The organism is Bifidobacterium psychraerophilum (assembly GCF_000741705.1).
Classification (GTDB): Bacteria; Actinomycetota; Actinomycetes; order Actinomycetales; family Bifidobacteriaceae; genus Bombiscardovia; species Bombiscardovia psychraerophila.
Genome location: NZ_JGZI01000008.1, coordinates 230,687 through 346,029 on the forward strand (window position 1 = coordinate 230,687; position 115,343 = coordinate 346,029).

General features: G+C 58.2%; 89 protein-coding genes and 1 tRNA gene (2 of these 90 running past the window's edge). 65 read left to right on the top strand and 25 right to left on the bottom strand.

All coding sequences use genetic code 11. The annotated features are described in order from the left end of the window. From BPSY_RS03365 to BPSY_RS03395, 7 genes are all read left to right on the top strand, one after another. Nucleotides 1–968: the 3' portion of an FAD-dependent oxidoreductase gene (locus BPSY_RS03365; protein WP_081884202.1), read on the top strand. The gene continues 577 nt to the left of window position 1, outside the view; 968 of the gene's 1,545 nt are visible here — the last part of the coding sequence; the start codon falls outside the window, past its left edge; its stop codon occupies nucleotides 966–968. Between the two features lie 63 nt (nucleotides 969–1,031). Further along, complete coding sequence (gene htpX / locus BPSY_RS03370) at nucleotides 1,032–1,970, top strand: zinc metalloprotease HtpX (protein WP_033497271.1); 939 nt, start codon at nucleotides 1,032–1,034, stop codon at nucleotides 1,968–1,970. A gap of 329 nt (nucleotides 1,971–2,299) precedes the next feature. Next, on the top strand, nucleotides 2,300–5,212 hold the full coding sequence (locus BPSY_RS03375) for a glycoside hydrolase family 3 N-terminal domain-containing protein (RefSeq protein ID WP_033497269.1): 2,913 nt from the start codon (nucleotides 2,300–2,302) through the stop codon (nucleotides 5,210–5,212). Between the two features lie 278 nt (nucleotides 5,213–5,490). Then, nucleotides 5,491–7,932: a glycoside hydrolase family 3 C-terminal domain-containing protein gene (locus tag BPSY_RS03380; RefSeq protein ID WP_033497267.1), complete on the top strand. Its 2,442-nt coding sequence runs from the start codon at nucleotides 5,491–5,493 to the stop codon at nucleotides 7,930–7,932. Between the two features lie 55 nt (nucleotides 7,933–7,987). Continuing rightward, on the top strand, nucleotides 7,988–8,512 hold the full coding sequence (locus tag BPSY_RS03385; RefSeq protein ID WP_100841118.1) for a GtrA family protein: 525 nt from the start codon (nucleotides 7,988–7,990) through the stop codon (nucleotides 8,510–8,512). 138 nt (nucleotides 8,513–8,650) lie between these two features. Next, complete coding sequence (locus BPSY_RS03390; protein ID WP_033497263.1) at nucleotides 8,651–9,370, top strand: LytR/AlgR family response regulator transcription factor; 720 nt, start codon at nucleotides 8,651–8,653, stop codon at nucleotides 9,368–9,370. After that, complete coding sequence (locus BPSY_RS03395) at nucleotides 9,367–10,689, top strand: ATP-binding protein (protein ID WP_033497262.1); 1,323 nt, start codon at nucleotides 9,367–9,369, stop codon at nucleotides 10,687–10,689. Before BPSY_RS03390 ends, BPSY_RS03395 begins: the two co-directional genes overlap by 4 nt. Before the next feature lie 54 nt (nucleotides 10,690–10,743). Here BPSY_RS03395 and BPSY_RS03400 read toward each other — a convergent pair whose 3' ends face one another. Next, complete coding sequence (locus BPSY_RS03400; RefSeq protein WP_051921609.1) at nucleotides 10,744–11,799, bottom strand: glycosyltransferase family 2 protein; 1,056 nt, start codon at nucleotides 11,797–11,799, stop codon at nucleotides 10,744–10,746. A 560-nt stretch (nucleotides 11,800–12,359) separates the two neighbouring features. Here BPSY_RS03400 and BPSY_RS03405 point away from each other — a divergent pair. Both BPSY_RS03405 and BPSY_RS11690 read left to right on the top strand, forming a co-directional pair. Continuing rightward, a tRNA-Gly gene (locus BPSY_RS03405) sits at nucleotides 12,360–12,433 on the top strand. Between the two features lie 223 nt (nucleotides 12,434–12,656). Next, nucleotides 12,657–12,959, top strand: coding sequence for a DUF2316 family protein (locus tag BPSY_RS11690; protein ID WP_033497260.1), 303 nt, complete (start codon nucleotides 12,657–12,659; stop codon nucleotides 12,957–12,959). A gap of 36 nt (nucleotides 12,960–12,995) precedes the next feature. Here the strand turns inward: BPSY_RS11690 and BPSY_RS03415 are convergent, their stop codons facing one another. Further along, on the bottom strand, nucleotides 12,996–14,084 hold the full coding sequence (locus BPSY_RS03415; RefSeq protein ID WP_033497258.1) for a hydroxyneurosporene dehydrogenase: 1,089 nt from the start codon (nucleotides 14,082–14,084) through the stop codon (nucleotides 12,996–12,998). A 49-nt stretch (nucleotides 14,085–14,133) separates the two neighbouring features. Then, complete coding sequence (locus BPSY_RS10970; RefSeq protein WP_051921611.1) at nucleotides 14,134–14,697, bottom strand: TetR/AcrR family transcriptional regulator; 564 nt, start codon at nucleotides 14,695–14,697, stop codon at nucleotides 14,134–14,136. A 294-nt stretch (nucleotides 14,698–14,991) separates the two neighbouring features. Between BPSY_RS10970 and BPSY_RS03425 the strand changes: the two genes are divergently transcribed. From BPSY_RS03425 to BPSY_RS03435, 3 genes are all read left to right on the top strand, one after another. Further along, nucleotides 14,992–15,414, top strand: a complete 423-nt coding sequence (locus BPSY_RS03425) for a winged helix-turn-helix transcriptional regulator (protein ID WP_051921612.1) — start codon at nucleotides 14,992–14,994, stop codon at nucleotides 15,412–15,414. Between the two features lie 93 nt (nucleotides 15,415–15,507). Continuing rightward, the gene (locus BPSY_RS03430; protein WP_193346420.1) at nucleotides 15,508–16,572 is read left to right on the top strand and encodes an LLM class flavin-dependent oxidoreductase; all 1,065 of its coding nucleotides are present in this window, start codon (nucleotides 15,508–15,510) and stop codon (nucleotides 16,570–16,572) included. Then, entirely contained in the window at nucleotides 16,569–17,183 is a 615-nt protein-coding gene (locus BPSY_RS03435; protein ID WP_033497256.1) for an NAD(P)H-dependent oxidoreductase, read from the top strand. Before BPSY_RS03430 ends, BPSY_RS03435 begins: the two co-directional genes overlap by 4 nt. Nucleotides 17,184–17,264: 81 nt before the next feature. Here BPSY_RS03435 and BPSY_RS03440 read toward each other — a convergent pair whose 3' ends face one another. Next, nucleotides 17,265–18,554 carry a polysaccharide deacetylase family protein gene (locus tag BPSY_RS03440; protein WP_051921614.1) on the bottom strand — a complete coding sequence of 430 codons (1,290 nt, stop codon included), beginning with the start codon at nucleotides 18,552–18,554 and terminating at the stop codon, nucleotides 17,265–17,267. Between the two features lie 139 nt (nucleotides 18,555–18,693). Between BPSY_RS03440 and BPSY_RS03445 the strand changes: the two genes are divergently transcribed. The 4 genes from BPSY_RS03445 to BPSY_RS03460 are packed head-to-tail and all read left to right on the top strand — an operon-like array spanning nucleotide 18,694 to nucleotide 21,181. Next, nucleotides 18,694–19,443, top strand: a complete 750-nt coding sequence (locus tag BPSY_RS03445) for a hypothetical protein (protein WP_152596823.1) — start codon at nucleotides 18,694–18,696, stop codon at nucleotides 19,441–19,443. A 1-nt stretch (nucleotide 19,444) separates the two neighbouring features. Then, entirely contained in the window at nucleotides 19,445–19,741 is a 297-nt protein-coding gene (locus BPSY_RS03450; protein ID WP_033497252.1) for a transcriptional regulator, read from the top strand. A 58-nt stretch (nucleotides 19,742–19,799) separates the two neighbouring features. Further along, nucleotides 19,800–20,240 carry a MerR family DNA-binding transcriptional regulator gene (locus BPSY_RS03455; protein WP_051921616.1) on the top strand — a complete coding sequence of 147 codons (441 nt, stop codon included), beginning with the start codon at nucleotides 19,800–19,802 and terminating at the stop codon, nucleotides 20,238–20,240. Further along, nucleotides 20,237–21,181 carry a DMT family transporter gene (locus BPSY_RS03460; RefSeq protein ID WP_081884205.1) on the top strand — a complete coding sequence of 315 codons (945 nt, stop codon included), beginning with the start codon at nucleotides 20,237–20,239 and terminating at the stop codon, nucleotides 21,179–21,181. The genes BPSY_RS03455 and BPSY_RS03460 overlap by 4 nt, the downstream gene beginning before the upstream one ends. 45 nt (nucleotides 21,182–21,226) lie before the next feature. On the opposite strand, the gene BPSY_RS03465 is transcribed toward BPSY_RS03460, so the two are convergent. After that, a complete protein-coding gene (locus tag BPSY_RS03465; RefSeq protein ID WP_033497250.1) occupies nucleotides 21,227–21,580 on the bottom strand; it encodes a MazG-like family protein in 354 nt (117 codons plus the stop codon). Nucleotides 21,581–21,643: 63 nt separating this feature from the next. On the opposite strand from BPSY_RS03465, the gene BPSY_RS03470 reads away from it, so the two are divergent. The 15 genes from BPSY_RS03470 (at nucleotide 21,644) to ilvC (ending at nucleotide 47,351) form a co-directional block, all read left to right on the top strand. Beyond that, a complete protein-coding gene (locus BPSY_RS03470; RefSeq protein WP_033497248.1) occupies nucleotides 21,644–22,231 on the top strand; it encodes an LOG family protein in 588 nt (195 codons plus the stop codon). Nucleotides 22,232–22,401: 170 nt separating this feature from the next. Continuing rightward, entirely contained in the window at nucleotides 22,402–23,103 is a 702-nt protein-coding gene (locus tag BPSY_RS03475) for a response regulator transcription factor (protein ID WP_033497246.1), read from the top strand. A 114-nt stretch (nucleotides 23,104–23,217) separates the two neighbouring features. Next, complete coding sequence (fbaA, locus tag BPSY_RS03480; RefSeq protein ID WP_033497320.1) at nucleotides 23,218–24,276, top strand: class II fructose-bisphosphate aldolase; 1,059 nt, start codon at nucleotides 23,218–23,220, stop codon at nucleotides 24,274–24,276. Nucleotides 24,277–24,422: 146 nt separating this feature from the next. Beyond that, a complete protein-coding gene (locus BPSY_RS03485; protein ID WP_033497244.1) occupies nucleotides 24,423–25,724 on the top strand; it encodes an adenylosuccinate synthase in 1,302 nt (433 codons plus the stop codon). Nucleotides 25,725–25,994: 270 nt separating this feature from the next. Further along, nucleotides 25,995–27,401, top strand: a complete 1,407-nt coding sequence (locus BPSY_RS03490; protein WP_033497242.1) for an ABC transporter permease subunit — start codon at nucleotides 25,995–25,997, stop codon at nucleotides 27,399–27,401. 93 nt (nucleotides 27,402–27,494) lie between these two features. Beyond that, a complete protein-coding gene (locus BPSY_RS03495; RefSeq protein ID WP_033497240.1) occupies nucleotides 27,495–28,478 on the top strand; it encodes a branched-chain amino acid ABC transporter permease in 984 nt (327 codons plus the stop codon). Further along, nucleotides 28,471–29,430, top strand: coding sequence for an ABC transporter ATP-binding protein (locus BPSY_RS03500; RefSeq protein ID WP_033497238.1), 960 nt, complete (start codon nucleotides 28,471–28,473; stop codon nucleotides 29,428–29,430). Before BPSY_RS03495 ends, BPSY_RS03500 begins: the two co-directional genes overlap by 8 nt. A 12-nt stretch (nucleotides 29,431–29,442) precedes the next feature. Then, nucleotides 29,443–30,243: an ABC transporter ATP-binding protein gene (locus BPSY_RS03505; protein ID WP_033497235.1), complete on the top strand. Its 801-nt coding sequence runs from the start codon at nucleotides 29,443–29,445 to the stop codon at nucleotides 30,241–30,243. 331 nt (nucleotides 30,244–30,574) lie between these two features. Further along, nucleotides 30,575–31,837, top strand: a complete 1,263-nt coding sequence (locus BPSY_RS03510; RefSeq protein WP_033497233.1) for an ABC transporter substrate-binding protein — start codon at nucleotides 30,575–30,577, stop codon at nucleotides 31,835–31,837. A gap of 485 nt (nucleotides 31,838–32,322) precedes the next feature. Beyond that, on the top strand, nucleotides 32,323–39,429 hold the full coding sequence (locus BPSY_RS03515; protein ID WP_152596822.1) for a DUF5979 domain-containing protein: 7,107 nt from the start codon (nucleotides 32,323–32,325) through the stop codon (nucleotides 39,427–39,429). A gap of 313 nt (nucleotides 39,430–39,742) precedes the next feature. After that, nucleotides 39,743–40,936: a LacI family DNA-binding transcriptional regulator gene (locus tag BPSY_RS03520; RefSeq protein WP_081884206.1), complete on the top strand. Its 1,194-nt coding sequence runs from the start codon at nucleotides 39,743–39,745 to the stop codon at nucleotides 40,934–40,936. A gap of 131 nt (nucleotides 40,937–41,067) precedes the next feature. After that, complete coding sequence (gene gtfA / locus BPSY_RS03525; RefSeq protein ID WP_033497229.1) at nucleotides 41,068–42,561, top strand: sucrose phosphorylase; 1,494 nt, start codon at nucleotides 41,068–41,070, stop codon at nucleotides 42,559–42,561. A 58-nt stretch (nucleotides 42,562–42,619) separates the two neighbouring features. Then, on the top strand, nucleotides 42,620–44,107 hold the full coding sequence (locus tag BPSY_RS03530) for an MFS transporter (RefSeq protein WP_238556791.1): 1,488 nt from the start codon (nucleotides 42,620–42,622) through the stop codon (nucleotides 44,105–44,107). Between the two features lie 553 nt (nucleotides 44,108–44,660). Continuing rightward, nucleotides 44,661–45,965, top strand: a complete 1,305-nt coding sequence (locus BPSY_RS03535; protein WP_033497314.1) for an MFS transporter — start codon at nucleotides 44,661–44,663, stop codon at nucleotides 45,963–45,965. Nucleotides 45,966–46,298: 333 nt separating this feature from the next. Continuing rightward, on the top strand, nucleotides 46,299–47,351 hold the full coding sequence (gene ilvC, locus BPSY_RS03540) for a ketol-acid reductoisomerase (RefSeq protein WP_033497227.1): 1,053 nt from the start codon (nucleotides 46,299–46,301) through the stop codon (nucleotides 47,349–47,351). A 239-nt stretch (nucleotides 47,352–47,590) separates the two neighbouring features. On the opposite strand, the gene BPSY_RS03545 is transcribed toward ilvC, so the two are convergent. Continuing rightward, a complete protein-coding gene (locus BPSY_RS03545; RefSeq protein WP_162178434.1) occupies nucleotides 47,591–49,606 on the bottom strand; it encodes a glycoside hydrolase family 32 protein in 2,016 nt (671 codons plus the stop codon). 223 nt (nucleotides 49,607–49,829) lie between these two features. Next, nucleotides 49,830–51,353 carry an amino acid permease gene (locus BPSY_RS03555; RefSeq protein ID WP_081884210.1) on the bottom strand — a complete coding sequence of 508 codons (1,524 nt, stop codon included), beginning with the start codon at nucleotides 51,351–51,353 and terminating at the stop codon, nucleotides 49,830–49,832. 202 nt (nucleotides 51,354–51,555) lie between these two features. On the opposite strand from BPSY_RS03555, the gene BPSY_RS03560 reads away from it, so the two are divergent. Together BPSY_RS03560 and BPSY_RS03565 are read left to right on the top strand one after the other, a co-directional pair. Then, nucleotides 51,556–52,257, top strand: coding sequence for an ABC transporter ATP-binding protein (locus tag BPSY_RS03560; RefSeq protein ID WP_033497225.1), 702 nt, complete (start codon nucleotides 51,556–51,558; stop codon nucleotides 52,255–52,257). A gap of 35 nt (nucleotides 52,258–52,292) precedes the next feature. Next, nucleotides 52,293–54,914, top strand: a complete 2,622-nt coding sequence (locus BPSY_RS03565; protein ID WP_051921622.1) for an ABC transporter permease — start codon at nucleotides 52,293–52,295, stop codon at nucleotides 54,912–54,914. Between the two features lie 39 nt (nucleotides 54,915–54,953). On the opposite strand, the gene BPSY_RS03570 is transcribed toward BPSY_RS03565, so the two are convergent. Next, nucleotides 54,954–56,012 carry an FAD:protein FMN transferase gene (locus BPSY_RS03570; RefSeq protein WP_051921624.1) on the bottom strand — a complete coding sequence of 353 codons (1,059 nt, stop codon included), beginning with the start codon at nucleotides 56,010–56,012 and terminating at the stop codon, nucleotides 54,954–54,956. Between the two features lie 189 nt (nucleotides 56,013–56,201). Between BPSY_RS03570 and BPSY_RS03575 the strand changes: the two genes are divergently transcribed. From BPSY_RS03575 to BPSY_RS03605, 7 genes are all read left to right on the top strand, one after another. Further along, nucleotides 56,202–57,962 carry an FTR1 family iron permease gene (locus tag BPSY_RS03575; protein ID WP_033497221.1) on the top strand — a complete coding sequence of 587 codons (1,761 nt, stop codon included), beginning with the start codon at nucleotides 56,202–56,204 and terminating at the stop codon, nucleotides 57,960–57,962. 55 nt (nucleotides 57,963–58,017) lie between these two features. Beyond that, nucleotides 58,018–58,638, top strand: coding sequence for an iron transporter (locus BPSY_RS03580; RefSeq protein ID WP_033497220.1), 621 nt, complete (start codon nucleotides 58,018–58,020; stop codon nucleotides 58,636–58,638). A gap of 202 nt (nucleotides 58,639–58,840) precedes the next feature. After that, nucleotides 58,841–60,121 (top strand): DUF2318 domain-containing protein, encoded by a 1,281-nt coding sequence (locus BPSY_RS03585; RefSeq protein ID WP_033497218.1) that lies wholly within the window; start codon nucleotides 58,841–58,843, stop codon nucleotides 60,119–60,121. 14 nt (nucleotides 60,122–60,135) lie between these two features. After that, the gene (locus tag BPSY_RS03590; RefSeq protein ID WP_033497216.1) at nucleotides 60,136–61,473 is read left to right on the top strand and encodes an ABC transporter permease; all 1,338 of its coding nucleotides are present in this window, start codon (nucleotides 60,136–60,138) and stop codon (nucleotides 61,471–61,473) included. Between the two features lie 52 nt (nucleotides 61,474–61,525). After that, nucleotides 61,526–62,779, top strand: coding sequence for an ABC transporter permease (locus BPSY_RS03595; RefSeq protein ID WP_033497306.1), 1,254 nt, complete (start codon nucleotides 61,526–61,528; stop codon nucleotides 62,777–62,779). A gap of 147 nt (nucleotides 62,780–62,926) precedes the next feature. After that, nucleotides 62,927–63,742 carry an ABC transporter ATP-binding protein gene (locus tag BPSY_RS03600; protein WP_033497214.1) on the top strand — a complete coding sequence of 272 codons (816 nt, stop codon included), beginning with the start codon at nucleotides 62,927–62,929 and terminating at the stop codon, nucleotides 63,740–63,742. A 91-nt stretch (nucleotides 63,743–63,833) separates the two neighbouring features. Beyond that, entirely contained in the window at nucleotides 63,834–64,358 is a 525-nt protein-coding gene (locus tag BPSY_RS03605) for an FMN-binding protein (protein WP_033497212.1), read from the top strand. A gap of 139 nt (nucleotides 64,359–64,497) precedes the next feature. Here the strand turns inward: BPSY_RS03605 and BPSY_RS03610 are convergent, their stop codons facing one another. Beyond that, on the bottom strand, nucleotides 64,498–65,787 hold the full coding sequence (locus BPSY_RS03610) for a class I SAM-dependent methyltransferase (RefSeq protein ID WP_033497210.1): 1,290 nt from the start codon (nucleotides 65,785–65,787) through the stop codon (nucleotides 64,498–64,500). A gap of 344 nt (nucleotides 65,788–66,131) precedes the next feature. Between BPSY_RS03610 and BPSY_RS03615 the strand changes: the two genes are divergently transcribed. Further along, complete coding sequence (locus tag BPSY_RS03615) at nucleotides 66,132–66,518, top strand: DUF4186 domain-containing protein (RefSeq protein WP_033497305.1); 387 nt, start codon at nucleotides 66,132–66,134, stop codon at nucleotides 66,516–66,518. Nucleotides 66,519–66,671: 153 nt separating this feature from the next. Here BPSY_RS03615 and BPSY_RS03620 read toward each other — a convergent pair whose 3' ends face one another. Further along, entirely contained in the window at nucleotides 66,672–67,250 is a 579-nt protein-coding gene (locus BPSY_RS03620; RefSeq protein WP_033497208.1) for an NADPH-dependent F420 reductase, read from the bottom strand. 170 nt (nucleotides 67,251–67,420) lie between these two features. Here BPSY_RS03620 and BPSY_RS03625 point away from each other — a divergent pair, with 170 nt between their 5' ends. Continuing rightward, on the top strand, nucleotides 67,421–67,948 hold the full coding sequence (locus BPSY_RS03625; RefSeq protein ID WP_051921626.1) for a winged helix-turn-helix transcriptional regulator: 528 nt from the start codon (nucleotides 67,421–67,423) through the stop codon (nucleotides 67,946–67,948). A gap of 126 nt (nucleotides 67,949–68,074) precedes the next feature. On the opposite strand, the gene BPSY_RS03630 is transcribed toward BPSY_RS03625, so the two are convergent. The 3 genes from BPSY_RS03630 to BPSY_RS03640 form a co-directional block, all read right to left on the bottom strand. Then, entirely contained in the window at nucleotides 68,075–68,929 is an 855-nt protein-coding gene (locus BPSY_RS03630) for an aldo/keto reductase (protein ID WP_100841121.1), read from the bottom strand. A 216-nt stretch (nucleotides 68,930–69,145) separates the two neighbouring features. Next, nucleotides 69,146–70,588: an amino acid permease gene (locus tag BPSY_RS03635; protein WP_033497299.1), complete on the bottom strand. Its 1,443-nt coding sequence runs from the start codon at nucleotides 70,586–70,588 to the stop codon at nucleotides 69,146–69,148. Between the two features lie 284 nt (nucleotides 70,589–70,872). Continuing rightward, nucleotides 70,873–73,665: a heavy metal translocating P-type ATPase gene (locus BPSY_RS03640; RefSeq protein WP_100841075.1), complete on the bottom strand. Its 2,793-nt coding sequence runs from the start codon at nucleotides 73,663–73,665 to the stop codon at nucleotides 70,873–70,875. Between the two features lie 332 nt (nucleotides 73,666–73,997). On the opposite strand from BPSY_RS03640, the gene BPSY_RS11910 reads away from it, so the two are divergent. Further along, nucleotides 73,998–74,267 carry a metal-sensitive transcriptional regulator gene (locus BPSY_RS11910; protein ID WP_033497297.1) on the top strand — a complete coding sequence of 90 codons (270 nt, stop codon included), beginning with the start codon at nucleotides 73,998–74,000 and terminating at the stop codon, nucleotides 74,265–74,267. On the opposite strand, the gene BPSY_RS03650 is transcribed toward BPSY_RS11910, so the two are convergent. Next, nucleotides 74,264–75,475: a lactonase family protein gene (locus BPSY_RS03650; RefSeq protein WP_051921628.1), complete on the bottom strand. Its 1,212-nt coding sequence runs from the start codon at nucleotides 75,473–75,475 to the stop codon at nucleotides 74,264–74,266. The genes BPSY_RS11910 and BPSY_RS03650 overlap by 4 nt on opposite strands. 538 nt (nucleotides 75,476–76,013) lie before the next feature. Here BPSY_RS03650 and BPSY_RS03655 point away from each other — a divergent pair. Next, the gene (locus tag BPSY_RS03655) at nucleotides 76,014–77,660 is read left to right on the top strand and encodes an MFS transporter (protein ID WP_202961770.1); all 1,647 of its coding nucleotides are present in this window, start codon (nucleotides 76,014–76,016) and stop codon (nucleotides 77,658–77,660) included. 61 nt (nucleotides 77,661–77,721) lie between these two features. Here the strand turns inward: BPSY_RS03655 and BPSY_RS03660 are convergent, their stop codons facing one another. The 5 genes from BPSY_RS03660 to BPSY_RS03680 all read right to left on the bottom strand — a co-directional run bounded on the left by BPSY_RS03660 (nucleotide 77,722) and on the right by BPSY_RS03680 (nucleotide 82,255). Then, the gene (locus BPSY_RS03660) at nucleotides 77,722–78,864 is read right to left on the bottom strand and encodes an acetamidase/formamidase family protein (RefSeq protein WP_051921630.1); all 1,143 of its coding nucleotides are present in this window, start codon (nucleotides 78,862–78,864) and stop codon (nucleotides 77,722–77,724) included. An 82-nt stretch (nucleotides 78,865–78,946) separates the two neighbouring features. Continuing rightward, nucleotides 78,947–79,669, bottom strand: coding sequence for a FadR/GntR family transcriptional regulator (locus tag BPSY_RS03665; RefSeq protein WP_081884215.1), 723 nt, complete (start codon nucleotides 79,667–79,669; stop codon nucleotides 78,947–78,949). 52 nt (nucleotides 79,670–79,721) lie between these two features. Beyond that, nucleotides 79,722–80,528, bottom strand: a complete 807-nt coding sequence (locus tag BPSY_RS03670; RefSeq protein ID WP_051921632.1) for an amino acid ABC transporter ATP-binding protein — start codon at nucleotides 80,526–80,528, stop codon at nucleotides 79,722–79,724. Further along, a complete protein-coding gene (locus BPSY_RS03675; protein WP_081884216.1) occupies nucleotides 80,500–81,321 on the bottom strand; it encodes an amino acid ABC transporter permease in 822 nt (273 codons plus the stop codon). Before BPSY_RS03675 ends, BPSY_RS03670 begins: the two co-directional genes overlap by 29 nt. Before the next feature lie 34 nt (nucleotides 81,322–81,355). Continuing rightward, on the bottom strand, nucleotides 81,356–82,255 hold the full coding sequence (locus tag BPSY_RS03680; protein WP_051921634.1) for an ABC transporter substrate-binding protein: 900 nt from the start codon (nucleotides 82,253–82,255) through the stop codon (nucleotides 81,356–81,358). 167 nt (nucleotides 82,256–82,422) lie between these two features. Here BPSY_RS03680 and BPSY_RS03685 point away from each other — a divergent pair, with 167 nt between their 5' ends. From BPSY_RS03685 to BPSY_RS03735, 10 genes are all read left to right on the top strand, one after another. Further along, a complete protein-coding gene (locus BPSY_RS03685; protein ID WP_033497202.1) occupies nucleotides 82,423–83,112 on the top strand; it encodes a YoaK family protein in 690 nt (229 codons plus the stop codon). A gap of 69 nt (nucleotides 83,113–83,181) precedes the next feature. Beyond that, nucleotides 83,182–83,853 carry a response regulator transcription factor gene (locus BPSY_RS03690; protein ID WP_033497200.1) on the top strand — a complete coding sequence of 224 codons (672 nt, stop codon included), beginning with the start codon at nucleotides 83,182–83,184 and terminating at the stop codon, nucleotides 83,851–83,853. Next, nucleotides 83,850–84,959, top strand: coding sequence for a HAMP domain-containing sensor histidine kinase (locus tag BPSY_RS11915; RefSeq protein ID WP_238556792.1), 1,110 nt, complete (start codon nucleotides 83,850–83,852; stop codon nucleotides 84,957–84,959). The genes BPSY_RS03690 and BPSY_RS11915 overlap by 4 nt, the downstream gene beginning before the upstream one ends. Before the next feature lie 124 nt (nucleotides 84,960–85,083). Further along, entirely contained in the window at nucleotides 85,084–85,623 is a 540-nt protein-coding gene (locus BPSY_RS03700; protein ID WP_051921637.1) for a hypothetical protein, read from the top strand. 107 nt (nucleotides 85,624–85,730) lie between these two features. Continuing rightward, entirely contained in the window at nucleotides 85,731–86,414 is a 684-nt protein-coding gene (locus BPSY_RS10975; protein ID WP_051921639.1) for a hypothetical protein, read from the top strand. A 77-nt stretch (nucleotides 86,415–86,491) separates the two neighbouring features. Then, nucleotides 86,492–89,104: a YhgE/Pip domain-containing protein gene (locus BPSY_RS03715; RefSeq protein ID WP_033497961.1), complete on the top strand. Its 2,613-nt coding sequence runs from the start codon at nucleotides 86,492–86,494 to the stop codon at nucleotides 89,102–89,104. Nucleotides 89,105–89,155: 51 nt separating this feature from the next. Next, entirely contained in the window at nucleotides 89,156–89,788 is a 633-nt protein-coding gene (locus BPSY_RS03720) for a TetR/AcrR family transcriptional regulator (RefSeq protein ID WP_033497960.1), read from the top strand. 258 nt (nucleotides 89,789–90,046) lie between these two features. Beyond that, nucleotides 90,047–91,147 carry a mevalonate kinase gene (gene mvk, locus BPSY_RS03725; protein WP_081884218.1) on the top strand — a complete coding sequence of 367 codons (1,101 nt, stop codon included), beginning with the start codon at nucleotides 90,047–90,049 and terminating at the stop codon, nucleotides 91,145–91,147. Then, nucleotides 91,144–92,178: a diphosphomevalonate decarboxylase gene (gene mvaD, locus BPSY_RS03730; RefSeq protein ID WP_051921641.1), complete on the top strand. Its 1,035-nt coding sequence runs from the start codon at nucleotides 91,144–91,146 to the stop codon at nucleotides 92,176–92,178. The genes mvk and mvaD overlap by 4 nt, the downstream gene beginning before the upstream one ends. Before the next feature lie 133 nt (nucleotides 92,179–92,311). Further along, nucleotides 92,312–94,528 (top strand): phosphomevalonate kinase, encoded by a 2,217-nt coding sequence (locus tag BPSY_RS03735; RefSeq protein ID WP_033497958.1) that lies wholly within the window; start codon nucleotides 92,312–92,314, stop codon nucleotides 94,526–94,528. Nucleotides 94,529–94,639: 111 nt separating this feature from the next. Here BPSY_RS03735 and BPSY_RS03740 read toward each other — a convergent pair whose 3' ends face one another. After that, nucleotides 94,640–95,617 carry a sugar-binding transcriptional regulator gene (locus tag BPSY_RS03740; protein ID WP_033497957.1) on the bottom strand — a complete coding sequence of 326 codons (978 nt, stop codon included), beginning with the start codon at nucleotides 95,615–95,617 and terminating at the stop codon, nucleotides 94,640–94,642. A gap of 349 nt (nucleotides 95,618–95,966) precedes the next feature. On the opposite strand from BPSY_RS03740, the gene BPSY_RS03745 reads away from it, so the two are divergent. From BPSY_RS03745 to BPSY_RS03775, 7 genes are all read left to right on the top strand, one after another. Beyond that, entirely contained in the window at nucleotides 95,967–97,229 is a 1,263-nt protein-coding gene (locus BPSY_RS03745) for a PTS galactitol transporter subunit IIC (protein WP_033497956.1), read from the top strand. 29 nt (nucleotides 97,230–97,258) lie between these two features. Beyond that, nucleotides 97,259–98,782, top strand: coding sequence for an FGGY-family carbohydrate kinase (locus BPSY_RS03750; protein ID WP_033497955.1), 1,524 nt, complete (start codon nucleotides 97,259–97,261; stop codon nucleotides 98,780–98,782). A gap of 2 nt (nucleotides 98,783–98,784) precedes the next feature. Further along, nucleotides 98,785–99,663, top strand: a complete 879-nt coding sequence (locus tag BPSY_RS03755) for an L-ribulose-5-phosphate 3-epimerase (RefSeq protein WP_033497954.1) — start codon at nucleotides 98,785–98,787, stop codon at nucleotides 99,661–99,663. Between the two features lie 213 nt (nucleotides 99,664–99,876). Continuing rightward, the gene (locus BPSY_RS03760) at nucleotides 99,877–100,569 is read left to right on the top strand and encodes an L-ribulose-5-phosphate 4-epimerase (protein ID WP_033497953.1); all 693 of its coding nucleotides are present in this window, start codon (nucleotides 99,877–99,879) and stop codon (nucleotides 100,567–100,569) included. Between the two features lie 288 nt (nucleotides 100,570–100,857). Beyond that, the gene (locus BPSY_RS03765; RefSeq protein ID WP_033497952.1) at nucleotides 100,858–102,075 is read left to right on the top strand and encodes a DUF5067 domain-containing protein; all 1,218 of its coding nucleotides are present in this window, start codon (nucleotides 100,858–100,860) and stop codon (nucleotides 102,073–102,075) included. Between the two features lie 145 nt (nucleotides 102,076–102,220). Further along, nucleotides 102,221–102,871, top strand: a complete 651-nt coding sequence (locus BPSY_RS03770; RefSeq protein ID WP_033497951.1) for a DUF1345 domain-containing protein — start codon at nucleotides 102,221–102,223, stop codon at nucleotides 102,869–102,871. A gap of 285 nt (nucleotides 102,872–103,156) precedes the next feature. Further along, nucleotides 103,157–104,023, top strand: coding sequence for a DsbA family protein (locus tag BPSY_RS03775; protein WP_033497950.1), 867 nt, complete (start codon nucleotides 103,157–103,159; stop codon nucleotides 104,021–104,023). Nucleotides 104,024–104,066: 43 nt separating this feature from the next. Here the strand turns inward: BPSY_RS03775 and BPSY_RS03780 are convergent, their stop codons facing one another. Beyond that, entirely contained in the window at nucleotides 104,067–104,591 is a 525-nt protein-coding gene (locus BPSY_RS03780) for a ClbS/DfsB family four-helix bundle protein (RefSeq protein ID WP_033497948.1), read from the bottom strand. Nucleotides 104,592–104,709: 118 nt separating this feature from the next. Between BPSY_RS03780 and BPSY_RS03785 the strand changes: the two genes are divergently transcribed. The 3 genes from BPSY_RS03785 (at nucleotide 104,710) to BPSY_RS11735 (ending at nucleotide 109,583) form a co-directional block, all read left to right on the top strand. Then, nucleotides 104,710–105,207, top strand: a complete 498-nt coding sequence (locus BPSY_RS03785; protein WP_152596834.1) for a hypothetical protein — start codon at nucleotides 104,710–104,712, stop codon at nucleotides 105,205–105,207. A gap of 579 nt (nucleotides 105,208–105,786) precedes the next feature. Next, nucleotides 105,787–106,611, top strand: coding sequence for an ornithine carbamoyltransferase (locus BPSY_RS03790; protein ID WP_033497946.1), 825 nt, complete (start codon nucleotides 105,787–105,789; stop codon nucleotides 106,609–106,611). A 578-nt stretch (nucleotides 106,612–107,189) separates the two neighbouring features. Beyond that, a complete protein-coding gene (locus BPSY_RS11735; RefSeq protein WP_193346422.1) occupies nucleotides 107,190–109,583 on the top strand; it encodes a hypothetical protein in 2,394 nt (797 codons plus the stop codon). A gap of 399 nt (nucleotides 109,584–109,982) precedes the next feature. Here BPSY_RS11735 and BPSY_RS03800 read toward each other — a convergent pair whose 3' ends face one another. The 3 genes from BPSY_RS03800 to BPSY_RS03810 form a co-directional block, all read right to left on the bottom strand. After that, nucleotides 109,983–110,870 (bottom strand): PIN-like domain-containing protein, encoded by an 888-nt coding sequence (locus BPSY_RS03800; RefSeq protein WP_033497942.1) that lies wholly within the window; start codon nucleotides 110,868–110,870, stop codon nucleotides 109,983–109,985. Nucleotide 110,871: 1 nt separating this feature from the next. After that, nucleotides 110,872–112,506 carry a DUF262 domain-containing protein gene (locus tag BPSY_RS03805; RefSeq protein ID WP_033497940.1) on the bottom strand — a complete coding sequence of 545 codons (1,635 nt, stop codon included), beginning with the start codon at nucleotides 112,504–112,506 and terminating at the stop codon, nucleotides 110,872–110,874. 528 nt (nucleotides 112,507–113,034) lie between these two features. After that, nucleotides 113,035–113,892: a hypothetical protein gene (locus BPSY_RS03810; protein ID WP_033497938.1), complete on the bottom strand. Its 858-nt coding sequence runs from the start codon at nucleotides 113,890–113,892 to the stop codon at nucleotides 113,035–113,037. Between the two features lie 169 nt (nucleotides 113,893–114,061). Here BPSY_RS03810 and BPSY_RS03815 point away from each other — a divergent pair, with 169 nt between their 5' ends. Beyond that, nucleotides 114,062–114,916 carry a hypothetical protein gene (locus tag BPSY_RS03815; RefSeq protein ID WP_152596833.1) on the top strand — a complete coding sequence of 285 codons (855 nt, stop codon included), beginning with the start codon at nucleotides 114,062–114,064 and terminating at the stop codon, nucleotides 114,914–114,916. On the opposite strand, the gene BPSY_RS11600 is transcribed toward BPSY_RS03815, so the two are convergent. Further along, nucleotides 114,908–115,343: the 3' end of a hypothetical protein gene (locus tag BPSY_RS11600; RefSeq protein WP_162178435.1), read on the bottom strand. Its footprint extends 917 nt past the window's final position; the window shows 436 of its 1,353 coding nt (coding positions 918–1,353); its start codon lies off the right edge, out of view; it ends in the stop codon at nucleotides 114,908–114,910. The two genes, BPSY_RS03815 and BPSY_RS11600, sit on opposite strands and share 9 nt — an antisense overlap.

Genomic DNA, 115,343 nt, shown 5'->3' on the forward strand with positions numbered 1-115,343 from the left:
ATGTCGCGATGGATGTGGCCAGGATTCTGATGCGCAACGCTGACGATCTGCTGGGCACCGATATCCCGGCGAATGTGTACGAAGGACTCCAGCGCAACAGGACGCGTGACCTTCATCTCTTCATTCGCAGAGGTCCGGCACAGGCTAAATTCTCGGTGCAGGAGCTGCGTGAGATGGAGAAGCTCCCCGGCGTTCAGCTCATCATCGATGAGGATGACTTCGAGCTGGACGATGAGACGCTGCAGAAGGCGAGTGAGAACAAACTGACACGCCAGATGCTCGAGGAGCTGTACACCATCCGTGAGATGGCGGAGGACATGGAAGATGACGGGGACGCCGATTTCGAGGGGAATCCGGCGCAGCGCCGCTATCACATCCATTTCTTCTCATCGCCGACCGAAATCCTCGGTGAGGATGGCAAGGTCATCGCCATCCGTGTTGAACGTACCGAAGTCGATGCGGAGGGACACCTTTCAGGAACGGGTGAGAGCATTGACTACCCTGTTCAGGCCGTCTACCACGCCATCGGGTACCGTCCGGCCCAGGTTCCAGGCATTCCCTACGATCAGAGCCGTTTCACCCTCGCCAATGCGGGGGGAAGGGTGTTCACCGCCCCGCAAAGCGAAGGTGGCGAAGTCATACCTAGCCTGTACGCCACAGGCTGGGCGAAGCGCGGTCCGGTGGGGCTGATCGGCTCCACCAAATCCGATGCCCTGGAGACCGTGAGCAATATGATCGAGGACCTGGCGGAGACACCGCAGCACGGACGTTTGGCCGAAGTGCGATCGGAATCCGCGATCGACGAACTGTTGGAGAGCAGGGGCGTGCATCCCATCGATTTCGAAGGCTGGATGAAAATCGATGCCTTCGAACGTTCCGAGGGTGCGAAGGCAGGCCGTGAGCATATCAAGGTGACCGATTCCGACGAGATGCGCCGTATCGCCCACTCCGAGTCTCCTATTGCCTGATGGCAAGAGAGTGTCCAGCGTGTATTCAGAAAAAAACCAGCGAATTTCGTTATTCTATGAGTCATGGCAGGCACAATGAAGGTTCACGGGCACTTTAACGGTCTTAAAACGACCCTGCTCTTTGGCTTGATGTGGGCGATCATCATGGCGATCTGGTGGTTCACAGGGGGCACCCAAGGTACCTTGGGGATTTTCATCTGCATTGGCCTGGCTACGACCTTCATGTCCTATTGGTTCTCCGACAAGCTGGCCATCGCCTCGATGAGGGCCAAACACGTCAGTGAGCAGGAGGCGCCTGAACTCTATCGCATCGTTCGTGAGCTCTCGATGAAGGCCGGCAAGCCGATGCCGAAGATATACATCGCCCCGACGAGCTCTCCGAATGCCTTCGCCACCGGGCGCAACGAGCGGCATGCGGCGGTGTGCTGCACCCAGGGGATCCTTCAGATACTCAACGAGCGTGAGATACGCGGGGTGCTGGGGCACGAGCTGATGCATGTCTACAATCACGACATCCTGACCTCCGCAGTGGCATCGGCCATGGCCACGGTGATCACCTACCTTGGTTACTCGCTGATGTACATGGGTGGGGGACGGGACCGCAACGGCAGGGATTCCGGCGGTATCGGCATGATCGGGGTGCTGCTGAGCATGGTTCTGGCACCGATCGGAGCCTCGCTGATCCAAATGGCCATTTCGCGTACCAGGGAATACGATGCCGATGAGGATGGAAGTCGTCTGACAGGTGACCCGGAAGCTTTGGCATCCGCACTCAACAGGATAGAGTCGGGCGTCCAGCAGGAGCCGCTCGCGCAAACCGCGGGAACGCAGAGCGTGTCATCGATGATGATCGCCAACCCCTTCAGCGCCAAAGGCATGAGTCGCCTCTTCTCGACCCATCCGCCGACAAGCGATCGCATCGCCCGCCTGATGAAGATGAGTGAGGAAATGGGCGGGGAGACCCTGGAGCCCGGATATCAGCAGCGCTCGGAGATCAGGTAGTCGTCTTCACATCCGTCGGGTCGTTCCGACGGCGTCCTCTTGCGACGCGCGACGAAGCGTGCCGCGGCAGTGTCATGGAGCGTTGCCGCAGGTTATGCCAAGGAAATGACAGGTTGGGAAGAGCGCCAGCGGGGGCGGCGTCTTCCCTGTTGAATGGAGTTATCGACACGGGGAAGTGCCGAACGTGATCCGGAGACGGTGAACGATGGATATATCCGACGAACGGCCCAGGACGATGCAGTTCTCAACGTAGGTGTCGTTGCCGGTTGGGGGAACCACATCTGTTGTCGCGCCGTTGTTCGTGACGATAACAAGGAGGAGACAGAACCATGCTGCAGATCAACATGGCCGACGTCGTCGCCGTACTGAATTCGCTGTTGCCGTATCTTATTGTGGCGGGCGTGCTTCTTGTGCTGGCGATTATCATCACTTTCGCCGTCAACAAGAGAACGGTGAAAGGCGTTGGGGCAAGAAAACTCATTCATTCGCAATCATGGATTGTGGCCGTGGTGGGTATCGTCATCGCGATATCCATGATGCTGACCGGTCCTATGGCGACGCTGCTGAACAATGCCACAATCACCAAATACACACTCGCCGACAGCACGGTGTCCCAGGCGAACGAGCTGGCGAAGGACGTGCAGTCCGAGGCGATCACCCTGCTGCAGAACAAGGACAACAGCCTTCCACTGAGCGACACGAAGATCAACGTATTCGGATGGGGCTCGACCAATCCGGTGTATGGCGGAACGGGTTCGGGATCCATGTCCGACCAGTATCCGACGGTGTCATTACTGGACGGTCTTAAGGAAAGCGGTCTGCAGACCAATGCGAGTCTGACCAAGTTGTATACCGATTATCGCGAGGACCGTCCCGAGGTCGGCATGTTCGCACAGGATTGGACCCTCCCCGAGGTGCCTGCCGCCCAGTACAGCGACAGCCTCATCCAGGAGGCGAAGGACTATTCCGACCGGGCCGTCGTGGTCATCACACGAGTTGGCGGCGAGGGGGCCGATCTGCCGACCAATATGAAGGCGGAGGGAATCACCTATACCAATAACTCAAAGGACTACGAGGACTTCCAGGACGGTGAGCACTTCCTGCAGCTCAGCAAGACCGAAAAGGACATGATCGACCTCGTCAGCAAGAACTTCGACGATGTCACCCTGGTATACAACGGTGCGAACACCTTCCAATTCGATTTCCTCAGCTCATATCCGCAAATCAAGTCGGTGCTCTGGTGCCCGCCAGCCGGACAGACCGGTTTCAGCGCGCTCGGTGGCGTGCTTACGGGTGACGTCAACCCATCGGGCAAGACTTCAGACACCTTCATCAAGGATCTGAAGAAGTCCAACACCTATAACAACTCGGGTTCATTCGCGTACGACAATGTCGATGAGTTCGCGCAGAGCGTCACCGGCTTCACCGGCGAGACCAGCGATGTGACACCCACCTTCGTCAACTACAGCGAAGGCATCTACGTGGGGTACAAGTTCTACGAGACGGCCGCAGCCGAAGGCCTGATCAATTACGATGAACAGGTGCTCTACCCATTCGGTTACGGCCTGAGCTACACCTCATTCACGCAGAGCATGGGGAATATCAGTCACCAGGACGGCAAGGTGTCATTCGATGTGACGGTGACCAACACCGGTGACGTCGCAGGCAAGGACGTCGTCGAAACATATTACGATCCGCCGTACACCAATGGCGGCATCGAGAAGGCATCCACCAATCTCATCGCATTCGAGAAGACCAAGGAGCTGCAACCGGGCTCATCGGAAACCGTCACCATCGAATTCGATGAGGACGACATGGCCTCATACGATTCGCACAATGCCAAGGCCTACGTGCTGGAGAAGGGCGACTACGGCATCTCGATCCAGTCGGATTCGCATACCGTCATCGATGAGAAGACGATCTCTCTGGACAACACGGTGACCTACGATTCCGAGGATGAGACCCATGATGGCGACCAGCAGGTGGCCACCAACCAGTTCGATAATGCGGCAGGGGACGTCGAATACCTCTCACGCGCGAACAAATTCGCCAATTATGATGCGGCCACGGCTGCGCCGACGAATTTCTCGATGAGTGATGAGGTGAAGGCCGAATTCTTCAACAACGGCAATTACGATCCCGCAGACCATAATAACGATGCCGATGAGATGCCGACCACAGGGGCGGATAACGATCTGCGTCTGGCCGATCTTCGTGGAAAGGATTACACGGATGAGGAGTGGGACAAACTCCTCGACCAACTGACCTTCAGCGAGATGGACAATCTCACGGCGATGGCGGGGTACGGTACACAGGCCATTTCATCGATCGGCAAGATCCAGCTGACCGATGCGGACGGCCCGGCGTCACTGAACAATAACTTCACGGGGGTCGGATCAATCGGATTCCCGGCTTCGACGGCATTCGCATGCACGTGGAACAAGGATCTGGCCACGAAGTTCGGCGAGATGATCGGCACCATGGCGCACGACATGCATGTGGCCGGATGGTATGCGCCGGCCATGAACATCCACCGCAATGCGTTCTCCGGCCGCACCTTCGAGTATTTCTCCGAGGATTCGCTGCTGTCCGGCGCAATGGCCTCGAATCAGGTCGCTGGAGCCAAGGAGAAGGGCGTTTACTCCTTCATGAAGCACTTCGCGCTCAACGACCAGGAAAGCAATCGTCTGAATATGCTGTGCACCTGGGCGAACGAGCAGTCGATTCGTGAAACCTACCTCAAACCCTTCGAGATGAGCGTGAAAGAAGGGGGAGCGCAGGCCGCGATGAGCGCGTTCAACTACATCGGACCGGTCTACGCAGGGGCGAACCCGGCTTTGCTGAACACCATCCTCCGTGATGAGTGGGGTTTCAGGGGCTTCGTACTGACCGATTACTTCGGGGGCTACGGATACCAGAACGCCGATCAGGAGATCCGCAATGGCAATGACGCGATGCTGGCGACGACAAGCATCACCAACCACGTGACGGATAAGTCCGCCACCTCGGTGAAGGCGCTTCGTCAGGCGACCAAGAACATCCTGTACACGACTGTGAACGGTTGGCAATACGAGGATGGTGAACCGGAGGTCTCGACACCTATCTGGCGCACCGCCCTCTATGTGACCTGGGGTGTTGTCGCGTTGCTGGTGATCGGCCTGGAGATTCTGGCCATCAAGCGTTACCTTGACCGCAGAAAAGCCGTCAAGCTCGCCGTGGTCGCCAAGACTCCGGAGGAGTAGAAGCAAGGCGGCTGAGCCCACCTGCACGCGATGTTCGTCCGGATGCGCTCGCTGCTCTATTCGGGCGGTGCCGGGATGCGATTGCCCGGTGCCGCCCTTCCACACCAGGAAGCGCAGCGGAACAACACCAAGTATGCGAGCAATCCGACAGCTTACGCGAAAGTGGCGCATGGGTTTCCGTCTCCTGATTGAATCGAAGCAGCGACAGCGATGTGCGATGGAGCATAGGCGAAGACATGCATTGCCCGGTCAGTGAATGAAGAGTGCGAGGAAGAACAATGGAACTTGAGAATCTATCGGTTTTGGAAGAGGCGTCACTGCTCTCCGGGGCCTCGGAATGGGATTCGCGGGGCATCGCGAAAGCGGGGATACCCAGTTTCGTGATGAGCGACGGCCCTCATGGCGTGCGCCGGCAGCTGGGTTCCGGCGATCACCTTGGCATCGGTGAGTCCAAGCCGGCCACGTGTTTCCCGACGGCAAGCGCCCTGGCGAATTCATGGGACCCCGATCTTGCGGAAGAGATGGGGAAGGCCCTGGGTGAAGAGGCCAGAAAGCTTGATGTGAATGTGTTGCTGGGGCCGGGCCTCAACATCAAACGCAATCCCCTGTGCGGACGCAACTTCGAGTACTACTCGGAAGACCCGATCCTTGCGGGCCGGATGGCGGCCGGTCTGATCAGAGGGATTCAGGAGAATGGTGTTTCGGCCTGTCCCAAGCATTTCGCGGTCAACAGCCAGGAATTGCGCAGGCAGGCGTCGAATTCCGTGATCGATGAGCGGACGATGCGTGAAGTGTACCTGACCGCCTTCGAGATCGCCGTGCGTGAGGCGAAACCCTGGAGCATCATGACCTCCTACAATCAGATCAACGGGGTCTACGCGCATGAGAACCATCACCTGTTGCAGGATATCCTCCGTGACGAATGGGGTTTCGACGGCATGGTGGTATCCGATTGGGGAGGATCCAATTCGGCCGTGGATGCGGTGAAGGCCGGTGGCTCCTTGGAGATGCCCTCCCCGGGGTACACCTCCGTGAAGGAGATTGTCGATGCCGTGGCGGCAGGGCGGCTCTCCAAAAGCGATATCGACCGCAGGGCCGCCGAGGTCGCGCGGATCGCCTCCCGAACCCGGACGACGGGTGTGCAGCGTGACGCACTGCTGGATGCGGCGAGCATCGATGCCCACCACCAGTTGGCCCGTCGAGTCGCGGAATCGTGTCAGGTGTTGCTGAAGAATGACGTCGTCGCGGGCCGGACCGTTCTTCCGCTGGCACCGCAAAGCAGGGTCGCCGTGATCGGTGACATGGCGAAGACCCCACGCTTCCAGGGAACCGGCTCTTCCAAGGTCAATTCGACAAGGGAGGAGAGTCTGCTGGATGAATTCATGCATTCGGCGGATGTCACGGTCGCGGGATACCGCCAGGGATATGAACGTCAGGGCGATGCCAATCCGGCGCTGATCGAGGATGCCGTCGCCTTGGCATCCGGGGACGGCACCGAGGTCGTGGTTGCGGTGCTCGGGCTCGATGAACGAAGCGAATCGGAGGGCCTTGATCGCGAGCATATGAAGCTGCCTGCCGTCCAGAATGATCTGATGAAAGCCCTGAAGGCCGTTGGCAAACCGATCGTCGTCGTGCTGATCGCCGGGTCGCCGGTTGAACTGCCTTGGATCGATGATGTGGATGCCTTGCTGTACGTCGGGCTTGCAGGGCAGGCGGGCGCCTCGGCTTCGCTGCGCGTCCTGACCGGAGCGGTGAACCCCTCGGGCCACCTTGCTGAAAGCTGGCCGGTCTCGTATGACGACTGTCCGAATTCGCAGTGCTTCCCGGTCGCGGAGCGTGATGCGGTCTATCGTGAGGGACCTTTCGTCGGTTACCGCTATTACGAGACGGCGGATGTACCCGTGCGATTCCCCTTCGGATACGGATTGACGTATTCGAGATTCAGCTATTCGGATCTGCATGTGGATGAGCAGGGCATCGCGTTCAGCGTCAGCAACACGTCGGATGTCGCAGGTGAAAGCGTCGTGCAGCTGTATGTGCGAGGGCCGGCGAATGGCGTGCTTCGTCCTGACCGCGAGCTCAAGGCCTTCGTCAAGGTCGCCTTGCGGGGGCATGAGAGCAGCAGGGTCCGCATCGACTTTGATCGCTATACATTCAGGCATTTCGATCAGACAAGCCAGTCATGGAAGGTCGAAACGGGTCGCTGGACCGTGATGGTCGCAGAGCACTGCGAAAGCGTCATGTTGCAGGCCGAGCATGAGGTGGTCGGTGATATGGAGCCGGTACCCGCCGACCCCGAACTCGGCGCCTATCTGAAAGGACGGGTGAAGGAAGCGGGGGATGCGGAACTCGCCGTGTTGTTCGGTCGGCCCGTACCGGCACCGAAGAAAGCTGCGGTGTTCGGCGCGAACGATCCGATTCTCGCCTGGCAGGATTCACCGGGGTTCCTCGCCCGGACGATGGTCAGGATACTGCTGCGGCACGAGCGCAAAACGCGTGAGAAAACCGGTTCCCCGGATCTCAATGCTCTGTTCGTGCTCAATATGCCGCCGCGTGTGATGTGCAAGATGACCCGGGGGCAGATCAATGCCGACATGGTGGATGCGGTGGTTGCCATCGCGAACGGTCATGCCTGCCGGGGCATGGGATCATTCATCGCGGCTTATATCCGAAACAGGAAAGCCAATAGGAACATTGCGAAGGAGCTTCAACATGGCTGATGACAAGAGGAGCGATACGTCTCGCAATGCGCGTGATGACGGCGGTCGGGAATCGATGGGCGTGGTGCGCAAGTGGATCTCGGACCATCCGAATGTGTGGGAGTTCATCCTGTTCAACGTGCTTTCGAATATCTCGACCATCACGAGATTCGTCGTCGCATGGATCGGGACCGCTGTTTTCGTCTCGGCCCTGGGGCTTACCGAACCCTTCAGCTTCCTGCTGTTCAATTACACATCTGAAGGCTCGAACGGTATCGGTGGTTTCCTGACATTTCTTGCGGCCGAAGTGCTGGCACAGATAGTGAATTTTGTGGTACAGATGAAGTGGGTGTTCAAATCCGATTCCGCCTTCGCCGATGCAGCCTGGAAATATGCGATTCTCGCAGTGCTCATCGTCGTGGTCAATCTGGTGCTCCCGGGATATGTGACCGCTCTGTGCGTCTCCTGGGGTATGAATTCAGGGATCGCCGCCACGGTGGCATCGGTGGTGAACACGTTGCTTGCGGTGGTGGTCAGCTATCCCCTGCTCAAGTTCTGGATCATGCCGAAACATGATGCACGATCCGGAGATGAGGGCTGAGGGTCTCAGCTGTGCCAGCGTTGTTCGGTGCGGGCGGTCCTTGTGCGCAGGGCCGTCCGCACCAGGCTCGTTGACAGGTGCTGGTCGCCGCGGTGAGGGGGAAGGAAGCGCAATCCGTATATGGAAGTAGGCCACGGCATGGAGAATATTCGTATTGGCGTCGTCGAGGATGATCCGCTGGCGAGACGATCGGTTCTCGATTATGTCGAGCGTTTCGCCAAGGAGAGCGGTGAGCGTTTTACCATCTCGGTCTTCGAGGATGGTGCCCAGATCGTGGAGCGTTATACGCCGGTGTATGACATCCTCCTGCTTGATATCGAAATGGCCAATATGGACGGCATGGAGGCCGCGCGGCGTATCAGGGAACGCGATGAAAGCGTCGTCATCGTGTTCATCACGGCGGCGCCACAGTACGCGATAAGCGGGTACGAGGTCCAGGCGCTTTCCTACCTGCTCAAACCCGTACCGTGGTTTGCGTTCAAGCAGGAGCTGAAACGCTCCATCGATATGGTCCGGCGGCGGGCGGGCGAGTCCATGCTGGTCGAAACACGGTCGCAGCAGTTGCGGTTGGAGCTGTCCCACGTCGTCTACATCGAGTCGATTCGTCATACCATCATCATTCACACCTTGAGTGGGAAGCTATCGATATCCAGCACTCTCAAGGAGCTGGAGGAGGAATTGAAAAGCCATGATTTCTTCAGGTCGAACGCCTGTTATCTGGTGAATCTCGGCCACGTCACGGCTGTGGAGGACCAGGATTGCCTGATGTCGAATGACGAGCGTCTGCGGATCAGCCGACCAAGGAAAAAGGCCTTCCTCGCCGCATTGGCCGATTACCTCGGAGCCATGCCGCGATGAACGCCACCATCATGAATGCCCTGCCGGATATCCCCAGGCTGTACACGGCGCTGTGCGAGTGGCTTGCATGTCTGGTGTATCTGGCCGTCGTCTATCGTCGCGCCAAGAGGATATGGAGCGTGGCGGTCGTAACACTGGGATTGCCGATGATGATCGCCCTGCAGTATCTGGGCGGGATCATGCCGAAGAAACTGTGGACCTTGGGTATGCTGCTCGCCTTCTCGGGCATGTATCTGATCATCATATTGGCCGGCAAGCTCGGTAAGCGGGAGGCCCTGTATCTTACGGCCAGGGCTTTTGTGCTGGCTGAGCTGGTGGCCTCCCTTCACTGGCAGCTGGTCACATTCCTGAATATCGGATGGCAGGGTGAGGGAAACAGATTGCTGTCCGTCGGCATGCTGGTGGTGACCTATGCGGCGTGCTTCTCGCTCGCATGGTTGGTGGAACGCAATAATTTCAGTCAGAGCGCGCCGACCGTTCCCAGCAGGTCGACCACGGTCGGCACGGTGGGCATCACCATCGTGACCTTCGCCATGAGCAATCTGAGTTTCGTCTCGACGAACACACCCTTTTCCGGCACGGTCGGGCAGGAGGTGTTCTACATTCGCACACTGGTCGATTTCTGTGGTTTCGTCATACTCTTTGCCCAGCAGGAGCAGTCCCGCAGGCTCGCCATGAACGCGGAGCTCGCATCAATCGATGCGCAGTTGCAGAGCCAGCATCAGGAGTATCTGCAGTCGAAGGCCAATCTTGAATCATTGGGAAGGCTCGCGCATGATCTCAAGCATCAGATCTCGGCCCTACGGGTGGAAGTCGATCCTTCGCATCTGGCACAGGGTTTCGAACAGCTGGAAGCCTCGGTGCAGCAGTACAGCGCCCAACAGCATTCCGGGAACCCTGTGCTGGACGTCATCCTAACCAGTAAGACACGCACATGCATGGATCGTGGGATCACACTCACCGCTGTCGCCGATGGCAAACTGCTGGGCACGATGTCTTCCATGGATATAGCCACCCTCTTCGGCAATGCCTTGGATAACGCGATCGAGGCGACATCCAAACTCGCCGATCCCGAGTCAAGACTGATCCGTCTCGCCCTCTACTCCCAGAACCGCTTCGTGGTCATCCGTGTGGAGAACTACTTTGCATCCAGTCTGCAGACCGATACGGCGGGGAACCTCAGGACCACGAAACGCGATAAGGGCAATCACGGTTACGGCATGAAATCCATCAGGCATGTTGCGCAACAGTATGGTGGCGAGATCTCGGTCAGGACGAAGGATCACTGGTTCATACTCGCGATTCTGCTTCCGGAATGAGATTGGCGCCTCGATCTGGATGCCGTTGTGTGACAGGGCTTTCGTCGGCGGTATCTAGTTGAATCCGATTGCCGCTTCGGCTATGCGATATCCAAAGCGAACCACCAGACGCCCGGTCTGCCCCGGTATGTTGATGAGTCTGCACAGTGTGGCAGACCGCACATCCTCGGCGATGATGGATGACCTGTTCTCCAGCTGCTGCCATAGATGCTGCTTCATCTGGTAGTTCTCCTGTTTCTTGGAAAGAATCAGGAAGGTGGAAGTGATGACGCAATTGATCGACAGATAGTGGATCATATAGCGGTAGAGGCCCGTGGGCACGGAGTCCGGCTCGGGAGTCAGCTGCGTCATGATCCGGTTCACCAGCATGAGTTGGCTGACCCGCGACACCATGGTTTTGGTTTCCACCGATTGGCCCTGTCTGCCTGTGAAGTAGCGGTAGAAATTCGTGTCGACGTAAAGCAGTGTCGAGGTGTGGGGCAGCGGCTGATATGAGAAAATGAAATCCACATAGAACATGTGGTCGGGTAGCTGCATATGCGATTGGCGGAGCACCGAGGCCTTGAAAATCAGCGAATGCATGATCAGATACTGATTCGTTCTGAATGTCCCGATATCGTCCCAGGACAGCGTTCTGCCCGTCGGCATCACATTGTCGTAACGGACCACATGCTTGAAATGCTTGTTCTGCTTCTCATACACATAGTTGGTGACCACGAGGTCCACGGCCGAGCTTTGGCGGAGCTGCTCCCGCAGCGTTGTCAGCACGGTGATGAGGGAGGAGGGGTCAACCCAGTCGTCGGCATCGATGACTTTGATGTATGCGCCGCCCGCATGGGCCATGCCGGTATTGATGGCGCCCCCATGACCCCGATTCGATTGATGGATGACCTTCAGCAGACCGGGGTTCGCGAGCGCATACTCATCGGCGATAAGCCCGGTCTCGTCCGTGGAACCGTCGTTGACGACGATGATCTCGACGTCCGGGGCCTGGGAGGAGAGCAGTGAGGAGATGCAGCGTCCGACGTACTCGGCGACATTGTATGCCGGGACGATAAAGGAAAGCGTTATCGGTGCATGGGTGACGTAGTGGTCTACCGTTTCTGTCATAACAGCGCCCTGCCTGTTCATCGTCGACCGCCGCATGCTGCGCTCATTGGCGTCATGTGCGTGGTATGTCTCTTCGAGAAGCCTATCAACGTCGGAAGGGAGAAAACTGTGAATCGGCAGACCGCTTCTTGTGAATTCCCCTGTCGCATATGACGGTTAATGCTCAGCACCATGACGACCTCGCTTCTCCTTCGAACGGTATGCAGCGCTTCCTCTTCCGGGCATCAGCGGTATCGGGCGGATGATGCGCCGATGTCACAGTGCATTGCGATGTCACTGTGCATTGCGATGTCACCGTGTCCCTCGATGTCACCATGTACCGGAAGCCGTTCGCGCTGCTGTTACGGGTACTGCTGTGTACGGGTCTCTCCACCATTGCATCATGGTGGTGGACCGCGATCGCGCGGATACTCCCAATCTGCCGCTTTGACCGCATAAACGGTGTCGCCGGAGTGTGCCTGGGTGTGTGCCTGGGAGTGTCGGGTGAAGGTGCGTTGCGTTGGAAAGATCAGATGCTAAACTGAGTGCTCGTGCGTGTATCCGAGTTCTCGGAGCGTCATGCGGGCGTAGTTCATCGGTAGAATGGAAGCTTCCCAAGCTTCAGAGGCGGGTTCGATTCCCGTCGCCCGCTCCACTGGGGTTCGGACTCCTTCCCATTTGTTGGAAGTGGTATGAACCTGTTGTGTGCGGTGTATGCGGTACGCTTCGCGGCACCATGTGCCCTATCCCTTATGTATTCCAGTCTGTTTCGGTGCCCGCCGTTGCCGTGGGAGATGCCTTCGAATCCGAGCCGGATTGTTGATACGACCTCTCAGAGAGGTCCCGGTGAAGACCGCCTGCGAAGAGAAGGAGAGACGATGTCTTTGAATGGTGCACAGCGGAACGCGACCCGAGCCGAGTTCAGAAGGAATTTCCAGTTGCTGGACCTTGCGCCCGGCGATGCCGCGAGGGCGCTGGGGGTTGACGATGCGCGCATTGAGGGGATTATGAGCTTGGAGCTTGTGCGGCATCTCGAAGACGCGTGGGTGTTGCGGGCTTTCCTGATCGACCGGGCGGAGGAGTCGGGTGTGCAGTTGGTGCCGTTTACGGCGCTGCGCGGTGACCCCGAAGACTACCCTTTCCTCGATGCGGAACGAGTCCACGCCCAGTTGCTGGACTAGGTGCCCGTCCCGCCGCGGTTGCGCCGCTGAAAGCCGTCAGTTCCGGATCTCATGGGCGTGTTTGCCGAAATACATGAGTTCCCACAGTGCCGGTTCCGTTATCTCCTCAATGACCTCACCCCGCTCCTTATGGCTGAGGGTGACCGTACCGTCGAAGCGCAGATAGCAGCCGTCAAAACCCATGAGACGTGCCAGAAGTTTTTTGAAACCGGGAACACTGTCGATGAAATAGTTGCGCAGTATGGTGTGCTCGCGATGGTAGGCGATGGTGTATTCGCTGTCTCCGTCACGATAGGTGTAGCTGTGAATATCGGCAACCGGCTTGTGCGTTTGCTCATCAATATGGATGCCGGATTTGCTGAAGCTGACTTTGCGGTCATCGTCCGCAAGGACTTTGCCATCCTTGGCGATCATGAAAGGATTGGTCTCGCTGTACCCGTATCGCTTCTCTGAGGTGATGTGGGAGGTGATGAAGGTGTATGGCCCCGCGGAACCGCGGCCCCAGTACCAGTTGTTGACGACTGAGGGCATGGACACATTGCCCCAGTTGTGGTCATGGTAGCCATGGCCCTCCGCGCTTGTGGATTCGCCGTTCACGCTGTATGTCGCCATGACCTTGCCCTTCGGCACCGCGGGCAGCCATGCGAAATACCGTTCTTCTTCGCGTCCGTAATAGATGTATCCGGTACCGGGGCGCCAGGATTCGACCTCCCCGGTGAGCGTCACGTCGACGGTGAGTTCCTCGATGGTGGCCGTGATGTGGTTGCTATGCAGATCGCCTCTGAAAGCGTTGCTTCCTATGCGCACGTCGCAGGATTCCTTGGAGGCTGAGAACAGGTCGGGGGAGAAGAGCATGGACTTGTTGATGCTTCTTCCATCGGGCAGGTCGAGATCCATCGCGATTTGAGGCGCGAGGCCTCCCTTGGGTGACGCCGCATCCTTGGTGAAAAAGGTGATGACCAGTTTGCTGCCGTTGTCCAGATGGCTGTCGAAATACCACCATTCGTAGCTGCCGCTTTCGTTGGGATCGGTATGCAAGCCATCCTCGAACTGCCGGATGTCGTGCGTGAGTCCCAGTTTTTGGAAAAACCTGGGGGATGACGCCAGTACTGCGGGTTCCTGCATGGGTGAATGCTCCTGAGATGTTGATGGAAGGTACCTGATGATGATTGGGTTATGGCTCGGGATGTGTGTAGCGCCTGATGAGCGTGTGAACGGTTTCTCTTGCCCACTCGGCCTGCCCGTCCTCCCGGGAGAGCGCCCTGAGCATCACCCCTTGCATCGCGGCGACGACTGCCGGTGCGCTGGCTGTTCCGACCGCCGCCTCCACGATCGCCTCCGCTCGGTTATTGAGCCTTTCGGAAACGGGACGAAGTTGTGGATCCGATTGCGCGGCTATCAGGAGTTGCAGCAGCATCAGCACCAGTTCCCTATGGTTCTGGCACAGCTCGTAGGCGAGAGCTCCCGCGGTGCCTTCGGGGGAACGGTGTTCTTCGTCCCCATGGCGGACGGCGTTCTCCATGACCGAGATGACCTGGTCGCCGATCCATTCGAACATCGCATCCCTCAACGCGGCGATTGTCGGGTAATGGTAGGTTACCGACGCCAGGGAGACGCTTGAGGAGAGTGCCACGGCCCTGTGGGTCACCGCGCTGACACCCTTCTGCGCGGCCAGGTCGGTTGCGGCGGACATCAGCGCGTTGCGGCGAAGCGCGCCACGTTCCTTTCTTCCGTCCATACAGAACCCCTGACATGCTCGAAAACAATTAAGTACAAATGTACTGACAGTTTACATGCGTGATGAGACCGATGCAAGCGGAGCTCCGGGCAGAGGGCGGGGAGTGCGGGCTGTCGTGATCGGCCATTTCGATGCGACCGGCTGCATGGCTATGCGGCCATCCCAGCCCGTGAGCATCGGGCCTTTCGTTGTGAGCGTAGGAGCATTGACTCACATTTTATTAGTTGCTTCACTGTTGATAGTTAATGATCTGAAAAACGCTCGCGCCTGCGGGAAGAATGGAGAGGATTGACAGTGACCGGTCTGAGGGGAAGCGCCACCGCCGAAACCGCATCTCTGGGTGCGGTCCGGAATCAGGCTCCGAAGGAGGATGCCTCTGTTGGGAACGCACATACCCCCGTGGAGGCGTGCCCGTCCTTCGTGAGGGCCATGGCCATTATCGGGAGGCGTTGGAGCGGGTTGATCATCCAGGCGATGGCAAAAGGATGCACATCCTTCACCGAGATTTCAACATTCGCCGAAAAACTCAGTGACGCGTCTTTGTCCCGTCGGCTCAAGGAGCTCGAAGATGATGGCCTGATCATTCGTTCCGTGCTGGACGAGCGTCCGGTGAAAGTCCGATACAGCCTCACCGAAGCCGGTGTCGCGCTCGCTCCGGTGCTGGATATGCTCACCAGCTGGGGAGAGCAGTATGCCACTGCGCCCGAGGAGGGATAAAGACCTCATCGGGCAAGGAAAGGCTGGCGAAAAGCCTGCATTCGAACGCATCCGAGGCTTGACGGGCCACGGGGCACACGGGAAAGAAGAAGCATGACCATGGAAATAGGTGCGCTCACCTTCGGTGAGGTGACCACGGATCCCCGAACGGGGCGAAGCCCTTCGGCGAACCGTCGTTTGCATGACACGATAGAGCAGATCACATTGGCTGATGAGGTGGGGCTGGATGTCTTCGGAGTGGGGGAGCATCACCGCAGCGATTTCGTCGCCTCGGCCCCTTCGATGATTCTGGCGGCCGCGGCTTCCGTCACCCGAAACATCACACTGACCAGTGCGGTGACGGTGCTGTCCAGCGATGACCCGGTGCGTGTGTATGAGCAGTACGCAACATTGGATCTGCTCTCCGATGGACGCGCCGAGATCATGGCAGGTAGGGGGTCCTATACGGAGTCCTTCCCTCTGTTCGGCTATGATCTCCGGGATTATGCGGATCTCTTCGATGAGAAGCTGGATCTGTTGTTGCGCATACGAGACCACAACCCGGTGGACTGGTCAGGGCGCTTCCGCGCCGCACTGAAGCATGCGGACATAGCCCCGAGGGCCCAGTCGGAGCTTCCCATCTGGCAGGCGGTCGGTGGCACGCCGTCTTCGGCGGTTCATGCAGGGCATCTCGGCCTGCCGATGATGATCGCCTTTCTGGCGGGGCCGATCGGCGCACATGTGCATATGGTCGATTACTACCGCAGCGCCGCCGCACAATCGGATGTCTCACCCCAGTCGGTGCGTGTGGGCGCCAGTGTTCATGGATTCGTCGGCACAAGCAGCCAATCGGCGCGAGACACCATGTTTCCTTACTTCTCCAAGGGGATGAAGGAGAACAATCATCAGCGGGGCGCGGGCTTTGAGATTCCGAGGCCTGCTTTCGACGCCCAGGCGACGCCCGGAGGGATGCCTGTGGTGGGCAGCCCCCAGGAGGTCATCGACAAGATCATGACCTACAGGGAGCTGTATGGGATCGACAGGATCATGATGCAGATGGGGTTTGGCGGTGTTCCCCAGAAGGAGCATCTGCAGGCCATCGAGCTGCTGGGGACGCAGGTGGCTCCCGTGCTTCGCAGGGAGACCAGGATGGATGCCGGAATCGAGGAGGAACAGTGAATTCGCCACTTGGAGCTTCACCACTCAAGGTCGTCGTATTGGAAGCGAGCCCGAACGCCGAGTCGAAGACTGCGTCCTTGGCCGGCATCGCCGTGTCCATCATCGAGGAACGGTATTCGATATCGCTGAGTACGGTGAACGTCTACGGTATCGGGACCGGCCTTACTTCGGCGATTATGCGCTCGGATGTCGATGAACGGGCCGAGGAGGCGCTGCAAACCGTCGAGGGGGCTGATCTGCTGCTTGTGGCGGTGCCCGTCTACCGGGGTTCGTATCCGGGTATGTTCAAGCATTTCATGGATCTGATCGATCAGTATGCCTTGGCGACGACCCCTGTGATGCTTATGGCCACAGGAGGCGGCGAGAAACACGCGTTGGTCATCGACCATGCCCTGCGTCCGCTCTTCGCCTTTTTCCATGCGTTTGTGGCTCCGGTCGGAGTATATGCATGTTCGGCTGACTTCGATAAAACGGTGCTGCTCAATCCCGGCATCTACACCAGGATCCAGCTGGCCGTTGACGATATGTCGGTGCTGCTGAAGGGCCATGAGATGACGTCCGGGCCGACGGCCGCATCGGCGAATCGTGATGGGCACCCCTCCGTCGTCTGACGGGTCGGAGGCCGTGCGATGGCCGGATCGTGGATCGGGCCATCGCACGGCCTGCGGTATTGTGCCGTTCGGGCGTTGGCGCTATTTGCTTTCGGGCGCGATCTGATTGTTGAGGACCCAGTCGGGGAAGCGGCCATCCATCTTCATCAGCTCGTTGATCGTGACGAACTGGTAGCCCTGCTGGTGCAGGGCATCGATGATGCTCGGCAGCACCTTGACGTCCTCGGTGCGGTCCCCTCCGCCGTCATGCATCAGCACGATGGCTCCCGAATAGGCGTGGTCGAGCACCTGTTGCTTGATCTCCTGTTCGCCCGGGCGCTTCCAGTCCAGGGTGTCGATGGTCCACAGGAGGTTGGAGCTGACCATATCGGAGCAGTCAATCCAATTCTGTTTGCTGAACGCGCCGTAAGGGGCCCTCAGCATGCGTGACTGGGTGTCCGATGCCGAGCTGATGGCGCTGAATCCCGCACTGAGTTCCGCGCGCAATGCGTCTCGTCCGAGCGTCGACAGGTCGGGATGCGTGTTGCTGTGACTGGCCACCTGGTTGCCGTCGGCTATCATCTGCCGCTCCATCTGGGGAAGTTCGGCGGATTGCTTGCCGATGTCGAAGAAGGTCGCTTTGGCTCCCTTGTCCTTGAGGATCTGAAGGATGGGTGCGCTGAAGCTGCTGGGGCCATCATCGAAGGTCAGCGCTATGACCTTCTTGTCGGCTGGCACCTTGGGACTGATGGAATCAATCTTCAATTCGCTTGCCGGCCTGATGACCTTCTTATCGACCTTTTCCCCGGATGTGACGCCGACCCAGTATTCCTGTCTCCCCACCCGCCCCTGCTGCGCGACGAATTGGATCGCCCCTCCGGTGGTTATGGATGCGTCGAAGGGAATGTCCTTCTCGTGGACCGTGTGCGATTCGGTGGTGTCCTTGCCGTTTTCGACCGTGATCGTGTCGCCCTGCCGCAGGTGTGTGGTGTCCAGTCCCGCATCGCTGATCGCCACATCGTTCTGACGGACCGATATTGCGGATCCTCCTGTGCTCTCAAGCGTCTTTCCGCTGAAGGATAAGAGCTTCCCCGGTTTTTTCCCGAAATTCCCATGCTCGCCGAGTACGTCCCGTAGGGTCTGCCTTCCTGTCGTCTGTATGGCGGAATGGTTCACCTCGACCGTGAAATGACGATAGTTGTTCCACCAATACCAGCCGGCGAAGGCTCCCGCGATGATGATGAGCGCCAGCGCCAGCATCGCGATCGCGGTTCTTCTGCGGTTTTTGGGTGTTTTGGATATGGAGAGGACCTCCACGTCGGCTTCGTTTTCGATCGATGCCTGCATGCTGCTGTCAGTGCTGTCAGTGCTGTCAGTGCTGTCACCCTTCATGTTCTTCCCTTCCCGTCTCGCTCCCCCGGCCATTGTAGGGCTGCGGATGAGAGTGGATTGTAAAGATTGACGCAAAGTAGTTTGCGTTATAAACTAAAGACAAGCAATGGACGGAAGCTGAAAGAAGGGGATGGTTGCGATGGGGAAGAACAACAGGGAATATGACATCTCAGGGAATCGGGCGACCCAGTCTCCGGACGGGGAAGCCGGGCAGGAGGAGGTCATCATGGAAGCTCGCGTGGCCGCAGGTCTGATCGAGCGCCAGTCGCAACGCGTTGATCGCATGTTCAACGTCTTCAGCTGGAGCTTCTGCCTGATCTGGGGCGTGGCTTGGCTGATCGGGTATCTGGTGCTCGGGCTGGCGACTTCGGCGAATGCCGGGGTCACGCCCATATGGGCCTGGATCTGCGGGGCGGGGATGCTGCTGTGTGCGGTCGTGCTATCGATCGTGGTTGCTTTCAGAGGGCTGTCTGGCTACAGGGCTTCCTCGGAGCGTAGCCGCAGGGAGAGCAGTCAGGGGGTCATCTATGGGTGGACCTGGTTCCTTGCCTTCAGCCTGGGAATGAGCGCGCTGGGTATGATCTCCCAGCGATACGAATTGAACGCCAATGCCACGGCGTCCTTGTATTGCGTCGTCACGGCCCTGCTCGTCGGTGCCCTCTACATGATCGGCGGGGCTCTCTGGGGTGATAAGTCCCAGTTCGTCGTAGGCGTCTGGATGCTGATGCTTACACTGGTGCTTCCGATGTTCGAGGGATCGACCGGATACATCATCATGGGCGTGCTCGGAGGCGGTGGCATGATACTCGAGGCGGTCTGGGCCCTCTTCGCATCCCGCAAGGGCGGCTTCGCCGACGGCATCCGGGCCGGGAAGACGGAAGCGGCCTGATATGAGCGATGAACTCGATCCGATGATCCATGCGACCTCACGGTTGAAGATCATGACGACCCTGTACAAGTTGGGGGGCGATGACGCCCTGGCCTTCCCGAGGTTGGCCAATCTGTTGGGCATGACGCATGGCAACCTATCCGTGCATCTGAGCAAACTGGAACAGGTCGACTATGTGCATATCGAAAAAACCTTCGAGGGGAAGAAGCCGGCCACATTCGTCTCGATAACCGCAACGGGGCGCAAAGCCTTCGACGCTTATCTGCATGCCTTGCAGGACCTTCTGCAAGGCGACTGAGCGCACAGCGTGTGTCGGCCTTGACTTGGAGTTAACTCCAAGTCCTAGAATCGCCATTATGACGAAGCAAGAAGAACAAGCCTTGAGGCTGCTTGGGGAAGCGGATGGCGCACCTGAGGAATGGTCGGCGCCGCGTTGGTCGATCGGTCAGGCGGCACAGCGAACGGGGGTCTCGGCCGACACCCTGCGGTACTACGAGCGTGAAGGCATCATGTCTCCCGCCGGCAGGACATCGGGCGGTCTGCGACGCTACAGCGAGCTCGATCTGGAGAAGATAGTCTGTGCCCATTGGTTGCGCGAGGCCGGGGTGCCGTTGTCTACCATCCGGCAATTCGACACCTTGCGGGACCAAGGACGCCAGACGCTCAGGGGTAGGCGTGCGCTACTGCTCGATCATCTTGAAGAGTTGGAGCGTCGGCGCCAGGACATCGATGCCTCGATAGCCTCGATCCAGAAGAAGATCGCCAAATACGACAGGCTTATGGAGGCGCGGGGATGAGTAGACGGAATCGCGCCATTCTCTCCCTTGTCGTTGCGGCGGCATTCTGGGCGGGCAATTATGTATTCGGGCATGTGGCCGTCGAGAGCATGTCACCCTTCAGCATCGTGTTCCTCCGCTGGGCCATCGCATTGATCCCGCTGGTCCTGATCGCACAGCTTGCTGAGCACCCTGACTGGCGTATGGTCATCGGACATTGGCGCTTTCTGCTGTTCCAAGGTGTTCTTGGCATGTTCGCATACAACTTTCTGCTGTACGCGGCATTGCATGTATCCACCGCCTTCGCTGCATCGCTGATTAATGCGGCGAACCCGGCGCTTATCGCTCTGGTGGCGCTTGTGGTGTTGCATGAGCGCATCGGTTGGCGTGGTGCGGTGGGAATAGCCCTTGCATTGCTGGGGGTGCTCGTGGTGCTCACCCGTGGTGACATAGGCACGCTGACCACGAGTGCCTTCGGATCGGGGACATGGCTGATGCTCGGTGCCATCGCGGTGTGGACGGTCTATAGCATTGCCGGTCGGATGGGGCCCAAACTCCCGCCGGTCACCGCGGTGACCGTGCAGGCGGCCTTCGTGGTGGCCGGTCTTGCGGCGGTCGCGCCCTTTGTGGGGGTGACGATCCCCAAGGACGCCCCCGGCGTGGCTTCCCTGCTGTTCATAGCGATTTTCCCGTCCTGCCTGTCCTATGTGCTTTGGAACACCGCGCTAGACGAGATATCGCCGGGGAAGGCCGGTGTGTTCCTGAACCTCATCACCCTGTTCACCGCAATCTGGGCCCTGGCTACCGGCGAGACCATCTCCGTCTCGCAGATTGTGGGAGGACTGGCGATCATCGTCGGCGTTCTGCTCACCACCCTTCCGGGGCACGGCAAGGAGCATCCGGTGGAAGCCGGTGCTGGCATCTCGAAGCATGCAACTCATGGAGATGTGGAAAGCCGATAGGACACGGGGATACGTGACGGTGCTCGGATTGATCACGAGAACGAGTCAGAGTACTTCACCCGAATCAGGCTCTGACGATTCCTGAGTCCCGAAGCGGGCCCGCAGCTTTGATTCGCTTGCCCGCATCAGATCCTCGGGTGAATACCCGTATTTATCGGCGAGGATAAGCACATTGTCGAATACGTCGGCGAGCTCCTCGAGAATGTGCTCCTGTTGTTTCTCGACGGACTGCCGTTGCTCATCCGGGTGGTCGCGTCCGATTTCATGGGTGCGAACGGCCTGTGCCAACTCTCCCATCTCCTCGGTCAGGAATGCAAGCCTGATGAAGGGAGGGTAGGGGTACCATTGTCGGCTGATATAGAAATCCTTGAGCCAACTGGCATGTGTATTGATATCCATGACGACCGACCTTTGTTGGGAGATATCCGTACGGCATCGAACACTATAGACAGGGGAGCGGAATTGTCCAGAAACATCGTGGTGTATTGCGGAGCCTCCAGTGGCAACGGCGGGCGCTTCGAAGAGGCGGCGGTCAAGGTGGCCGACTGGATCGCCGCGAAGGGCGACACGCTCATCTATGGCGGGGGCAATGTGGGGCTGATGGGTATCGTCGCCAGACGGGTGCTCGCCAAAGGGGGAAAGGTGCATGGTGTGATTCCCCGGATCCTGAAGGAACGTGGCACCGCCTTGGAGGGAATCACCGAGCTGAGCGTTGTCGAAGACATGCCCGCGCGGAAGCGGATGATGCTTGAACTGGGTGATGTGTGTCTGGCCTTGCCGGGCGGGCCGGGAACCTTGGAGGAGATCAGCGAGGCGTTTTCGTGGTCTCGCCTGGGGTTGAATCCCAATCCCTGCATATTCTTCGACGTTGACGGGTTCTGGCGGTCCACGGCGGACATGTATGACCGCATGGTGGCTGACGGGTTCCTGACCGAGGAGGACCGCGGCAAATTGCTCTTCACCCAATCCTTTGACGCCATCGACGAATGGGTCGGGCAGTATCGGCCTCCACGGATTCGGCAGTACCGGACGCAGGGGAAAGCGGCGTAGCGGTGTACGCGTCGGCAGCTGCATATCGGCTACGCCGGGAATGAACCCCTGCTCTGCCATCACTAGTAGGATGGTAGTTTCAGGTCTTTTGAACTGCGAGATCTGTCTGTTGCAGACATCATCCGGGCGGACCCGGTGATCGGCAGCAGGAAGCGACACTGGGAGGACGGATGAAAATCCTTGTTGCGGACGACGATCGTACATTCATCGAAATGTTGCGTGCCGCCCTGCTGATGCAAGGGTATGAGGTCTCTGTGGCATCAGCGGGCGATAGCTGCCTCGCTTCGGTGTCCGAGGAGAAGCCGGATCTGATATTGCTGGATATGGGTTTGCCGGACATCGACGGCATCACGGTCATACGTGGTGTGCGACGGTGGAGTGATGTGCCCATCATGGTGGTTTCCGGCCGGACGGAGACGACGCGGATAATCTCGGCCCTGGATGCCGGAGCCGATGAATATGTGACGAAACCGATAACGCTGGATGAGCTGCTTGCGCGCGTGCGTGCGCTGATCCGACGCGTTCCCCACGAGCATGGCGCGCCGCTTATCACCATGGGGCATGTGACCATCGATCTGTCCACTCATTCCGTGTTCCGTCAGTACCGCGGGCGCCAGATCCGTGTGCAGCTGACTCCGACGGAGTGGAAGGTGCTGCAGATGTTGGTGAGGAACGTCGGCAGGCTGGTGACCCGCCAGGATCTGCTGACCGAGATATGGGGCAGCGAACACGTGAACGATTCCGGTAACCTGCGTCTCTATGTGTCACAGCTGCGCAAGAAGATCGAGCAGGACCCCGCCAAGCCCCAGTTCCTCAAAACCGAAACCGGCATGGGGTACAGGCTTGAGCTTCAGGACAGCGCCAATCACTGAAAGACTCGCTGACCGGGTGGGCGGAGCGCTCCCCAGGATGTGAATCCGCCCACACTCGAAGCCCATATTCAGCTGTACCGAGGCGTCGTATCCCTCGAAGCGGATAATGAAGGTATGACTATCGCAACACCGGAGCGTTACGCTCACATGCTGGATGCCGCCAGAAGCGGTGGATACGCATACCCCGCAATCAATGTGACCAGCACCCAGACCCTGAATGCCGCGCTGCAGGGATTCGCGGAGGCGGAGTCGGACGGCATCATCCAGGTCTCGGTCGGTGGTGCATCCTATCTTTCCGGGCAGGCCGTGGGCGAGCGCGTTACCGGTTCGCTTGCGCTCGCCGCATTCGCACGGGAGGTGGCGAAACGCTACCCGAAGATCACCGTCGCCCTGCATACCGATCATTGCGCCGTGCAATACCTCGACGGGTGGGTGCGTCCGCTTTTGGCCTACGAGGCGGACCAGGTGGCGCACGGTCAGGAACCCGCGTTTCAATCCCATATGTGGGACGGTTCCACGGTTGAGCTGGGCAAGAACCTTGAAATCGCCAGGGAGCTGCTCGACGCATCACAGGCGGCCCATACGGTCCTCGAAATCGAGATAGGAGCCGTCGGAGGTGAGGAGGACGGGCATCGTGCCTCTCCCAATGCAAAGCTCTACTCCACACCCGACGATGCCTTGCGTGTGGCCCGTGAACTGGGACTCGGGGATGATGGCCGCTATATGGCCGCGTTCACCTTCGGCAATGTGCATGGGGCGTACAAGCCCGGTTTCGTGAAGTTGCGCCCTGATCTGCTCGGGGATATTCAGCAGGCGACCGCGCAGGCCCTGCAGGACGGTGTCATCGACTCCACGGCGGATTTCCCGGAGGACAAGCCCTTCCTGCTCGTGTTCCACGGAGGTTCGGGATCCTCTCCCGAGGATATAGCCCTTGCCGTGCGCAACGGCGTGGTGAAGATGAATATCGACACCGACACCCAGTATGCGTTTACGCGTGCGGTCGCCGGTCATATGTTCGCCAATTACGACAAAGTGCTGAAAGTCGATGGCGAAGTGGGCGAAAAGAAACAATACGACCCAAGAAGCTGGGGCGCCGAGGCCGAAGCGGCCATGGCCGGTCGGGTGGTCGAGGCCTGCCAGCAGCTCGGGAGCGCGGGTCGTGCATTGAAGTAGCGGGCATCACCCGCTTCCGCAAGCCTTTACATGCGCTCCATCGCACGATGTGGGCTTTGACCGCCGGGCTGATGGTTAGCTCCATGCATCGGGGTAGTCTCGTTGTGGCGGATGGGGTGTCCCCGCCGCTCGAATGGAGGTGCATTATGCCCGGAATCGTTCTTATCGGAGCCCAGTGGGGTGACGAGGGCAAAGGCAAGGCCACGGATCTTATCGGAGACAAGGTGGATTACGTCGCCCGCTTCAACGGCGGCAACAACGCAGGACATACCGTTGTGGTCGGTGATCAGACCTATGCCTTGCATCTGCTGCCATCCGGCATCATCCATCCCAATGTGACGCCTGTTGTGGGCAACGGGGTCGTCGTGGATCCGGAGGCCTTGTTCGCCGAAATCGACGGACTGGAGTCGCGTGGCGTTGATTGCAGCCGGCTGCTGGTCAGTGAATCCGCACACATCATCGCGCCGTACCACCGCACGCTCGACAAGGTCACCGAGCGTTTCCTGGGGAAGCGCAAAATCGGCACGACGGGACGAGGCATCGGCCCGGCCTATGCGGACAAGGTGAACCGTGTCGGCATACGGGTGCACGATCTGTTCAATCCCGAGCATCTGCGGGACAAGGTGGAGGCCAGCCTCCACCAGAAGAACCAGATGCTGGTCAAGCTTTACAATCGCAGGACGATCGAAGTCGATGCGATCGTCGATGAACTGCTGGGTGTCGCCGAAAGACTCAAGCCTTATGTGGCCAATACCTCGCTGATCTTGAACAGGGCCCTGGACGAGGACAAGACGGTGCTCTTCGAGGGCGGGCAGGCCACCATGCTCGATGTCGATCATGGCACCTATCCCTTTGTGACATCCTCCAACTGCACGGCGGGCGGCGCATGCACCGGAACAGGTGTGGGGCCGACCAAGATCAACCGCGTCATAGGGGTCTCCAAAGCCTACATCACTCGCGTTGGTGAAGGCCCCTTCCCGACCGAGTTGAATGATGAGTCCGGCGAATGGCTGCGCCAGCAGGGGCATGAATTCGGCGTGACCACAGGAAGACCGCGTCGCTGCGGCTGGTTCGATGCCTTGGTGAACCGCTATGCGGCCCAGATCAATGGATTGACCGATATCGTGCTGACCAAGCTGGATGTGCTCACCGGACTTGAGTCGATTCCGATCTGCACCGGTTATGACGTCACCCTCGCCGATGGATCCCATGCGAAGGTCAGCGATATGCCCACCGATCAGGCCGAATTCGCCTCCGCGACTCCGATTTATGAGGAGATGCCCGGGTGGAGTGAGGATATTTCCGGGGCGCGGAGCTTCGAAGATTTCCCACAGACGACGCAGGATTATGTGCACAGGCTCGAGGAGCTCTCCGCATGCCGCATCTCCGCGATCGGTACCGGTCCCGGCAGAGACCAGATCGTTTCGGTGCACTCGTTGATAGACTGAGTTTTTCCTTGTGATCAGGCGCTTCCCGCTATGGGATCCGCCTGCTGCCTTCCTGAAAGTCCCGGCGTTCACGCGCCGGGGCTTCTTCATATGCCGGTGTCCCAGATGCCGGGAACAGGCCCTCCGATGCCGTCGATCAGATGGCATGCCTGGCCGCGAATCCTCCAGAATCGATGTTTCGGCTTCGTCCCCTACGTAATGTGCGAGAAATATGCGCGCAACCATTTGTGGACTTCGGTCTCTTAGGTTAGGCGCATTGGGGGGAGACATATGGTTGCCTTGTTATCGAAGAAGAGAGCTTTGCGGTCTGTCATGGTGTTCGCCGGAGCCGCTTTGATCATTATCCTTGCGCTGTTGGCCGTTCCTCCGGCCACGGCCTCCGCAGCCGAGGCTGTGACGACATGCAATCCGACAAGCTCGAATGCCTGTGTCAACGGTATTCTGCAGGACTCGTCGAAACAGGCGATAGCAGGGGTGCAGGTGACGCTTGGCGGTGAGGAAAGTGCCACAACCACCACCGATTCGTCCGGCAAGTGGGCCTTTTCGGTCACGGCCGATGGGGAATACACGGTTTCCCTGCCATCCGATGTGATGAAGAACCATGGTCTGAAATCGGATAAGGCCACGGTAACCGTGAAGAAAGGCGATTTCTCCAAGGCCCGGCAGGTGGTGAGATTCGATGAGGCGCAGGAATCGGACGGGGCGCAGTCAGGAAGCTCGGCATCCCCTGAATCCAGCGATACGAAGGCTTCGACCCAGGCGTCATCAGGCCAGGAGGAGAGCGCATTCTCCAATTTCATGTCCAGATTCTGGCAGCAGCTGTTCAGTGGTGTGATATTCGGCCTGATGCTTGGCCTGATGTCGGTCGGTATGAATCTGGTCTACGGAACGACCAAGCTGAGTTCTTTCTCGCACGGTGAGCAGGTTTCCCTCGGTGGCCTGATGGCTTATGTGGGCACGCAGATACTGCACTGGCCATTGGTACTTTCCGCGATACTGGCGGTTGCCGTCGGGGCGGCAACGGGCCTGCTGCAGAATGAGCTGGTATGGAAGCCCCTAAGGCGCAGGCATATTGGTCCGATGCAGCAGATGATCGTGACGATCGGTCTTTCGATGGCATTGCAATACGTCTTCCAGTTCTTCTTCGGGGGAGACGTGAAAGGGATCACCACATCCGTACCGCAAGGTTTCCAGATGGGGCCGATCACCACGGATTTCACCACGCTGATGCTTGCGGGCATCGCACTGGTGGTCATCATCGCGTTTACCCTGTTCCTCTATGGCACCCGTCTGGGCCGGGCGACGCGAGCCGTCTCGGATAATCCGGCCCTCGCCTCTGCCTCGGGAATCAATGTGGAGCAGGTGGTCCGTGTGGTGTGGATTATCTCCACAGCGCTCGCAGCGCTCTCCGGTGTGTTGATCGGCATCTATCTCAATGGCATCGCATGGAACACCGGTGCCTTGATGCTGTTGCTGATGTTCTCCGCAGTCACCCTGGGGGGTCTGGGAACCGCCAACGGCGCTTTGGTCGGTTCATTGGTCATCGGAGTCGTCGCGGATATGAGTTCGCTGGTCATCCCCGACGACATGCGGTATGTGAGCGCTTTGGCGATTCTGATTGTTGTGCTGCTGATCCGGCCTCAAGGCATTTTCGGCAAGCAGCAGAGAGTGGGCTGATATGAATATCAATTCTCATAGTGATCGCACGGGTGCATCGGGGACTTCGCCCTGCCCGAGAGCGCGGGCAGGGCATCAGGAAGGGGATATGCAATGGATCTGATGACGATTTTCACGAATTCCTTCGCGCAGCTGATAGCTCCGACGACCGCGGCATACGTGTTGGCGGCGATCGGGCTCAACATCCACTTCGGCATGACGGGTCTGATGAATATGGGCCAGGCAGGATTCATGCTGCTGGGTGCGTATGGTTTTGCCATCACACAGAGCATGGGGTGGAATCTCTTCGCCTCCGTGCTGGCGGCACTGACGTTGGCCGCCGTGTACGCGGTGCTGCTTGGCATCCCGACCCTGAAACTCGGACCCGATTATCTGGCTATGGTTACCTTGGCATCGGCCGAAATCATTCGCATCATCGGTCGATCCACATCCTTGACCAGCATTACGGGCGGTTCCGGCGGCATATCCCCGCAGGATTTCACCACGCAGTTCGAGAATCTCTCCCCGCTGCCCGAGGGGAATTCCACGATCCTTCTATGGTCGTATTCGAATAACATCGCCGATTCGTGGTGGTTGAGAATCGTGGCGTGGGCTTTGGTGCTGATTGCCGTGCTGCTGACCTGGCGTTGGTACCGATCACCTTGGGGCAGGGTGCTCAAGGGCATTCGGGAAGATGAGAACGTGATTCGTTCCCTGGGCAAATCGGTGACGAAGTTCAAGCTGCAATCCTTGTTCCTCGGTGGCGCATTCGGCGCGCTTTCGGGCATCATCTTCGTTCTTCCGCGCTCCGTTCAGCCCGATTCCCTGGGCAGGCAGGTCACCTTCTATGTGTGGACGATCCTCTTGCTCGGTGGGGCGGCGTCCATCCTGGGCCCTGTGCTCGGTTCCTGCCTGCTGTGGGTGTTGTTGACCGTCGTCAAGGAATCCATGCGCGAAGGCATCTCCTCGAATCTGATCTCTTCGAATCAGATCGAGTCCCTTGGATGGGTGATCGTCGGCGTGGCGCTGATGTGCCTGGTGATTTTCAGACCGCAGGGTTTGATCGGAGACCGAAGGGAGTTGGCGTTCAATGCCTGATACAACAGTACAAACCGGGACTCCTTTCCAAGACCTACCCGCGGCCCGGGCCGCACGGTCGGAGGATCCGCAGTCGGCCGCAGTCGATTATTCAGGGACCGTGGCCAAGGACCTGGCATACGTAGAGCATGAGCCGGGTGTGCATAAGCCCGATCCGATTCTGGTGGCGGACAATGTCACCCGACGCTTCGGTGGCATAGCGGCTGTGGATGTCGGGCATTTCGAAATCGAACGGCATGGCATCACCGCTTTGATCGGACCGAACGGTGCAGGGAAAACCACCTTCTTCAATCTGATGACGGGCTTTGACAAGCCGGATACCGGCACCTGGCAGTTCGATGGCAACGACCTCGCGAGCGTATCCTCCGAAAAGGTGGCGCGTATGGGTATGGTGCGCACCTTCCAACTGACCAAAGTCATGAACCGTCTTACGGTGCTCGACAACATGCTGATCGGTGCACCGGATCAGCCGGGTGAGGGCATGCTCAGGTCCCTGTTCCCGATGCTCTGGAAATCGAGGGAGAAGGAGATCATCACACAGGCCGAGTCGCTTCTTGACCGTTTCCTGTTGCTGAAGAAAAAAGACGATTACGCGGGCTCCCTCTCGGGCGGGCAGCGCAAGCTCCTGGAGATGGCCAGGGCGCTGATGAGCAATCCTCAACTGGTGATGCTCGATGAGCCGATGGCGGGCGTCAACCCTGCGTTGAAGCAATCGCTGCTCGACCATATCGTCGCCTTGAGGGATGAAGGAACCTCGGTGCTGTTCGTTGAGCATGATATGAATATGGTCCGTCATATCGCCGATTGGGTGACGGTGATGGCGGAAGGAAAGATCGTCGCCGAGGGGCCGCCCCGGGACGTGATGAACGATCCGGCCGTTGTGGATGCGTATCTGGGTGCTCACGCGAATATCGATTTGGGTGATGACAGCGTGCTGCAGGATGTGGAATAGGAGGGCGGAAGAATGACGGAAACCATGGTGGCGCGGCTCGACCGCTCGACGATTCACGTGGGTGAGCCGGAGGGTGAGGCCCTGCTCGAAGCCGATGAGCTCATAGCAGGATATCTGCCGGGTGTGAATATTCTCAATGGGGCTTCCCTGACCCTGCACGACGGGGAGATAGTCGGCATCATAGGGCCGAATGGTGCGGGGAAATCGACATTGCTCAAAGCCCTGTTCGGTCTGGTGCACATCTCGTCAGGAAGGCTGCAGCTCAAGGGCAAGGACATCACGAATCTGCGCGCGGACAGGCTGGTCTCGATGGGCGTGGGATTCGTGCCCCAGACGGAGAATGTGTTTCCGAGTCTGACGGTGCGTGAAAACATGCAGATGGGCGCGTATCAGAGCCCGAAGCTCTTCGCCGATCGTTTCTCCTACGTCACCTCCATATTTCCTCGCCTGGGCGAGCGTAAGGACCAGACCGCAGGGTCCCTCTCCGGAGGTGAAAGGCAGATGGTCGCGATGGGCAGGGCTTTGATGATGCAGCCTTCCGTGCTGCTCCTCGACGAACCTTCCGCAGGTCTGAGTCCGATGCTCCAGGATGAGACCTTCATTCGGGTCAGGCAGGTCAATCGGGCGGGTGTCAGCGTCATCATCGTTGAACAGAACGCACGTCGATGCCTGCAGATCTGCGATCGGGGTTATGTGCTCGACCAGGGGAGGAACGCGTACTCGGGTCGTGGGCGCGAGTTGCTCAATGACCCGAAGGTTGTTTCCCTGTATCTGGGCAATCTGGAAGAGACCGTGGAGGAGGAGGGTCGCTGAGGGTGTTCGATCCCGTGTGAGTGCGGTCGATCGCCGCTTTTGGCTACGGTGCCAAATCTTGGGGAAACTCTGTCTTTCCTTGTGTTTCCAACAGTTTTCGGGCTTTATAGAAATGAAATATTTGGTACATAGAACTGTTGCAAGAGGCTTATAGCGTATCCATTATGGGCGGACGAGAAGGCCTTCTGATGTGCTTCATATACTCGCCTGGCCCACTGTCTCCGGCAGGGATTGAGACGCCTTGGGCGCAGGGGGCCCCAAGGCTTGACGGCACCGGTAATGGGAAGAGAGATCAGTCGCTTCACGGCGCTGATGAGGGAAGGACGTTGTTATGCAAAGACAAAGAAAGTCCATGCTGATGTCGGCGACGGCAGCTGCCGCGGTCATCGTTATGGGGCTGTCGGCCTGCGGTGGTTCAAGCAGCAGCTCAAGCAGTTCAGGTGGTTCATCGGATACCTTCGTGCTTGGTGGTCTGTTCCCGGAAACGGGTTCCCTGGCCTATCTCGGCCCGGCTGAGACCTCGGCGTGGACCTTGGCGGCCAACGATATCGACGCCGCGGGTGGTGTGCTGGGGAACAAGATAAGCAAAGTCAGCGCCGATGTATCCGATGCCGATCATGCCGATCAGAATACGGCGGGCGCCCAATCCGTGCTGTCGAAGAAGCCCTCCGTGATCCTGGGGCCAGCCTCCAGCTCCGTGGTCAAGAATACCTACAAGGTGGTGGCCGAATCCAAGGTGCCGATGATCTCCATGGGAGCCACGTCGCCATCGCTTTCCGGCATAAGCCCCTATTTCTTCCGTACCGTGCCGCCCGATTCCGTGCAAGGTGCGGTGTTGGGCAATCTGATCGCAGGCGACGGGGTGCAGAATCTTGCCATTGCAGTGTTCAATGACGAGTACGGCACCAATCTGCGGAGCGCGGTGGTCAAATCGGCCGAAGCGGCCGGTGTGAATGTGGTCTATGGAGAAAAGGACTCGTTCGATCCGACGGAAACCAACTTCTCCTCACTGGTCACCTCGATCAAGGCCACGAAGCCTGATGCGGTGCTGGTCATCGCATTCGACCAGAGCAAGCAGCTGCTCAAGGAGATGAGCAGCCAGGGTCTTGATACGAAGACCAAGCTCTATCTCTGCGATGGCAATACCGCCGATTATTCCAAGGACTTCGACGCCGGGTTCCTCGAAGGCGCACAGGGTACGATTCCCGGAGCCCACCCGAGTGACGCTTTCCAGAAGCGGCTGAAGTCCGTCAAATCCGATCTGAGCGACTTCACGTATTCGGCCGAAACCTATGATGGCGTGATCCTTTCTGCTTTGGCCGCTCAAAAGGGCGGTGCGGTCGATGGGGAGACCATTCAGAAGAATCTGGCGGCGGTCTCCGGTGCCGATGGTGGGACGAAATGCAGCAGTTACAAGGACTGCCTGGCGCTGTTGAAGGACAAGAAGGATATTCAATACGTGGGGCAATCGGGCATTGGCGCTTTCAACAGCAATAACGACCCCAGCTCCGCATCGATAGGCATCTACAAATTCGATTCATCGAATAAACCGGTGTATAGCGAATCGCAGGAAGGTGAGGTGCCGAAGAGCTGAACTGCTGCTGAAACGATGGGAAGACCTTTGGGGTGAGCAGGTTCGTCCATCGACGGGGTCGATGAATTGAGCGGCCTCTGATCACATGAACACATTCGCGGGCGTCCTTCTGGGCACCCGCGAATGTGTTGTTCGGCGACCCTATGACCAGGGTCGAATCCCTTCCGGCGTCATGTTCGGGCGATCGATCCTATAAAAATGTCGGCAATGTCTCTAATTTTTGCCCAAATCCGAGGACATTGTGAAAAAAGAGCTCTACTAATAATCTATACTGGGAAGGCATTGATGTAGAGCTACCATGTGTTTCGGCGAAGATTCACTCTAATGTGTTGGGGATGCTGGAAAACACTGGTCCGAGCGGGGGAAATCGGATGGGGAAATTATATTCACATGCTGGGAAGCATGACAACGAAAAGTTATCAGCACAAAGATTAGGTACACGAACAATCAGCCATCTGTTCTTCGCCGTGATCGGCGTTGTGGCGATGATGATCGGTGGCTTCGTGCCAGCCGGCGTCGCCACTGCCGCCGATGCATCGCAGGACTTCCTCACGGTTTCCAAAACCGTTGATGGGGCGAAGGAGAAGGATCTGGAACCGGGGCAGTCCTTCACCTACCAGCTGCAGCTGAACTGCTCGGAGCAGAACTGTGTGAACGCCACGGTCACGGATGCGTTGCCGGCAGCATTGCAGGGCTTCACCATCACCGGTGTGGAGATGACTCCGCAGAGCATAGGCGGCGTGGCGAGCTGGACCGAAGGCGGTAGCAGTGTCAGCCAACCCAAGACCGTCGGGGCGGACACATCAGTGACCGTCGCCATGAACCAGGCCTTCTCAGGCGGCAAAGGTCTGGCGGTGGGTACCACATTCCATGTCAACATCACCTTGCAGGTACCGAATGATTTCTCCCCTGACAATGCGAACAACGGCAAGACGATCAGCAATACGGCGACCAGCAAGGCGGATAACTCCTCCCAGGCTTCCGATTCCGCCGACATCAAAGTGACGGCCACCCAGAACCTCGCCGCATCGATCAGCAAAGCGTGGACCCCGGCCACCAATACCTTCGAGGAGGGGGCAGCATCGGCCATCACGCTGAAGTCCACGAATACGTCAAACGCGACAGTGGATACGCTGACGGTGCAGGAACCGCAGACAGCCGCCGATAACGCGGCCCAGCTGGATGCGAACAATCCCTTCCGCATCGTGGATTTCACGGATTTCGGCACCGCGACCATGCCTGCTGGTGCGACGGGTGTCAAGGTTGACGCCTACGTACTCAAGGAGGGTGTCTGGCAGTGGGTCAGCGGTGCGACGGGAACGAGTTACGCCCTCCCTGACGGTGTCGCGGCCTCGGCTGTCGGCGGTCTGCGCTTCACCTACACCGGCGCCATGGCGCCGGGTGCGGCGGATGCCGTAACACTGAATGTCGCGCAGCGAGGAAACGACAGAAACACGGGAAGCGATCTCTCAAGCGCCTCGCAAACCATCAAGAACGTCGCTCAAGCCCAGACGGCCAAAGCCGATGACAAGAGCCCTGTGGCGACCGCGAATGCGAACTATACCGTGAATCCGGCGAACATCAGCACCAGCGCGACGAAATCCATCACGCCGAACCGCGTATCGGCCGGTGAGACCTCAACCTCCACGATCAAAGCCGCCAACACCGGCTCCGCGGTCAAAACGATGACGGTCTCGGACACCTCGGGCTTCTTTGATGCCAACACCACCTTCACGACGTTCACAGCGGGCATCGCATACCCAAGCGGTGCGACGAGCGGTGTGGTCGTGTACCACCTGCTTGCAGGCGGCACCCAGACGGTTCCATTCAATGATGGGGACACCCCTGCCGCACCAAGCGCCGCCATCTCCGGTTTCGATATCACCTTCAGTGCGCCGGGCAACACCATCGCGCCAAACGCGAATACCTCGATCTCCTTCGGTGTGCAGACATCCGAGGCTGTGATCGCCGATGGATCGACGCAGGCGACATTGAAGAACACCGCGACGTCCAAGGTCACCGCGGCGAATGGTGTTTCGGCGACGAAGGAAAGCGACGCGAACCTGGCCGTCGTGAAGCCCGGCATAACCGTCACCGTGGATAAGACGGTGAAACCTGCCGATAACGTCCAACCAGGGCAGAGCGCCGTGGCCGCCTTCAAAACACAGTCGACCGCGACCTCCGATTACGTCAAGACGAAGCAGATCGTGGTGGAGGACTCCTGGGGCAGTGCAAAATCGGCTACGGGATTCTGGAACGCCTTCAACCTCAGCACCATCCAGCCCACACAGGTGCCCGCGAATGCAAGTCTCACCGTGATGGTGCAGAAGTCGGATGGCAGTTGGATCACACTCGATACGGCCGCCGCCAAAAGCACTTCCTTTGTGTATCAACTCAACGCTGCGGATTTGGCCGATAAGCTCCCCGATGGTGTGACCGTCGACAGCCTGACCGGTATCCGTTTCACCTTCGACGCCGTCAACGGCAGCAATTTCCCGACGGCCACCGCGGTGATGCCATATGTTGGTTTCGTGGCCAGATCACAGCTGCGCGACGGATCAGGGGTGACCGATCCCACCGATGGCGATACTGCCAGCTCACCGCAGTCATCGACCAAGTACACCAATAATGTGGATGTGGATGCCAATGATGGTGGCAAGCTTTCGGCCACCGACACCGACAGCGCTCAAACCGGCGTGATCAGCTATCCAGGCGGCACGGGCACCGGACCCGCGACGAAGGCGAGCAAGGCCTGGGACCGCGACAGTGTCTCCGCGCAGACCGAGGATACGGCAACAAGCCATCTCGGATGGAGGGTCAACGAAGGTCTGAGTCAGGTGCAGCTGTCGGATCCCCAGAGCGGCGCAGACACCCCGGAGTCCACGGTGTTCAACGCATTCAACCTGAAGAGCATCAGTCCGGTATCCGTCTCCGCGGAGACTTACAGCAACGGGTGGTACCTCAAATACGACACGGTCCAATCCGTTGAGCTCTATGTCAACGGAGCCTGGCAGACGGTCAGTGCTCCCGACGGAGCCTGGCAGGATAATGGCGGCAGTTTCAAGGGCCATACGCTTACGGCTGCCGAGCAGGCCAACGCCACCGGCGTGCGCATCACCGTCGTTCCGAATGACGCCGCCCGCACCGCTGCTTTGAACAGTGCCGCCGATCCTTATGCACCCGCTCCCGGATCAGGGGTTGCGGAATCCAGTGGGAACCGAAACTTCGATCTGGTGTGGCAACTGCGGGATAAAACCCGTTCGACCGGTGCATTCATCACCGAGAATACAATTCTCAACGGTGGGAAAGGCGTGGTAGACAATACACTTCTCGTTGAGGGAACCGTCGCCGCCACCGGAGCGACAGTCAAGGATGGATCAAACGACACCATCAATATAGTCAACCAGCTTCCTTCGGTCAGGGTCAGTAAAACCGCTGATCACAGCAACGTCGTCGTCCCGGTCACCTCATCGGTGGGTGCATCGGACTATCCGACGAATGCATACACCCTGACGGCATGGAACAGTTCGGTCTCACCTGCCTCCTACCTGAGGGTGACCGATCCCACGGTCTGTGATGACACGCATCTCGGTGGTTGCGCGACGGAGAACACGGCCGCGGCCGCGGTGGCCAACCCCTTCGTGTCCAACGCCGATGTACAGAGCGGCCAGTTGGACACCGATCCGGGAACGCCCAATCCCTTCAACCGGCAGGACATCACGAATATCGCCATCAGCGCCCCTGCCTCGGACAATATCGATGCGACGGCATCCGTGGTCTGGTTGTTGAAGTATGCGGCAGGTAATGATGGAGTCGGTACGTATTCCTACGTGAAATCCAACATCACCGCAGTCAATGCGATGACGGCCGAGGATCTCAAGGATGTCGTCGGTGTCTCGGTGACCTTCCAGAGCACGAACCCCGGGACTGACGGCGGCACCATCCTGCAGGACAATCCCGCGCATGACAATGCGGTGAAGGTCAAGATCAGCACCATCGTGCGTACCACGCTGAGAACCACAGGCGCGGTATTCGATCCGAGCACGGCCACCACGCAAAGCTCCAAGAACCGTGTATACGCACAGTCCTACGATCCGGTTACCGCCACAGCCGACAGCAAGGCCGGTGATGTGGATTCCGCTTCGGTCAACTACGCCGAGGGCAGCCTTGATGTAGCCACCTCGAAGACGATCACACCTGGACTCATCACGAACGTCAACCCGAAGGCCGAGCAGACGGTCACGCTCGGTGCGAATTCGGGTGCGTCAACAGTGGCGCCGACCACGGTCACCTTGAGTGACGAAGCCGATGGGAATGAGGGGTCGGCGAATTTCTGGACCAGTTTCGATCTGACAGCCTTGAAGTCGATCACATTCCCGGCCGGAGCCGATAATGTTGTGATCTCCGCGTACGGGCCTTTCGGTAGCAGCGGGGCCTTGGCCTGGAAGGACGGATCGGCCCAGACGAAGCAATCGGATGCATCGGCCTATGTGCTGCCGGTCGATTCCTCCCAGTATTCGGATATTCAAGGTCTGAAGTTCACCTTCACCAAGACGGACGGTACGCTGTTCTCGATCTCGTCACCTTCATGGAACGCCGGTGCCGTGTTCACCGCGGTGCTGAGAGACACCCTGCGCGGCGGCACCGATAAGGTGACCTTCCCGGGGAGCGCGACGAATAAGGTCACGGCACAGAGCCACAGCGGTGCGGTGTCTTCGAAAGTCGCGACCACCACAGCCGATGCCACCTGGAACAGCGGTACGGCCGTCTTGGATATCGACAAACTGGCGAATGACGGCGTCCGCTCCGCGAGCACAGGGAGCATGGTTCCCTGGGATATCACCATCAAGAATGCGGGAACGGGATATCTTGACCTGGTCGATGTGGTGGACACCTTGCCTGCCGCACTGGCGTACACAGGCCAGGGCAGTGCTGCCGACCCGGCCAAAGCGGTGCAGTTCACCGCAGGGACGATGTCTGATGGTTCGGCTGGTTTGCTGACCGCCGCGCCAACCGTCGATTCCAGTGCTGCGGGTAAGCTCACCTTCACCTGGCCTGAAGGGCAGGCGAGGATGAAACCGGGGGAGACCGCGGTGATCCGGGTCTGGCTTGAATTGCAGCCTGGTCCGCAGGCAGGCGATAAGGTCACCAACACGGTGACTGTGCACACCAAGCAGACTTTGGACGGTGTGGGTGACGCACGCGAAGGCAACGGAGCGGGTGCCATAAGTCGTGACGGTACCGATGGGGCGAAGACAAGCGATTACATCTCCCCGACTTCAGGTGAGAACCTGGTGGTCAGCAAGGGTGTCATCGGTTCACTCCCCGGTGCGGTCAATACGACGGATCAGACACAGGCATGCGCCACAACGCTTAGCGGTGCCGATGGGAAGTCCTACTATCGCACGCCATGCGCGGCCAACAGCACGGTCAATGGCACCGATCAGTGGATTCTGCATCTGGTCAACGCCGGAACCACAAACATCAAATCCGCGCAGTTCTTCGAGCAGCTCCCGGTGAACGGTGACCAGTATCTGGTGGCCGGCGATAGCAGAGGATCGGCCTATCATCCCCAGATGCTTGATGACCTCAAAGTATGGGGAGCGCCTTCCGGCACGACCCAGAAGATCGAGGTCACCACGGATGCCAATGCCTGCGCCGGAACATGGTCCACGGTGGCGTCCGCGGGGACTGCATGCGGTGCCAACACCTGGACGGTGGCGAATGCGTCGACCGATTGGTCGAAGGTCACGGGATTGCGTGTGAGCCTCGATTTCACCACATCCACAGTGGGATCGCTGACCCCTGGTACTGCAACCGATGTCACCTATTCCAGCAAGAACCAGGCCAAGAGTTCAAGCGACGCTTCCGGTGCCAGTGTGGATGCACCGGCCACCGACGAGTTCGCATGGAACCAGTTCGGTATGCTCTACACCGGCGCGAGCGGCAGCAAAACCATAGCGCCGAACAGGGTGGGCGTCCATCTGAGGACCGGCTCCCTGGAGGTGGTCAAGAAAGTCAGCGGCAAGGCTGCCGAGCAGTATGCCGCCGACAGCATCGATGCGACGGTCACCTGCACGATTCCCTCGGGTGACGACTCCGATCCCACGGCGGTGACATTCAAGGGTGCCGATTCCCTGAAGATCACCCTGAAGAAGCAGGAGGACGGCTCGTATCAATCACAGCGGGTCTCCGGAATCCCCGTCGGCGCAACATGCAAGGTTGCGGAGGATGGCGAAACCGGAAGCTACGGTGAGACCACGCGTCTGAACTCCCCGACCACGGTGAGCATCGAGGCGGCTGATGACTACGCATTGACCACCAACACGATGAACACCAGTGTCCAGGAAAGCGGTGATGCGACGAATACGGTGTCGGAGGGTCAGGTCGCCACCATGACGAACGACTACCAGTATTCGGGTCTTTCGGTTACGAAGAAGATCGACTCGCTGGTCGACAAGGGCGAGTTGGGGCCTTTCGACTTCACGCTCACATGCAGGACCACAGGTGATAAGACGGTCAGTTTCGGTCAGGCGGATTCCGTCGCGTTCACACTGAAAGCTGGCGAGACATGGAGCGCTCCCGAGAACACGATTCCCGCCAACTCCATCTGTATGTTGGAGGAATCCGATCCGGCAGATGCCGAATCGACTGCATTCACAGGAGAGAACGTCCTGCAGACGGGAGATACGACAGCGCGGATCACCGTAGCTTCCGATCCTGCCACGGTCGTCTCAAGCGTGGTCACCAACCATTATGATGGTGGGACCTTGACCGTCACCAAGAAGGTCGATGGAGCCGGCGCAGCCAAGTACGGCACCGGTGAATTCACCTTCCACGCCTCCTGCACCTATGCCGGGAAAACAGGCGACCAACAGCTGCTGGATGAAAGTTTCACCCTCGCGGCGGGTGGGAGCAAGGTCTTCGGCGTGTACCCCAGCGGAACGCAGTGCACCGTGAAGGAGACGAAGTCGGCGGGCGCGAGCACCTCGGCTTTGGACCCGGAGGGTGGAGTGGTGACCATCGCCAAGCAGGAGACGCAGGGTGTGCCCTCCAACGTGACGGTGACAGCCACCAACACCTACGACGTCGGCAGCATCACCATCGTCAAGAAGCGCACCGGCGCCGGGGCTGAGACCCGGGGCAAAGGACCCTTCGAAGCCCAGGTGATCTGCACCTACCTCAGTGACGGCGAGCAGGCGAAGATCACATTGCCCAACGGTGGCAAGGTGACTCTTTCGCAGGCGAACGGATACCGTGCGACCGTCGATGATCTCCTTCTGGGGGCGCAGTGCAAGATTGCCGAAACCAAGGATGGCGGTGCCGACTCCACCAGCATGGATCCGGCTGACGGCACCCTTGTGGTGAGCGACCAGACATCGAAGAACGTGGTGACCATCACCAACGTCTTCAATGCGAAGCCCACACAGGCGGGCGGTGACGACGGCAATATTCTCTCCAAGACCGGGGCGGCTGTGACATGGCTGGTGGTCGCGGCTGCATTCTGCCTGGCGGTCGGTGCGGGAATCATGATAACCCTCAAGATGCGCAGGGGTCATGACGATGAGGACGGAGCCGCACACCAGGCATAATCCCCGACTCAAGGGGTGTGCTGCGGACAGGAACTCCCGTCCGCAGCACACCTGGGTCTGGCGGGGCCGAAGCCTCGGGGCATGACCGGATGGCCGAATCGATGGGGTGCGTTCCCCTTGATTCGGCCATCACTTATATGTGGGCGTATGGCCGAGGGGCCGGCAGCCCTTCCGGTGAGCCTTGCCTTCGGCGGTGGCATTGCCCGGCCTTGTGGCGCTGGATTAGACTTTGTTGTGGATGGATGACGGTTGACGGGTCAAGGCGTGGCGGCTCAATACAGGCCAAGGCGATAATTACCAGGGAGATGTGTGCATGGTTGGAATGCGTGATGTGGCCAAAAAGGCGGGTGTCGCGCTCAGCACGGTGTCCCTGGTCGTCAACCAGAGCGGGTATGTGTCCGAACAGATGAGACGGCGCGTCGAAAGCGCCATGCGGGAGCTGGACTATATCCCCAATGAGCTGGCACGCAACCTGTACCACGGCCGTTCCCATATCATCGGTGTGATCGTTCCAACCATCGAGCATCCCTTCTTCTCCACCCTGACCGCGCACCTGCAACAGGTGTTCGCCAAGCGTGGTCTGTATACGATGCTGTGCTCCACATTCGATGTCGGTGAGGGGGAGGCCACATACGTCGATATGCTTCGACGGCGAATGATGGACGGCATCATCATGGGAGCGCACACCGATTACCCCGCTCATTTCTGGACCTCCATCGAGCGTCCCGTCGTGGCCTTCGACCGCTTCATCGGGCCCGAGATCAAATCGGTGGGGTCGGATCACGAGCAGGGAGGAGAGCTCGCGGCCACGATCTTCGCATTGACGGGTGTGCGCCATGTGGTGGAGATCGGCGGCGCACGCTCACGCTTCCATGACGTCGCGGATGGCGGCGCTGCCGGGGTGGCAGCCGAAGCCGACAAAGCCGAGGTGCTTGGAAGCCATACCACCTTTCCGCCTGTCAGGTACCAGCTTTCCTTCGAATCCGTTCTCAGCGCCGCGGGCATACGGTACGACTACATGGAGATCCCCTCTGTGGCCGATCTCTCGGAATTCGAGAGGGTGGCGCGGAGGGCCTTCGAGCGCTTCCCGGATGCGGACGCCATCATGGCCCCGGACCTTGCGGCGTCGTTCTGCGTGCAGGAGGCTTTGCGCAGGGGGATCAGGATTCCTGATTCGCTGCAGATCCTCGCCTATGACGGAACATACGTCACCGATGCCGCCGGGATGAAGATCACCAGCATCCTTCAGGACTTCCCAAGCATCGCCCGCAGTCTGTCGGACTGCATGCTCGAAACGATCAGCAAGGATGCCGGCGTCGAGGTGGACGGGGACGCGTCTGATACGAATCCGGAGGTCCTCCGCGAAGGGCATGTGACGGATGAGGAGGCCAGCATGGTGGGAAACCTCAGCCACACGATTCCCATGAAGGTCAAGATCGGGCAGACCACGCGCTGGAACGAGGCCATCCGCGAGCTGCTGCTCGGTTCTCATCCTCAGACCGACTGAACCCCGCTATGCTGAATGGCTCATAGCGGGCTGGGCTTTTCATCTCTGCTGTCGAACCGGTTCGATACACTTTTCCGCATAGAAGTCATACACGAAGATGTGACCGTTTCGCGAACGAACAAGGAGGTCCGATGCTGAACAAAGTACAGCTCATCACCTATGCCAATCGATTGGGCGAAGGAACGATCGAGTCGATGACGAAGGAATTGCGCGGCAAATTCGCAGGAGCATACGAGGGTGTGCACATCCTTCCCTTCTTCACCCCGTTCGACGGTGCGGACGCCGGTTTCGACCCGATGGATCACACCGCGGTGGATCCGCGCCTGGGCTCCTGGGACGACGTAGCGGAACTTTCGCAGTCACACAGCATCATGGTCGATGCCATCGTGAACCACGTGAGTTGGAAGTCTGCCCAATTCCAGGATGTACTCGCCAAGGGCGAGGATTCGCCGTACTACCCGATGTTCCTCACGATGAGCTCCATCTTCCCGGATGGCGCGAGCGAAGAGGAGCTGACGAGCATATACCGCCCCCGCCCGGGTCTGCCCTTCACCCACTACGATTTCAATGGCACGACCAGACTGGTGTGGACGACCTTCACCCCGCAGCAGGTGGATGTCGATACGGATTCCGACGCAGGTTGGTCATATCTGATGTCGATCCTCGATAAGATGGCTCAATCCCATGTCTCCTCCCTTCGCCTCGATGCGGTTGGGTACGGTGCCAAGGAGGCGGGTACAAGCTGCTTCATGACTCCGAAGACCTTTGCGCTGATCGGGCGTCTTCGTGAGGAGGCGGCCAAACGAGGGCTCGAAATACTCATCGAAGTTCATTCCTATTACAAAAAGCAGGTTGAGATAGCCAGCAAGGTCGATTGGGTGTATGACTTCGCACTGCCGCCCCTGCTCCTGCATTCGCTCTTCACGGGAACGGTCAAGCCCCTGGCCGAGTGGGTGCGTATCCGTCCCACCAATGCCGTCACCGTGCTTGACACCCATGATGGCATCGGTGTGATTGATATCGGCCCTGACCAGATGGACCGTTCCAAGCAGGGTCTCATCAGCAACGAAGCCGTCGACCAACTCGTCGAAACGATTCATGAGCGGACGCATGGGCAAAGTGCCGAGGCCACCGGTGCGGCGGCATCGAATCTCGATCTGTACCAGGTCAACTCAACCTTCTACTCCGCCTTGGGAGCGAATGATCAGGAATACCTGGCCGCCCGGGCCGTGCAGTTCTTCCTTCCGGGAGTTCCGCAGGTCTACTATGTCGGTGCGCTTGCGGGCGAGAATGATATGGATCTGTTGAAGAAGACGAATAACGGTCGTGATATCAACCGTCATTATTACACCTCGGCCGAAATCGACGAGAATCTTCAGCGGCCGGTCGTGCAGGCCCTCAACGCCCTGTGCCGATTGCGCAACACGCTGGATGCCTTCGACGGAAGCTTCTCATATGAGGTGAAGGGCGAATCCATCGAACTCGCGTGGTCGGGTGCACACACCTCGGCGAAGCTGGTTTTTGCTCCTGGCAACGCGGACGCGATGTCCAGACTCGAATGGAACGACGGTTCCGCGGACCACAGCAGCAGTGATCTCTTGGCGGATCCACCACAGATAGATTGATGTCAAGGCGTCACCGTGAAGACGGTGGCGCCATTGTTTTGCAAGTGTAGGGGGTATCGTGTCACGCGGAACATGGAACAATAACGACAAGGAGGGCGACGCATCGCACAGGCGTGGCCCTGCGGACAAGGCCTCGGCCCAAGCCGAGACCCAAGGGATACGGATGTTTGCCGAGACGGCCCCGGTCGTGGCGGCCGCAGGAGCCGTATCCCCATCGCACTCGGTGGATTCCGCCATTCCCGATGCAAACTCGGCCTTCGTGGATATGCGCGATCCCATGGTGAGCGCGGATGGGCATCGTCCCAACAGTCGTGAGATCATCCGGCTGACCATCGGATTCACCTTGAGCGCCATAGCATGCGCGATTCCGTGGGTGGCCCTGAGTTCGCTGATCCTGCCGCAGCTCCTCGATCAGATCGATCCCAGCACCCGTGAGGCGATGATCGGCACGATCAATGCGGTCGGTTCCGTCGTCGCGCTGCTCTCCAATGTGGTGTTCGGCACCCTTTCGGATCTGACGCGTTCGCGCTTCGGCAGACGTTCGCCGTGGATCATCGGCGGTGGCCTGCTCACGGGTCTATGCATTTTCGGCATCGGATTCACCGATTCCCAGACCATGATCCTGGTGCTCTGGTGCACCGCGCAAATCGGATACAACATGATGCTGGCGCCTTTTGTGGCCACGATGTCCGATCGCGTGCCGGATAAGGTTCGCGGGACGGTTTCGGGATTCTATGGTGCGGGCATCGCGATCGGACAGACCTTGGGCTCGCTGATCGGTTCACAGCTCATCGGGCATATCCAGGGTGGCTTCTTCATGGGTGCAGCGGTTTTCGCCGTTATCGGCATAGTCACCGTACTGGTGTGGCCCCGTGAACGTTCAAGCGTGGATGTGGCCCGCGAGCCTTTCAGTTGGCGGATGCTGATGAACAGCTTCCGCCCCCCGCGCCATGCCCCCGACTTCTACTACGCCTTGTTCGGGCGGACGTTGATGATGGCCGGATACAACATGGTCACCATGTACCAGCTCTATATCGTCAAATACTATGTGCTGAAGGATTCGGGATTCGACGAATCCGATCTCGCAGGCCATGCGGCCTCGATCATCGCGACGATGTCGATCATCACCCTGGTCGTGTCTCTGGTGGCGGCAATGGTGGCGGGCCCCATCTCCGACAGGATGGGAATGCGCAAGGTGCCGATTTCCTTGGCAAGCTGTCTCTTCGCGGTCGGCGTGGCGATGCCCTGGGTCATGCCCAATCAGTTCGGGATGTATCTTTTCGCAGGAATCGCAGGCTTCGGCTACGGGGTCTATAACGCCATAGACCAGGCGCTGAATGTCGCGGTGCTGCCGAATCCGGAGGAGGCAGGCAAGGACCTGGGTATCCTCAATCTGGCGAACACCCTGTGCACGGTGCTCGGTTCGCTGCTGGCTTCGGGCGTGGTCCTGCTTTCCGGGCGCAACTACATGTGGATCTTCCCGACCGCGATCATCGTGGTGCTTCTTGCCGCATTGCTGATCATGCGCATCAGAAATGTGAAGTAGGGGGCTTCGGCCTCCCCGCCTCGACTGACGGCTATGTCCACTATGTGGACGAGCTCGGTGCTTGTCGGGCGACCCGGACCTAAGGTCTGTCTCAGTCCGGTTGAGAGACATCCGGTTATGAACGAAAGCGAGGTGTTGACATGATGAGGGCATATCTCCAGCATGTGGATAGCACCGTCGCGAACGTTCATGGTGAAGAGCTGCGAATTATTAGCCCGTCTTCGTTGGCGGACTGAAACAGCATTCCATACTGTTCGACCCCACCACGAAGAGCGGGGTTCTGAGCAGACCGGACGATTCATTTCATTCACATGTGCATGCATGTCATTGGCGTGTCCGTCATCATTCTCAGATTGAAACCCCGCTTTGCAAGCGGGGTTTTGTTGTATCGCAAGTCGGAATACGGCATGCGGTAACTGATGAGGAGATGACAAGGATGACAACAGTCGACGTTTCGGCTGACACGAGCCTTCCGCAGGCCGGCGAGGCCACCGCGGAAAAGGCGCCGAAGGCGGCAGGCCGTGTTGAAGGCGGCCCGGCATTCCGTGCGAAGATGTCCACGCTGGCCCGTGATTCGGTGAAAACCGTGATCGGCGCTTCGATGGTGGGCACGGCCATCGAATTCTATGACTTCTATGCGTATGGCACCGCCTCGGCGAATTACTTCCCCAAGATCTTCTTCCCTGAAGCCAACCCCACCGTGGGATTGCTGGCCTCATTGCTGACCTTCGCCATAGCCTTCATAGCCAGGCCCCTGGGATCCCTGCTGTTCGGACATTTCGGGGATCGCATGGGGCGGAAGACCACGCTGGTGGTCTCTTTGCTCTTGATGGGCTGCGCGACCGTGCTGATCGGCTGTCTGCCGACATACGGCACCTGGGGTCTGTTGTCTGTGGTGCTGTTGTGCGCCTGCCGCTTCGTGCAGGGCATCGGATTGGGCGGTGAATGGTCGGGCGCGGCCCTGGTCGCCACCGAGAACGCCCCGGCCGATCGCCGAGCGCTCTATGGTTCCTTCCCCGAGCTTGGAGCGCCGATCGGCTTCTTCCTGTCGAATGGCACCTTCTTCCTGCTGGAGATGTTCTGCACGCCACAGCAGATGCTGAGCTGGGGGTGGCGCGTGCCGTTCCTGCTTTCGGCGGTGCTGGTCGTCGTCGGTCTGACGATCCGTGTGCATATGGAGGAGACCCCGATATTCCGTATGGCGCTTGAGCAGCAGAAGGCCGTGAAGGCTCCTCTGGCCGAAGTCTTCCGCAGAAGCTGGAAACAGGTGCTGCAGGCGACCTTCCTGGTCGCGGTGACGTATACGCTGTTCTATACCCTGGCGACCTGGTCGCTTGCCTTCGGCACCAAAGCCAAGGGACAGGGCGGCGGTGGTCTGGGCTTCACCACTCAGGAGTATCTGCTGATGCTGATGGTGTCCATCGTGGTGTTCGCCGCGTTCATCGTGCTCTCCTGCGTGTACGCGGATCGTCTGGGGCGCCGCAGGGTGCTGGTTGCCAGCTCGGTGGCCTTGGTGGTGTTCAGCCTGCTGTTCCCCTACCTGCTGATGGGATATCGCAATTTCTTCCAGGTCATGGTCTTCCTCTGCGTCGGTTTCGCGCTGATGGGTGTGGCCTTCGGGCCCATCGGTGCCATGCTTCCCGAACTCTTCCCGACGAATGTGCGGTATTCGGGAGCCGGGATCGGCTATAACCTCGCCGCCATCGTGGGCGCCGCCTTCGTGCCGACGATAGCCACCTGGCTGTCCTCGCATTGGGGTGTGCGCTCGGTCGGCCTGTATCTGGCCTTCATGGCGCTCTGCTGCCTCGTTGCGGTGCTCAGCTGCCGTGAGACCAAGGATGTCGATTTCAGTCGTTAGATGTCATCGATCATGAACGCCGCCGGCGTTTAGGGAATGGGGTTCGCCAATGTAAATCAGTGTGAAGAGGAACAACATGCAGCACAAAGCACGAAATCCGCGCAATACAGTCGACCCGTAATAGTCCACACAATGAACCTGGGCGGGTGCATGGCGGTGAGTCAGGTAGAATCGACTACGGCTACCATCAAAGACTTTATTTCGGTGGAGTCGAACGAGACAAAATCTCGGGGTTTCCACCGATCAACAGCGACTGTAAGTACACAACAACAAACGGCATGGCAGCAACCGTATTTCTGCCGGTAAAAATAAATAAGGAGTAGTGCATTCATAATGGCAGCACAAATCTGGTATGAACAGGATGGCGATCTTTCGGTGCTTCAGGGCAAGAAAGTGGCCATCATCGGCTACGGCTCGCAGGGTCACGCCCACGCGCTGAACCTCAGGGATTCCGGTGTGGATGTGGTCGTCGGACTACGCCCGAACTCGAAGTCCGTTGAGTTCGCCAAGGAGCAGGGCCTTGAGGTCAAGTCCGTTCCCGAAGCTAGCGCCGAGGCTGATGTGATCATGATTCTGGCGCCTGATCAGTACCAGCGTACGATCTGGACGAACGACATCGAGCCGAACATCAAGGAAGGCGCAGCAGTCGCCTTTGCCCACGGCTTCAACATCCACTACGGCTATATCAAGCCATCAGCGGATCATCCCGTCTTCATGGTCGCGCCTAAGGGCCCGGGCCATATCGTCCGTCGTGAGTACGCTGCGGGACGCGGCGTGCCTGTGGTCGTCGCCGTGGAGCAGGATCCACGTGGGGACGGCTGGGACATCACCCTGGCTTATGCCAAGGCTCTGGGCGCTCTGCGCGCAGGTGCGATCAAAACGACCTTCAAGGAAGAGACCGAGACCGATCTCTTCGGCGAGCAGGACGTGCTCATGGGTGGCATCAACCATCTGGTCGAGTGCGGCTTCGAAGTGCTGACCGAGGCTGGATACCAGCCGGAGATCGCCTACTTCGAGGTCTGCCACGAGCTGAAGATGCTCGTTGACCTGATGAACGAGGGTGGCCTGAACAAGGCTCGTTGGAGCTGCTCCGACACCGCCCAGTATGGTGATTACATCTCCAAGGTCGTCGACGATTCCACCAAGGATCGTATGCGCTACCAGCTGGGACGCATCCAGGACGGCTCCTTCGCCAAGGAATTCATCGACGATCAGGATGCGGGTGCTCCCAAGTTCAAGGAACTGCAGGAGAAGTACTCCCACGAGAAGATCGAGGAAGTCGGACCGAAACTGCGCGCCATGTTCTCCTGGAACAAGGGTGAGGCTGCGGATGCTGATGAGGCTCAGTCCTTCACCGGCAAGATCGCACGCGCACAGGTTCAGTAATATCTGATCCGGCGGATGTCGGGAATGGGCTGTAGCCGATTCCCGACAAGGCAGGATCCCATTCGCAGATGGTTCGATCCATCTGGCTCTCGTAGCATGTAGGCCACAACCCCAGGGTTGTGGCCTACATGTGTTTTACATGATGCACGGCCTACCTCTGATGCGAGACGATGCCGGAGATGTGAAGCGCCGTCCTCTGCCATACGACAAGGGAGTCGCCCGCGCCCCTGCGACATGCTTCATCTCTCGGATGGCCGAAGATGTGGATGTCCTTGCAACTGGGGCTTCGCATGGGGTATGCCATGCAGGGCCCGTACGCCGCTGCGCGATAATTGGCGCGCCGCGCAAAGGATCATGATTCCAGCAGCCATAAGCAGGCTCCCGATCGCCAGCGGCCAGACAATGCCGCTTCCGGTATCGCTCAGTCTCCCCGCCGGGGTCGAATGTGTCTTTTGCCCTGCGGCCCGCACCGTGGCTTGCTTGGCGTCGGATGTTCCTGACGAAGGCGTCGTATCCGATGCGGAGCTGCCGGTGCCGTCACCCTGTCCGGCGATATTGCCTGCGGAACCCGTCTGGGTCGGGCTGGTACCTGGGTCCGGGGTGGGGGAGGGTTGCGCATCCGCGCCGTTGATGGTGTTCAGCGTATACGCCAATGCGTTGTGACCATCGGTGCTCACCTGAATGGTGGATTGCTTATCCGTGGACAGGCGGAGCATGGTGTAGGTCCGTCCGCTGCCCTGTACCGTGAATTCCACGCTGCTCTGATCCTGCAGGATCTGCATGGTGAGTGAGCGGGGTGAGGCGTTCCCGGCGGACGCGGCGATGACCTTGGTGTATTCGTATACGCCATCGCCATCCGTCAGCCTGCTGGTCGAGCGGGTGACGGTATAGGTGGCGGTGTCGGCATCATAGACGATGGTCGCCGATGAGTCCGCCTGCACCAGGTTCACGGTGATGTGACCATCCACGGAGGTATCCTCATCGGTATTGGTGAAGGTCAGTTCCGCCTTCTGCCAGGATGGACGCGTGATGTTCAGCAGTTCCTGGCTTCCTGCGGCGCTGCTGGCATTGCCGGTCAAGGCTGTGTCGAACAGTGCTGTCGGCTCCACGAAAGTGCTGGCGAGTGTGTAATCTCCGGAGACGCCGCTTAATGTCAGACGGCGGGCCAGGCTTATCGAACCGAGTTTGTAGGTGATGCCGTTATCGTCGCTGATGTCTTTGGCGGAATATCCCCAGTTGCCCATCCACGCCAGTGAGGTGATCTGTGTTTCGCTGTCCTGGATGAAATTGGCGCCGTAATAGTCGGAACCGTCATCAACCCGTTTGGGCTGCTGCTCGCCCACGAAGACGTGATCCGCATCCAGATGCCCGACCATATAGTACGTTCCCGTGGTGCTTCCGTACTGATAGCCATTGGCACCGAAGAAGAGCAGGGTTTTCTCCTCGCCGGTGATCGGATCTTTGAGCGTTTTGATGTTCGGGCATTCGATGCTTCCGAGATCCTTGCCGTTGAGAGCGCCGGCGTTCAGTATCGTAGCGCCCACGTATGCAAACGTGATGCCGTCCTTGCTGGCGTAGGTGCCGATTTTATCTCCTTCGGCGAGGTACATCATCATGGTCCGGGATTCGGAATCATAGAGCATGTATGGGTCGCGGAAATCGGTGTGGTCATTTGGGGCGCTCATGATCGCCGAGTCGCGGTAGGGCTCGAAACTCATCCCCCCGTCCGTCGAGTACGCCACGAATTGCTTCTGGACACCCTCAATATAGCTGGTGAAGTAAGCGACGAGGGCGTCTTCGGGCAGATCAGCGAAGAAGCCCTGCCTGTTGTCGATGATGGTGCCTGTGGCCATCGAGAACCACACCCCGTTGAACTTCGGTATGGAGACGCCCACATCGGTGTAATGCACGAAGTCCTTGGTCTTGACGTGGTACCACACGGTTCCGTCGCCATCGTGCTTGTACATTGGGTTCTGGATGTACATGAAGTGGTAGTACCCGTCATCGCCCTTCCAGATGCTCTGAATATCATTCAAAAAGCCTTGTGGGGTGTTGTAATGGTAGAACTGGTCGAATTGGCTGCTGGTGAGCCCTGATGCCACGGTGTTCTGCGTCATCGTCGCCTCGCCTCCTCCATTGCTCTCGCTCGCGACTGCCCGTGGAGCCGATGCGATGCCCATGCCCAGAGCGGTCATCAGGCATAGGACGCTTGCGATGATCCTTCGTATGGCTAGGGCCCTTGCGGTGCCGGCCATCGTAGCCGGTGCGGCAATGGCTGCTCCCGCCGGAAGGTTCGTGTCTAGGGGCTTTCGCCCCGTATCTGTGTTTGACGGCATGGTGTTCATATATGGGTCTCCCGAAGAAATGCAACAGCGTTGTTGCAGATGCGCTTTCGGCATCAAGGGGAACTCTATTGCGTCAAACGTTTGACGGCAAATTCATGCAAGGCGGGGCACGATCATTCCCGGCCATGCCCCCTCAGATCTTCGGGGTGCGCATGGAGTGGCGGCGCCGTCGAAACTCGAATGCGCAGAGCAATGAGAGCAGCCATAACGGGCCGATGATCACGGCTACGCGATAACTTGGCGAGAAGCACATCAGTACCACCACCAGAGCCAGAAATACCAACACGATCCAAGGCGTGATCCGCGGCCAGGGGAGTTTGAATCGGATGCGCCCCAAGGCGTCCTCTCCCCGGATTCCGGCCAGTTCGCCCGGTCCTTCACCGGCGGATACATGTCTGCGGAACTTGCTTTCGGTAATCATGATGATGGACCAGTTGATGATTCCCGCAATCGTCGCGATGGACATCAGATAATTGAATGCGAAATCCGGCCAGAGGAATACGATCACCACCGCGACCGCGGTTATCGCCGCCGAGGTCAGGACTCCTGCGGTCGGGACGCCGTTGCGGGAGAGACGTGCGAGGTAGGTTGGGGCGTTCCCCTGTCGTGCGAGCGAGAACAGCATGCGGGAATTGGCGTACAGCCCTGAGTTATACACGCTCATCACAGCCGTCAGGCAGACGATGTTGAGGATTCCTGCGGCCGCATGGATCCCCACGGAATCAAAGATCTGTACGAATGGGCTGACCACGACCCCGTGGGCATTGGGCACCCCGATGCTGTTCCACGGCACGACGGCCATGATGATGCCGAGCGCCCCGATGTAAAACAGCAAGATGCGCCAGATGATGTCGTTGGTGGCTTTCGGGATGCTGCGCCGCGGATCGGCTGCCTCACCTGCGGTGATCCCGATGAGTTCGGTGCCGCCGAAGCTGAACATGACGACCGTGAGCGCCATCAGCAGGCCTGACCACTGGCCGTCGCCTGTCCGGCTGAGCAGACCATGCGGCAACACCCCGCCGTCCACCGTGAACCAGTTGGCGAAGGATGCGGGAACGCCGCTAAGAGTGTGTAAACCCAGCAGCAGCACCGCTACGCCCCCGGCGATCATGGCCAGAACCGCGACGATTTTGATGATGGCGAACCAGAATTCGAATTCGCCGAAACGGCTGACCCCCAGCAGGTTGACGCCTGTGATGACGACGAGGAAGACCGCGGCGGAAAGCCATGCCGGAATCGAGGGGAACCAGTAGTTCACGAATGAGCCGACCACGGAGAGCTCGACCATCGACACCAGGACATAGTTGAACCAGTAGTTCCATCCCGAAATGAAGCCCGCCCGTTGTGACCAATACCGGCTGGCATAGTAGCTGAATGCCCCGGCCTTCGGATCCTCAACGCTCATCTCCCCAAGCGCCCGCACGATTAGGAAGATGATGCCTCCGCCAATCAGATAGGCCAGAAGAATCGACGGCCCCGCCAGCGAAATCGATTCGCTTGACCCATAGAACAAACCTGTGCCTATGGCGCCTCCGAGCGCAATCAGCTGTATATGGCGGTTCTTGAGTGTGCGCCTCAGCTCCTTGCGTGCATCGTCGTCTTGTTCGATGCTGCCGATGCTGCGCTTCGTCGTGTCCCGATCGTCGGATTCCACCATGCTCCCCCCGGATGCCGGTCATATGCTCCCTGGCATGTGGCCTAGGATTTCTGAACAGGTCCGCGCTCGCGGCATGTGGCGATGGCGACCTGATCCGAATGCTCTTGAAGCTTAGTCGCTTGCCGGGCCAGAGTGCGGTTTTCTATGCTTATCATGGAGAAAGCAGTGATAATACGCACCACTGAGCGCCAAGGAGGCTGCGTTGTCCTACATTCAATTCGACCATGTGGTCAAGGAATACCCATCGGGTGAAGAGAGCATCAGAGCCCTCGACGATGCCAGTTTCACGGCGGACAAAGGCGGTCTGACCATTATCCTCGGAGCCTCGGGTGCGGGCAAGACCACGGCGCTGAACATCCTCGGAGGCATGGATACCCTGAGCTCCGGAACCGTGAAGGTCGACGGCCGGGATATCTCCGGGTTGTCCCGCAAGGAACAGACACTGTACAGGCGCAGCGATATCGGATTCGTCTTCCAGTTCTACAATCTTGTGGCCAGTCTGACGGCCTTGGAGAACGTGGAGCTGGCCTCTCAGATATGTCCGGACCATTTCGACCCCAGAGAGACTCTGGAGAAGGTTGGTCTGGGCAACAGACTCGATAACTTCCCCAGTCAGCTCTCGGGAGGTGAGCAGCAGCGTGTCGCCATAGCCCGGGCAATCGCCAAGCGTCCGAAACTCCTGCTCTGCGACGAACCGACAGGCGCCTTGGACTATGTCACAGGCAAACAGATCCTGCAGCTCCTGCAGGATATCAGCCAACGTGAGGGCATGACGGTCGTCATCATCACGCATAACACCGCGATCTCCGCAATGGCGGATAAGGTCATTCATTTCCGCAGTGGCCGCGTCTACAACAGCACCGACAATCCGCGGCCGCTTCCTGTTGCCGAAATCGAATGGTAAGTGATGATATGAGTGGTGACGGCCATCGAACTCGTATGAGCTCGGCTTTGCTGAAGGACACCTGGCGTACTTCGGTGAGGAACTGGAAACGATTCTTTTCGATCGTAGTGATCACGACGCTTGGTGTTGCGGTGCTCACGGGCATCTACGCCGGGTGCCGGGATATGCTCTTATCGGCCGACCGCTTCTACGACGCGCAAGGGCTTTTCGATATCCAGGTGGTCTCATCCGCAGGCCTGACCGATGACGATGTGACGGCGCTCAGCAAGGTCGAAGGCGTGCAGACGGTCCAGGCGGAGATGTCCGCCTCCGTGAACACGGATGTCGCCGGTACCAGTAAAAGCGCGACGATCAATCGGATCGGTGGCCAGGGTCTGAACAAGAGCTATCTTCAGGAAGGTGTGCTGCCATCGAAATCGGGACAGATAGCGGTAACGCGGCAGTTCATCGTCGACAGTGGCCTGCATATCGGGGATACCCTTGACGTCACTGCTTCGGATACCGACTCCTCATCGGGCGCGGCCTCCGCGCAGGGAGAGCCGGTGTTCCCCGGCAGCTACACCATTACCGCAGTGGTGCTCGATCCCAGCGACATAGCGAATCCGGAAGGATACAGCACAGGTGCCTTCCGCTCGAACGATGCCGAAAGCTACGCCTTCTTCGTGTCTTCCTCGAGCATGGAGGGGTCGCTGTACACTGCGATTTCCCTGAGGGTCTCGGACGCTGAACAGCTCGACACCTTCTCTGATGAGTACAGTGCAAAAGTGCAGCAGGTCGTCAGTCGTATAGAGGATTCGGTGGCCCCGGAGCGTCAGCGCGCCAGGGAGCGGCAACTCACAGCCCAAGTGCAGGAGGCCCAACGGCAAGCGGCCGCGGACTCCGTTTCGGATGCAACAGGGCGGTCATCAGCAGAGGCAAGTGATGAATCGCTTTCCATCCCGACGGTGCAGTGGCACGTGCAGAACAGATCGTCGATCACTACCTACTCGAATCTGAAAAGCGATCTGAGCTCGATTGAATCCATAGGTCGTGCATTCCCGGTGGTGTTCCTCGCGGTGGCGATCCTGATGAGCCTGACCGCTATGACGCGCATGGTCGAGGAAGACCGTGGGCTGATCGGCACCTACCTTGGTTTGGGATACGGCAAAATCGCCATCATCACGCGATATGTCGGCTTCGCGCTTGCGGCGTGCCTGCTGGGAGGGGTGTTGGGCAATATCGTCGGTTTCGTCGGCATCCCGGTCTTCCTGATGCAGGTGCTCAAAGGGCTATACGTCATACCCGACGTGTCACTGTCCTTCGATCCGGCGTACGGTCTGGGAGGTGTCGCGCTGTTCACGGTGGGAGTCGTCGTCTCGACCCTGCTGGCTTGCAGGGGGGAGACGAGTCTGACACCTGCGCAGCTGATGCGTCCGAAATCTCCGAAGGCCGGTTCACGCGTGTTTCTGGAGCGCTTCACCTGGGTGTGGGGGAGAATGAGCTTCCTCAACAAGGTGACCGTACGCAACCTGTTCCGATTCAAAAGCCGTCTGCTGATGACGGTCGGTGGCATCGCCGGGTGCACGGCTCTGATCGTCTGCGGTTTCGCCATCAACGACACGGTGCAGACCTTGGGATCCAAGCAGTATTCGGATATTGACCGATACGATCTGCTCAGTGTCGCCGCATCCGATGAGACGGCCGCCGCGATGAAAGAGCGCCTTGCCGATGACGGGAAGGTGAAGAGTTCCGTGGAGGTCCGGGTCGGCAGCGCGGAAATGCTCAACGCCGAGGGGAACAGCGAATCCATACAGCTGATCGTCGTCCCTGATGGGCAGGATATCGCTCCGATGGTGGATCTGCGCCCCGCGAGTCAGGGTTTGGGCCGGATGTTCGGCTTCGCCAAAGCTCCTTCGGAACGACCACGCTTGACCTTGGGCGACGATGGGATTCTGGTGGCGCAAAGCGCCGCCAACGCCATGGGCATATCCGGCAACAGCACGGTCTCCCTGCGCGCGGACGGCCTTGACCAGCAGAAGGTCAAGGTGCAGGCGGTGTTCCGCAATGTCATCGGAAGCGATGTCTTCATATCCCAGAGCCTGTATGAGTCGAGTTTTGGCGTGAAGGAGGCGGGATTCGTCACCAACGCGGTGATGGCCACACTCAACGGTGATGAGGATTCACAGATCAGTTATGCGCAGCGGTTGGTGAAGTCTTCGGATGTGGCCTCTGCTATCAGCACCGCGGATATGGAACGCAGCTTCGCATTCGATTTGATGAGTGCGGTTGTCGCTCTGATCGTTGTGCTCGCGGGCTGCCTGGCACTGGTGGTGCTGTTCACGCTTGCCAGCACCAATGTATCCGAACGGGTTCGTGAGATGGCCACGCTCAAGGTTCTGGGATTCACGGACCGTGAGATCCATCTGTACGTCAACAAGGAGATGCTGATACTGACCCTGCTCGGCACTCTGCTGGGATTGCCGCTCGGTCGGGTGGTCGGAGGCATGCTCACAGGAGTGCTCGATATGCCGGGAATGTTCTTCGAAGTCGAAATCAATTGGGTCAGCTATGTGATTTCGGCCGCGGCCACCTTGTTCTTCGCCTTCATCGTGCAGTTCAGCACCAACATGGTGCTGAACAGAATCGATCCGGTGGGCTCACTGAAAAGCGTGGAATGAGGACGCCCATTCCCACGGGCCTGTTCCGCCCCGTTCCTGTCAGGCGGTGAACAGACGTCCGGGGAAGTCGCGCGATAGCAGCGCACTCCGATCGGAGAGCACCACCGCGCACTCGAATTCGAATGATTCGGCGAGGCTTGAGGGGTCGCAGACGAACAATGCGGTGGAAAGACCGTCCGCCAGTGCTGTGGGGAAGGCTTCGATGCCGACGGCACCGTTTGCGTGGTCACGTGAAGCGGAATCCGACGAGGTGCGTTGCGTCACCCATGTGGCCGCCACTTCATTGGCGGGCATTCCATCTATCGCATTGAGCAGATGATGCATCATCACAGGGCCGCCTTCGCAGTCAGATGTATCGCTCCCGTCGGCCTTCTCGCCCGGGACGGTCCATCTGCGTCTGCTGGGAGCCGAGGCGCATAGCGAGGCATGCGTCAGATTCGCCATGCCGACCGCTTCATCCTCGTTGAAGGGGTCCTCAAGCGCGACACGTACCGCATCGAGGCATTCGATACGCAAATCCCCGCCCGCGTCAATGAGATAGTGGTCATGTCGCTCCGCACAGGCTGCAGCCAGCAGATCCACCATGAAACCCTTGCCTGCAGCGCCAAAATCAAGGTGGAGGGCTTGTCGGGTGATCAGGGTCGTGCCATGCCTGGTAACAGCCTCGCCCCAATTGGCGCGTCCGTGTATGGCGCCGACCGCATCACGGGCGTGTGGAATGGCATGGAAAGCGAGGTCCGGACCGTAACCGAGCTTCACCAGGTCAGAGCCGACCAAGGGGTCGATGGCACCGTGCGTCGCATCGAATAATCCGTCATACATCTCAAATAGTGGAGCCAGGTAGTCGGGGAAGTCGAAACTGCCTCCATGCTGCGCGCGGGACATCGTGCTGAGCAGTGAATCCTCGCGAAAGCGCGAGAGCACCGCTTCGTAGTCCTCGATCATCAGACGGAGCCGTTCATACAGGTCATCGTCGATTGGCCGCGCGGTATGCATTACGATGCCCGTGCCTAGTGCTTCCGGGAAAACGGACGCATGCTGGAGGTCTTGAACGGAATCGGCCCCGGCCTCTTCGGCGCTCCTCTGACGATGTTGCATACAGGACACTGTACTCATCGAGAGGGGATGGACGATGGTCGCACCGATACGTCAACTCGTCAAAAATTCATTTTATACACCACAATTTTGGGAAAAACAAGACTGCACTTTATGCTAATTTTCAGCTACATTGCATACTGGTGATTTTCTCACGTCAATTCCCTCACTGAATACGGAAAGTGTTGCAGCATGCAATCTCGCATATTCAAGACCGTGCGACGCCCTGTTGCGCTGTTTGCTTTGCTGGTCGCGTTCATCGCGATGTCATCGCTCTGTCTGCCCCAGGCATCCGCGGCGGACGCCGACGGCGGCGATTACTCCAGCTGGAGCGAAATCGCGACGACGACGAATGCGCAGCTTGCCAAAGCGGAAGAGAGCTACGCCGGCGGTGATACCGCAGGTGCTTCCTCGAAATTCAGTGCAGCCTACAACAGCGTGTATGTGGCCTCTAATTTCGCGAAGGTCGTCAATGACACACTTGGCGCGAACAGTCAGCAGAGTTTGCAGCAGCAGTTCCAGGCGATAGAACAGCTTTCCTATACGACCGGCAATACCGAGGCCATCAGCTCGAAGCTTTCCGCATTGCAGACGGATCTTCTTGCCAGTGCGCGGCAATTGGACCAGGAGGCGAATCTCTCCAATCCAAAGGTCTATGCCGAAAACCTGAACAAACAGATCGAGGAACAGCGCAAAAAACTCGATGCGGCCAAAAAGAACAAGAACACCGGCAGGGGTGATCAAAGCTGGTCCGAGGTGGCCGATCAGATGACCGCCCTGCTGGACAAGGCCTCCAAAGCCTCCGCGGCTGGTGATGGGCGTCAAGGTTCCGATCTGGTCAATGAAGCGTATTACCAGTATTACGAGAAACTCGGTTTTGAGAAAACGGTGATGAACGCCATCAGCGGCCGCCGTGTCTCACAGGTGGAGTACCAGTTCAAAGAGACGCGCATGGCCATGGTCCAAGGGGAGTCGGACAGCAAGGTACAGGGCCTTGTCGATGATCTCAAGACCATGATCGTTGAGGATGCCAAAACCTTGGACGGTGGTGCCGCGGGAGACGTGAATCCGATGACCGCATTCTTCACCAGCGCCTTCGGGCAGGCCTTCGTGGTCCTGCTGCGTGAGGGGCTTGAGGCTTTGCTTGTGGTTGCCGCGATCATCGCCTACCTGGTAAAAGCCGGTCATGGCAATAAGGTCCGCTACATTTACTGGGGTGTCGTCGCAGGTCTTATCGGCAGCGCGTTGATGGCCCTGCTGTTCACATTCGTATTCAATTCGGCGGGTGCCCATCAGGAGATGCTGGAGGGGATCACCGCACTGATCGCGATGGTGATGCTGCTCTACACCAGTAATTGGATGCTTTCGAAGTCATCGGTGGATTCATGGAACAGCTATATCAAGGAGAAAACGGTGGCCGCCGTATCCACGGGCAGCGTGGTATCCCTGGCCTTGCTCTCCTTCCTGGCGGTATTCCGCGAGGGTGCTGAAACGGTGATGTTCTATCAGGCGATCTTCACGATGGCGCCAAGTGGCAGTAGGGAGATCTGGATGGGCTTTGCCGCCGCCGCGGTGGTGCTGGTCCTCTTGTTCCTGTTGATCCGCTTCACCTCCGTGAAGATTCCGATTCGTCCCTTCTTCATGATCACCAGTGCCCTGATGGCGGTTATGGTGGTGATTTTCGCGGGAGGCGGCGTACACGCCCTGATTGAGGGAGACATCGTTCCCGCCACCTATCTGCCGGCGGTGCCGACGAATGACTGGATCGGTCTGTATCCATATGCGCAGACTGTGGCCGCGCAGATCATCGCGCTCGTGGTCGTCGTGCTGCTGTTCGTGGTTTCGGTCTTCCGCCAACGACGCGTGCATGCCGCGGCCGTCGCGGGAGCCCAGGCCGTCGATGCGGGCGCAGCCGCGGATACGGCACATCACGGCGATGCGGACGCAAAGTAAATCTTCCCTCCATAATTCAACATCCTCACATACCAAGGAACAAAGGAAAGAGAACATGAAACAACACAAGCAACTCATGGCTGTGGCGGCGTTGGTGCTGTCCGGCGCGTTGGCCTTGTCCGGATGCGGAAGCTCCAACAGCTCATCGGGCACTTCCAAGGCCGCCGACGCTTCGGACACCTCCTCATCAAGCGATTCGGGCGCGGGATTCGAAGAGGTTCCCATCGGGGACGACCAGCAGAAGGGGCCTCTGAACATCGGCACGGTGTTCTTCCAGCCCGTTGATATGGAACCGGCCGGTATGGGTCTGGCAGCCGCTGATTCCAACATGCACCTCGAGGCGGATATCCACGCTCTGGCGAACAACAATCTGGGATATGCCAAAGGCGAGTTCGTCCCTGATCTGACGGTGAACTACACGATCACCGATGAATCCGATGCGAGTAATACGCAGTCGGGAACCTTCATGCAGATGAACGCTTCCGATGGTCCTCATTACGGTGCCAATATCAAGCTTGCGAAAGCCGGAACCTACAAGCTCACCTACAAGATCGACTCGCCGGAGAAGAAGGGCTGGATGCTGCACGTCGATCCGGAGACCGGTGTCACCGGCAAGTTCTGGACGGACCCCATAACCGTCTCCTGGGATTGGGACTACACCCCCCACGAATGGTAGAGGTATGACCGAAGAGGGATGATTGCCTGGTAATCAGACTCGGCGAGACTTTCGCTTGTTATTGCACCGCATACTGCAGCCAACTGGGATAATCATCGTTTTCCACCCTTCCCCATATGAATGCGACAGCATAAAATCGGGAAGGGTTCCTTCGTGAGTTCGTAACAATCAAAACCCGCCAAGATAGGGGAGCAGGGCACAGATGCTTGAACAGTTCGTGACCGTGTTACCGGGGACACTGGGACCCGCGTTGCTGGTGATGAGTGTGAGCGCCATGCTCCGCGTCGGTGAGGGCAGGGAAAAACCCCGTAGTTCCTCGTGGCGTCTGTATGGTCTGATCGTCGGCATCCTTGGGGCTGTGGTCTTCGCGGCCCTCCGCGCGAGCGCCGTGATCAACCAGCGCACGGTGGTGAATTATCCGACCCTGGTATGCTGCGTGATTGCCGATATCGCCCTTTTCGTGGTGCTGATAAACGCGAAGCGCACCACGTCCCATTGGGCGGAACATCCACGTCGTATGGACATGGCCAACGGCATAGCCGCAATCGCCTTGGCGCTGACCGTTTTCCGCGCCCTTCCCGACGTCATCCTGGAGCTGACGATCTTCGTGGAACCGGGGGATCCGGTATTCACATCGGATATGCTGCTCCGTGCACTCGGATTCCTGCTGGGTCTGGCGGCATCGGTCATCGTCGCGTATATTGTGCGTTCCTTGCGTTCGACGGCCTATGCCTGGTCCTTCAATCTCGCGGCGCTCATCCTGCTGGTGCTGGTGTTCGTGCAGCACCTCACATCCTTGTTCACGGTGATGCAGTCCACCGGAGACCTGATGTTGCACGGTCTGACTTTCAAACTGCTGGTCTGGTTCATCAACCACGGGACCCCGATCATCATCGCCCAGCTCGCCGTTTTCCTGATTCCCGCCGTCGCATCGATCGTTGCGGGCTTCCGTATGCCTTTGGTCGGCGAGAACAATGCCGTCGTGCGGACACACGCTGCATTCAGACGCAGAGCCAAGGCCGCCGGAGTCTGGACCATACTCGCCGTCATTGGTGTGACCGTCGCGTTGACCTACGGCGTTGCCCAGACCAACAAGGTGCCGGTTCTTTCCCCTCCCGAATCGTATTCACTCTCAAAGGACGGGGACGTGGCCACCATCTCCTTCTCACAGCTTGCGGACGGGCATCTGCATCGCTTCGAATACAAGGCCAAGGACGGAACCGTCATGCGCTTCATCATCATCAAGAAGAACGGAGGGGCCTACGGAGTGGGTCTGGATGCTTGTGACAACTGCGGGGATGCCGGATACTACGAAAAGGATGGCAAGATCATCTGCAAACGATGCGATGTCGCCATCAATCTCGCTACGATCGGTTTCTCCGGTGGATGCAACCCCATACCTTTCCCCTATCAGGCCGGGCATGGTTCGATTACGATCCAGACCTCGGATCTTGATGCTTTGTCAAGCCATTTTCAGAGCTGACGGGAAGTGATGGCATGTTCCTCAATCGCATGGTGTTTCGTTCGCTGAGCAGGCAGCTGAGCAGACGCATCCTCATCGCCGTGAGCGTCGGTCTCTCGGCATGCGTCTCGGTTGCCATGCTGGGGGTGGTCTTCGATGTCGGGGACAAGCTGAATGCGGAGCTCTCGACCTATGGATCGAATATCGTCGTTCAGCCCAAATCGGATGCCGTCGTCTCGGACCTGTATTCCGCAAACGACGCGGACTCATCGGGAAGCGCCTTGGATTCCGATCCCGCATCCTTCATCAAGGAATCGGATATTCCGAAGATCAAAACGATTTTCTGGGCATACAACATCACCGATTTCGCACCCCAGCTCAATACGCATGCGAAGGTGGGGGTGAATTGCGGCGGCGATTCATCCGGTGCGGCCTGCCATTCGGTTTCCGCTCCCCTGGTGGGCACATGGTTCCATAAGAAGATCACCGCATCCACCGGGGAATCATCAACGGTGGGTGTTCAGGGGATGCGATCATGGTGGAAGCTGACCGGTTCATGGGCGAAAGACGACAGCGACCAGGCGATGATCGGCAGCACGCTCGCGAAAGAGCTGGGTGCCGCTGTCGGAGACACCTTGACCGTGGGCAAAGGGAACGCCACACAGCAACTCAGGATAAGCGGCATATTTGATTCAGGGGATGACGATAACGGCGCGGTCTACCTATCGTCCTCTGCCGTGCAGCAGTTGGCGGGTCTGCCGGACCAGGTGGATCGCGTCGAGGTGAAGGCACTGACCACGCCGGAAAACGATCTGGCGCGCAAAGCAGCCCGCAATCCCGGCGCATTGTCCCAGGCGGATTGGGAGACCTGGTATTGCACGGCATATCCATCCTCGATCGCCTACCAGATCGAAGAGGTGATCCCCGGATCGGTGGCGAAACAGGTGCGTCAGGTCGCCGCGCTGCAGGGTGATGTGATGCAGAAGACGCAGGCGGTCATGATTCTGATGACGGCGTTGAGCCTGATCGCTGCGGCAATTGCCGTCGCCAATCTGATGGCGGCAGCGATCGCGGAGCGCTCCTCCGAATTCGCTCTGTTGAAAGCCATAGGAGCGACTGATGCATCGGTAAGCAGACTGGTGGTTATGGAGACCGCCTCGGTCAGCCTGTTTGGTGCGCTGATAGGGGCGGGGCTCGGGTCGGCGGCGGCCCAGGTCGTGGGGCACGTGGTGTTCGGATCAGGTATCACGATGCGACCGATGGTCTTCGTGCTGGTCTTTGTCCTGTTGGCGGTCACCGTTCTTGCGGCATCGCTGTCAGGGATTCGATCGATTCTCAGGTTGCGGCCTGCGGAGGTGCTACATGGCAGGTAAATCCAGAGGAGGGAAGATGAAGGGGCGTCGCGGACGTTTCGGCATGGGAACGATGACCAATGGTCGGATGTTCACCATCATGATTCTGAGCGCTGTGTTCCGCAGGCGTTCGCGTGCGGTGATGGCGGTCATCGCATCCACGGTCGGCGCGGCGACGCTCTTCTGCCTTGCGGCCGTGTGCATCGCGGTACCCCAGCAGATGAGTGAGGATATGCGTTCCTATGGTGCGAATCTGATTGTGACACCTGTGGAAAGCGCTTCCTCTTCCGCAAACGGTGTCGATGCCGCGATGGTCACCCATACCACTGAAATGGTTGAAGCGAAGACTCCGGCCAAGGTGGCCACCTATCGCTACGAGACCGTGCGCATCAATTCCGCCTCATACATCATGGCGGGAATCGACTCGGCCAAGGTGAAAGCCATCAACCATCACTGGAGCGTCCAGGGGAGTTGGCCGGCACCGGGCAAGGTGATGGTCGGCAGTGATGTCGCCTCGGCACTCGGTCTGAAAATCGGTGGTGACATCACCATCGCCTATCGCGCCGCGGACAACGGTGGCGGAGCCTCGGGAGCTTCTGCTTCGGCGTCGTCATCGGCCTCATCCACGGCGGCTCCTTCGGCGAGCAGCAAGGACGGCAGGGTCTCAACCGACATCCTGGAGGAAGGCGGCACCAGCTTCACCGTTGGTGGCATCGTCGACACCGGCGGTTCCGAGGATGAGATTGTGTATGCGACGGCGGCCGACCTCGACAAGCTCGCCGGAGGCGCACGTGGTGCTGATCTAATCGAATATTCGGCAGAGGCTTCCGGATCGGCGCTGCAATCCATAGCCGACAGCATCAACGCGATGACCAGCATGGGCGTCAAGGCCCAGACGGTCACCAAAATCAACACAGCCAACAGCAGGATCATCACCATGTTACAGACCTTGTTCTGGTTGGTTTCGGTCGTGGTGCTCGTGCTCACCTTCGTGGGCGTTGGCACGACGATGACCTCGATCGTCTCCCAACGCCGTAACGAAATCGGATTACGGAAGGCGCTCGGGGCCCCATCGGCTGGTGTCGGCACCGAATTTTACGCGGAATCCCCGATGTATGGCCTTTTCGGCGGAGTGTTGGGTACCGTGCTCGGCTACGGTCTGGCCCGCGTACTGTGCGCGATGGTGTTTGAGCGCGCCTTGCCCATGAACTGGCCTTTGGCCGCCGTCTCGGTGCTCTGCAGCATCTTCATAGCCGTCATCGCGACGATCCGCCCGGTAAGGAAGGCATCTCGAATCGATCCGGCGGTGGTGCTGCGCGAGGAATAGGCCTGCCGGTCCTCTGTGCGGCGGCGGGCTGCACAAAGGCCGGTGCGAGGTGAGATGACGGAATGTATGTGAGGTGTGTGATCGAAGCGGGGGAAAATGGCTGCAATAACAGTGGAGAATGCGACAGGAATCGGGAAAGGGACGGATATGCTTCTTGAATTGGATCATGTCTCGAAGATTTACGGTGATCTGCATGCCGTGGACGATCTCAGTCTTTCGGTCGCGCAGGGGGAGTGGCTGGCCATAGTGGGCTCCTCGGGTTCGGGGAAAACCACGTTGATGAACATCATCGGTTGCCTGGATACTCCGAGCTCCGGTTCGGTGACGCTCGAAGACCGGGCGTTGAATGATCTGAATGCAGGGCAGTTGGCTGATGTCCGCAAGAATGTCATCGGGCTGGTCTTCCAGAAGTTCTATCTGGTACCCCACCTGACAGCGGTCGAGAATGTGATGGTGGCGCAGTACTACCATTCGGTGGTCGACGAGGGGCAGGCGATGGAAGCCCTGCGCAAAGTGGGGCTTGAAGAGCGCGCGCACCATCTGCCTGGGCAGCTTTCCGGCGGTGAGCAGCAGCGCGTCTGCATCGCACGGGCCTTGATCAACTGTCCCAAATTGATACTCGCCGATGAACCGACAGGCAACTTGGACGGGGCGAACGAGAAAATCGTGCTCGATCTCTTCCGGCAGCTCCATGAACAGGGGACCACGATCATCGTGGTCACGCACGATGCCTTGGTGGCCTCCTGTGCGCAACGCGAAATCATGCTGAACCACGGTGTGTTGGTTGCGGAACGTTGGAATGACGAGGAAGCCAGAAAAGCCTCCGAAGCGCGTGGTGGCACCACGGCGGTGGTACGGCCGGAGGGCGCGTCGGATGATGCTGCCGCCGATCAGGGCAATGAGGGAGGCGGCGTCTTCGTGGATCCCACAAAGGCCGCCAAAACCGGTGGGACCACACGGTGACACCCAGTGGGCCTGCGGCCGGCAGCATCGATGAGCGCCGAACGACCGAGGACAACGAAGAAGTGGCGCTGAGGAGCAGAAGGAGGAGATCATGGCCAGACTGAATGGCCGATCACAGAGGGCGGCATCCATGGCGGCCCTGGGATTGGTTGCGGCAAGTGCCTTGCTGGCGGGGTGTGGCGAGCCTTCGGCCGTGCCGATGGATGACGAGTACGCCGGCAGTGGCGATGAATCATCGAGCGCCGCCTCGAGCGGTGCTTCGGATAGCTCTTCGTCCGCAGCATCCGGAAGTGAAGCTTCCTCAAGCAAGACGGATAGTGGCAGATACAAGGACGGCACCTACGCTGTCAAAGGTGAGTATGGTCCGGTTGGCGAAGACACGATAGACGTCAGTGTGACCGTGTCTTCGGGCCTGGTAAGCGATGTGCAGGTGGTGGGGCACCCCTTCACCACCATTTCCAAGAAGCATCAGGATGCCTTCATCAAAGCGATTCCCGGTGTGGTGAAAGGCAAGGCGCTCAAAACCCTGAAGGTCGATAAGGTCGCCGGCGCAAGTTGGACTTCGGAAGCCTTCAACAAGGCCTTGGAAGTCGCGCGCGAACAGGCCTCGGAGTAGTGGAGGCGGGTATATCAACGAAGCTGGAAGTGTGTGGATGGGCATGTGGTCCGCCGCTTGGGCGGCTGTCCCTGTGCCCGTACACACACTTCCAGCCTGGCTGCGGACGGCCCACAGGGCCATCCGCCTGACGTTTCGTCTATCTGCTCCACCACGGGCGGAGGGGATAAGTGGATGTGCCGGTCTCCGGATCGGGCTTGATGCAGAGGAACTGGTGAATCTGGATCGTGTTCAACTCGAAGTTGAAGCGTGACCCCGCCATATACATCCCCCACAGCCTTGCCTTCGGCTCACCGACCAGCTTGACGGCCTCATCCCAGTGCTCCTGAAGGTTCTCGTTCCAGTGCCTGAGCGTGATCGCATAGTGCTGCCTGAGGTTCTCCTGGTTGATGACCTCGAAGCCTGCGTTGTTGATGGTGACTTCGATCTCACCGGGGCTCGCCAATTCGCCGTCGGGGAAGATGTAGCGATCGATGAATCCGCCCGCCCGCTTGCCTTGATAGCTGTTGCAGCGGGTGATCTGATGGTTGAGCAGCATCCCGCCGGGACGCAGCTTGTCGAGCATCTCCTTGAAGTAGGCGGGGTAATGCTTGTATCCCACGTGCTCCATCATGCCCAGTGAGCAGATGCCGTCGAATCCCGCCTCGGGGACGTCACGGTAATCCATCAGTCTCACCTCGGCGAGGTCCTGCAGGCCTTCTCGCTCGATCCAGGCCGTGCCCCAGTCGACCTGCTCCTGCGAGAGCGTGACGCCGATGACGTGGATGCCGCGCTTTGCGGCCGTGACTTCCATCGAGCCCCAGCCGCAGCCGATATCCAGCAGGGAGTCGCCCTTGTTGAGATTGAGTTTGTCGAGCACCATATTGAGCTTGTGCTCCTGTGCCTCTTCGAGGGAGGCATCGGCCTTCGGGAAGCATGCGCAGGTGTAGGTCATGGATGGCCCGAGGAACATCGCATAGAAATCGTTGCTTTGGTCGTAATGGTAGCTGACGGTGGCGGCGTCACCCTTCTTGGTGTGCGGCAGCACGCCTTCAGCCACGCGCTGGGCCAAAGAGGGCAGTTCGATTTCCGGTGGCTTGGGAACGTGGATGCCGTGCGAGAGGATGCTGGCGCTCAGCTTTGCCAGATCGCTCTTCTTTGGCTTCCTTGCATAGGCCTTCAACTCCATCAGCTGTCTGAAGACGCTGTATGGATTGCCCGGCTCCAACTCCGGTGATGCGATATCGCCTTGCAGATATGCACGTGCCAGCCCGAGATCATTCGGACATTCGGCGATGTAATACACCGCGCGTGAGTTGCGCACCTCAAGATGCAGCGGAGCATCGTTGCTGCCGAAGCTTGATCCGTCAAAAGCGCTGACATGCAGCGGAGCATCGTGATTGAAAAAGACGCCCACCATGTCTGCCACGCTCATCGTTGTTATAGCCATGAATATTGTTGCCCCCTTCTGAAACCACGTGGCCTGAAGCCCATAGGGTCTCAATTTTTCCATATACCACCCTACTCCGATTGAGGATTTACGGCATCGGTGGAAGCGGGAATTCTTTACACTTGTAACTCTGTTGGGTGTGTTGTGGTCGTGGAGAGCGCCATGCATACCCGGTGTCAGCAGCGCCGGTCTTCTGAAGCCGGGCGGTGGAGTCACGGCTGTGTGGATACGATATATGTCAGGGCAACGCATAGGAGGATGGTGTGTTGAAAGGCGATGCGGCTGACGGTGCCATGCGGGACGCTGGTGGTCATGATGGGAATCTGCAAATCGGTGGTGCGGGGATGAGCGGACCGGAGCTTCAACTGTGGGTGTCGGATACCTTGAAGCGACTGTCGCATTCAAGCTTTCGCGCGAGCTTCTCCCTCAGCGCGCATGATCGGGATTACGCCAGAAGCAAGGGGAAAGAGACCATCAATCGTCATGCCCACGAGTTATTGCGCGGCAGAATAGGTGATGCGATGCCGGTCAAGGACGGGAAACAAACCCCTTACAGGGGGCATCCCGTGTTTACCGCACAGCACGCCACGGCGGTCTGCTGCCGGTCGTGCATCCAGAAATGGCATCATCTGCCCAAAGGCCAGGAGCTCAGCGACGAAGAGATCGATATGCTGTCCGCATTGGTGATGGCTTGGATCGAACGCGATTTGGCGGCCCATCCCCTCCGATGAGTGTCGAAAAGGGGATGGGCCGCCAAAGGGGTAATGCCTTCGCGATCGGTCATCTGCCTGAGTGCGAAGGCGCGAATCCAGAGCCATCCAGCTGTTGGCGGATGCCGGCACATGCCGCTCCGTGCGGCAATCGGCCGGTCCGACCTATGCCGTTCAGCGCTGCAGGGCGAAGCCGGCCGTCCAGGAGATCTTTTCGGCTGCGGCGAGTGTGAGTTGCAGGAAGCCAATCGATTCGAGTTCCCGTGCACGTTTCAGCGCACCGGCATCGAGAGCGGAGAGCTCTGCGGACTCGACCAGGCTGATCACGGACTGTTTGGCCTGGTCGTCGTCTCCTGCGACCAGAACCGTGGTCCGGTCCCCGCCGACCGTGCCCGAAGCCAGGGTTGCGGCGAAGTTGGTGTTGAAGGCCTTCAGCACCTTGGCGTCAGGGAGTTTTTCCGCCAGCTGCTGGGCGGCCGAGGAATCCGATGGTGTGACCAGGGAATCGAAGGTCGAGAAATCCAAGGGGTTGGTGATGTCGACCACTGTTTTCCCTGCAAGTTGCGATCCATACTGCTCCACGATCGCGTCAAGAGCGGGGTAGGGGACGGCGAGAATGACGATCTCACCGTTGATGGCCGTCCCCGCAGGGGTCTGCGAATCGATGGCCTGAACCGTCGCGCCCGCCTTCTCAGCGATTCCACTGAGCGCTGAACCCATATTGCCTTTGCCGAAAACCGTCACTGTGGTCATGTCTGCTCCTTGTATTCCTTATGTGCTGTTCTTATTGGCTGGTTTGCAAGGTTTTGGGCTCCTGTTTCATATTCACAAGCGCATCCGCTTCCCTGCTCGCCGAAGCTAACATTATGTTAGCACTAACAAATAGTTAGTAAAATGTGGCGTGTCGCATTAGGATGGTGCACATGATCTGTGGAAGCACCAGCAAGAAGCATGAGGAAGAGCAGGACGACAAGACCGCAAAGTCAACGGTCTCGACGCTCTCCGTGGCGGAGCCCGCCCCCGCCCTTTCCCCGATTCAGGATGAAGTCGACGCAGCCGTCACCGTTGCAGCCGATGGCGGGCCCGATGACCTGTCGATGCGGTACAACGTGTTTTCGAATCGTTGTGTGTCAAGAAGACTGCTCACCGATGTATCGAGGAGATGGAGCATCCTGATTCTCTCGGCTCTGCGTGCCGGACCCCAACGTTTTGGCGAGCTCAACGAAACGATACAGGGCATGAGCGAACGCATGCTATCCATCACCCTGAAGACCTTGCTGAAGGACCAACTGGTCATCCGAGTCGGAACAAGCGCATGCTCAACCTATGAGTTGACCGCTCCCGGACGTCTGATCGCCGCCAAAGCGGATGAACTCTTCCAGGCCTTGTATGGTGCGCTCGAATATATGGATCCGGAGCAGGTGCTGGCCGCGGAGAGCGAGAAGGTATAGAGGATTGAGGATCCTTCCATGATGAAGGGGCCCCGAGCTGATTGTTGGTCAAGCTCGGGGCCCCTTCGTGCACGGTGTCCGTGGTGTGGAAAGGCCTGTATGCGCCACGGATGTTGGGAATCGGACCTACATCTCCTGATGTGAGCGCGGGTCGAAATCTCCACGGCTGCCGTCGGGGCTGTCCATCGCGGCGAATGCGGCGCGATCCTCGTCGTCGAAGGCGAAGCCCATCACGTCGAGGTTCTCCAGTTGGCGTGACGGGGTGGCGGACTTGGGAATCGGGATGTCGCCATATTCCACATGCCAACGCAGCACGACCTGCGTGGGGGTCACCCCGTGTTTGTCCGCAACGGCGACGATGGCCGGATCCTTCACCGTCTCACCGCCGCGGCGCAATGGGCTCCAGGCCTCGGTGATGATGCCATGCTCATCGTCGTAGGCCTTGAGCTCGCGTTGCTGCCAGTAAGGGTGAAGCTGAATCTGGTTCACCGCGGGGGTCACATTCGTCGCCTTGACCAGGCGGTCGATGTGTTCGGGAAGGAAGTTGCTGACGCCGACATGCCTGAGCAGGCCGCGTTCCTTGAGTTCCAGCAGTGTCTCCCATGCTTCCACGTACTGGTCCTCAAGCGGATTCGGCCAGTGGATCAGATAGAGGTCGATATAGTCGAGATCCATGCGAAGCAGACTCTCCTCGACGGTTTCCACGGCCTGATCGTGATTGTGGTAGCGTCCGGGGAGCTTCGAGGTGATGATGATGTCCTCGCGCGCCACACCGCTGTTCTTCACGGCTGCGCCCACCGTGCCCTCGTTGTCGTAGTTGACGGCGCTGTCGAGCAGCCGGTATCCGTTGTCAAGCGCGGACTCGATGGCCTTCGAGCCTTCGAAGCCCCGCAGTTTGTACGTGCCGAATCCGATTGCAGGAAGTATCAGCCCGTCATTCGCCTTGCGATCGGGCAAAGCCTGGGTTTCGGATGATGTCATGATTCCCTCGTTTCTCTGGTGGAGCGTGCGTCGCATGATGTGGATCGACGCGTTGGGGAAAGGGTGCATCCTGATGCACATATGCCTTGTGGATGCGCAAGTCGTCGATGCGGCCCTCAACGTCTCCCATTGTAATTCGGAAGTGCCCCGTGAACCTGCGTGTTCATGCAGGGCTTCGCGTTTGGGCTTTCGCCGGAATCCGAAGCGCTTCGGGATCTAGTGGGCCGTGATGGCCGACTCGGATGGCTTGTTCATCGTGGAATGTCTTGCGCCATAGAGGAAGTACACCGCCAGTCCGAGGACGAACCAGACCGCGAAACGCACCCATGTCTGCCAGTTCAGGCCCGCGATCAGCACGCCGCAGAAGACGATCGCGATAAGAGGAGTGAACGGCACCCCCGGGGTTTTGAAGCCGCGTTGCATCTCGGGATGTTTGTGTCTCATCCAGATGATGCCGGCGGCGACGATGATGAATGCCGAAAGCGTGCCGATATTGACCAGCTCGAATAATACGTTGATGTTGATGAAGCCGCCCGCTATGGCCGTCAGTATGCCGAAGAACCATGTCCCTTTGACGGGTGTGCGGTATTTCGGATGGATCTCTCCGAAGAACTTCGGGAACAGGCCGTCCCTGCTCATCGAATAGCAGATGCGTGATTGGCCGTAGAGCTGGACGAGCATCACCGTGGTCATGCCGATGAGAGCCCCGAAATCGACGATGAGGGCAAGCCAGTTCATACCCGTTTTGACTATGACACCAGCGACCGGGGCGTCGATGAATGCCGAGAATTCCGGATATTTGACCACACCGGTCATGATCAGCGTCATCACGATGTACAGCACCGTTGAAACGGCCAATGACAGCAGAATGCCTCGTGGCAGGGTCTTTCTCGGTTCGATCGTCTCCTCGGCGCTTGAGGAGACCGCATCAAAGCCGATGAAGGAGAAGAACACGATTGAGGCGGCCGGTATGATGCCCATCGGCACGGTGCTGTTCTGTTTGAACGAGTACCATCCATAGGGCGAGAAGGGCTGCCAGTTCGAGGGTTTCACATACCAGACCACGCATACGATGAAGAGCACGATGACGGCGAGTTTGACGCCCACCATGATGTCGTTGGCCCGACGGGTCTGATTGATGCCCACCGAAAGCAGCCAGGTGATCAGCAACACCACGACGAAACCGGGAAGATTGAAATACGTGGTGACGCCGGGTGTGGTTCCATAGGCCGCGGTCAGCTGCACGGGCAGATCGATGCCGAAGCCTTGGAGCAGTTTGGTGAAGTATCCCGACCATCCAGCCGAGACCGTTGCGGCTTGCAAAGCATATTCGAGTATCAGGTCCCAGCCGATCACGAAGGCTACAAGCTCTCCGAAGGCGATATAGGAATAGGTGTAAGCCGATCCGGAAACCGGTGCCATCGAGGCGAATTCCGCGTAGCACAGTCCGGCGAAACCGCAGCAGACCGCCGCAAGGACGAAGGAAACCGAAAGCGCGGGGCCCGCAGTCAGGGCGCCTTTTCCGGTGAGAACGAAAATCCCGGTGCCGATGATGGCGCCGATTCCCAACAGAGTCAGGTCAAGGGTGCGCATACTTCTGCGCAGTGGCGTTGATTGCTCCACAAGTTCCTTGACGCTTTTTTTACGGAAATACTCCACTGCAATCCCCCGATTGATGTATCCGACTGTGTGGCCAGGCATATGCTGCTGCGAGACCGTCGGTATTCTAGCTGAACGCGGGTGATGACAGTGGTCCGGGTATTCACCAGTGAGACAGACGCCGTATGCCTGGAGGTCTTGGAAGTTCGGGAGTACATGGATGAAGACCCTCCAAGGGACTCAAATCGAGACGGTTGGAGGGTCTTCATGCACGGTGTCCGATGTCTACGGCTCCGCCGGTGCGTGCCCTTCGCGGGTCGCGGTGCGTACCTGGGTGGATGCCACTATGCGGCGAAGGCCGCAGGGTTCTTGTCGAAGCTTTCGGCGCAGTGGGTGCTGCAGAAGTAGTACTGCTTGCCGTCGAAGGTGCGGGTCACGGCTGCGCTGGAAGGGGTGACGGTCATGCCGCAGACCGGGTCCTTGACCGCCGAGCCGTTCTCGGTCTCATGCTGTTCGGTGTGCTCATGACGATGGAATAGTGACATGGTGTTTCCTTCCGTTGATGGTTGTTGTGAACCTTTGCTGTGCCGGGCATCTGCTTGCTGTCTGGGATGGAATCTTCTCAGACGGTTGGCGTTGATCACGACGGATAGCGAGGAGAAGGCCATCGCCGCACCGGCGATCATGGGGTTGAGCAGTATGCCGAACAGCGCATACAGCGCCCCTGCCGCAACGGGGATGCCCAGACCGTTGTATCCGAAGGCGAACCACAGATTCTCCTTGATATTACGCATGGTGGATCTCGACAGTGCTATTGCCGTCACCGCGCTGGAGAGTTTGCCCGACATCAGGGTGATGTCGCTGGACTCGATCGCCACATCCGTACCGGTTCCGATGGCGAAGCCGACATCCGCCTGTGCCAGGGCGGGTGCGTCGTTGATGCCGTCTCCGACCATGCCGACGAGTTTGCCCTGGGATTGCAGGCCTCTGATCGCGGCGGCCTTGTCGCTTGGGGAGACCTGTGCGATGACATGCGATATTCCGACCTGGCTTGCGATGGCGCGGGCTGTCACATCATTGTCCCCGGTGGCCATCTGCACATCGATGCCTTGGGATTGCAGTGCCGCTATGGCCTCTTGCGAATCCGCCTTCACGGTATCGGCAACGGCCAGTGCGGCGACGAAGGAGCCATCCACGGATGCGAATACCGGCGTCTTGCCCTCTGTGGAGAGCCTCGCGATGGCATCCGCGATTTCCGGGGATTCGAGGGACTGTGGCAGGGACTTCACGCCGTGCTGTTCAAGCAATGCCTGCTTGCCCACCAGCACTTCGTGCCCGTTGACGCTCGCCGAAATGCCTTCGCCGGTTATCGCAGTGAAATGCTCGGCCTCCACGAGCGAGAGGCCCCGCTCGGTGGCGGCGTCGACGATCGCCCGGGCCAGAGGGTGCTCGGAGGGATCTTCGGCTGCGGCTATCAGAGCGAAGGTGCTTTCATCCAGGTGTGCGGGAATCGTATCGCTGAGCTTTGGTTTGCCTTCGGTCACGGTTCCTGTCTTGTCGAGAATCAGCACATCGAGTTTATGGGCGTTCTCCAAAACCTGTGCGGAGCGGATCAGCACACCGGACTGGGCTCCTTTGCCGGTGGCGATGGTCACCGAAAGAGGGGTCGCGATGCCGAGTGCGCACGGGCAGGCGATGACGAGCACGGAGACCGCGGCAACGAGCCCGTGCAAGGCCTGGGGTGCCGGTCCGAGGAACCACCAGCCCACAAAGGTCCATATCGCGATGATGATCACGATCGGTACGAAGTATTTGGCGATGGTATCCGCCAGCCGTTGGACGGGGGCTTTGGAGGATTGGGCCTTACGCACCAGATTGATGATGTGGGCCAGAACCGTGTCCTTGCCGATGTTGGTGGCCCTGTAGCGCAGTGTGCCCGACCCGTTCACCGTCGCTCCGATGATCTGGTCGCCGCTCTGCTTGGAGACCGGCATCGATTCGCCGGTGATCATCGCCTCGTCGGCACTGGACTCGCCGGAGATAACCACGCCGTCAACCGGGAATTTCTCGCCGGGCCGTATCGCCACGACGTCACCGACGGCGACCTGGTCCACCGGGATCTCCTCGATCCGGTCGTTTTCGCGGATGACGCGTGCGGTGCGTGGGTTCAGGTCGATCAGTGATCGTATGGCCTCTCCTGTGCCCGCGCGCGCTTTGGCTTCAAGCAGCTGCCCGAGAACCATCAGTGTGATGATCGTGCCGACGGCTTCGTAGTAAGGTTCGCGCGACCCTGCAGGGAGCATCTGCGGAGCGAAGGTGGTCACCAGGCTGAATGCGAAGGCTGCGGTGGTGCCAAGGGTGACCAGGGAGTTCATTTCGGCGGAACGGTGGATGAGTGCAAGCCATCCGGTGCGATGCACAGGCCATCCCGAGTAGAACATGACCGGGAGTATGAGCAGCAGCTGCACCCAGGGGTTCATCAGGAACATCGGAATCCAATGCCCGAGAATCGGGTGGAACATGGCGGCCACGAAGACGGGCAGGGTGCATACGATACCCACGATCAGCCTGCGCCACAGGCTGGTGATCTCGGCCTTTCTGCTCTCGTCCTCGTGCTGTTGCTCGTTCAGGGCATCGCCTGCCTCCTCCCTTGCGCTGGTGGGGGTCTCGCCGGCGTGAGAAGGGGAAGTGCCGGTTGCCGCATCGGTGGTGCCGCTCTCGGTGGTGTCAACATCCGCGCTGCCGGATGCATCCTGATCCGGAAGTGGGTCCGTGACGGTGAGCGTTCCGTGGAGCATGTTCATGCCGCAGGCGAAAGGATATTCGCCTGCTTTCAGCACGCCGAGATCGAGGGTGCTATGGGCGAAAGCGGGCAGGCTTTTGTCGATGCCGAGTTCGGAAAACACGATATGGGACGAGCATTCTCCATCCTCCTGGCGATCCAGCTCCAATCTGACGGGTATGCCCGAAACGACTTCCACCGAGGATGGGGAATAACCGCCCTTGACGGTGATGTGCACCGTTTGCAGGCCGTCATTGATCTGTGCGCGAGCCGCCTTCCTGGGTGCGAGCAGCAGCCAGGCGACCAGTACCGTCAGCAGCGCTGCACCAAGAACGATAATGATGTCGCTCCACATGTCTTTCTCCCTTCCCATGCACGACGGGCGGCGGGTGGATGCCCGGCCCGTCCGTTGTATGAGTAATACCATATACCCCTATAGGGTATAATCCAAAGCAGAGTCAGCCATACGCCAAAAGGGCGCGGAACATCCAGGGGAGGCCCGATATGTCTATACGTGATACATCTCAGCAGGGTATGCCCGTATCGGGCGACACGGTACGTCGTCAATCGGCATCGGATGAATCGGCATCGGCCGAACCGCCACAATCCGGGCGTGCTGTTCCATCGGGGGAGCACCGGCATGAGGCTGCGGCGGCTCCCTCCTCACCGGCACCGGGCCACGGCTATGTGGCCGACAAACAGAAGGTCGCCGCGAGACTGAAGCGAATCGAGGGCCAGGTCCGTGCGATTACGCGGATGATCGAGGACGATGCCTATTGCATCGATGTGCTCACCCAGATCTCCGCCAGCGACAAGGCCTTGAAATCAGTGGCGCTGCTGCTGCTCGACGATCATCTGAACCATTGCGTGCGCACCGCCGTGACCCAGGGGGGTGTGGTCGCCGATGACAAGCTCCGCGAAGCGGAGGATGCCATCGCGCGCCTGGTGCGTTCCTAGATCCGGGGCAGTGGAACGATCGCAGTTGGCGAACCCACCACTATCTCTTTGTCCAAGGTCGCCTCGCCGTTGCCTGCAAGCCTGAAAATACTGAGTTTCCCGCTTGTCTGGTTCGCCACGACAAGGGCATTGCCCACAGCTATGATGTGCCGGGGTCTGCCTCCTCCGCTGCTGATGCCGTGACCGGGTCGGCCCTCCTGGGAGGGCTCCGGCTCGGACAGCTCCGAACCATCCCAGCGCAAGGATATGATGCGATCCGAACCTCGCAGACCCACATAGCAGAACCCTTCGCTGCGGTATGTGGCATCCCCGGTACTCGCCGTTGCGTGCAGCACGTCATCGCTGACGAATGCGAGTGAGGCCGCCTGGTCGTCCGCATCCGCCCCCAGGTCGACGCGTTGGATGATACGCAGCCCGGAGGGGTCTGCGTTGTCAGACGCAAGGATATCCACGGTCGAACTCCATTCGCCGACGACGGCGACCCTCCATCCGGCATCGTCCGGCGTCGATGAGGGCAGCAGGTGCAGATCCCTCGGGCCGGTGCCGGGAGGGCATATCAGCGATGCCACGCGCTCAAGTCGGCCATCCGACCAGCGATGCACATGGATCCTGTCGGCTCCCAAATCCGTGGTGATGATGCGCCCATCGGGAAGGGGCAGCACCCAGTGGGCATGCGGGCCGGCCTGAGCCGGTAGCGGCCCATGTCCTTCGCTGCGCAGCACCTGTGCCGAAGCCCCTATATGTCCGCTCGCATCCAAAGGGTGCACGCAGACATTGCCGTCGTCATAGCAGGCGACGATCAGATGGGAGCGTCCTTCCGTGTCCTGTGCGATGGCCAGATGGGTGGGTGTGTGGCCGTCGACGTGCACGCGTGAGAGCGGCTCGAGTGTCACGCCGTCCTCGTCCCTGTTCACTCTGAGTGAAACGATCTCATTGCTGAATTCGAGGGGGGCGAATACCACTGAATTCTCGAACAGCAACCAAGTCGGTGATGGCAGTTTCGCGAGGAGTCCCCGATGCTCCACCGAGATGTCTGATCCCGTGCCGCCGGCATCGTGACCTTCAACTGCGTCCCCGCCCGTATGGGCGTCGTTCCTGCCTTCGTCACCCTTGTCGGGGAAAACGGCCTGAACCCAGTCGATGCCAAGGCAATCGCCGCCCCCTTGCTCGCCGAATCCACCGATCAGCATATCCACTGTTGTCTGCATCTGTTGGCACCCCTTTGCGCGGCCGATTCTCGTCATTGCTCCGATGTCTTTGCCTTCTTGCTCAGGTGCATTCTATTACCTGCATACGAACAAAGTCGGTGCCGTCGGGAAGGTGGATTCTCGGTGCCGGAAGGCATGGGAATTCCTCCGCCGGTAGCGGGTTTCCAAGGGGCGCAGCACGCGTGAACATGGCCGATGGAGGCTTCCTGAGCTAGAATGGATTGGCTTTGTGGCGCGACGTTCGGTACGGGATACCGTTCGAGGGAGAGTCCCGCGTCACCTCTTTAAGGGTTGGCCGCCTCGTTGCGCCTCTTCAGGATGGGAGTCCTGAACGACTGGTGTCGCTTCGATGCACGGCCGCCTGTGGTGCCGACCGCACAATGGGAAATACCGGATATGGGCGAAGCGTGTGCTTCACGCCCACGGTATTGGCCGGCGGTGCACCGGAACAGCGCATGGGCGCATGCTTGGCCGTGAGCAGCCTGACAGGTCATGTCGAGCTGACACGTTGGGGCATGACGAAGCTGAAAAGGAAACAATGCATTCTCAAATGATGTCTGAACATAGCGAAGACGCCTCATCGAAGCAGCAGGGCGAATCGGGGAGGGCGTTGGGGAAACGTCCGCGTGGCAACAAGAAAAGGCGGCTGATGTGGCTGCGGAGGCTACGCAAGGAGGACGTCGTCGTCGTTGAGCAGGAATCGGTCCGTCAGGCGGTGCTCGGCACGGCGGTCGGTAACTTCATGGAATGGTTTGATTTCGGCATCTACGGATATCTGACCATAGTCATGACCACTGTCTTCACCAAAGGTATGCCTCAATCGGTGGGTGTGCTGGTGATGCTGCTCGGCTTTGCCGTCAGCTTCCTGGCGCGCCCTCTGGGTGGTTTCATACTCGGTCCGCTGGGCGATCGTGTGGGACGGCAGAAGGTCCTGTTCCTGACGATGACCGTTATGGCGGTTTCCACGGCCTTGATCGGAGTGCTGCCGACGGTCGCGCAGATTGGCCTGTGGGCACCGATTCCGCTGTATCTGCTGAAGATGGTGCAGGGATTCTCGACCGGCGGCGAATACGCGGGGGCCGCGACCTATGTTTCCGAGTTCTCCCCTGACAAACGACGTGGCTATTACAGCGCATGGTTGGATATGGGTTCATATCTGGGCTTCGCGACCGGAGCCGGCGTCGTCGCAATCTGCAGCGTGCTCACGCAGCAGGCCTGGGGCCCCGACGCGATGGCCAACGGGGGATGGCGCATACCATATTTCATGGCGGTGCCGCTGGGCATCGTGGCGATCTATTTCCGTACGCGGATACCGGAAACACCTCATTTTGAGGATGAGGATGCCGACAGTGATGTGCAGACGAAGAAAGCCAGGCGGCGCGGTCACTGGAAATTCGCGGTCGTCGATCCGGAGGGCCGGGACTCGCGACTCTTCGGTCACCACAGCCTGTTGACCCTTATCCATAACTTCCGGCGCGAGATCATTCTCGGCATCATGCTGGTCGCGGCAACCAATACGCTGTCCTATGTGCTGACCAGCTATATGCCGACCTATCTTGAAAAGGAAATCGGCGCCAGTCAGGTGACGGCGGCCGCATCAACCATTCCCGTGCTGATTCTTGTCGCTGTGCTGTTGCCCTTCATCGGCAGGCTGTCGGATCGGATCGGACGCCGACCGGTGTATGCGATCGCGGTGGTATCGACCATCATCCTGGTGCTTCCGGCTTTCTGGCTGCTTCATATGGGTGAATCATGGACCCTGCATCTTGCCCTGGTGATGCTTGCCGTTCCCGCGGCCTTCTACATCGCGGTGAGCGTTGCGGCGATTCCCGCGCTGTTCCCGACGGCCTCGCGTTTCAGCGGCATGGCTGTGACCTACAACATCGGCGTCTCCTTATTCGGTGGGACGACGCCGCTCATCGTGCAGGCTCTGCTGGAGCTCACCGGCAACCGTTATGTGCCGGCCTTCTACGTCATGCTCTTCTCGGCCTTGGGCGGCATCGCCGTACTGCTGATTCCCGAGTCTGCGGGCAAGCACCTGATCGGTTCGATGCCCGCCGTGGCGACGCACGCCGAAGCCTCGAAGCTAGTGGCCACACAGGACGAGAATCCTGATATCGATCTGCACACGATGCCGGTCCAGGCGGTCACGGCGGAGTGGAAAGGCACGCTTCCCAAGGAGTAGCCAGGTGGATCCGCCGGTCCGGTGCGATCGTTTGACCTAGTGCCGAACGGTGATCTTCGTATCATGGACGCGGCATGTCGAAACATGTTTTGGGGATGCAGGCATGAACGCCTTTGACGATGTCCACGGCCTCAGAGATGTTGAAATCAACGCATGCACTGGCCAGGGCATAGGCATGGGTGTCGTCCATCCCATGCATATGCGTCAGTGCGAGGACCGCCTCCGACACGCAATTGCGCAGGGCCTCGTCCAGTGTGAGGGCCCTTCCCGTCGTCACCAGGTACTCGGGTGTTTCGACCAGAGGTCCGCGCAATGCCCCATAGCGCTCGACGAAGTTGCGTCTCGGTATGACGGTCAGCCTCAAATCAGCACGCAGCGACGCCTCAAGTGCCGTAAGGGAAACCTCGCCGTTTCCCTGTGCGAAGTGTGGGTCCCCTGTATAGAAGCCGGCGCCGTCGACCTGTATGGGCAGATACAGGCTGCTGCCCTCCACCAGGAGGTTGATGTCGATATTGCCGCCGAAGTCCCCGGGCGGAACGGTGTTGAGATGTTCGTCCGTCGCGGGTGTGACCCCCATGATTCCCAGGAAAGGATGCAAGGGGAAGCTCAGGCTGCCGCCTTCCTCGGGAGGTGAGGAGAGACGGTACTTTCCCCGATCGCCGTTTCGCTCGCGATAACGAGCGATCGCGTCCGGACCGGCTTTGTCGATGACGCCCCACATCCTCCCCTCATGGAGGATCTGTTTGGCGAAGATGCTGATCGTGCCGTGCTCGCGTGGGAAGGTGTCGGTAAGCACACCTTTGCCGTGACGGTTCGAGATGATGCCATACGGCACCCTTGGAAGAAGTCTGAGCACATCGATTTTCAGATAGTCGCCGGCGCGCGCCCCGGCCACATCTATTCTCCGGTTCACGATGTGCGGGCCGACCCCTTTGGGGTGGGTGAGTTGTGAGACCAGGTCCACGGCGTCGTCGAGGACCTGCTCAGGCGGCACTCCCTGTGCCCCGAAAAACGCTATCGGATCACCGCCCTGGTCTTCGAGCACTCCTTCATGGCTGAGTGTGTCGATGCTGATGGTCGAAGCTGAATCCACGACGGCCAGCGGTGGATCGTTCTGACTCGGCAGCACACCCCAGAACACGGATTCGGGATCGGACTGGATATGGATGACGGATGGTGGGCTCTGCAATGCGTTTGCATGCATGATGATGTCTTCTTTCTATGACCAGAGGCTTTCGCAGGAGCATGGTCGGTCGAATCATCGAGGAAGGCGCCCGGGAGGTGGATCAGATGCCGTGCTCGGCGGGGAACTCACTGACCAGGGCGATCTGCCGGAGGTGATCCTCCATCGCCCGCTGGGCGCCTTGGACATCCCTGGCCTGGAGCATGTCGAATATGTGCCGATGCCCCTCAAGTGAGGTCTCGCGCCTGGCCACGGTCGCGTGTGACGACAGCCGCACCTCTTTGGTGGCGTCATTCGCGAATGCGAGCAGGGCCGCGATCAACGCGTTGCCTGTGCTTCTGGCAATGGCCAGATGGAAGGACATGTCGATGCTCAGCGACTCCTTCGCCTGCATGTGGGTGCTTGATTTCTCGATGATGTTGCTCATGGTGATCAGGTCCGCGCCGGTGGCCCTCTGCGCGGCAAGAGCCGCGATCCCCGGCTCGATAAGAGCTCGCAGCTCGGCGACGTTGTCCAGTTCGTGTTGTGATGTACTCAGTGCCGCGCTCATCATCAGCACGGTTCCTTCCGGGCCGAGAACCGTGGTTCCGGCACCCCACTTCGTTTTCACCAGACGTCGCTGCTCAAGCAGATCGAGTGCGCCGCGAACCGTGTTGCGTGAGACACCGAACTCGGCCGCGAGATCGCGTTCCGCCGGCAGATGCTCTCCCGCCCTGTATGCGTTGGAAAGTATCTGCTTTTCGAGCAGCGCTGCAATCTCTGAGGTCTTCCCACGTCCCGATTGTAGGAACACTGTCTTCTGGCGGTTTGCGCTTGAGCCAGTCACGATTGGACCTCCCGTTGTTCAATTCCTCCATGATAGGGAGATAGCCTGATTTTTACAGTACTTTTGTCAGAAACTCCTTTGTCCTTGTCTCTTGAGGACGATCGAGCACATCCTCGGTCGGGCCTTGCTCGATGATCCGGCCATCGGCCATGACGACGATGCGGTCGGCCACTTTTCTCGCGAATTCGATTTCATGGGTGACGATCATCATGGTGGTGTCACCTTTGCCTGCGAGCTTCTGCATGACTGTGAGCACCTCCTTGGTCATCTCCGGATCGAGTGCGCTTGTCGGCTCATCGAACAGCATCAGTGCCGGGTGCATCGCGAGCGCGCGGGCGATTGCGACGCGCTGCTGCTGTCCGCCGGACAAACCGTTGGGATGCGCGTCCTTCCTGTCGGATAGGCCGACCAGCGCAAGCAGCTCGCCGGCTTCCCGCACCGCCTGTTCCTTGGGTACCTTGAGAATGCGCACGGGGGTGTGCCACACATTCTCCAGCGCCGTCATATGCGGGAAGAGATTGAAATGCTGGAACACGAAGCCGATATTCCTTCTCTGCTCCGCCAGGTGTTTGCCTGAATCCGGTGTGTAGGCCCCTGATTTCGTCTTCTTGTAGCCCATCAGATGCCCGTCGACGAAGATCTCTCCGGAATCATAGGAATTGAGCAGGTTGATCGTTCGCAGGAAGGAGGTCTTTCCGGCTCCTGACGGCCCGAGCAGCACCACCACCTCGCCTTTGTGCACATCCAGGGAGACCTCATGCAGTATCTGATTTCCCTGGAATGAGAGGCTGACGTCCTTCGCGCTGACGACAGTGTCCGAATCCGGTACCTCAATGTGTGTTCTCAATGGATGCTCCATTCTTGCCGGCCGCGGCCGATGGCTTGATGTTGCGCATCAATGCGATGTACTGGGCCTGAATTCTTGAGGACAATGATGGGGTGGGAATCCCCAGCCTTCTGTTGAACAATGCTTCGAGCTGGTTCTGTGCGAACGTCCAGATCGTGGTGAGCAACAGATAGTAGATGCCGGTGACGATGAATATCTCGAAGGTTCTGAAAGTCGCCGAGCTGATGGACTGCGTGATGAGGAAGATCTCGCTGACGCCGATGATGCTGAGCAGGGAGGTGTTCTTCATCAGCTGGTTGAACTGGTTCCCCAGGGGTGGAATCATCGAACGCACCGCCTGTGGCAGAATGATCCAACGCATGGCCGAGGTCTTGGTCATCCCCATGGCGAGTGACGCTTCCATCTGCCCGTCGGGCAGCGCGGAAACCGATGATCTGATGATCTCTGAGATGTATGCGGCCTGATTCAGCGTCAGACCCACGAGGGCCGCTTGGATCGAGCCTGCGATGGTGACATGCAGCACGGTGGCATCCTGGAATTTATATATGCCGGCTGCCGCAAGACCAAGGTAGATGATCACGAGGATGACCAGAATCGGAATGCCTCGCATGACCCATACATAGACCGCCGAGATGCAACGGAGTATGGCGTTTCGGGAAAGCCTCATCAGCGCGAGTACCAGACCCAGCACCAGACCGAGAAACATCGAGACCAGGGAGATCACCACGGTCAAGAGCAATCCGTTCAGATAGGCGGTGCTTGGGTGAAAGAGGCTGTCCCAGAAAAATGCCCAGTCGAAATTCATGGACGTCCTTTCCTTGTCGCTGTGGAACGATTCATCAGAATTTGTACGCCAGTGAGGTCATGGACCAGCGCTTCAGGATCTGGCTGTAGGCCCCGTCCTTGTTCATGGCCGTGAATGATTTGCTCAGTGCTGCGGAAAGCTCATCATTGCCCTTCTTGACAGCGGCCCCGACCTCGATTTCGCCGAAGGGCTTGCCGACCATTTCGAAGGAATTCGCCTGCTTCTTCTGGTAATAGAGCACCACAGGCGTTTCGCCCGCATAGGCATCCACCTGTCCGCTGACCAGCTGCTGTACGGCGGCAGTGGTCTGGTCGGTTTGCACGACGGTGAGTTTTGCCTTGCCGTCCGCCTCGCATTGTTTGGCCTGTTCCTGTGCGAGCAGAGTCGCCGTCTTGCCTACGGCTGCGCTGACTTTCAGTCCGCAGAGGCTGTCGTCCATGCCGGTGATCTTCTTCGGATTGCCTTTCGGAGCGGCGACCGCCGAGCCTGACATCAGATACGGCGTGAAATCGACGACCTTGGCACGTTCGGGTTTGATGTAGAGCGACGACATGATGACATCGCATTTGCCGGCCTGCACCGCGGGCACGATGGAGGCAAAGGCCACATCGACGAATTTCGCATCAAGACCAAGATCCTTGGCTATCCATTCGGCCATCTCCACTTCGGCTCCAACGGGCTTGTTCTCCGAATCTGTGAAGTATGTGGGAGGGTTGCCTGTGCTGAGCGCCGTGCAGATGGTGAGCTGACCGCTTGTTTCAATGGTCGGTGTGGTGAGCGCTGCCGCCGATGCTTTTTTCTTGACGACGGCCGGTGCCGAGGTGCTTGCCTCGCCGGCGGACGAAGAAGTCCCGGAAGTGCCGCATGCAGTGAGGGCCGAAGCGGAAATCAGAACGGCGAGTGCCGCCGTGAGCAAACGTGAACCTTTTGTCATTGCATTTCCTCTCTCTGGTTCATTTATTGAGCCAATTTGAAAATAGAATAGCTGTATTTCCAACGTGTTTATGAAATGTTTCATACCAATATTCTTCTAATTGGTTTAATGTTCCTTATGGCGAGATCCTTCGCCCCCATATGAGCACTACCTGAAAGAGATGGCGCATGCCCAAGAGAGACAAGATTCCAGCCCTTCATGCACAGTGGGAAACCGTCATGATGATTGTCGCGACATTCGCGACGGGCATTATCGATGCCGTTGGCTATCTGGGATTCGACAAGATATTCACGGCCAATATGACGGGAAACGTCATCGTGCTCGGCATGGGTCTGGCGGGTAATGACGAGCTGCCGGTGATGGGACCTCTTATCGCGCTCGCGGCCTTCTTCATCGGCGCGCTGCTCTGCGGGAGGCTGCTGCGAAACGCCGAAGGTGGATGGTCGAGGCCCGTTCGTCGTTTCTTCCTGGTGGAGGCCATCATCCTGCTGTGCGCCGGGCTCATATTGCTGCGTGTCCGTTTGGAGCCGGACTCCAGCGTGCTGTATATCTTCACCTTCATCGTGGCCTGTGTGCTCGGAGGACAGGCGAGCGCCGCCCGAAAGGTAGGGGTCAAGGATGTCACCACGGTGGTCGTCACGTCGACGATCACCGGCCTGGCTTCGGATTCCAGGATGGCGGGTGGTGCGGGGCAGCGGTCGGCGAGGAAAATCGCCGCAGTCGCATCCATCATCGCCGGGGCCACCGTAGGAGGACTGCTGCATCGCATCGTAGGGGACGGTTGGGGGGTGATCGCGACGGCACTCGTTCTGTTCGCGATGCTCGCTGCTGATGCGGTGATGACTGCGCGGGGATAGCCGGCCGCTATGACGCTTCCGGGTGCGGGGGCTTGCGTCCGATCTGGGGTCACGCGGTACAGTGACGTCATGGTAGACATTCTTGTTGTAGAGGACGAGCGTGATCTCAATGAGGTCACATGCATGTATTTGCGTGATGCCGGATATGCCGTTACAGGCTGTCTGAACGTGCATGATGCCTATGAGGCCATGCATGGCCACCTGTTTGATCTGGTGGTGTCCGACATCATGATGCCGGGCACGGATGGGTATGCCTTCGCGGCGAAGCTGCGTGAGATCTATGCGCATCTGCCGATCATCTTCATGACCGCCCGCGACGACATCGCCTCCAAGAAAAAGGGCTTTCATACAGGTGTGGATGATTACATGGTCAAGCCCATCGACTTTGACGAGCTGGTGTTGCGCATCGAAGCATTGCTCAGAAGGGCGCATATCGACGACGAAAAACGTCTGTCTATCGGCAATCTGGACATGAGCATCGATCAGATGACCGCGTCGGTCGACGGTGCGGAGATAGCGTTGACGGCCCGTGAATTCAATATCCTCTTCAAATTGCTCAGCTATCCCAAACAGGTCTTCTCCCGAGCCCAGCTGATGGATGAGTTCTGGGATGTCGGTTCCTATACCGGGTTGAGGGCGGTTGACGTCTACATCACCAACCTTCGGAAGAAGCTCGCCGATTGCGACGGTTTCGAGATCGTCACGGTCAGGGGACTGGGATACAAGGCGGTTCCGCGATGAACACGCCGATGAGGGGCGGAACGGCCGAGGATGCAGGTCCTTCCGGCAAGGCGGCCGGAAGGAGAGTCAAGGAGAGACGGTTCTCCCCCTATATGTTCATCTGGACCTTCTCCCTGCTCTGCGTGCTCGCGGGCGGGCAGGCCCTGATCCTCGGATCGTATGCGAAACTGCCTTCCTTCCCACCCATGTTCATTGCGGGGATGACGGGGTACTGGGCCATCGTCGCCGGAACCCTGAGCCTCATCACCTTTCTGCAGATCCGCAAACGGCTGGAGCCGATGCGCAAATTCAGTGAGGCCAGCAAGCAGGTGGCATCCGGTGACTTTTCTGTCTATCTGGAACCTGAGCATCTGCCCGAATCTCCTCAGTGGGACAGCAACGACGAGATGTTCGAGGACTTCAACGCCATGGTTCACGAGCTCGGCAGCATCGAAACGATGAAGAACGATTTTGTGGCGAATGTGTCGCATGAGATCAAAACACCCTTGGCCATCATCCAGAGTTATGTCCAGCTGCTCGGCAAGCCGGATCTCTCCGATGAGCAGCGCTCGCGTTATGCGGGTGCGGTGACTGACGCCAGCGAACGCTTGGGCCAGTTCGTGACGAATATCCTCAAGCTGAGCAAGCTTGAGAACCAGCGGATCGGATTGCAGATCGAGAGCTGCGACCTGCCGCGCCAATTGGCGGACGCGGTGCTGGCCTTCGGTGATCTGTTCGATTCCAAAGGGGTGGAGCTCGATGTCGATATGGAGGATCGGGCGCTGGTGCGGGCGGATCCTGGGGTGCTTGAGGTCGTGTGGAGCAATATTCTCGGGAACGCCCTCAAATTCACCGATCCGGGTGGTCATGTGTCGCTTCGCCAGAGTTCCGATGACGACATCGTCAGCGTCGAGATTCGCGATGACGGTTGCGGGATGAGCGCAGAGGAGCTCGCCCATGTTTTCGACAAGTTCTATCAGGGGGATACCTCCCATGCGGCTCGCGGCAACGGCCTTGGAATGGCGATGGTCCGCAGGGCCGTCGAGCTTTCGGGCGGCACCGTCACGCTGAGCAGTGTCGTGGATGAGGGCACTGTGGTCTTGGTCAGGCTTCCCGCAGCGGCGTAGGGTCTCCGATGCACTGCGGTGCGGAAACTAACACAACTCGAACAATTCACCAATAGTCGTCCAACAATCGCTTCATACATTGTGTGTTGTCAACACGGTTGAAACACATGGAGAAGGAGCGACGATGATTGCGGGAAACGTCAACGAGGTAAGTGCGGGAGCCAAGGATTTCATCGGCTACGAATATAAGAACATCAGTGTGCCATCCCTGGACGAGGGCTTGTACGTAGACAGCTACCGGGCCTTTGGATGGGCTCTGGAATCATCCGAACAGGACAAGCTCACCAGCAACATCGTGCTGAAGTTCAAGCGCGACCGTCAGATTCGCAACAAGGCGGAGCTTTCACGCCTGCAGCGCCAGTTCGATTCCTACGCGATGCAGGTCAGGGGATTGGAAGCCGCGCCGAAGTCCCGGGCCCGAATGATCTCGTTGAGCGTCGGCATCATCGGTTGCGCCTTCCTGGCCGGAGCGACCTTCTCCTACATGTCGGGCTTCATCGTTGCCATGGTGCTTCTCGCCATACCGGGATTCCTGCTCTGGCTGATCGCATACCCGAGCTACACGCGAGTGCTGGCGAAGACGACGCAGAGGAACGCGCCCCAGGTGGACGCCACATACGATGCGGTCTACGAAACCACGAAGAAGGCGAGTCAGCTGCTCTAGCGCCGGTGCTTGGCACGGGCGGTTACCTGTGGAGGAGCGGTTTCCGGGAAGTGCGTTGACGGTGGCGGGGCTGTGCCGCTTTGTCGTGCCGGGAAGAGGGGGGGGGGATGATGATCAGACGCATCACCGTGATCTGGAATCGGTACAGAAGTCTGGCTCTTGCCGATAGGACGGCGCTCGGCGCGGCGGGTTCGGTCGTCGTGGGTGTAGGCATGGCTTCGGTCAAGCTCGGTCTGGGCGTTGTGACCCAATCCGTGTTGTTCATCGTCAGCGCCGTGTATTACTTCATGCTCTGCCTATCCCGTTTCGTCATCGTGTACCGGCATAGGAGGATCAGACGGCTGCACGATATCTCCGAAAGGTCGCGGCATGAGATGAGTGTGTATCACCGCACCGGCCTGCTGCTGTGCATTGTGGGACTGTCCTATGGCTTCTTCTCGTTCACGCTGATGTCCGTTGAAGCGGGAGCTTCTTATTCCGATATCGTGGCGATCTCCGTGGCCGCCATAACGGTCGTCAAAATCGGTACCGCGATCAGGGGGCTGGTGGTGGCACGCCGTGAGCGCAACCCTACGGATGCTGCGGTCAAAGCCATCGCTTTCACCGATGCCTTGCTTTCGGTGGTGGTGATGCAGAATGTGCTGCTGCTCTCCCAGCACACCGATGGTGCAGGAAAAAGCTCTGGGATGGTGGGAATGGTGCTGGGTGCGGGTGTGGTGGTGGCCGGGTTGGTGATGTTCTTCAGAACAAAGCAGCGTCGATTCTTCGCGGAGGGCGTTCGGAGACACTAAATTTTACGGTTGTAAATTATTCTTTACTGTTGTATGGTTTCTTCCGGCAATAGAGGAATGAATGAAAAGAGGTAATCATGGCGGCAGTTCATGCGGCGGTTGCGGATGCCGGGAAGGCTCCGAAGAGGAGCAGGTCTCGCCAGACCGTTGACATCATGGTTATCGCGGTGCTGATCGTGCTTGCGGTGTTGCCGCTGATCTATGCGGGGCTGCTGACGGATGCCAATATCGATCCGGTCGGGCGTCTCGACAATGTCGACGCGGCCATCGTGAATCTGGATGAGGGCAAGACCATCACCGCCGCGGGGAAAACGACCACCAGCAATCTTGGCGATCAGGTGGCGGATACGATGACCGGGAACAGCTCCGGCACGACGAACTTCAATTGGCATGCCACCACGCAGGACGATGCCAGTGACGGTTTGAAGCACGGCAGATATCTGGTGACCATGGTCATCCCCAAGGATTTCACAGCCGATGCGTTGTCGAGCGCGACGAGCACGGCGTCACAGGCCGCTGCGGTGCAGCAGGGCAACATCGATATCACCACCGATGATTCGGTGAATTATCTTGCCGGCACCATAGCGCAGACCGTGGGCACCGCATTGGAGCGCTCGCTGTCCGGTAAAGTGTCCTCCGCCTACCTCGACAAGGTGTATCTGACCATCTCGGGTATGCACGACTCGTTGTCCGAGGCCTCCGAGGGCGCCGGTGCTCTGGCAGCCGGCACCAAGAAGAGCGCCGCAGGTGCCGGCACTCTGGCAACCGGGCTGAGCACGATGTCCGAGAAGACGGCGGCGTTGCCGACAGCGACGAAACGGCTCGCCGATGGAGCATCGGCAGTGGGTACGGGTGTCGGAGCGTTGGCCTCAGGATCGCAGACCTTGGCCACGGGAACGCAGACACTGACGAATGCTGTGTCCGCGTTGCCGACCGCAACACAAAGTCTGTCATCCGGGGTCAACGCCGTCGCCAACGCCGTGCAACCGCTTTCGACAGGTGCCGGCACCCTCGCGAACGCAACTGCGAAGATCGCCGATGGGGCCTCGCAATCAGCCACGGGCGCAGCCAGCCTGGCCAGCGGGAGCAACGACCTGCACGCCGCGACGAGCAAACTCTCCACCGGGGCAGACGGCGCATTGGCCGGAGCCGCATCGATCTCCTCAGGGGCGGCGAAGCTGAGTGACAGCGCCTACACCTTGCAGCAGTTGCAGGCGGCGGAAAGCGCCAAAATACAGAAGCTCATGGACTCCTACGACAGCATGGACGACACCGAACGCATCGCCGCACTGCAGGAAATCCAGACCCTGTCGCAGCAATTGAAGCAAGGGACGACCGCACTTTCGGGCAGGGATAGCCAAAGCGGCCTGACGGCACTGTCCACGGCAAGCGCCCAACTACTCGGTTCGCAGGCATCGGGATCTTCGGCCGCCACCGGGCTGACCGCTCTCAGCGCAGGGGCGAAGTCGGTAGATACGGGCGCCTCGCAGTTGAGCAGTGGGGCGGGCACATTGTCACAAGGACTGGCCACATTGTCCTCAGGGGCCAAACAGAGCAATTCAGGAGCGCAATCCTTGGCTTCGGGTCTATCGACGCTGAATGCCAACATGCCGAAGCTCACTGCGGGTGCGGCGAAGCTCAATACCGCAAGCTCTTCCCTGGTGAGTGCCACATCGAAACTCAGCTCGGGTGCGGGCACGCTCAACGGCGGTTTGCAGACCTTGAACGCCAAAGTGCCCTCCCTGGCCAGCGGACTCAACACCCTGAACACCCAGAGTCAGACTTTGGTCCTTTCCATCAATGCTGCCGCGAAGGGTTCACAGCAGCTGAGCACCGCTTCGTCCACCATCGCCAGCGGATCCAAGACCTTGGCGAGCGCGCTTTCCACTGGTGCGGACAAGGTGCCGAGCTATACGAATGCGCAGGCCAAGGAGATCAGTTCGAAGGCATCGCAGCCGGTGACGGTGACCAGCACCAGGAACCACAAGGTCAGCAACACGGGAAGCGGTATGTTGCCGTACTTCCTCGGACTCGCCTTGTGGTTGGGCGCATTGTCCACATTCATGATGAGGCCCGCCCTGCGTGCCAAACTGATGCGCAAACGCCGTTCCCCCCTTGTGGTGACGCTCGGGTCCTACCTGCCGTATGCGGTTCTGGGCATGGTCCAGACGATAGCGGCCGTGTCGGTCGTTCACTGGGGGATCGGGGTTGATGTCGCGAATCTGTGGGGCCTCTTCCTCTTCACGATGTTCGCATCCTGTTGCTATATGGCCATCAGCCAGGCCTGCATCGTGCTGCTTGGGGATCCCGGGAAATTCGTGCTGATCATGCTGATGGTCACGCAGCTGACCAGTGGCGGCGGCACCTATCCTGTTGAAACCACCCCCGCCTTCTTCCAGGCCGTCAACCCGTATCTGCCGATGACCTACGTCATCAAGGGGATACGATCGCTGATCGGAGGCGGAAGCGTGTTCGTGGGACCTGCCATCGCTCCGATGTTGATCTGGGGTATCACGGCGCTGTTGGTGACCTTCCTCTCGGCGAGTATCCTGATGAGGAAGGTGAGAAGCACCGATCCTGCTGAAATGCCGATGTCCGTAATCGGTGGTGCCTCCGAGAAGAAGGCGGAAGAATCCCTTCTGCCGGCTGATGTGGAGACCACCGGCGTTATGCAGCCGGTCGCAGGATGAAGGCAAAACGCAGAGCAACGCCCAAACAACGGGGTCTAGAGGTTAGCAGTCATGGCATCCGAAAACGTCAGACAAGGATTCAGCAGATCTCGGCAAGCGTTGCTTGATGCCACGATCAAGCTCCTGGAAGAGCGCGAGGTCTCCGATATCACAGTGACCGACATCGCAGCCGAGGCGGGCGTCACACGTCCGACCTTCTACCAGAACTTCCGGGATCTGCCCACCGCATTCGCCGCAGCCGCACTCTACAGGGTCCGGCCGGTTTTCGAGAATCCCCTGATCTCCATGATTCCCAAGCAGGAGAGGCTCTCGATCGTGGATTCCTTCCTGAGACAGATCACCTATGTGCTGGAGAACTACAGGGATTTCTATCTCAAGATCTTCAAGGGGCCTGCCGCATTGCGGGTGTTGGACGAGCTGGTCGAAGGGGTCGCCGAGCATATGGAGCGTGAATCGCCGGTTATGGATGCCCTGGAACGTGGGCCATTGCCGCTTCACGAGGCGAGCCATGCCGTCGCCGCGGGATCCTTGTGGATCATTCGCCAGTGGATGCAGGATCCTGTTGGACTCAGTGCGGATGAAGTGGCCCAGCGCTTGAGGCTTTTCGCCACGATGAGCGTCTGCGGAGGGTTGGGCGTCGCGCAGGAGGACAACAAGCTTTCGGAGCCATCCCATAAGGACTGAAGCCTGACCGGACGGCTCTACCGCAGGATGGCAGAGCCTGATACCAGGAGCTGATTGAGTCCGCATTTGTGAATCTCTACGGTATTCTCATGCTTCTGCACTGTTTGTACAGGGTGCTCAACCGTATAATCCTACTCGGTAAGCAAAAGGCGAGAGAGGTCCTGTTGTCTTCAACGCAGGTGCAGCGTATCCTCTCCGCATGGTTTTGCGGGATGACTCGCCCCGTGAATCCGAACCGGAAAGGTGAGGCATCGATCCATGGGAAAACCCCTGCATGAACAGACACCTCAAGACGCGCGTACGCCCAGGAGCCTGGGTGCGGTTTCCACGGACGATGTTCACGATCTCGACAAGGTGTACCTGTCCGGATATGGGGAGACATGGGCGAAAACCATTCTGATAGGCGATCATAGCGCCGTCTATGGCTACCCCGCGATAGCGCTGCCCCTTCAGAGCCTGAAGATGCGTGCATGGGTCGCGCCGATCAGTGGCCATGAACATATGCTTCACGCCTTGGGATACGACGGCGAATTGAGAAAATCGGGCGAGCGTTTCGCCGGTATCCGCCGTGCCGTGCAGGTCGCCGAGACCTTCGTGGGGCGTTCGGGTCTGTCTTTCGACATCGTCACGGAAGCGGATTTTCCCGCGGAGAGAGGGCTCGGTTCTTCGGCCGCCGCCGCAGGAGCGGTTATCAGGGCGGTTCTGGATGCCTACGGCAAGGCGGCGTCCCCCGATGAGCTCTTCGCCCTGACCAATGGTGCGGAGATTATCACCCACGGTCACCCCTCGGGGCTTGATTCGGTGACCACCTGCGCATCTGACCCGATTCTGCTGGATCATGGGGCCATCTCCACGGTGGTGATGAATATTCCGGCCTATCTGGTGATAGCGGATTCCGGCATATCGGGGAGCACGCGCGATGCCGTGGGCGGTGTGCGCGAGCGATACGAGCATGAACACGAACGCACGAGAACGATTCTGGAAAGCCTGGGGTCGCTCGGCGAGCTTGCCGTCGCCGATTTGGCGCACGGTGATATCAAGGGTCTTGGAGCACATATGAATCAGGCCCAGGACATGCTTGCACAGCTGCAGGTAAGTCATCCGACCCTTGATTCCCTGGTCGATGCGGCGCGTTCCGCGGGGGCTGTCGGTGCCAAGCTGACAGGAGGGGGCCTCGGTGGTTGCATGATCGCACTGGCATCCAGCCGTCGTCAGGCCGAGTCCATACAGGGACGGCTGTATGATCACGGTGCCAAAGGGGTCTGGGTCCATGCCCTGCAGACAGGGCGTTCATCGGGAAACCGTGACGAGGAAAGGTATGCCTCCGCCCGCACCAGGTCTGATGAGAGTATCGCATGATTGCACGGCACAACGGTGAGGCATTGGATGACGGTACGGGATATCATGCCGTCGCAAGTGCGAATGCGAATATCGCCTTGATCAAATATTGGGGCAAAGCTGACGAAGCGCTCATCATCCCCAGAATGTCGAGTCTTTCGCTCACGCTCGCCGATCTGGAGACCACGACGAGTGTGAGTTTCGACCGCTCCGGTCGGCGAACGGGCCATGACCGCCTGTATATAGACGACAGTGAACGCGAGGGCAAAGCCCTGCAGCGCGTCAGTGCGCTGCTCGATGTGGTGCGCGATATGGCTGGCATGGATGCCGATGCCGTGGTCTCGTCCCACAACACGATGCCCTATGAGGCGGGCCTGGCCAGTTCCTCATCCGCCTTCGCCGCTCTGGCTGCCGCCGCCTCGCATGCAGCCGGCCTGCAACTCGATGAACGCGAGCTTTCCCGTCTGGCGCGGCGTGGATCGGGGTCGGCATGCCGCTCGGTATATGGCGGCATGGCCTTGTGGCATGCGGGTCATGACGATGCCTCCTCGTATGCGGAACACATCGATTGCCCCCTTGACCTGGCGATTGTCGTGATTCTGGTCTCAGGAGAGCAGAAGAAGATCCCGAGCAGGGAGGCGATGCGTCGTAGTGTGCAGACATCGGCCCTGTACGATGCCTGGGTCCGGTCCGGAGCCGACGATCTTGAGCAGGCGCTGGAAGCGGTCAAGCTCGGTGATGTGGCGAGACTCGGGGCCATCGTGCAATCGAATTCCTTGGGCATGCACGCGACGATGATGACCGCGAGGCCGCCGGTGATGTATTGGCTGCCCGGCAGCGTCGCTGCGCTGCAAGCCGTGGACGAAGTCCGCCAGGGTGGTCTGAATGCATGGGCTACCATGGATGCCGGGCCGAATGTCAAGGTACTGACGACGCAACGTGAGGCTGCACGGGTGGAGCATGACCTGAGGGCCGCGCTCCCCGGATTCGAAGTGCATTCCCATGTCGCGGGGCCGGGGGTTCGGTTGCGGACGACGCAGGGGCATGCATGACGAAGGCCATCTGCCGCTGATGCTCGTGCGGTTATGGCCCCGCGAATGCGATGGTCGGCAAGACAGATGTGGGACGTGCGAGCGGTGTCGATCCGCAGTGACGCTCGATTAACGGATGTGACAAGGGACTGGCATGAACAGCAGTGATGATGTGATCGAGGCAAGAGCACCGGGCAAACTCTATGTCGCCGGTGAATATGCCGTCGTCGAAGCAGGCCACGCCGCAGTGCTGATTAGTGTCGATCGTTTCCTTACGGTTCGCGCCAAGCCGGCCGGGGACGTCGGCCACATCACCTCGACTCGTTTTCCGGACAACCCGATCGTCTGGCGGCACAGGAATGGCGAGCTGGATGTTCTCGAAGGGGACCGGCAGTCCGGTAGCTTCATGCTCAGCGCCATCCAGTGGGTGGAAGCTCTGGTGCGGGAGTCCGGAAGGGCCCCGATATGCTTTGACCTCGCGGTGAGCAGCGATTTGGACGATTCCTCAGGAAGGAAATTCGGTCTGGGCTCATCCGCCGCGGTCACCGTTGCCACCGTCAGGGCTCTGGTGGGCCTGTACGACCTGCAGCTCGATGACCTTGAACTCTACAAACTCGCTTTTCTCGCGGCACATGCGATACAGCCCTCCGGCTCGGGCGGGGATATCGCGACGGCCACCTTCGCCGCTTGCATCGGATACTCTTCGCCGGATCGGGAATGGTTGATCGCCGCGAAGCGGGATGCCCAGCAGGGTGGCAGGACAGTGCATGCATTGCTGGAAAGACCGTGGCCGGGACTCCGCATCGAGCGTCTTCATGTTCCGGACGAGCTGTCCTTCCTGATCGGGTGGACCGGTGCCCCGGCTTCAACGCCTGAACTCGTCGGCAAGGTGCAATCCAGTTTCAAGGGTGGCACCAGGCATGATTCGCCTGAATACCAAGAATTCCTTGATCGTAGCGATCGTTGCGTGAACGCGATGAAGAAGGCGATGACGCACGGCGATGTGGCAGGCGTGCAGCATGCTCTGAACGAGGCCCGTCAGACACTCGCCTACCTGACCTCCATTACGGGAACGGTTATCGAAACGCCAATACTGCGGCGCTTGGTGGAGATCGCGCAGGAGCACGGCGCAGCCGCGAAGAGTTCGGGCGCAGGTGGCGGTGACTGTGGCATCGCCCTATGCGGGGCGGCTGCGGATCAGGAAGGCATCCGTGAGGCATGGGCGAAGGAAGGTATACAGGCTTTGGATCTCACGCTGTATTCATCGCCGGAGCATGCCGTATCCGAGGAGCATGCGGATGCGGCGGGCATCGCCTCGCAGCGCAAGGACGACCATGTGCGTCTGGCCGACAGGCAGCATGCCGACGAATCCACGAACGCCTTCGATGATATTCGTTTCATCCACCATGCCTTCCCGGATATCGCCACCAAGGACGTGGACCTCGGCGTGCACGTCCTGGGAGCGGATTGGCCTATGCCCTTTTTCATCAACGCGATGACGGGTGGCTCATCCAAAAGCGGCGGCATCAACGCCGCCCTGGCGAAAGCCGCTGCGCGGACAGGCCTGGCCATTGCGTCGGGTTCCCAGCATGCGGCCCTGCGCGAGCCTTCGTTGAGGGAGAGCTTCACCGCGATACGGGATAACACCCCGGGATTCGTGTTTGCGAATGTGGGTCCCAGCGTCACACCCGACCAGGCGGTGGATGCCGTCGCCATGCTGCAGGCGGATGCCCTGCAGATCCATGTGAATGCCGCCCAGGAGATCGTCATGCCGGAAGGCGACCGCGATTTCAGCTCGTGGCGGCAATCGATCGCGGATATCATCGCAGCGGTGAAGGTGCCTGTGGTGGTCAAGGAGGTCGGCTTCGGGCTCAGTAGCAGAAGCATCGGCCAGATCCTTGACCTCGGGGCCGACGGCGTGGATGTGAGCGGACGTGGCGGCACCGATTTCGTGGATATCGAGAATCGCAGACGCAAAAGTTCGGAATACTCCTATCTCAGGGGCTTCGGACAATCGACCCCGCTATGCCTGCTGGATGCGGTTCATCGGATATCGTTGCACGATCGCGATGCGGTCCTGCTCGCTTCCGGAGGCGTCCGCAACCCGCTCGATGTCCTGAAGGCGCTTGCCCTCGGCGCCCAGGCCGTTGGCGTCTCGGGACACTTCCTGCACACCTACCTCCATTCGGGAGATGACGCTCTGGTTGCGGAAATCGAGGCATGGAAGATGCAGCTGCGCTCGCTGATGACCCTGCTGGGGGCAAGGAGCGTCGCCGACCTGCGTCATGGTGATGTGCTGGTCACCGGTGAGAGCAGGGAAGAGGCGGAACTGCTCGGTATCGATCTGGGTACTTTGGCCCGTCGCTCCTGATACCGGCGGCATGCGCCAAGGCGGTGCCGGCATATCCATTGCGGCTTGTCGGCGTGCCACCGTTCTCTGTGCGTGTCTTTGGTGCCGTTGGGCACATGGATCCCAGCGGTTTCAGGGTTTCTTCGCGAGCAGGCTTTCAGCCGTGTGCTGATCGGTGACCAGAGCTGAGAGATAGCCCCCGCTCAGACAGGCACGGATCGCTTCGATCTTCTCCCTTCCCCAGGCCACGCCGATGACCAGGGGGATGTGCTTGAGCCTTTCGATGTCAATGGAAATCGTTCGAACGCACAGCTCGGTATGCACATGGGTGCCGCTCGCATCTATGAAATGACCGCAGACGGTGCCCACGGCTCCCAGATCCCTCATCCTTCTGACCATATGGGCGTCAACGTAATTGTCGAACACCGGGCTGAGCCGATCGTTCACCACGGCCCCGACGCCTTCGATGGCGACATCGGCGCCACCGCCGAGCGCCAGCGATGTGGCTATCTGCGGCTCCTTGCGCATGGCTTCGGCTATGGGTGCGGAGGACATGATCATAGGGGCGTGCAGAGGGCTGAAGGTGCAGTTCAGCCTGTTCGCCAGCATCCGGCATATATCGGGGGAGTCGGTCATCGAATTGGATGGCGACAGCGCTCCGACCATTTGCGCCACATTGGCCTTCGGCCAGTTCCGCGACGGGATCTGGCGCACCGTCGCCGCAACGGCACGACCGTTGGATACGGTGATCAGGGAGTCCTCCCGGGCCTGCTCGCTGAAGAGGGATGCCGCGTATTCGGGTACCGTCTCAGCCGGGGCGAGTGTCGGGGATGTGGGTGCCACCCTGGCGAATTTCAATCCGAAGCACTGCACCAGGCGGTCTTCGAGCGACATCACCCGTTCCAGCACATGGCCGATGTCTATATGGACGATTCCCTCATCACGTGACTCCTGAAGGAGTCGGGAGACGGTGGGTCGTGAATACCCCACAGCGGAGGCTATCTGCGCCTGGGTGAGGTTCTGCATGTAATACATGCGTGCCACCTTCAGCACCAGTTCGATGTGCTTGCGCGATTCGGCGGTAGCAAGCTGGCTATTTCTCGTGAACATATGTTCATATTACCTCGAAGGAAGGATATGAAACATATGCAAATATTGGCATAAAAGTCAGGAATTCACCGATTAAGACAACCGATAGTCATATTGCCGGTGAACATATGTTCAAATTCCGTATGGAAACTCTACCGGATACGCGCTACCTTCGTAATCGTAGCTTCGTGGTGGTTGAGGATTCCGCCGCGAATGACAGGGTTTGGGAGAGGCTGTATGGAATCGGGTCTCACTGCAATCGGGCGGATGGGTCAATCGGCATCAGCCCAATGCGGTGTCTGATGCCGCATGGCGTTTGACCAGCATTCAGAACTCAAAGAGGAAGTTCTGAACAGTTGAAAGGAACAACATGGATATCATCAATACGATAGTAGGTCTGGGTGCCGCTGTGATGATGCCTATCATCTTCTTCGTCGTAGGTCTGGTGTTCCGACTTGGGATCGGCAAGTCGTTCAAAGCTGGAATGACGGTTGGTGTCGGCTTCGTCGGGGTCAACATGGTCATCAACCTGCTGCTCGACAATCTGGGGCCGGCGTCGAAAGCCATGGTCGAGCGACTGGGCATGCATCTGACGGTGGTCGATGTCGGTTGGCCCACAGCATCGACGATTGGTTGGGGAACGCCGATCATGGTCGCCGCAGTCGTCGGATTCCTGATCATCAACGCGGTTATGGTTGTGTTGAAACTCACCAAAACCGTTGATGTGGATATCTTCAACTATTGGATTTTCCTGCAGGTCGGGGCGACGGTTTACGCCGTCACCAATAATTTCTGGTTCTCCACGGTATTCGTCTGGGTCGTGTTCGCCATCGTGCTGAAAGTCGCCGATCTCGCGGCTCCGTACATCCAGAAGGAATACAACATCAAGGGCATCTCATTCCCGCATCTCGCAGGTCTGATGTGGTCCCCGGTGGCCATCGGCGTGAACTGGGTCGTCGACAGGATTCCAGGGTTGAAGAAGGTCGACTTCAATGCCGAGAAGATACAGAAGCGTTTCGGTGCTTTCGGCGAGCCCGTGGTCCTCGGCTTCATCCTTGGTCTGATCATCGGCGTGCTGGCAGGGTATTCCCCGGACAAGGCCATCACGTTGGCCATCAATGTGGCTGCCGCGATGGTGCTGCTGCCCAAGATGATCGATGTCCTCTTGGAGGGCCTCATCACGGTTCGTGACGCGGCCGAGATCCAGCTCAAGAAGTGGTTCCCGAAGCGCGAGTTCTTCATCGGCATGGATACCGCGCTGTTGATCGGCGAGCCCTCCGTGCTTGCCTCGGGTCTGCTGCTCATCCCGATCGCCATCGTGCTCGCATTGATTCTGCCGGGCAACAAGATGCTGCCCTTCGCGGATCTGGCATCACTGACCTTCCTTCTCGCTTTGGTCACCCCATTCGTCCGCAGAAACATGTTCAAGATGCTGATCACCGGCACACTGAGCATCATCGTGATCCTTTATGTCGGTTCGGCAATCGCGCCATTCGTGACGCAATCCGCGGTCGCCAGCAACATCAAGCTCCCTTCGGACTTCACAGGTATCTCGAATATGACCGGAGCCGTCAGCGGCTGGGTCGGCTGGCTTGGCGTGAAGGCCGGCGAGTTGTTCAACATGGTGTTCTGAGTCAGGGAATCTGAGTGAAAGGAATCGGTATGTCAGTGCAGCATAAGCATTTCCTCGTGATCGACAACGGGGGCACCAATACCAAGGTCGTCATCCTTGATGAGAGCGGACGGCAGCTCGCCGTGGTCTCCTTCCCGACCGATGGCGTGGAGCGTCGTCCGGGTTTCCGCGAGGTCAATCCGGCGCAGATGTGGAGGGATATCGGCAAAGCGACGAAAGCCTCCCTTGCCTCGGCGGGTCTGCGCGGCGATGAGATCGATGCGGTGGTGCCGGTGGGACATGGCAAAGGTCTGTATGCGCTTGACGCGGATGCCCGGCCATTCATGGATTGCATCCTGTCCTCGGACAGTCGTGCCGCGGATCTTGCCACTGAATTCGAGAATCATGTCTCCAAGATCTATCCGATCAGCCACCAGCATGTGATGGTGATGCAGTTCCCGGTTCTCCTCCGGTGGATCAAGGAGCACGAGCCGGAGAAGTATCGTTCCATCGGCTATGTGCTTTCGAACAAGGATTTCATCCGTTATTTCCTGACCGGTGAAGTCCATGAGGAACGCGGCGACGCCTCGGGCAACAACCTGGTGAATCTCGAAAGCGGGGAATACGATCGTAGGCTTTTCGATTTCTTCGGGATCCCGGAGATGTTCGACAAGATGCCTGATCTGGTGAACGCCACCGATCAATGCGGTTCGATTACCCATGAAGCCTCCGAGAACACAGGAATCGCCGAAGGCACGCCGGTGTACGCGGGCATGTTCGACATAGACGCATGCTCGATCGCCACAGGTGTGCTCTCGGACGATGTGTTCAGCATCACCGCGGGCACGTGGAATATCAACGTGTTCCCCAGCAAGACCAAGGCTCCGGAGAAGAGTGGATGCATGAATTCTCTCTTCCCGACAGGAGACGTGCTCGTCGAGGCATCCAGCCCCACCTCTGCCGGGAATCTCGACAATATGCTGCGCATGCTCTCGAAGGACAGGAAGCAGACAATCGACTACAGCGCATTGGAATCCATGCTGTCTTCGACCGACGCCCGCTTCGCTCGCAGCATCTTCTATCCCTTCCTGTACGGCAGCAACGTCAATCTGGGAGCGGAGGGCACCCTGATAGGGCTGCGGGGCTCCGATTCCCTGGAACAGCTGCTCCGCTCGGTATATGAAGGCGTGGTTTTCGCGCATAAGCAGCATGTGGATCAGCTGCTCGATGTGCTGGGTCACAAGCCGAAGGTGATTCGCATATCGGGTGGGGCCTGCAATTCGCCAGGATGGGTGCAGATGTTCTCCGATGTGCTCGGCATACCGGTCGAGACGGTGGCGGTCACCGAACTCGGAGGGCTCGGAGGCGCCATCTGCGCCGCCGTCGGTTCGGGTGTCTATGACGATTTCGATGAAGCCGTCGAGCATATGACCGTTGTGGAGAGACGCTTCGAACCCGATCTTGAACAGACGGCCATATACGGCAGGAAATACACCGCCTATGAAGATCTGCTGGGTGTGCTCGATTCGGGTTGGAACATACTTCGCGATATGCAAAAGGAGCTGGAGGTCTGACGATGGTTGTGAATGCTGTTGGTATCTACGAGAAGGCGCTGCCAGGTGATCTCAGCTGGGAGGAACGCTTCGATCTGGTGCACGAATTGGGATTCAATTTCCTTGAATTCTCGGTCGATGAGAGTGATGAGCGTTTACTCCGTCTCGATTGGGACAAGCATCAACGAGAAGAGTTCAGAACGGCGCTGTGGAAGACCAACAGCAGGATCAACACCTTGATGCTTTCCGGCCACAGGCGTTTTCCGCTCGGGTCGGCTGATGCGCGGACGCGTGAGATCTCTCTCGATATGATGCGCAAAGCCATAGATCTGGCCAGCGATCTGGGTATCCGCAACATCCAGTTGGCCGGATACGACGTCTATTACGAGCATAAGAGCCTGAGCTCCCGTGAGTATTTCGTGGAGAACCTCAAGAAATGCGTGCAGATGGCCGCCAAGAAGATGGTCATGCTCTCCATTGAGACGATGGATGATCCCTTCATCAATTCGATGGATAAAGCGGTCTATTTCAAGTCGCAGATAAGAAGCCCCTGGCTGCAGGCATACCCCGACATCGGCAATCTGAGTGCATGGGAGAACGCCGATATGGGCAGGGAGATCGAAAGCTATATTGACAACATCGTCGCCGTGCATCTCAAGGAGACCAAGCCGGTCACCGCCGTGTCGCCGGGGGCGTTCCGGGATGTGCCCTTCGGGGAGGGAAGCGTGGATTTCGAGGCCGCGTTGCGGATGTTCAAACGTCTTGAATACTCAGGCTCCTTCACCGTTGAGATGTGGAAGATGCCATCCGGTGATCCGATCGCCCAGGTGCGTGCCGCCAAGGCCTTCTTCGATGCGATATTCGAGAAGGTCGGCATCGAGCAGGAGCCGATTCCCGCGTAGTGCAGGGTGTCTCCGGTCGTCTTGGACACGGCTTCCCGGCGATGGTTCCTGTGCATACGGATCCTGCCCATTGGGGGGAGTGTGGACGCGGTGGGCCTCCGGCATCCTGGTCGGGTTCCGGTGCCCGGGTGCCGGTTCCCGCTTGTTGGCCCATATTGGCTGCTGGTCATGTTGCTTATTCGTTTTGTTTGCTTGAGTGAAAGGGTGTGTGTGATGGTGTCGTTGGCTGATTATTCTGATGTGGTGCGCGCTGAGGTGAAGCAGGTGCGCGAGGTGGTTGCCGGCTTGCATGAGCAGTTGCTGCAGTGGGGTTTGGTGGTGTGGACGGCTGGCAATGTGTCGCAGCGTCTGCGCTCGGCGGATTTGATGGTGATCAAGCCGTCGGGGGTGCGCTATGAGTTTTTGACGCCGCAGTCGATGGTGGTGACGGATCTGCAGGGTCATGTGGTGGATGGTGAGCAGGAGCCGTCGTCGGATACCGCATCGCATGCGTATATCTATCGGCATATGCCCGATGTGTTCGGTGTGGTGCATACGCATTCGACCTATGCGACGGCTTGGGCGGCTGCGGGCAGGCAGATTCCGTGTGCATTGACGATGATGGGTGATGAGTTCGGTGGCCCGGTGCCGGTTGGCCCCTTCAGATTGATCGGTTCTGAGGCGATAGGTCGTGGCGTGGTGGAGACTTTGGCCCGCTACCCGAAGTCGCCGGCGGTGTTGATGCGCAATCATGGGCCGTTCACGGTGGGTGGTGATGCGGAGTCGGCGGTGAAGGCCGCGGCGATGACGGAGGAGGTGGCCCGTACGGTGTGGGCTGCCGAGCAGTTGGGCGGTGCCGTCGAGATCGCTCAGAAGGATATCGATAGTCTGAATGATCGCTACCAGAACGTGTACGGACAGCATTAAAGCCCGCGCCAGCACTGCGGGCGTGAAAACGGGCGACCCGCTTCCCGAGAGAGATTTGCCTTGAGATGCATTGCCTTCAGGTGCGCTGCCTGTGGGTGCGTGGCCCGGCCCGGGGAACGGCATGGCCTTTCCAAAAGCGTGTCTTGCTAGGATGTATCACGAGAAGGAAGCAGGGATATTCACCACGGGTGCGGGGCTTAGGGCCTTCATCGAAGGGGACGGTGCGTATTCCGATATGGTTCGACCATCATCAGTTTGTCGTCGGCCGCGAGAAGAGAGAGACGTCCTATGGAAGACATGTACCGCCCGCAGGGATCTGTGCCGTCGGAAGAGCCGAACGATCGTAATGGGGAGGACGGGTCGGATCAATCCGCTGCAGGTGGGTCCTACCCGCTTCAGCCTGAGGGGACGAATGACCCGGACTCATACCGGCAGACATCTGAGAATCACGGCGCCGATAACCAGGGCCTGAACGATCAGCATGGGCAATTCGCCCGAAACGATGGACAGTTCGATTACCAATCGGATGGGCAGCCGGCCCCCCAGTCGGGGATGGATCAGCAGCCTTGGCAGACGCCTCTGGAGCAGGGGCCTTCCTCGGGCAACTACCAGCAAGCGAACAGCTATCAGCAGCCGAATACCTACCAGCAACCCGGTGCGTACCAGCAGGGCGGTGCGTACCAGCAGGGCGGTGCCTATCAGCAGCCGAACGGCTACCAGCAGGGCGGCAATCCGCAGGTGCCAGGGGCGTACCCGATGCCTGGCGGCAATGCGCATGGGTCGATGAGTGCGCTCGCGATCTCAGGTTTCGCGGTGTCCGTGGCGGCTTTGCTTCTCTGCTGGCTGCTTACCTTCGTCAATGTGCTGGTGCTCATCGGTCTGGGGCTGTCGATCGCGGGAATAGTGGCGACGGGGGCAGGCAAAGGGCGACGTGGACGTGGCCTGGCCATAGCGGGAACCGTGATTGCCGGCGTGGCATTGGTCGCCAGTGTGTTGATCGGATCCTTCTACGTGGGAGCCATCGGCGACAGTGTGGAGCGATCCCTGGATTCGTATTCGAGTTCCTCCAGCGCGGATAGGGGTTCTGCGGGAAAATCCGTGAGCAGTGATGCCAAAATCAACGGCTTCGAATCCGGGCAGCATGCCGTGGTGAATATCGGCGACGGCTATGTGGGCACGACCGAAAGCGGCGACAAGGTGCTTGTGGTGGTCTACAAGCTGAAGAACACCGGTGATTCCACCATCACCTTCTCCGATATGGTGATGGATACCGCCGAGCAGGATGGTGACGAGCTTGACATCAGCTATGACTCCGGCCTGCAGAATATCGTGAGCGGTGACACCTCTAAGTTCGTCGATGATACCGATGTCATCAAGCCGGGGCAGGAAGTGAGCGTCATCCGTGGCTACGTGCTGGATGACAGTCAGAAGGCCGTGACCATTTCCGCAAGCGGATGGAAGTCGGCCGGTTCCGAAACCGTTTCGAATGATTTCCAGCTGAACTGAGTCTTCCGCCGTAGCGAATGCATTCATATCCGGCCGTTTGCCGCCGCTGTGTTGTGTGGCCGGCGGACGGCCGGAACGCTAAGCCGGGTCCTTGCGGTGCGGTGCAGCGGCTCAGTAAGAACCCGGGCGTGCTAGCATCGCCGGTATGACGGGCTTGTTGACCAAGGGGCGGCGTTCGACGCGTCGAACCATATACATGTTGGTGTTCGGTCTGCTTGTAAGTGCCATAGCCTTCGCTTGTGGTGTCGGGCTGCCTGCAGCGACCGTCATCGGATGGGCGGGGGCCTGCGCCTTCTATCTGTGTTGGGTTTGGGGCAGGATCGCAGGTCTGGATGCCCGGCAGACCCGGATTCACGCTGCAGGTGAAGAACCGACCCGGACGACGGCCGACGTGCTGCTGATCCTGTCCAGCTTCTCTTCCTTGGCGGCGGTTCTGCTGATGATCCTTAAGGCGCACGGGCATGGGCGGGCCGTCCTGCTCGCGGCCGTGCTCACGCTGTGCAGCCTGCTCCTGACCTGGTCGATGATCCATACCCTGTATATGCTGCGGTACGCGGGCATCTACTATGCTGAAACCGTCGGCGGCATAGAGTTCGGCGGGACGCAGACCCCTGATTACATGGACTTCGCCTATATGTCATTCACGATGGGCATGACCTTCCAGATCTCCGATACCGCATTGAACACCGGGCTGCTGCGCAGAACCGCACTCGCGCACACCCTGCTCGCCTACCTCTTCAACACCCTGGTCATAGGGGCCACGGTGAATCTTCTCGCGGGTCTGGCCGCTGCCTGACCGCCTCAGCGATGGTCGGCAATGAGGAAGGGCTCCGTGTCGCGCGGCATGCAGAACCCGCGCCGAATGATGGCGCTTCGGGGGTGGTGCCCGCAGAACCCGGCATCGGCGGCGTATGTAAGCTCTCTGCCGAATCTCGACACGGTGAAAGTGTAAATTTCCGGACCGGGTAATTGCCGCTCCGGTACAACAAGTCCCGAGCGAATGTGTTCTCGCCGTGTACTCGGGGTACCGTTGATGTGGCTCAGACCGATGATTTCTTGAAGTGGGAAGGGAAGCGCAGCTGTGACGAGACCTGTGTCAGGCAAGGATGTGAAAGTGGAGGCGAAGGATGTTGAAAGGAAACAGCAGACCCTTTTAGGGGTGGTCGCCTTCGTCGTCGTCATGCTGCTGATTATGGTGGTGGCGTTGTTGATCCATAACTCCAGCAAGCCGACGACCTCAGCCCTTGATAAGTCCTATGCCAGTCTGCAGCAGGTCAAAGCCAAACCCGGTGACGCCACGAAGCAGGGCGGCGTTCTGATTTCCGTGGATGGCGCGGCAAAGAAGCGCGTGCCCACGATCGAGATGTATCTCGATCCGATGTGCCCGGCATGCGCGCAAGTGGATCGTGCGCTCAACACGACCCTGCAGAAGCTCTTCGACGCAGGTCAGATAAACGTGGATATTCACGCCGTGACCTTCCTTAATCGGGTATCCAGCGATAAATACTCGACCCGAGCAGCCGCGGCGCTTGCCTATGTCGCCGAACATGATTCCAGGCATGCGATTGATTTCATCGGTGAACTCTATGCCGAGGACTATCTGCCGTCGGAAAGCAACTACACTCCCACCAGCGATGCGCAGATCGCCGAACAGGCGGTGAAAGCAGGTGTGAGCGATACGGTTGCCCAGGCCGCGGTGACGAGTGACTATGGGAGTTGGGTCGACAGGGCGACCACATACACGATAGCCCGCAAAGAGCTCGTCCAGCAGGGAAGTGACGGCTTCACCACCCCTCTGTTCCGGATCAACGGTCATATCTGGGAGAGGCAGCAGATTGAGAACGCCGACCTTCCCGAGGCCTTTGCCGCAAGCCTGGGGCTTGCATGGTCGGATGTAGGCAATCCCAAGGTGCTGCCGAGCATCGGTGCCCATGGCGCGATTGCATAGAATCCTGTGGACATGATTGGCCGTCATACGGCCTTATGGTGGTTTACGGCCTGTCAGCCGCGTTCGATCTCTTCCATTTTCGGATTTTGCCGCGGAAGGATGTGAACGGGGCGACGGTGTTGATGTGGATCCATTTGTACACAGGCCAGTTTGCCGGCGTGGATGCCGCCCACGCCCTGCCTCCGGCTGCGAACAGTTCATCATCGCCATAGGATGCGGTCATCGCTATCATCGCATCAACATGCTCGTGGAAGCCGGATATGAGTTCTTCAAGACTGCAATCCGCATACTCGTCATAGAAATGCTGGTACAGACCGCCGAGTGCATTCCACCGGTATTCGGGGTGGGGTGTCACCACGGCGTGGCCGTCGTTTTCATCGCGCTCCCAGGCGAGCAGCAGGTTCATCCATCCGAGTTGATAGGCGATCATCTGCGCGGGAGTGCGATCCACGCCGTCGTGAAGCCGGTCCTTCTTGCCATCGGCAATCTCTGAGAATTCATTGATGAAGAGATCGGCGCGTTTGCGGATCTCATCGATGAGTTCCTGCTTGCTCTCATATGTTCGCATTGACGGTATCTCCTCCGGGTAGGTCGATGCGCGGTCCGGGCGATGCGGATGACATGAGGCTATCCGAAACCCTCGATTGCGGAACCCCGATTGCTATACGACGCTTCGGTTGTGTCGGATGTCAGAAGCAAGGAAAGTGCGCCTGCATAGGAGTCTTTCAAACCAGTCGGTGGCACTCAAGTCGCTGATTTCCCGGGCGTTGCGCAGGAAACGGGCTTTCCTGTCACGTCCTTCGAAGGCTGTGCAGAGTGATGTTCGCGGGCGCGTCGTGGACAGGGCGCTCAAGACTCAAACTCGTTTGAGCTACCCGTCTCGTCAGAAAGTCCTTGAGGCGTATGCGGTTGGGACTCCGGTCAAGGAGATTGTGAGCAGGTTCGGCATCTGCCGCAGCACCATTTGGAAGATCGTCACCAGTGCCGGGCAGCCAACGCGAAACCATGATCTTTCTCCTGCTGTGCGGGAAGAGATTCGACGGCTCTACGCGGGCGGTCTGACTCTCGCTGAAGTCACCGAGCGACTTGGCATGGGTCGGGTGAATGCGCGCGCTGCCATCATCAGTGCAGGAGGTGCCATGAGACCGCAGGGGCGTAGACGCCAGCGACCCGCTGGCGCGTAGCGTGCGAGATTGCAGGTGTAGAGCAGAGTGCTCTCGTTGACATGTTTCCACGTCTAACCAGCTCGTTGGGTCTGTATGGTTTTCATCTGGCGGTGGCGTGCGAACTCCCGGGCACGGATGCGCAGGAGCAGGATGATGCAGGTGGGAACGAACCACAGCATCTTGAAGCCCAACCACACTTTCAGCAGTACCAGCAGGTTCAGTCAGCCGGGGGCACCATGGGCGAGCAGGGTGGCCGGCAAGTAGACGGCGGCCGAAGTACGGGATGGCCAGCAGCATGGCGGGCACACTCTCATTTGAGGCCTTTGCGGGTGCGTGCGAGGTTGTGGAAGGCGATGCTGGCGGTAAGTAGCAGGCGGATCATGGGAGTCTTCCTCTCTTTACGCACGGGTATTCATTGCGGTGCTGCGTTGGAGAGTGGCCGGGAGGGTTTGCCGCGAACGGCCCGATGTGAAGGAGAAAGCCACATCAAAATCCATTTTGTGACAAGTCTGTTGTCTCCGGAAGCTTTCTTGGGTTCGCGGGTGTGGCGGTGGCTGTGGGCAGCGACAGGTTTTGGGTGCGGGTTACGATCAGTGGATGGAACATCTGCTTCGGCTCACGGATTCGTGGGACAGGTCTAGGCTCGACGGTCTGTTCAGGCTGGCTGATGCGTATGAGCATGGCCGTGGGCCCATACGCGAGGGTTGTGCCGTTCTGTTCTTCCCGGATTCCAGTGTGCGCACGCGTGTAACCTTCGAGCTGGGTGTCAGACGTATGGGTCTTACGCCGGTCACGTTGCCTCCCGGGACGTTGGACAAGCCCGAAGCGTCGGGTGACGTGGCTTCCTATCTCGCGCAATGGGCCGATATTCTGGTGGTTCGTCACCCGGATATCACCGTGCTGGAAAAGCTCGCATCGTGCGATGCGATGCCTGTAGTCAACGCGATGACCGATGCCAATCATCCATGCGAGGTGCTCTCTGACCTCTACTCGCTCTCGAAAATCAGGAACATTTACGATCTTCGCTACCTGTTCGTCGGCGCCGACGGGAATATCGGGAGGGCCTGGCAGGAGGCGGCCGTCGCATTTGGACTTGATCTGACGCAGTGTTCGCCCCACGATCTGGCGATGCCGGGCACGGCGTGGAAAGGCGACCTGCTCGAAGCGTCCAGTGGTGTGGATGTCATCATCACCGATGGACCGGGACCGTTTGCACAGGAGCTGCGGCCGTTTCAGATCACGCCGGAGGTTCTACAGGCCGCTGCGAACGATGTGTTGCTGAATCCATGCCCGCCGTTCATCCGTGGACGAGAAGTCTCCGCCGATGCCATAGCAGGCCCCGCATTCGTTGGCCATGAGTTCAAGAAGGCCCTACTGCCGGTCCAGCAGGCCATCATGGCCACCTGCATGAATCTCACGTAGGGCTGATCCTCTCATGTGATTCCACCATCACTGACAGTGTGACCAGGAGATGGCAGGGCAATACCATGAACCGGGCTGCCAAACGAAGCAGAAAGACAAGGCTTAAATCGAACCAAGCGCGGCCCCTTTGACCGAAGGTCTGCACTTGAACCAAGCGGAGTCCTGTCTCGCTCTATTCTTGAACCTCGCCCCACGCTTGAAATCCCTCGTCACACGGCGCAAACGCGGTGTGTACGGCACCTCGTAGAGTGCCGATATGTGCCCCGAGTTCGGGACGATCGGGCCAGGTGGTTCGCCAAGTTGACACTCCTCAAACCTTCCTCACTCCCTCGGAGGTGACAAGGCTGGTCGCGGACTAACAGAGTGGAACTGGCGTCGCCCATCTCGCTGAGACGGCTGAGGCGGTTCGGCTCCACGAGCGGGGGTTGCTGCTGCGTGTCATTGCAAGGGTGATTGGGAGTCAGTAGGAAACGTGTCACGCAGGCGGTGTGCATGCCTGTTCCCTCGTGTCCTAACAAAAATGATGTGCTAGGGAGACGAATAACTCTGTTATCGCAGTGGTGTGGGATTATCTGTGTATGACGGTATTCCTCGACGATGAACGTCTCAATGGTCCGCATGTAGCTCGACTCAGTGCTAGGCCGCAGCGCGTTGCTCTTCCGGTCAGTGCGGATGGCCCGAGGAGTTTTGAGGATATCATCCAGATGGAATGTCAAATCTGGGGTGGAGCAGCAAATGGTATCCTTCCTGTCGCGGAGGACGGATCGATTCCAGAAATGTATAAAGCGATTCTCCCCGGATCACAAATCGATGATGTGAAAGGTATTGGGCACGACCTTGAAATGTCGTTGTCTGATGTGGTCGATCCGAATTACCCTAGAGAAGCTGACCGGGATCAATTAGCGGTTGGCTTGCTGCCATACAAGCCAACGGAGAAGCAACCGCTCGTAGAAGTGGTCAATTTGCCGAAGAATGATCCATGGTATGGCATTTATCTTGCTTGTCTTGGAAAGTTGCCAGAGGGGATAAATTCTGACATTATCAGGGCAGGAAGCTGGCAGCGGGATATTAGTTTTTCTGATTTTGTGGAAATTCAGAACATGACCCTGACTGGATCTCTCGATGATTTGCTTTCTCGGATGAATCCTGCCAAACACACTATTACCCCAAGGCAACTCTCTATGGTGCAGCTTTCATATGCCGCTACCGCAAGTACTGCCATCAGGTCAGGTCGCCCCGTACTCCCGGAACGGTGGTATGCGCGGTACGATGCAGGCCCAAACATTCTAGTAGTTTGTTCTCCAGGTTCATTGGACGATGTCACTTTGCTGTGGAATTTGCGTTCGGCTCATGGTGATTTTTATGCTGTTCCAATAGGTATTCCTTATGCGGAGTTTTCAGCGGAAGCGGTGAGTAAGGTAATTTCTGATCCTGGGCTTGCTCGCAATGGGATATCGCCAAACAGTCTTTATATCACGAGTTGTAGTGTTTCAACTCACGACATTTCTGAGCACCTTGGAGGTATGTCTGGAGTATTCGTATGTTCTCCTGACGAACTGCTTTCTTTTGGGACTGTTCTAGGATGGAGCAGGGAAGACGTGCTCGTATGGAAGGACGGATGTGCATCCTTCAAGCCACTTGATCCTGCTCCGCATAGGGAAACCCTGTTCCAGAGAAACCTTAACCGCCTGCTGATTATGCGGTTCGATGTCGCTGTCGAGGATTCGCCGCTCCCTGCAAGTGCTGATTATCGAGTGAAATCGCCAAACGGAATCTTCTATAATGGCTCCTATAACTCGTGGTCTTCGCTGCGCGATGGTGAAAGGATCCGTTCTGTTCAATGGCCATCCCGCGGCCTTATAGCTAAGAGTCTTGCATCAATACGGGGACTTAGGTTTCGTGAATCAGCTCCGGGAATAGCTGCAAGGATTTTGGCCGAAATGATAGGAGATCTCAATGATTTAGGTATGCTATGCCACGCTCCATTGCTTCGACTATTGGAATCAATGGCTGCACGGCAGGGTTTCAACTGGTATAAGGAACGCGCACGGCGAGAAGGGCACGAGGTCGATCCCGTTGAATCGGTTGGCAGTTCAATAGATGAACTAACAGAGAAGACGTTCCAAGACTTTAAAAATGTGCTCGGTAACAGCGACAAGGCTACAAGATATTGGTTGGCTTGGGCGGAAAAGGCAAGTGTCATCCTGAAGGGATTCCGGATCCAATGTCCTGAGTGCGGTGCAAAACAGTGGCTTCCAATTAAAAGTTTCACCCCGCCGATTATTTGCCGTGGCTGCTCCAAAACTATTGACTTCCCGTTCGGAGATGAGCCCATAGCCAAGTTCCAGTACAGACTTAGCGAACAAACCAGACGCGTCTACGAGGTCGACGCTATAGGGCACCTCCTTGCTGCTCGGTTCTTTCATTGGATATTTGAAGTTGGGTCGAAAGGTCGGCTCATAGGAATGCATCCGGGAATGAGCATTTTCCGATCAGACGGTGGCAACGAAATCGGCGAAGCTGACCTACTGATGCTGACTAGGATGGGTGAGTTCGTCCCAATAGAGGTGAAACGAACGGCTAAAGGTTTAAATGAAAGTGAAATTCAGAAACTGGATATTCTTAGTGGGGCTTTGAAATCGTCATGGAGCGGGGTCGTCGTCTGTCAGTATGCCCGCAATGTCGATGAAACACTATCCACCTCATTGGTCACTAGGAACAGTGACGGAACCTACCGGCGGATGGCTCTGACTTATGACCAGCTGCTAGATCCTCATCCAATATGGGCGTTGGGAAGCGATCCATTTGCCATAAGGAAACTGACAGAGGAAGAGATCACTGAACGAGAAAAAGAATTCGTAACATCTCTCAAAAGACGGGCGGAAGAACCAGACGCGGGTTGGCAAGCGTACTTAATGTTGCACCGCCATCCAAGATCACAATCCAATAGTCAGAATAGTTCCGGCGCGTAATAGCTAACTCGGTTCAAGAGGGGTGTGAGGTCTTGGCCTCGTGATGCCATAAGTTGCCTCTGTATCAAGGATTATTTCCGCAAGCGAACACAGAGCTCTGCAGTGTTCCAATTTGACAATCAGCTTGTTCACACGACCTAACGGGCAAGAAGCTGTAGATGGGAACGGACGGAAGTCTGAACTCCAAACGCATGCTGTGACCATGGTGACCGCTAGTTGGACAGTAACCAAGCGGATTGCGCTTTGGAATTAGCTACGCGGAGCGTGGATAGGAAATCGTTGGCTACCGTGTGGCTTGGCGTTTCGCACATCGGGAGGCCACAGTCTCAACGATAGCAGCAATGTAAAGAGCAAAAGAAAAGGATCGACACGATGACCTTTCGGTAGTCTGACAATTTTTCACTGAAGATGGTTGCTATCAATATTTAATTTTACATAGTCTGAAAAATGTTTTAAATCCCACAGTTGGAATCTTTTTTTGCATAAAGCCTCAACTTCTGCACCTAATATGGGATGTGTGACACCTTTCGTGCTCCAATCGTTTTTTGTATCGTTGGTGACTAAAACTATGTTCTCGATACTCGGATTATCTAAAATATAGACTCCTAATAAAAAATCGGCCCAAACAAAATAGTCGCCATGATTCTTGTCAGTGTCGCGAAATCCCGGAGGGGTATTTGTTTTATTTCTAGCCTCCGCCAATTGCAAAAAAGAATCTCTGGGTACAAACGGACAAATTGCTGTAGCTTCAAGACTGGAAATAGTTGATATTAAAGAATTTAAATATTTTGTATCGGTTTGAGGTTGATATTCTTCATATAGATTCCGCAATTCTTGTAGTAACTCAGAAGCATGTCTGCTCTTATCATCACCTAGCAGATTTCTGATGCTTTCTACATCCTCCTTCTGCATTTTCTTAATATTATTTAGATTTTGATTTTGCGTACGTTTATTTATGACATTCCATGTTTCTTGAATAACCTGCCCTGGAATTACAACATTTTTTTGTCTCTTCAAGAAGTCAATAATATCGTCACTTTTAGCTTGATTACCAATATTTACTAGGGCATTGGTGTCGAAACCGAAAACTGTTGATTCGTTTCGAACATTTATTTCACTCCCACTCTCATCCTTAAGAGAGACTAGTGCTTCCTTAATTTTCACTAAGGGATTGAGTTTTACTTTTCGATCGAGCACTTCAAAAACTCTACTAATCTGATCAAATGAGCCGTTGTTAGCAGATGACTGCGGAAGACCCGCTTCAGCATTTATTCTATCTTCTGACATCTCACTCGCCAGTTTCTTGACTATACCAAACAGAAGCTATCGTCCTTGTAAGTGCTCGTCCTCGTGTCTCAAGTTTTTCAATGTTCCAGTTATCTAAATCCGCAAAGTACGTCTGGTCTTCTTTGCTGATGACAGTTTCCAGTATTTCTCGTTGAAATCCGGTCCAACTGTCACTGTTACCCGGTCTTCGTAGGATTGTTGATAAAACTGCATTCCCAATTGTGGCGCTCCAATAATTGACCTCACTCGGAGTAGTTGTTCCCCAGTTGCCGTCTTTTGTAATCACATACTGGATAAAATTGTCAGTAAGATCTGGGTTGATCTTTTTCTGCATAGCAGAAGCTTGAAGAACATGCAGAGTGTTTTTCCCAAGGGCACGTGAGAGTACTTGTTCACTGAACTGCTCTCTTGAAGGCACAAGATCGCTCAGATCTGCAAAGGCGGCTTCCCAAGTGCGTTCTGAATAAATTCTCTTTGCAGCTTCGCTGAAACGCCGTTCCACATTACCTGTTCCTAAACTGCCGACACTGATTCTTCTTACAACGAGCCGCAATAAAGTCGATGCTCCTTCATCGGGATTTTCCGTATTTGTAAGCGCGAGCAGTATCGGCCGTATCGAGATGACGTTCAGTTTGTTCAGAACTGTATATATTGATGCTTGGTAATCATTTGCGGGTCCAGCTGTTGAAGGATCTTCCATCTGTAAATAATACGGTAAATCATGACTCATGATCGTCATCAGCTGCGCAGGAGTTATGGATTCAAACTTCTTAAGATGACCTGTCAACGCGTCAAAAAGGTCTCGTGGTAACACATAACCTCTACGAGCTGTAACCACATGTCTTATAAATTGAACGAAAGTCGAAGGATCCCTGAAAGATTTCGCAATTTTTTGCCATTGCTCATATCTTTTGTGCATCTCACTCGGACTGGATTGACTCAGCACATAACTCTTCAACAGATCGGCCGTTGTTAAGTCTTTACCTCTGTTGTTGACAATTTCGAAAACACGAAATGCCGATGCACTATCTGGATGTGTGAATTGCGCAATGTAGAGGTGATCAGTAAGAAAATTCGCCCAGATGCCAAGTCTTTTAAAAGGATCATCCTTCAGGTTCTCATCCAACAACGAGCTTAATTTCTTATAAGCTTTTACGAGATTTCTCGATATAGAATCTTCTCCGTCCTCGTTCTCTACAGGAAGCATAATGTCTTTTGCTGATTTTCTCAGAATTTCTTGTAGAGTTCTGTCATCAGCGCTGTCAGAGAGAGAGATCCTTGCACTTTCTTCATCAGTATCGTAGTTAATACCTGTTAAGAACGTCGATTTGACACGTTCCGCCAGCGCATCTCTACCAAACTTCACCGCATCATGATAGAGAGCAGCGGCAAGTAACGTTACTGTTAGTAATCGCTGTTGGCCATCTACAACTTCTTTGGGCTGATTTTCTCCTGTCAAAATAAAAAGGCCCAGAAAGTAGTAATCCTGATCAACTGAATCGGAGAGATCTGAAAAAAAATCGCCTATCTCATCATCGCCCCAGCTGTAGTTTCTTTGATATATCGGAATGGTGAAACGATTTCCACTTATCAATGAGCTCAAAGTATTGGAAGAGGCTGTTAGTGGTTTTTCCATACGAACATTGTATGTCTTATGACTCCTACTTCAATGTGCCTGGTTTCCAAGACCGAAATGATTCGTTTGTGTTGAGGCGGTGCCTTTCCTGCGATGGGTTTAATGACAAGTGTGTTCGTGGAATCAAGCAAGAGCTGCTCCTCGACGCACGAGAAGTTCTACGACCCTCTGTCTAGATTTTTTCTACTGTAAATGGAGGTCTGCACGTATGTTCGTAAGGGACATCAACGAGCGTTCAAAGCTTGATAAGAGCCAACCAAATCCATTGCATTGTTTGTCGGGGGTAATATGCGGTCACAATGATTCAGCGTTCCGATAGGCTGCCTGCTAGATCCCAAAAAGAAAAAACCGCATATATCTTTGCTGCTGCACATGACGTTGAATAGTAATACGTGAATAGTTAAACGAACAATCGTTGTCGTCGAACAAGCGAATGCCCGTGCTTCGCGGGCAACGCGGCACCACATCTTCCAATGAGAATTAGCCTTCACTATCCCTTCTCAGCAAGATATCAGATGATAACCTCGGTCATCCGACATGGAAGTCTTTGTGCTTCTTTTCCCCGTTCTCAGCCCAGTGGATGCGGATAACGTCCGGGTCGCTACCTTGAAGATAGTGAATCACGCTGAGCCGTCGGGTTTGCCCTGTGTGGATTATGGTCGGCTCATCTTCACCGGTAAGCATCATGCTCGAATGCTCACCGACTACTTCGAATGTGACGTCCGTGGCATCCTCATCGCCGGAGTTCGTGATCTCGATCCAATGTCGGGTCGTGTATCTCGCCTTGCCTCTCTTGTCATATTCCTTGAGCTCACGTTCTTCATGTGGCTGGGCAAAGAACTTCACTCCGTGCGAGACTGCTGGGAGGGTGGAAACGTTGAGGTCAAGTTTGTCGATGTCGTATTCGATCGCCTTCCATACTTCATGTTCCAGCTGTTCCACGGTGGCGAACTCTCCCAGAAGGCCGCGCTGACTGATCTGCTGGCGGAACTCCCTGAGGCCATTGAGCTGTGTCGTGTCGATATCGCGGGGCAGCGGCGCGGTCGAGAAGTACAGGTGAACGGGTTTTCCTGTGGCGACGGAGCGTTCGATCTCTGCGATCGTTCCAGAAACCGCGCCTGGTGTGGGTGAGCCGAGACGGCTACCGAACAGAGCGATGACAATGTCGGCGCTATCAACGCCTTGTTCGTTGATTTGCGCCTGGGGGTGTCCTCCGAGAAGTGGCACGGACGCTGTCTCCCAACGCCAAGGGAGAAGAACAATATGTTTCGAGATAGAGTTGGCATCATTCCAGTTGTGGAGTGCTTTCTCAACAGCATCGCGGGCTTCGGGGATATCTGAAGGAGAAGCGATGACTACGCGAAGGACGGAAGCGGTAATACTCATATGCCTAAGCGTACGAACACATACCCACATCCGCGGAACCGTTAGCAGACTTCTGCTGTTTCGGACTGAATTTGACCGCTATGCTGAGTGAGGGTGATGCTGCGATCAACGTGCTGTATAAAAATGGAAGATGGTATGCAGGTCGCTCTGGTCTGGGACAATGCTGTGTATGGAGATTGGTGAGCGTTGGGGTTATCGGGCGCATAGCGTTGACTCGTTGGTTGAGGTCGAAGTTCTCAAGATCGGGACGCAGAAACCACCACGGACGCTTGTCCGGTTTGTTGATGAACGATTTGAGGGTAGACAGGAGTGGATTCCACCTACTCGTTTGAAGGTGATCTGGAAAGATGCTGTGGAATTCGAGGCGCGAGAGGCTCGCTGGGATAGAGTCGATACTCATCCCGGTTTGGAAGGCGGGCCAGTAGAGTTTGCGATCGACGAAGTCTTCAGAACGCTAATTGACGATGAGTTGGCTAGTCCCGCGTATCGCTATACCGGAGTGACTGCTATAAAGGATGTTGCTGGTCTCGCTGGATATCTGCAAATTGATGAGTCCTTGCTGAGAGATACTCCCGAATCGTTTGATGACGAAGATGGGTGGATTGTGCCATGGGCGACCACTGAGTTGATAGTCAGAACTGCCTGCACTCACTACTCTGACAAGATGCTGCACGAGGTCGAAAAGCAGGAATCAGAAGTCCAACTGGAATCAACACATGGGCGATGGTATAAGAGTTACTTTCACAAAGACGAAGATATTTTCGTTACACCAGAAGAAGTCGCGTCCGGCGACTTCGAAGAGCCTTATGGTAAACAGTGCCGTGACTTGTTGCGCCAATGGTGTGGCGCCGAGGCTGTCGTGCGTCGGGACGAACTCAAAGCGTTACGGCAAGAGGTAGTGCGGCTGGATGAGTTAGTGACCCATGCGATCCGTGTCCTGCGTACCGCGAAACTCACAACACAGGCTGATGATATTCAACGTCGGTTCGGCGTTCCAATCATGCAAGCTCGTACATCACGGTAGCCAGGTGCGTGTTTCGGGAGGGTTTTCGACACTCCACCCATGAGGCATGTACGGATCCAGTTCTTTGGCTCCTAACGTGCCGGATTCGGTCATGGTCAGTTGGGATTTGTCGTTGAGCGGATCGATACGATCTGCATGCTCATTGATCCACGTCGCCCACTCCAGCACCTGTCTTTGAGCCTGCTCATCGAATTCCTCAGCCTGATGCCGGATTGCTTGACTATAAGAGCGCAGCCGTGTCGCGTTCTCCCATTGCTCAGCTTGTTGCCCCGCACGATCAGCATTGAGCTTGAGTAAATAGGCCTCGCGTGCCTTAGGGATGGCTTCCTCCCATTCCTTCACCTGCTTGGCATGATATGCTTCAAGTTTCTCTCGTCTATCTTGTGCGGCGTGGCTCCATTCTTCGATAATGTCGAAGAATTCCGGC

Bases quoted from the DNA above. Each gene is read 5' to 3' on its own strand.
- BPSY_RS03500 (WP_033497238.1), top strand. From the start codon at position 28,471: ATGCCTGATACAACAGTACAAACCGGGACTCCTTTCCAAGACCTACCC.
- BPSY_RS03460 (WP_081884205.1), top strand. From the start codon at position 20,237: ATGAGTAGACGGAATCGCGCCATTCTCTCCCTTGTCGTTGCGGCGGCA.
- BPSY_RS03620 (WP_033497208.1), bottom strand. From the start codon at position 67,250: ATGACCACAGTGACGGTTTTCGGCAAAGGCAATATGGGTTCAGCGCTC.
- BPSY_RS03585 (WP_033497218.1), top strand. From the start codon at position 58,841: ATGCTTGAACAGTTCGTGACCGTGTTACCGGGGACACTGGGACCCGCG.
- BPSY_RS10970 (WP_051921611.1), bottom strand. From the start codon at position 14,697: ATGGACGGAAGAAAGGAACGTGGCGCGCTTCGCCGCAACGCGCTGATG.
- BPSY_RS03720 (WP_033497960.1), top strand. From the start codon at position 89,156: ATGGCATCCGAAAACGTCAGACAAGGATTCAGCAGATCTCGGCAAGCG.
- BPSY_RS03740 (WP_033497957.1), bottom strand. From the start codon at position 95,617: ATGTTCACGAGAAATAGCCAGCTTGCTACCGCCGAATCGCGCAAGCAC.
- BPSY_RS03375 (WP_033497269.1), top strand. From the start codon at position 2,300: ATGCTGCAGATCAACATGGCCGACGTCGTCGCCGTACTGAATTCGCTG.
- BPSY_RS03545 (WP_162178434.1), bottom strand. From the start codon at position 49,606: ATGGCCGGCACCGCAAGGGCCCTAGCCATACGAAGGATCATCGCAAGC.
- BPSY_RS03690 (WP_033497200.1), top strand. From the start codon at position 83,182: ATGGTAGACATTCTTGTTGTAGAGGACGAGCGTGATCTCAATGAGGTC.
- BPSY_RS03485 (WP_033497244.1), top strand. From the start codon at position 24,423: ATGCCCGGAATCGTTCTTATCGGAGCCCAGTGGGGTGACGAGGGCAAA.
- BPSY_RS03785 (WP_152596834.1), top strand. From the start codon at position 104,710: ATGTCAGAAGCAAGGAAAGTGCGCCTGCATAGGAGTCTTTCAAACCAG.
- BPSY_RS03770 (WP_033497951.1), top strand. From the start codon at position 102,221: ATGACGGGCTTGTTGACCAAGGGGCGGCGTTCGACGCGTCGAACCATA.
- htpX (WP_033497271.1), top strand. From the start codon at position 1,032: ATGGCAGGCACAATGAAGGTTCACGGGCACTTTAACGGTCTTAAAACG.
- mvk (WP_081884218.1), top strand. From the start codon at position 90,047: ATGGGAAAACCCCTGCATGAACAGACACCTCAAGACGCGCGTACGCCC.
- BPSY_RS03520 (WP_081884206.1), top strand. From the start codon at position 39,743: ATGGTTGGAATGCGTGATGTGGCCAAAAAGGCGGGTGTCGCGCTCAGC.
- BPSY_RS03565 (WP_051921622.1), top strand. From the start codon at position 52,293: ATGAGCTCGGCTTTGCTGAAGGACACCTGGCGTACTTCGGTGAGGAAC.
- BPSY_RS03555 (WP_081884210.1), bottom strand. From the start codon at position 51,353: ATGGTGGAATCCGACGATCGGGACACGACGAAGCGCAGCATCGGCAGC.
- BPSY_RS03760 (WP_033497953.1), top strand. From the start codon at position 99,877: ATGGTGTCGTTGGCTGATTATTCTGATGTGGTGCGCGCTGAGGTGAAG.
- BPSY_RS03440 (WP_051921614.1), bottom strand. From the start codon at position 18,554: ATGAAGGGTGACAGCACTGACAGCACTGACAGCACTGACAGCAGCATG.
- BPSY_RS03745 (WP_033497956.1), top strand. From the start codon at position 95,967: ATGGATATCATCAATACGATAGTAGGTCTGGGTGCCGCTGTGATGATG.
- BPSY_RS03750 (WP_033497955.1), top strand. From the start codon at position 97,259: ATGTCAGTGCAGCATAAGCATTTCCTCGTGATCGACAACGGGGGCACC.
- BPSY_RS03495 (WP_033497240.1), top strand. From the start codon at position 27,495: ATGGATCTGATGACGATTTTCACGAATTCCTTCGCGCAGCTGATAGCT.
- BPSY_RS03675 (WP_081884216.1), bottom strand. From the start codon at position 81,321: ATGAATTTCGACTGGGCATTTTTCTGGGACAGCCTCTTTCACCCAAGC.
- BPSY_RS11915 (WP_238556792.1), top strand. From the start codon at position 83,850: ATGAACACGCCGATGAGGGGCGGAACGGCCGAGGATGCAGGTCCTTCC.
- BPSY_RS03755 (WP_033497954.1), top strand. From the start codon at position 98,785: ATGGTTGTGAATGCTGTTGGTATCTACGAGAAGGCGCTGCCAGGTGAT.
- BPSY_RS10975 (WP_051921639.1), top strand. From the start codon at position 85,731: ATGATGATCAGACGCATCACCGTGATCTGGAATCGGTACAGAAGTCTG.
- BPSY_RS03395 (WP_033497262.1), top strand. From the start codon at position 9,367: ATGAACGCCACCATCATGAATGCCCTGCCGGATATCCCCAGGCTGTAC.
- BPSY_RS03570 (WP_051921624.1), bottom strand. From the start codon at position 56,012: ATGCAACATCGTCAGAGGAGCGCCGAAGAGGCCGGGGCCGATTCCGTT.
- BPSY_RS03605 (WP_033497212.1), top strand. From the start codon at position 63,834: ATGGCCAGACTGAATGGCCGATCACAGAGGGCGGCATCCATGGCGGCC.
- BPSY_RS03450 (WP_033497252.1), top strand. From the start codon at position 19,445: ATGAGCGATGAACTCGATCCGATGATCCATGCGACCTCACGGTTGAAG.
- BPSY_RS03800 (WP_033497942.1), bottom strand. From the start codon at position 110,870: ATGTCAGAAGATAGAATAAATGCTGAAGCGGGTCTTCCGCAGTCATCT.
- BPSY_RS03600 (WP_033497214.1), top strand. From the start codon at position 62,927: ATGCTTCTTGAATTGGATCATGTCTCGAAGATTTACGGTGATCTGCAT.
- BPSY_RS03790 (WP_033497946.1), top strand. From the start codon at position 105,787: ATGGAACATCTGCTTCGGCTCACGGATTCGTGGGACAGGTCTAGGCTC.
- BPSY_RS03385 (WP_100841118.1), top strand. From the start codon at position 7,988: ATGGGCGTGGTGCGCAAGTGGATCTCGGACCATCCGAATGTGTGGGAG.
- mvaD (WP_051921641.1), top strand. From the start codon at position 91,144: ATGATTGCACGGCACAACGGTGAGGCATTGGATGACGGTACGGGATAT.
- BPSY_RS03595 (WP_033497306.1), top strand. From the start codon at position 61,526: ATGACCAATGGTCGGATGTTCACCATCATGATTCTGAGCGCTGTGTTC.
- BPSY_RS11735 (WP_193346422.1), top strand. From the start codon at position 107,190: ATGACGGTATTCCTCGACGATGAACGTCTCAATGGTCCGCATGTAGCT.
- BPSY_RS03655 (WP_202961770.1), top strand. From the start codon at position 76,014: ATGCATTCTCAAATGATGTCTGAACATAGCGAAGACGCCTCATCGAAG.
- BPSY_RS03575 (WP_033497221.1), top strand. From the start codon at position 56,202: ATGCAATCTCGCATATTCAAGACCGTGCGACGCCCTGTTGCGCTGTTT.
- BPSY_RS03805 (WP_033497940.1), bottom strand. From the start codon at position 112,506: ATGGAAAAACCACTAACAGCCTCTTCCAATACTTTGAGCTCATTGATA.
- BPSY_RS03715 (WP_033497961.1), top strand. From the start codon at position 86,492: ATGGCGGCAGTTCATGCGGCGGTTGCGGATGCCGGGAAGGCTCCGAAG.
- BPSY_RS03475 (WP_033497246.1), top strand. From the start codon at position 22,402: ATGAAAATCCTTGTTGCGGACGACGATCGTACATTCATCGAAATGTTG.
- BPSY_RS03400 (WP_051921609.1), bottom strand. From the start codon at position 11,799: ATGACAGAAACGGTAGACCACTACGTCACCCATGCACCGATAACGCTT.
- ilvC (WP_033497227.1), top strand. From the start codon at position 46,299: ATGGCAGCACAAATCTGGTATGAACAGGATGGCGATCTTTCGGTGCTT.
- BPSY_RS03505 (WP_033497235.1), top strand. From the start codon at position 29,443: ATGACGGAAACCATGGTGGCGCGGCTCGACCGCTCGACGATTCACGTG.
- BPSY_RS03685 (WP_033497202.1), top strand. From the start codon at position 82,423: ATGCCCAAGAGAGACAAGATTCCAGCCCTTCATGCACAGTGGGAAACC.
- BPSY_RS03455 (WP_051921616.1), top strand. From the start codon at position 19,800: ATGACGAAGCAAGAAGAACAAGCCTTGAGGCTGCTTGGGGAAGCGGAT.
- gtfA (WP_033497229.1), top strand. From the start codon at position 41,068: ATGCTGAACAAAGTACAGCTCATCACCTATGCCAATCGATTGGGCGAA.
- BPSY_RS03535 (WP_033497314.1), top strand. From the start codon at position 44,661: ATGTCCACGCTGGCCCGTGATTCGGTGAAAACCGTGATCGGCGCTTCG.
- BPSY_RS03640 (WP_100841075.1), bottom strand. From the start codon at position 73,665: ATGTGGAGCGACATCATTATCGTTCTTGGTGCAGCGCTGCTGACGGTA.
- BPSY_RS03700 (WP_051921637.1), top strand. From the start codon at position 85,084: ATGATTGCGGGAAACGTCAACGAGGTAAGTGCGGGAGCCAAGGATTTC.
- BPSY_RS03625 (WP_051921626.1), top strand. From the start codon at position 67,421: ATGATCTGTGGAAGCACCAGCAAGAAGCATGAGGAAGAGCAGGACGAC.
- BPSY_RS03735 (WP_033497958.1), top strand. From the start codon at position 92,312: ATGAACAGCAGTGATGATGTGATCGAGGCAAGAGCACCGGGCAAACTC.
- BPSY_RS03680 (WP_051921634.1), bottom strand. From the start codon at position 82,255: ATGACAAAAGGTTCACGTTTGCTCACGGCGGCACTCGCCGTTCTGATT.
- BPSY_RS03380 (WP_033497267.1), top strand. From the start codon at position 5,491: ATGGAACTTGAGAATCTATCGGTTTTGGAAGAGGCGTCACTGCTCTCC.
- BPSY_RS03780 (WP_033497948.1), bottom strand. From the start codon at position 104,591: ATGCGAACATATGAGAGCAAGCAGGAACTCATCGATGAGATCCGCAAA.
- BPSY_RS03815 (WP_152596833.1), top strand. From the start codon at position 114,062: ATGGAGATTGGTGAGCGTTGGGGTTATCGGGCGCATAGCGTTGACTCG.
- BPSY_RS03610 (WP_033497210.1), bottom strand. From the start codon at position 65,787: ATGGCTATAACAACGATGAGCGTGGCAGACATGGTGGGCGTCTTTTTC.
- BPSY_RS03810 (WP_033497938.1), bottom strand. From the start codon at position 113,892: ATGAGTATTACCGCTTCCGTCCTTCGCGTAGTCATCGCTTCTCCTTCA.
- BPSY_RS03615 (WP_033497305.1), top strand. From the start codon at position 66,132: ATGAGCGGACCGGAGCTTCAACTGTGGGTGTCGGATACCTTGAAGCGA.
- BPSY_RS03660 (WP_051921630.1), bottom strand. From the start codon at position 78,864: ATGCATGCAAACGCATTGCAGAGCCCACCATCCGTCATCCATATCCAG.
- BPSY_RS03580 (WP_033497220.1), top strand. From the start codon at position 58,018: ATGAAACAACACAAGCAACTCATGGCTGTGGCGGCGTTGGTGCTGTCC.
- BPSY_RS03670 (WP_051921632.1), bottom strand. From the start codon at position 80,528: ATGGAGCATCCATTGAGAACACACATTGAGGTACCGGATTCGGACACT.
- BPSY_RS03515 (WP_152596822.1), top strand. From the start codon at position 32,323: ATGATGATCGGTGGCTTCGTGCCAGCCGGCGTCGCCACTGCCGCCGAT.
- BPSY_RS03415 (WP_033497258.1), bottom strand. From the start codon at position 14,084: ATGCAGGAACCCGCAGTACTGGCGTCATCCCCCAGGTTTTTCCAAAAA.
- BPSY_RS03490 (WP_033497242.1), top strand. From the start codon at position 25,995: ATGGTTGCCTTGTTATCGAAGAAGAGAGCTTTGCGGTCTGTCATGGTG.
- BPSY_RS03430 (WP_193346420.1), top strand. From the start codon at position 15,508: ATGACCATGGAAATAGGTGCGCTCACCTTCGGTGAGGTGACCACGGAT.
- BPSY_RS03590 (WP_033497216.1), top strand. From the start codon at position 60,136: ATGTTCCTCAATCGCATGGTGTTTCGTTCGCTGAGCAGGCAGCTGAGC.
- BPSY_RS11690 (WP_033497260.1), top strand. From the start codon at position 12,657: ATGTCTTTGAATGGTGCACAGCGGAACGCGACCCGAGCCGAGTTCAGA.
- BPSY_RS03445 (WP_152596823.1), top strand. From the start codon at position 18,694: ATGGGGAAGAACAACAGGGAATATGACATCTCAGGGAATCGGGCGACC.
- fbaA (WP_033497320.1), top strand. From the start codon at position 23,218: ATGACTATCGCAACACCGGAGCGTTACGCTCACATGCTGGATGCCGCC.
- BPSY_RS03390 (WP_033497263.1), top strand. From the start codon at position 8,651: ATGGAGAATATTCGTATTGGCGTCGTCGAGGATGATCCGCTGGCGAGA.
- BPSY_RS03765 (WP_033497952.1), top strand. From the start codon at position 100,858: ATGGAAGACATGTACCGCCCGCAGGGATCTGTGCCGTCGGAAGAGCCG.
- BPSY_RS03630 (WP_100841121.1), bottom strand. From the start codon at position 68,929: ATGACATCATCCGAAACCCAGGCTTTGCCCGATCGCAAGGCGAATGAC.
- BPSY_RS03465 (WP_033497250.1), bottom strand. From the start codon at position 21,580: ATGGATATCAATACACATGCCAGTTGGCTCAAGGATTTCTATATCAGC.
- BPSY_RS03510 (WP_033497233.1), top strand. From the start codon at position 30,575: ATGCAAAGACAAAGAAAGTCCATGCTGATGTCGGCGACGGCAGCTGCC.
- BPSY_RS03650 (WP_051921628.1), bottom strand. From the start codon at position 75,475: ATGCAGACAACAGTGGATATGCTGATCGGTGGATTCGGCGAGCAAGGG.